The sequence below is a fragment of the Cryobacterium sp. W22_MBD10_FK3 genome (genome assembly GCF_052113745.1).
Lineage (GTDB): Bacteria > Actinomycetota > Actinomycetes > Actinomycetales > Microbacteriaceae > Cryobacterium.
In genome coordinates, this window is record NZ_JBGQOH010000001.1 from 170,351 (window position 1) to 285,693 (window position 115,343).

A 115,343-nucleotide genomic window follows, 5' to 3' on the forward strand; every position below is an offset into this window, starting at 1 on the left:
CGAACCATCAATACGCCGAGCATCATCGCCGACCTGATCACCCTGGCCGGTGCGAACGTGCCGATCGGCTTCATCACCGGCAGGTCGGCGCAGTTCATCAGCGAGCAGGTGGTGACCCCGCTGGTTACCGCGGGACTGCCGAGCCGGATGCGCATGTACGGGGTGTGCGAGAAGGGTGCCGTATGGTTCCCCATCACCGACGCCGGCATGGGCGACGTCGTCGTGGACGACAGTGTGGCCCTGCCGGCTGCGGTGGCGGGCCGCATCCGCGCCCTGGTCGCCACCGACTACGCCGACACCATGTTCTTCGACGAGACCAAGCTAGCCATGGTCTCGGTCGAACAGCGAACGGATGTGGACAGGGCCGTGTACCACGCCGCGCAGGCCTCATTCGAGGCGGCGGCCTACGCGATCATGATCGAACACGGACTGGGTGTGCGCTTCGGCGACACGGTCTCCCCCGATGCGAACCGTGCGGTGCCGTTCCGCATCGACACCACGATCATCTCCACCGACATCGAATCGGTGGACCTGGACAAGGACCACGCCGCCGAACGCGCGCTGGCCTTCTTCGCCCAGGGCGGTCCGCTCCCCCGTCTGTGGCGCTCGGTGGGCGATTCGCGCAGCGACTACCTGATGGCCGATCACCTGCACGCGGCCGGCTATGACGTGGCGCACGTGGATGTGCGTCCGGCCGACGGCATCCTGGACCGCCCGTATCGCGTGATCGTGGAGGGCGACCTCATTCACGACGAAGCCGGCGCCGCATTCCTGGGCTATTGGGTGAAAAAGCTCGGCCTCGCCGAGGCCGTCTCCGTCTGAGGCCGGTCGGTGCGGCCCAGGCCGAGCCGCGCGGCCGCCTAGTCTTCGACGAAGCGGATGCCGTTCTGCAGGGTGCTGCGCAGCTCGAACACCTTCTCGAAGCTGCCCCGCTCCATGCCGGCGATGCCGTCGCGCAGCACCTGCACCAGCCGGGACCGCGGGATCACCACGACCATGGGGCGCCGGCCGCGGCCGGGCAACGACAACGGTTCAGCAACCGCCTCGTCGGGAGCCACCACGATCAGCGCCGTGAACCGCACCCGCAACGACTTCGCCAGGATCCGGGCGGCCGAGGCGAACTCGTCCACCGGCTCCTCGCCGGGCTCGAGGGCGTCGCCGATCAGTTCGCCGCGCTTGAGCAGCACCGGGGACCCCCAGTCCTCGGAGAGGATCGCGAACAGCCCGGCCGGACCGAGCACGACGTGGTCGATCTTCTCGACGTCGTCGCGGGTCGCGATGTCGTGCCAGGCCGTGTAGCCGATGCCGAGGCCGGAGATCAGCTGGGCGGTGGATTCCTCCGCGAGGGCCTTGGCCAGGCGGTGCCGGATCTCCCGCGGCGCCGAGCGGATCAGGTCGGGGGCGTACGGGTCCTCGATGACGGTGCCGCGTCCGGCCCATTCCCGCAGCAGAGCCAGGTAGCGCTGGCGGGAGTGGCCGCCGGGGTGGCCGTGCATCCGTGCTTTCATCCCCGAGGAGGACGTGCGTGGCTCGTGGCCGCGACCGGTGCCGCCCGTGCCGCTCGTCCCGGTGGCGCCGGCGGAGTACGCGGTCTCCGGGTACCGGGCGCCGTCGTACGCTGCGCGGGATTCCGGGCTGCCGACGCGCTCCCAGGCCACCTGGACGGCGTGGAAGGACGCGGCGCTGCCGCCGACATCGGGGTGTGACTGGCGGAGCTTACGGCGATAGGCGCGGCGGAGTTCCTCGTCGGTCACCGACGGGCTCACGCCGAGCACCTCGTAGGGGCTGGCTGCGGCCGGACTCTCTGACATTCGTGCGATCTCTTTCGGCCTGGAACGGGGATGTTACTTCGGCCCCAAGCTTAACCAGCGTTGCTGGCATCTCGCCGACACCGGTTTCCCGGTCAACTCCGCGCCGCACCGAATCCGTCGGGGCGCCGGATTCGTGCGACGATCAGCGAGTGAACACATCAGCTCTCGTTCCCCGGGCGCACCGCTCCAGCACCCGGCTCCTCGTCATGGCGGCCGTCGGTCTGCTCGCGGGACTGGCCACCGGCCTGCTCGACAACTGGCTGTTGGCGCCGGCGACCGGCTGGGCGGCCGCCGCGGTGCTCTACATCGGCTGGGTGTGGTTCAGCATCGCCCCGATGGATGCGGCCACCACGGCCGCCCACGCCACCAGGGAGGACCCGTCCAGGGGCATCACCGACCTGCTGTTGATTCTGGCGAGCCTGGCCAGCCTCGGCAGCATCCTCATCGTCCTGCTGCAGGCGCGCGCCGCGATGGGGGCGGGGCAGGTCCTGCTCGCGGGACTGGCGGTCGGCGTCGTCGCGTTGTCCTGGGTGCTGGTACACACCCTGTTCACCCTGCGGTACGCCTCGCTGTACTACGCGGACGAGGACGGCGGCGTCGATTTCAATCAGTCGGAACCACCGCGGTACGCGGATTTCGCCTACCTGTCGTTCACCCTGGGCATGACGTTCCAGGTGTCTGACACCTCGCTGACCTCCACCACCGTGCGGGCCACGGCGCTCAGGCACGCGCTGATGTCGTTCCTGTTCGGCTCGATCATCCTCGCAACGCTGATCAACCTCGTCGCCGGCCTCTGAGCGGGCCGAACGGATGCGTCACCCGGCGTAGGGCTTCGCCGCACGTCCCGCAACGCCCGGGCTCGCCGTGAACACCGAACCGGCCAACGGGTCCTCCCCCGGGGCGACGTCTTCGCGGGACGTCGTGATGAACAGTTGGCGCAGGTCATCACCGCCGAAGGTGCACGCGGTGACCTTGCGCGCGGCAACGTCGATGACCTCGTCGAGGGTTCCCTGCGGTGAGTAGCGGCGCACCGCACCACCCGCGTACAGGGCAACCCAGACTCCACCCTCGCTGTCCACGGTGAGGCCGTCCGGAAACCCCTCGTCGGAGGGGATCTCCACGAAGGGGCGCAGGCCCGTCAGCCCGGTCTCCGGCGCCCAGTCGAAGACGCCGATCCGGCCGGTCGGAGTGTCGTTGTAGTAGGCCAGCGTGCCGTCAGGGCTCCACTCGAGGCCGTTGGAAATGGTCACGTCGTCCAGGACCAGATCCACCGACCCATCCGCCGCGAGCCGGTACAGCGACCCGGCACCGGTGCGTTGGTCGTAGGCCATCGAGCCGCAATAGAACGAGCCGTCCGGTGCGCTGCCGCCGTCATTCATCCGAACGCCGGGGTCGGACCAGACCTCCGGCAGCCGGGTCAGGGTGCCGTCGGGGTCCTCCAGCGCGAAGCCGCGTTCCAGGGCGATCACCGCACCGCCGCCGACCCTGGGTCGCAGAGCCGCGGCGATGGTGTCCACATGCCGTCGGGTCAGGGTGCCGTCTGCGGCCAGGGACAACACGTCTCCGGCGAAGAGGTCCACGAGGCGCAGTCCGCCCCAGGCCGGTGAGTAGACGGGACCCTCACCGTGGAAGGTGATCGGGTCGGTGAGCTGTTCGGCGCGCATGGATCCTCGGTGATCTCTGTTCGAGCCGCTCGGCGACCCTCGTCTGGGGAAGGTCAGTTGCGCAGGGCGCGCATGGGAATGGCGACGGCGGCGCTGACCGCCAGGATGCCGGCGAAGAAGATCGCGCCCTGCCAGGCGGTCACTGTGAAGGCCAGACCGAACAGCCAGAGGCCGAGGACGAAGACGGCCATCGCGATGACGAAGGTAAGAATGGGCATGGAAAGGTCCTCTCGACGGTGCCACGAAAGCTTATCCGGGCTCAATTCGAGCGTACTGGTTCGCCGCCTGCAGCGGGGCGGTGCACGCCGGTCAGGCGCTGTAACCGACCTCGCGCTCCGGACCGACCGGGTCGATGAGTTCGGGAGCGTCGCCGGAGACCGGTGCCACCTGGTAGAACGCCAAGCCGGCGGCCGCCTCGGTGGACGCCTCCACCACGGCGTCGACGAGAGCCTGATCGCCGTCGGCGTGCGGGTCCAGCCACCGGTCCCAGCACTCCTCGGGCAGCACCACGGGCATCCGGTCGTGGATGTCGGCGAGGGAGCCCTGGGCAGGTGCGGTGAGGATCGTGGCGGTCAGCACCCAGCGGGCCGGGTCGTCCGGGCCGAGGGTGGGATTGCGCCACCACGAGTACAGTCCCGCCAGCGCCAGGGGCAGGCCGTCGTCGGAGTGCACGAAGTAGGGGGTCTTGACGGTTCCCACGGTTTGCCACTCGTAGTAGCCGGCGACGGGCACGATGGCCCGGGTCTTGGCCAGGGCGGTGCGGAAGGTCGGTTTTTCACCGACGGTCTCCGCCCGGGCGTTGAAGGTGGCGAAGGCGGCGGTCAGCTCGGGGGAAAAGGTCGGAACCAGCGACCATCGAGCCGGTTCCAGACGGCGAACGACCGGGTCGGACTTCATCGATTCGAGCACGATCGGGATCTGCTCGGTCGGTTTGACGTTCCAGGACGGCTCCGGCAACTCTCCGGCCTCGTGCTCGATGTCGAACATGGCGGCGAGGTCAGGCGCCGAATCGGTAATGATGAATCGCCCACACATAGGCTCAGGTTATCGTGCGGCCGAGGCCGAACCTGGTTATCCACACCGGTTGACTAAATCGAATCTGTGTTCGAAAATTAGGGGGTGTCCATTCCTCTGACCTCCGTACCGCGCGTCGCGGGCCCCGCCGGGGCCGCCGCCGAGCGGGTCAGTGAGCTGCAGGCCCGCATCCACGGCATGCAGCGCGACCGCTTCGCCTCCGGCGGCCGGCAGCTGCCCGGCAGCCTGGGCCGGCTCCTGCCGGAGGGGGCCCTGCGCACCGGCGTGGTCTACACGATCGAGAATTCCACGTCTCTCGTCATGGCCGTGCTGGGCGCTGCGGCCGCCGATGGTGGCTGGAGCGCGGTGGTGGGTGTGCCCGACTTCGGCGCCGAGGCCGCGACGGGCTTCGGCATCGACCTCGAACGCCTGGTGCTCGTGCCTGACCCGGGCGACCAGTGGCTGGCGGTCACGGCGGCGCTCGTCGATGTGCTGCCCCTGGTTGTCGTGCACCCCCAGCGCCCTGTGGGCGATACCGAGGCTGCCAGGCTCGGTGCGCGCCTGCGGCAGACCGGCTGCACCCTGATCGTGGCGGGCAGCTGGTCGCAGAGCGAGGCCGACCTCCGGGTCACCGGCACCCGCTGGGACGGCCTGGGCTCCGGGCACGGATACCTGTCCGGTCGCGAGCTCACGGTAAGCGTCACCGGGCGGAACGGCAGCGGCCGGCGTCGGTCGGAGCGCGTGCGCCTGCCCGACCTCCCCGCCGCTGAGCCTGCACCCGGCCCGCTGATGCCCGCCGCGCCGTTGCGAGCAGATCTGCCCCGGCATCCGGCAACCGGGTGAGACCATGAACCGCGAACGCACTCTCGTGCTCTGGTGCCCGGACTGGCCGGTCCGCGCCGCGCGCTCGGCCTCCGATCTTCCCGCAGACGCTCCGCTGGCCCTGATCGACCGCGGGCTGGTATTCGCCTGCTCACCCGAGGCGCGACGCCTGGGCGTTCGGCGTGGCCTGACCGTGCGGGAAGCCCAGTTCCGCTGCACCGACCTCGTCGTGCAGCCCTACGACCCCGCACTGGACCGGCGGGCCTTCGACCCGATCCTCGACGGACTCGAGCAGATCACACCGGGACTGGCCGTGCTGCGTCCGGGCACCTGCGCCATCCGGGCGAGGGGCCCGGTGCGCTATTACGGCGGTGAGTCCGCGGCGGCCCTGGCGATGCTCGACTACCTGAACGGGGCCGGTCTCCCCGAGTCGAGGGTGGGAATCGCCGACGGGCCGTTCGCCGCCGAGCAGGCGGCGCGACGCGGCGTGGCCCGCCCACCTGCCGGCGCCCAGGGTGAACGTGCTGTCCTGGACGACCGTGAGGATCGGGTGCAGATTGTTCCGCCCGGTGAGTCCGCCGCCTTCCTGGCGCCGCTGCCCGTGGCGACGGTCGCCGAAGCGGCGCTGGGCACCCTGCTGGCCAGGCTGGGCGTGCACACCCTGGGCCAGTTCGCGGCCCTGCCCGCGCTCGACGTGCACCGCAGGTTCGGAGCCGCGGCCGCGCAGGCGCATGCCAGGGCGGCCGGGCGGGAGCGGGAGGAGGTCGTTCCGCGCACCCCCACGCCGGTGTTCGACCGCGGCCAGGAGTTCGAACCGGCCCTGGATCGCATCGACCAGTTGGCCTTCGCGTTGCGCACCACTGCGGACTCCTTCGTGCAGGCACTGCGCGAGCAGACGCTGGTCTGCACGGGTGTGTCGATCCTGGTGAGCACCGAAGACGGACTGCTCACCGAGCGAACCTGGCGGCACCCCCGCTGGTTCACGGCGTCTGACCTCATCGACAGGGTGCGCTGGCAGCTGCAGGGCGAGGGCAGGGCAGACTCCGGCCTGGCCGCTGCCGTCGTGCGGGTGGTCTTCTCGCCCGATCAGGTCGACGCCGTCGCGAACCACGAGGACGGCCTGTGGGGCACAGGGCCGGACGAACGCATCCATCACGCTCTCACCCGGGTGCAGGGCTTGGTGGGCCATGCCGGCGTGGTGACGGCGGCGATCGGGGCGGGGCGGATGCTGGCCGACCGGCAACGGTGGGTGCCCTGGGGCGACGACGTCGCGGGCAGCCCCGGGACGGGCCGGGGCCGGAGTTCCGGCCGTACCCCCGGCGGCAGGGCGCAGCCCTGGTCAGGCAGCCTCCGTGACGTGTTCCCCGCCACGGTGTTCCGCGGCCGCCGTCCGGTGACCCTGGTCGCGGCGGATGGCCGTGCCGTGGCCGTGGATGACCGCGGCGGTCTCGACGGTGAGCCGCAGCGGTTCTCGCCTGAGCGGCTCAGTGACGGGGCCACCCGGAACGACCTGCGCCGAGTGCAGGCCTGGGCCGGCCCGTGGCCGGTGTTCGAACGCTGGTGGGATACCGATGCGGTGCGGACGGTGCAGCGGATGCAAATCGTTGATGAGAACGATCAGGCCTGGTTGCTGGTCCTGGACGACGACGGTTGGCGAGCCGAGGCCCGCTATGACTAGACCCCGAGAGGACGAGTAACCCGCATGGGTTTCAACAACCCGCCGATTCCGTGGTCGGAGCTCGAGCGAAAGCTCTCCGACCGCCGGCCAGGCGGCCCGCCGCCGGAGGCCGACGGGGGCGACAGCCCGGCGTGGAGCAGACACCGTCAGCCCTACGCCGCCGAGGCTCCCCCACGGCCTCCCGCCGGGAGCGTCGCTGCCTACGCGGAGTTGCACGCCCACTCCAACTTCAGCTTTCTCGACGGCGGAAGCTCGCCGGAACGACTCCTCGAGGAGGCCGGTGCGCTCGGCCTGCACGGCCTCGCCCTCACCGACCACGACGGGTTGTACGGCGCGGTCCGCCTCGCCGAAACCGCGGAGAGCTTTCCGGACCTCCGCACGGTCTTCGGCGCCGAGCTGTCCCTCGGGCTGACCCGGCGGCAGAACGGGGTGGCAGAAGTCGAAGGCACCCACCTCGTCGTGCTCGCCCGCGGCCAGGAGGGCTACCACCGCCTCGCCGCCGCGCTCACCCACGGCCAACTCGCCGGCGGGGAGAAGGGCCGGCCCGTGTATGAGCTCGAGGAACTCGCGGAGGCGGCCGACGGCCACTGGAGCATCCTGACCGGCTCCGACTCGGGCGCGGTCCGCCAGGCGCTCCACGAAGACGGCGAGCCGGCGGCGGCCCGGGAGCTGGACCGGCTCATCGCCCTGTTCGGCCGGGATGGCGTCAATGTCGAACTCGTCGACCACGGCCGCCCGCAGGACTCCGTCACCAACGACAGGCTGGCGGCACTGGCCGCCCGGGCCGGCCTGCCGGTGCTCGCCACCAACAACGTGCACTACGCCCGCCCGGCGGACTTCAGGCTGTTCTCCGCCCTGGCCGCGGTGCGCGCCCAGCGCAGCCTCGACGACATGGACGGCTGGCTGCCCGGCGCGCCCACCCAGCACCTGCGGAGCGGGGCGGAGATGGCCGGCAGGTTCGGCCGGTATCCCGGCGCGGTGTCCCGCACGGTGCCGCTCGCTGACGAGCTCGGCTTCTCGCTGCGCCGGGCCAGGCCCCGGCTCCCCCGCCAGCACGTTCCCGACGGCCACACCCCGATGAGCTGGCTGCGCCACCTGGTGTGGGCGGGCGCCGAGCGGGCCTATCCGGGCTACAACGCCAATGTGCGCGACCGGCTCGAGAAGGAACTGGCCGTGATCGAGGCGAAGGACTTCCCCGGCTACTTCCTGATCGTGCACGACATCGTGCAGTTCGCCCGGCGCCAGGGCATCCTCTGCCAGGGCCGGGGTTCCGCGGCGAACTCGGCGGTCTGCTTCGTGATCGGCATCACGGCGGTGGACTCGATCTTCTATCGCCTGCCCTTCGAGAGGTTCCTGTCCAGCCTGCGCGAGGAAGAACCGGACATCGACGTGGACTTCGATTCCGACCGCCGCGAAGAGGTGATCCAGTACGTCTATGAACGCTACGGGCGCCTCAACGCCGCCCAGGTGGCCAATGTCATCACCTACCGGCCCAAGTTCGCGGTACGGGACATGGCCAAGGCGCTCGGCTACAGCACCGGCCAGCAGGATGCCTGGTCCAAGCAGGTGGAGCGCTGGGGCGCCACGGTGTCGAGCCCCGACCACGACATTCCCGACCAGGTCGCCGACCTCGCCGGACAGGTACTCGGTTTTCCCCGCCACCTCGGCATCCACTCCGGTGGCATGGTGCTCACGGACCGCCCCGTTGGGGAGGTCTGTCCCATCGAACACGCCAGGAAGGAGAACCGCACGGTTTTGCAGTGGGACAAGGACGACTGCGCCTGGATGGGCTTGGTCAAGTTCGACCTGCTCGGTCTGGGAATGCTCGCCGCCCTGCAATACACCTTCGACCTGGTCCGGGGGGCGCTGGGCGAGGACTGGACCCTGGGCAGTATCCCGCGGGAGGAGGCAGGAGTCTATGACATGCTCTGCCGCGCAGACTCGATCGGCGTGTTCCAGGTGGAGAGCCGGGCCCAGATGGGCACCCTGCCGCGTCTGCAGCCGCGCCGTTTCTACGATCTCGTCGTGGAAATCGCCCTCATCCGGCCCGGACCCATCCAGGGCGGGGCGGTGCATCCGTACATCCGGCGCAAGTTGGGTCAGGAACCGGTGACCTACCTGCATCCGAAACTCGAGCCGGTCCTGGAACGCACCCTGGGGATTCCGTTGTTCCAGGAGCAGCTCATGCAGATGGCCATGGCTGTGGGCGGCTGCAGTGCAGAGGACGCCGACCTGCTTCGCCGGGCGATGGGCTCCAAACGCGGGGTGGAGAAGATCTCCTCGTTGCGCGCCACGCTGTACCAGGGCATGGCCGGCAACGGCATCACCGGTGAGCTGGCCGACGAGATCTACGAGAAGATCGAGGCGTTTGCGAACTTCGGTTTCGCCGAGAGTCACTCGATCAGCTTCGCGCTGCTCGTCTACGCGAGCGCCTGGCTGAAGCTGCACTATCCGGGTGCCTTCCTCGCCGCGCTGCTCCGCGCCCAGCCGATGGGGTTCTACTCGCCGCAGTCGCTGGTGGCCGACGCCCGCAGGCACGGAGTGCAGGTGTTGCGTCCGGATGTGCAGCTCTCCGGAGTCGATGCGGTGCTCGAGGCGCTGCCAGGCGGCGCCGGCGACCCGGCCGGACGGCCGGGCTGCCTGGACCACGAGCAGCCCCAGGTGGCGGACTTCGACCGGACTCTTCCCGTGGAGGATCGTGCCCACCGCAGGGACGGCGGCCTGGCCGTGCGTCTCGGGCTGGCGGATGTGCGCTCGATCGGCGCGACGGTGGCCGAGCGGATCGTGACCGAACGGGCCGGGTTCGGTCCGTTCCGCTCCATGAACGACCTGGCCAGACGCGCGCGGCTGAGCAGCGAACAGCTCGAATCCCTGGCCACGGCCGGAGCCTTCGAGGGCATGGGGCTCGAACGCCGACAGGCACTGTGGTCGGCCGGGGAGGCCGCTGCCGACACCGACGCCCACCTGCGGGGCACCTTCGAAACCGTGCAACCCCCCTTGCTGGCCCTGATGACACCGGTGGAACAGGTTGCCTACGATCTCTGGGCCACCGGCGTCTCCACCGACGACCATCCGATCCGGCACGCCCGCGCCGCGTTGCGGGCCAGGGGCGCCCTCGCCGCGAATGAGCTGGCGAGCACCGAGAACGGCCGCCGCATTGAGGTTGGTGGTGTCGTCACCCACCGCCAGCGGCCGGCCACGGCGAACGGAGTCACCTTCGTCAACCTGGAGGACGAGACCGGAAACGTCAACGTCGTGGTGAGCGTCGGGGTGTGGAACCACTTCCGTAGGATCGCCAGGGAATCCCCCGCACTCATGATTCGCGGCATCCTGGAACGCTCGCCTGAGGGCGTCGTGAACCTCATCGCCGACAGATTCGAGCCCCTCACCGTGGCGGCCCACACGTCCTCGAGAGACTTCCGCTAGCGTCGATTCAGTGAATGAAGACCGCTACTCCAATGACGTGCTCGCCTCCGGATGGCGTGAGGTGGGCCGACGGGTCGTCCCTCACCAGGAGGCCGTGCGGGACCTTGTGGTCGAGGAGGTCGCCACCGGCTTCTGCGGTGCCGTCATCAGGGTCGAGAAGAAGGTCGTGACCCTCGAGGACCGGCACGGCAAGCTGCGGTTGTTCCCCCTCGGCGGCGGCTTCCTGCTTGACGGCGAGCCGATCGTGCTCGTGCAGCCGCGGGCGGTCGCCCCGGCCGGCCGGGGGCGCACAGCCTCGGGTTCGATGGTCGTGGCGGATGCGCCGGCCCGGGTGGCCAGGGCCAGCCGGATCTTCGTCGAGGGCCGCCACGACGCCGAACTGGTGGAGAAGGTGTGGGGTGCCGATCTGCGGATCGAGGGCGTGGTCGTCGAATACATCGAGGGGGTGGACAACCTCGCCGAACTGCTGGCCGAATTCAAGCCGGGGCCGACACGCCGGGTGGGGGTGCTCGTCGACCACCTGGTTCCGGGGTCCAAAGAGAGCCGTATCGCCGAGGCCGTCGCCCGCGGACCGCACGGCCGGCACGTCCTGGTGGTCGGGCACCCCTATGTGGACGTGTGGCAGTCGGTCAAACCCGCTCGATTGAATTTGCCGGTCTGGCCGCAAATCCCGCGCAACATCGAGTGGAAGCACGGCATCTGCGCCGCCCTCGGCTGGCCGCACGACGACCAGGCCGACATCGCCAGGGCGTGGCAACGCATCCTCGGTCAGGTGCGCACCTACGCCGACCTCGAACCGGCACTGCTGGGCCGGGTTGAGCAGCTGATTGATTTCGTCACCGTCGATTGACGCTGCCACCGGCCCAGTTTGGGCATTTCTGTCAGAATTCGTAACACTTTGATCGCTTTTTCGCACAGAACTCCACGGAGACCGAGCGATGTGGGCTAGTGTTGTCGAAGTAGTTGTAGTGCTTGCACGTCTAAAAAACGTATTGACTTCGGTCGGTACGGGCTTATTCCTTTCGGAAGCGGACGACGAATACCGCGACGAACGGTCCCGAAAGTCGGGGCCTTTCTAACACTCCTGGAGGAGTTTCATAATGGCAACAGGTACCGTGAAATGGTTCAACGCTGAAAAGGGCTTCGGATTCATCGCTCCCGACGACGGAAGCGCCGATGTCTTCGCGCACTACTCTGCGATCGCTTCGAACGGCTACAAGTCGCTCGACGAGAACCAGAAGGTCGAGTTCGAGGTAACCCAGGGCCCCAAGGGTCCCCAGGCCGAGAACATCCGCGCCCTCTAAATAGAGCTGCGGCAGCTCAACGAGCTGCTGGCAACGCCCTCGCTTCGGCGGGGGCGTTGCTTTTTTAACCCCGATCCCAGAGACAACTGTTTCCCGTGCGGACAACTGCACCCGGCGCACCGGGTGCACTCGTCCGCAGCGGGAACAGTCGTCCCGGCTCCGGGCGGCGACGCGCTACTTGACCAGGTCCTGCCAGCCGTCTCCGTCGACGTACTCGAAGATCAGGTTGGTCTCGGTGTGTGCCACCGCCGGATGCTCCGCGAGGTGCTCGAGCACGAAATCGCGCAGGTCTGACGCATCCGCCGCGGCCACGTGCAGCAGGTAGTCATCGGCGCCGGCGGTGTGGAACAGCCCGATCACCCCGGGCCAGTGCGGAGCGGCGCTGCGGAAGTCGTCGATCTGCTCCCGGGCGTGCTTGGCCAGCCGCACCGAGATCAGGGCCTGCAACGAGGCGCCCAGAGCGGCCAGGTCGATGTTGGCGCGATAGCCGCGGATGTGGCCCAGCTGCTGCAGCCGGCGCAGCCGGAGCGACACCGTGGACTCGGCGACGCCGATCTCGGCGGCCAGCGCAGCGCCGGACGCCCGCGCATTGACGGAGAGCGCGCGGAGCAGCGCCCGGTCGACGCGGTCCAGGTCGGCTTTCTTGGAATCCATACACGCTCTCTTTCGTTGAGAGCAAGTTTATCGAGCGTTCTGCGACAGCGACAGCCGCCCCTGCACCAACTGCATCACAAGGGGGTTTCGGGCGGATTACGCCGCTGGACCTGCGGGTCAGCTGCGGCCGAGCCGGCGGCGCAGCAGGTCGATGCGCTTCTGGATCTGCGTGACACTCGCCTGGGCGACCGCGGGCCCGCCGCAGAGCCGGCGGAGTTCGGCGTGCACCATGGCGTGCGGCTCCCCCGACAGCTTCGACCACATGCCCACCAGACTGCCCAGCAGTGTTCGCTGCTCCTTGAGCGTGCGATAGAGCGGGATGGGCTCCTCCGGTGCCCCCTCCACGGCGGCAGCCGCTGTGCGGCGCTCAGAGCCGCGCTTGGACTGTCGCTGTTGACGCTGGCGGAGCAGCTCGGAGACCTGCTCAGGTTCGAGCAGTCCAGGGATGCCGATGAAGTCGAATTCCTCGTCGGTGCCTGGCTCGGCCAGCTCGCCGTATTCGTCACCGTTGAACATGACCATGTCGAAGGTGGCCTGGGAGTCCAGGGCCTGCCAGGTGAATTCCTCACCGAGGTCGTCGGAGGCCTTCTCGGACTTGTTCGCGGCGGCCACCATGGCGTCTTCGGGGTTGTACATCCCGTCGTCACCGTCGTCACGGTTGCTCCGATCGAGCGCGTGGTCGCGCTCCAGCTCCATGGCGTTCGCCAGGCTCAGCAGCCCGGGAACGTTGGGCAGGAAGATCGATGCCGTCTCGCCGCGGCGGCGGGCACGCACGAACCGGCCGATGGCCTGCGCGAAGAACAACGGCGTCGACGCGCTCGTTGCATACACCCCGACGGCCAGACGCGGCACGTCCACGCCCTCGGACACCATCCGTACCGCGACCATCCAGCGTCGGGTGTTGTGCGAGAACTCGTCGATCCGGTCGCTGGACTCCTTTTCGTCGGAGAGCACCACCGTGGCCGGTTCGCCGGAGATCTCTTCGAGGATCGCCGCATAGGCCCGCGCCGTGGTCTGGTCCGTCGCGATGACCAGTCCCCCGGCGTCCGGGATCCCGTGCCGCACCTCGGTGAGCCGGGCATCCGCGGCCCGCAGAACCGCGGGAATCCACTGGCCGCTCGGCTCCAGCGCCGTGCGCCAGGCCTGGGAGGTGATGTCCTTGGTGTTGCCCTCGCCGAGCTTGGCTTCCATCTCGTCGCCGGCCCGCGTGCGCCACTTCATGTGTCCGGCGTAGACCATGAACATGACCGGGCGCACGACGCCGTCCTCGAGAGCACGGCCGTACCCGTAGTTGTAGTCGCTCTGCGACAAGCGGATGCCGTGCTTGTCGGGTAGGTAGGTCACGAACGGGATCGGCGAGGTGTCCGAGCGGAACGGGGTTCCGGTGAGGGAGAGCCGGCGGGTGGCCGGGTCGAAGGCTTCGCGGATCGCGTCGCCCCAGCTCAGAGCGTCTCCGCCGTGGTGCACCTCGTCCAGAATCACCAGGGTGCGGCTGGCCTGGGTCAGTTCGCGGTGCAGGGCCGCGCGGGTTGCCACCTGCGCGTAGGTGACGGCGATGCCGTGGAAGTGGCTGCCGTAGCGGCCGTGCGCGTTCTTGAACCCGGGGTCGAGCCGGATCCCGGCGCGGGCAGCCGCATCCGCCCACTGGCGCTTGAGGTGCTCGGTGGGCGCGACCACGGTGATGCGGTCGATGACCCGGCGGGCGCGGAGCTCCGCGGCCAGCCGCAGCGCGAAGGTGGTCTTGCCTGCGCCCGGTGTTGCGGCGGCGAGGAAGTCGCGCGGCTGGTGCTGGAAATAGGCCTCGAGGGCCTCGGCCTGCCAGGCACGCAGCTTGCTCGCGGTGCCCCAGGCGGCACGTTCGGGGAAGGCCGGGGACAGGTGTTCTGCCGCGCTCGTGCCCTGGGCAGGCCCCTGGGTGGGGCCGTACACGGGCGGGGTTTCCACGGCGTCGGGCAGGGACAGGAATCCGGGTTCAGTTCTCTCCCGGTTCGAGGGTTCCCGGAAAGCGGATCCGAAGTCAGGTGGAGTAGTCACTTCATAAGAGATTACCAACGTCTGAGCCGACATCTGCCCGACGGGGCAGAATGAGGTCATGTCGAAGCAGCAACATCCGTGGTCTCGCTACGTCGCCGTGGGCGACTCGTTCACGGAGGGAGTCGGTGACCCGGAACCGGCCAGCCCCGGCGGCAACCGCGGCTGGGCGGACCGGGTGGCCGAAATGCTCAGCCTGGGCTCGGACGATTTCGCCTACGGCAATCTTGCGGTGCGGGGCAAGCTGATGAACCAGATCCTGGCCGAACAGGTGGCGCCGGCGTTGGCGCTGCACCCCGACCTGATCACCATCTCGGCCGGCGGCAACGATGTGCTGCGTCCGGGCAGCGACCCGGATGCCATCGCCGCGAAGCTCGACGAAGCGGTCACCCTGCTGGGCGCGGAGGGCGCGACGGTTGTGGTCTTCACCGGCACGGATGTGCGCTTCTCCCCGGTGCTCAGGGGGCTGCGGGGCAAGGTCGCCATCTACAACGAGAACATCCGTACCATCGCGTCGGCACACGACGCGATCGTCGCTGACCTGTGGTCGCTCAGTGCTGCTCAGGACGCCCGGATGTGGGCCCCGGACCGGCTGCACCTCAACCCGCTCGGTCACCACACGGTGGCCCGGATGGTGCTGGACGTGCTCAATGTGGCCAACCCGCTGGAGCCGCTGCTGCCGGAGCCGATGCCCGGCGTCACCTGGCGGCAGGCCCGCACCGAGGACCTCGCCTGGGCGCGGGAATACCTCGTGCCCTGGGTGCTGCGCCGGGTGCGTCACCAGTCCTCGGGGGACCACATCCTGCCCAAACGTCCTGCCGCCGACCCGGTGACCAGGCTCGACGACCCGGCAGAACCGGAGCGGGGAATCGGTTAGACGTCGCCCGGGTGCGTCCAGCGCCAGAACGGCCCCGGATCGGTGATGGTCTGATCGAGCACCAGAGGCACTGTGACCGTCTCGGCGCCCACGGTCACGTCAACACTGCCGACGGGGTCGCCCTCGTCGCCCAGGGTGACTTCGGCGATGTCGACGGTGCTGGTGACCGGCGTGTCCGACCACACCACGGTGGATTCCGAGGTCTCGGCGACGGCCTGACCGGTCTGGCCCCAGGGCGTCGTGAAGGTGCCGAACGAGGTCCCGGCTTCCACCAGCGTCACCGTACGGAAACCGGGCTCCACACTCCCGATGAGACTGAGGATGCTCTCGTTCAGCTCGCTGTGGGTCTCCCCGCCGAGCACCACGCCCACGAGGGTGACCGAGGTGTCGCCGACGGGCACGTCCACCGCGAAGAGCAGGCAGGCGCCGGCCTCGTCGGTGGTGCCGGTCTTGATGCCGTCGACGCCGTCGACGCCCAGCAGCTTGTTGGTGTTGACGACGGTTCCCACCGTCGGGATGACGGCACTGGGCATGGCCACGATGCTCGCCAGGGCCGGGTTCGCCATCACGAGCTTGCCTATGGCCACCAGGTCGGCCGGGTTGCTCACGCTCTGGGCGGAGATGCCGCTGGTGTCCGCGACGGTGGTGCCGGTGAGGCCGTTCGCGGCGAGGTAGTCCGCGGCAGCGGTCAGGTAGGCGTCCACGGAGCCGAACGCCCACACGGCCAGCGAGACGCTGTAGTTGTTTGCCGACGGAATCAGCATCGTCTCGAAGGCCTCACGCTGACTGAGCACCATGCCGGACACGACGGGCGCGACAGATCCGTTCTCCGCGATCGCGTCGTAATAGATGTCGACGTCCTTGTCGGTGAAGGTGATCTCGGGCCCGACCTCGTCGCCGGCCAACGGTTTGGCGTCGAGGATCACCAGGGCGGTGACCATTTTGGTGATACTGGCGATCGGAACCGAGGCCTGATCGCCGCTGGAGCCCAGGACCCCGTCGAAGCCGACGGCGCCGATCGCGCCGGCTCCCTGCTCAGGCCAGGCGGGGGCGACGGCCGGCTGGGTGAGTGCGGGCGGTTCGGTGAGGGCCGCGGCCACGCTGGAGACCGGGGCGAGACCCGTGCTGGTGAGATAGGCGGCGGCAGCGAGGACCACGGCGAGCACGCCGAAGAAAGCGATTCGCCGACGGCGGTAGACCTGGCGTCGGGAGAGGGGCATTCGATGATTCTAACCACCGCTGTCCAGACCGGCCTGCAGGGTTGCCGCGCGCCAGGGAAAAGGCTAGGCGCGCAGGGCGTACAGGGCCACCGCACTGGCCGACGCCACGTTCAGCGAATCCACGCCGTGCAGCATCGGGATCGTGAGGACGGTGTCGGCAACGGCCAGGGCGGTGCGGCTCAAGCCGTCACCCTCGGTGCCGAGGATCAGCGCCACCCGTTCCGGCGGATCGATCGCGAAGGTATCCAGGGAGACCGCGTTCTCCGCCAGGGCCAGGGCCGCCAGATGGAAGCCGTTCTCCTTCAGGACCGGAGCTGCCTCTGACCATTCCGGGAGCCGGGTCCAGGGCACCTGCAGCACCGTTCCCATGCTCACTCGCACACTGCGACGGTACAACGGGTCGGCGCAGCGCGGCGTGATCAGCACGGCGTCGGCACCGAGCCCGGCCACAGACCTGAAGATCGCTCCGACATTGGTGTGGTCGACGATGTCCTCGAGAATCACGATGCGCCGGGCACCGCGGATGATGTCGGCCACAGACGCCAGGTCGGGCCGGTGCATGGCCGCCAGCGCGCCTCGGTGCAGGTTGTAGCCGGTGAGCTGCTCCAGGAGCGCCGCCGAGCCCACGTAGATCGGCACCTCAGGCCAATCCGCCAACAGGCGCTGCGCCTCGGCCAGCCACTGCTCCTGCACGAGAACCGAGCGCGGGCGGTGCCCGGCGGCCAGGGCCCGGCCGATGACCTTGGCCGACTCGGCGATGTACAGACCGTTGGCCGGTTCGGACACCCGCCGCAGGGCCACATCGGTCAGGCGCGAGTAATCGGCCAGGCCGGGCGCATCGAGGTCGGTAATCGGGACGATCTGCACGGAGGCCGCCGCCTTTCTGAGAGGTGTCTGTCACGCGAAGGCCGGGGCCGGAACCCCGAACCGCAACACAGCCGAAAACTGACCAGTTTAGACTCAGAGGACAACGTTGCCGCACCAGTTCCCTGAGGGGCTGAGCGGGCGGCGCGGGACGAGGATGGAGCACCATGACGGCCGAGACTGTCCTGACGACATCGGCGGCAGCCGGCAAAGACCTCGACGCTGTTGCCGGGATCCTGCGCGGCCGGCGGACAGCCGTGCTCACCGGTGCCGGGGTGAGCACCGACTCCGGAATCCCCGATTACCGGGGCGCGGGCGCCCCGGTGCGTGTGCCGATGACGTTCCAGACCTTCCTCGCCGACGAGCGGGCCCGCAAACGATACTGGGCCGGAAGCCACCTCGGCTGGCACCGCTTTCGCGCCGCCGAACCCAATCTGGGCCACCGGTCCCTGGTGGCGCTCGAAGCCGCCGGCCTGGTCAGCGGCATCGTCACCCAAAACGTTGACGGCCTGCACACCAGGGCCGGGTCCCGCCACGTCGTCGACCTGCACGGCTCGATGGACCTGGTCGTCTGTCTCTCCTGTGGCCAGGCTTTCGGCCGGGACAGCATCGCGGCGCGCCTGGAGGCGCACAATCCGGTGCTGGCGAACCCGGACCAGGTGGAGATCGCCCCGGACGGTGACGCGATCGTGGTCGACATCGACGACTTCGTCGTGCCGGACTGCTCGGTGTGCGGCGGACTGCTCAAGCCCAATGTCGTCTTCTTCGGCGAGTTGGTGCCGACGGGAAAGTTCACAGCGGCGGCGGCCCTCGTGCGGGCGGCGGATGCCCTGGTGGTGGCGGGCTCCTCGCTCGCCGTGAATTCGGGAATCCGGTTGCTCGAGTTGGCCCGGCGTCGCAAACTACCCATCGTGGTGATCAACCGCGGCGCCACCAAGGGCGACGCGCGTGCGGTGGTTAAGCTGGAGGCAGGCACGTCGGAGACGTTTGCCGGGTTGGTGACTCGCCTCACCGACTAGCCCACCTCGAGCAGAAGGCAGCGTTGTGACCACCAAGCTCGCCATCGTCCGGCACGGCCAGACGGACTGGAATCTTCAGAAACGCATCCAGGGCAGCACCGACATCCCGCTGAACTCCACCGGTCGGGCGCAGGCCGCCGAAACCGGCCTGCGGCTGAGCGGCTCCCGCTGGGATGCCATCGTCACCAGTCCCCTGCTCCGGGCGCACGAGAGCGCACGGATCATCGCCGGCGAACTGGATCACCCGGCGCCGCTGGTCGTTCCGGAGCTGACCGAGCGGCACCACGGCCAGATCGAGGGGCTCACCTTCGCGGAACGTCAGGCACGGTTTCCGGACGGCTCGACGGTTCCGGGTCTGGAAACCCGGCAGGCGGTGCTCGATCGAGTGCTTCCGGCGCTGGAGCGCATCGCGGTGGCCTACCCGGGACGGGAGGTGGTGGTGGTCTGCCACGGTGGGGTGATCGGCACGCTGCTGCGCTACACGACGGCCGGTGAACGACCGGCCGCCGGTGAGCTCATCCCCAACGGCTCTGTGCACGATTTTCTCTGGCAGGGCGGCCGGCTCGAACTGGAAAGCGCCGTTTCGACGCGCTGACCGCGCTCAGCCGCGGCGGGAAGCGGCCTGGGTGCTCTGCAACACCCGCAACAGCCGTGCGGCGGACTCGGCCCAGGTGAATCGTCCGGCCTGCTCGACGGAGAGCTCTGAGCGGCGGGTCCACTCCCCCGGCGCCTCGAGGTTCCGCACGGCGTCGGCCAGCGCCTCGGGGTCCAGCGCCGGAACGTAACCGGCCGCGGCGCCGCCGATCTCCCGGAAGATGGGGATGTCGCTGACGATCACCGGAATCCCCAGGCTCATGGCTTCGACCAGCGGGATGCCGAATCCTTCGTCGAGGGAGGCCGTGACAAGTGCGGTGGCGCCGGAGAGCAGGGCGACGTACTCCTCGTCGCTGACACCGTTGTGGAACACCAGCGTGGCCTGCGGAGCGAGAGCCGAGAGCCGGGCACGTTCGGCGTCACCGATGCGGCTGAGCAGGTGCAACTCGTAGCCGGGCAGGGCGGCAGCGGCCCGCACCAGGGTGTCCACGTTCTTGTACGGCATGAACGAGCCCATGTACACCAGGCGTTTCGTCGCCGGTCCCTGGCGGGCCGACGACACTCCGGCCCCGGCGACGGAGTCGGCGGCGTTGGGCACCACGGACACCGGGCGCCGGGTGAGCCGGTGGCGGGCGATGAGAGCGCCGGTGGTCTCCGAGACCGTCACGACACCGTCTGACCGGTTCAGGAGCATCCGCTGGGGCACCCAGGAGAGGTGATAGAGCCGCCAGAGCAGCCGGATTCCCGCGGAGAATTCGCGCGGTGGGGTGCGGTTCCGGTAGTAGATGAGGTCGTGCACGGTCAGCACCAGGCGGTACCGCCGGCCCCACGAGCCCATGGTCTGCATGGGGCTGAAGACGATATCGGGATCCAGCCGGTTCACGGTCAGGGCCACCAGGGGTTCGAGCGGGCTGGTGGGCGAGCGCACGAGTTGCCACGGCAGCGCCGGCAGCAGGGCCAGCTGGCGGTGATCGCTGATCAGCATCGTCACCGGGTGCAGTCGGGCCAGTTCGGTGACCAGGCCGGCCGTGTACCGGCTGATGCCGTCGTGCCGGTCCGTCCGGGTGTAGCGGCAGTCGAAGACAATGCGCAGGGGGCGTTCGGCCGGGGTCATGACGGCTCGTCCACGGGCGTGTGGGCCGGGGCGACGGGTTCGAGGAAGCGGCGTAGTTCCCTGGCCGCGTCTTCGGGTACCTCGTAGTGGATGAGGTGGCCGACCCCGGGCAGAACGTGCAGCCGGGCGTCGGGGAACAGGGCGCGCAGCCCCACCTGGGCTTGCACGGGGGTGATGTCGTCTTTCTCGGCGGCGATCAGCAGGGTGCGGGTGCCGATGGCGGCGGCGTACTCGCTGACGTCGTGGCTGACCGAGGCGGTGAACGCTTCGAGGACCACGGTGCGGTCCGCGAACGCGGAGAAGTACCTGTCGTGCTGATTGTGAATCCAGCGGCGGCGTTCGCGGCTCGTGGTCTTAGCCATCGTGATGCTCATCACCCGCACGATCACCCGGTTGCGCAGCAGCGCGAAACCAAGGCGTTCGGGCAGCCTGGACGCCAGCCAGTAGTAGAACACGGCGAGGCGGGTGAGGATGCCGCGGGGCCCGGAAAGAGCGGGAGCGGCGATCGGGTTCACCAGCACCAGGTCGTCGGCCGGGAGGCCGCCCGGCGCCGCGGCGGCTGCGGCGACGACGATCGACCCGAACGAGTGACCCAGGACCACGACCCGGCCGGGAAGGGCCAGTTGCCGAAGGAATTCCGTCAACCAGGTGGCGTACGCGTCAATCGAGTGCGGCCCGGTGCGGAAGGCCGCGGACTCGCCGAAACCGGGCAGATCCGGGGAGATGATCCGGAGACCGTGCAGCTGGGCGACGACGGCTTCGAGGCCGTGGTGGTCGCCGCGGAACCCGTGCACCATCACGACGGTTGTCGATGATGCCGGGTCGCCATACTCCCAATAGCGGGTGTCGCTGCCCAGCACCGGTTGGGTGTGGGCGCGCGGGTCCATGAGGGTGAGCAGGGCGGCGAAGGGCGAGGGAACGATCATCGGTTCCAGTTTAGGCTGGCGACGACGAGGGAGCTCGACCGAAGCCGGTCGGATCGACTTAGACTCGTGCACATCAGCACCACAGACACCTGCACCATCCACTTCTGCGTCGGGCCTCGGGCCGCGTCAGGGACGGAGGGAACGCCGTGAGCTTCACCGCACCGATTCAGCTCCCAGGGTTGACGCTCGATCCACGGTGGTACCGCCGTGCAGTGTTCTACGAGGTGATGGTCCGCTCCTTCGTCGACAGCAACGCTGACGGCGCCGGGGACATGTCCGGGCTGATCTCCAAGCTCGACTACCTGCAGTGGCTCGGCATCGACGCCCTGTGGATCCCGCCGTTCTTCACTTCGCCGCTGCGGGACGGCGGCTACGATGTGGCGGACTACAGGTCGATCCTGCCCGAGTTCGGCACCCTGGAAGAGTTCAAGGAACTCGTCACCAAGGCCCACGAGCGCGACATGCGTATTGTCATCGACCTGCCGCTCAACCACACCTCCGATCAGCATCCCTGGTTTCAGCAGTCCAGAGCGCAGCCGGACGGGCCGTTCGGGGACTTCTACGTCTGGAGCGACACCGACGAGAAGTATCCGGACATCCGGATCATCTTCACCGACACCGAGGACTCGAACTGGGCCTTCGACTCGGTGCGGCGCCAGTTCTATTTCCACAGGTTCTTCTCCCACCAGCCCGACCTGAACTACGACAATCCGGCCGTGCACGACGCGATCCTGGGTGTCGTGCGATTCTGGCTGGACCTGGGCGTGGACGGGTTCCGGCTGGACGCGATCCCCTACCTGTATGAATCCGACGACGGCAACGGTGAGGGCGAGCCGCTCACCCATGAGTTCATCAGACGGCTCAGGGCGGTGCTGGACCGCGAATACCCGGGCCGCGTCATGATCGCCGAAGCCAACCAGTGGCCACGCGAGGTGGCCGCGTTCTTCGGCACCGAGGAGGAGCCGGAGTGCCATATGGCATTCGACTTCCCTGTCATGCCGAGGGTGTTCTACTCCCTGCGTTCCCAGCGGGCGGGCGAACTCGTGCGGGTGCTCTCCGAGACCACGGACATCCCCGAGGCCGCCGGTTGGGCGGTGTTCCTGCGCAACCACGACGAACTCACCCTGGAGATGGTGAGTGAGGAATACCGGCAGGCCATGTACGGCTGGTACGCCTACGACCCGCGGATGCGTGCCAACATCGGAATCCGGCGTCGCCTGGCGCCGCTGCTGGACAATTCCCGGGCTGAACTCGAACTCGCCCACGCCCTGCTGTTCTCGCTGCCGGGCAGCCCGTTTCTCTACTACGGCGACGAGATCGGGATGGGCGACAACATCTGGCTGCCCGACCGGGACAGCTCGCGCACGCCCATGCAGTGGACGCCGGACCGCAACGGAGGGTTCTCCACCGCTGACCCGGGCAAACTGTACCTGCCCGTCGTGCAGTCGCTGGTGTACAACTTCGCGCAGACCAACGTCGAGTCCCACCTGGCGCAGTCCGGCTCGCTGCTGCACTGGATCCGGAATGTCATCCACGTGCGCAAGAGCCATCCGACCTTCGGCCTGGGATCGCTGACCGTGCTCGCCACCGACCACGAGTCGATCCTGGCCTTCACCCGCAGCTACGCCGGCTCCGGATCGAGCTTCGGCGATCAGCCGGAGACTGTGCTCTGCGTGTTCAGCTTCGCCCACAACGCCGTCGCGTTCCGGCTCAGCGAGCCCGACCTCGCCGGCACCCGGCTCTACGACATCTTCGGCGGGGCGGTCTTCCCGCCGTTCGACGAGGAGGGCGGGCTCACCCTCACCCTCGGGGCGCAGAGCTTCTACTGGTTGCACTGCGGCTAGCCACACCGAAACAGGGCGACCAGCCGAAGCCGGTCGCCCTGTGGGGCGGATCCACGAAGGGATCCGAATGGAACTGGTCGGGCTACTTGCCGAAGCCCTTGTAGCGCGAGTTGAACTTCTCCACGCGGCCGGCGGAGTCCATGATGCGCTGCTTGCCCGTGTAGAACGGGTGCGACTCGGACGAGATTTCCACGTCGATGACCGGGTAGGTGGTGCCGTCTTCCCACTCGATGGTCTTCGAGCTGGAGACCGTCGAACGGGTAAGGAACGTCGCACCCGACGCGAGGTCGCGGAAGACCACGGGAGCGTATGTGGGGTGAATGTCAGACTTCATGGAGACTTCCTTGTTGCGTTTCGATGGGTGGGTTCTGGCTCGCCGGTTGCGGCAGAAAAGTGTATCGGTCACGAGGACCAGCTAGTGAGTTTAGCAGAATCTTCGGGGCAGGGATGAACAGCACCGCCGATCCGTCAGATTGCGCGTGCCGAATAGCGTCCGTCGGTCTCGGTGAGTTCGATCGGGAGGCCGAATGCCTCGGTGAGAGTGTCGGCGGTGAGCGCCTCGGCCAACGGTCCGGCACTGACCACCTTGCCGCCGGCGAGCAGCAGCACGTGGGTGAAGCCGCGCGGAATTTCCTCCACGTGGTGGGTGACCATGATGATGGCCGGGGAGTTCGGCTCGCTCGCGTAGCCGCTGAGCAGGCGCAGGAGCTCTTCCCTGGCGCCGAGGTCGAGGCTGGCGGCAGGCTCGTCCAGAAGCAGGATCTCCGGGTCGGTCATGATCGACCTGGCGATCTGCACGCGCTTCTGCTCGCCGTCACTGAGGGTGCCGAACTTACGGTCGGCGAGGTGGTCGAGCTTCCACTCGCCGAGCACGCGCTGGGCGCGACGCTCGTCGATGTCCTCGTATTCCTCGTTCCACCGGCCGGTGACCGAGTACGCGGCCGTCATCACGACGTTCAGCACGGTTTCGCCGGCCGGTACCCGTCGGGCCATGGCTGTGGAGGCGAAGCCGATCCGCGGGCGCAGTTCGAACAGGTCGCTGCCGCCCAGTGGCTCTTCGAGAACTTCGGCGGTTCCCTTGGACGGGTGGATGAGCGCGGCCGCGATCTGCAGGGTGGTGGTCTTGCCCGCTCCGTTGGGGCCGAGGATGACCCAGCGCTGATCGCCGTCGACGCTCCAATCCACTGAGTCGAGGATGGTTGTGCCACCCCGGACGACGGAAACTCCGGTGAAGTGAAGAACGTTGACCATACAGCCATGTTATCGGGCGTCGTCGGCGCCCCAGGTCACGCTAGAGCAGCGAGGCGTAAATCTCCCGGGTGCTCGCGGCGATCTGACCCCAACTGAACATTTCCTCAGCGCGCACCCGACCCGCGCGGCCCATCTGCGCCGCCAGTGCCGGGTCGGAGAGCACCTCGGTCAGGGTTCTGGCCAGATCCGCCACGAAGACGTCGGGGTCGGTGGGCGTGCCGGTTCCGTCGCTCAGCTGCTCGATGGGCACCAAACGGCCCGTGACGCCATCCGCCACGACCTCGGGGATGCCGCCGGTCGCGGTGCCCACCACGGGCAGGCCGCAGGCCATCGCCTCGAGGTTGACGATGCCGAGCGGCTCGTACACCGACGGGCAGACGAAGACGGTTCCGGCCGTGAGAACAGCAGACAACTCGTGCTGAGGCAGCAACCTGTCGATCCACACCACGCCGGAACGTTCCCGCTGCAGCGCCTCGACCAGCTGGGTGACCTCGGCGAGGATGCCAGGGGTGTCCGGGGCGCCGGCGCACAGCACGAGCTGCACCTCCGGCGGCAACAGGGCGGCCGCACGGAGCAGGTAGGGCAGCCCCTTCTGGCGGGTGATCCGGCCGACGAACACCACGGAGGGCCGGTCGGGGTCGATCCCCAGGGCACGCACCGCGGCGTCGTCCTCGGTGGGCTTCCACCGGTCCAGGTCGATGCCGTTGTAGACCACGTGCACCCTGGACTCGTCCAGTGCCGGGTAGCTGCGCAGGATGTCGGCGCGCATGCCGCCACTGACCGCGATCACGGCATCCGCGGCTTCGAAGGCAGTTTTCTCGATCCAACTCGACACCCGGTAGCCGCCGCCCAGCTGTTCGGCCTTCCAGGGTCGCAACGGTTCCAGGCTGTGCGCCGTCACAACGTGCGGCACGCCGTGCAGCAGCTTGGCGATGTGACCGGCTCCGTTGGCGTACCAGGTGTGCGAGTGCACAACATCGGCGCCCTGCACGTCCTGGGCCATCTGCAGGTCGACGCCGAGGGTGGTCAGCGTGGCGTTGGCGTCGGCCAGCTCGGCGGGCACGCCGTAGGCGAAGGTGTCGGCCTCAACCCTCTGGGCACCGAAGCACCGCACGGTGACATCGATATCGGTACGAAGGGCCTTGACCAGCTCGGCGACGTGAACGCCGGCACCTCCGTAAATCTCGGGCGGGTATTCCTTGGTGAGCAGATCGACGCGCATGCAGTAAAACTAGCGCAGGCTGAACCCAGGACACACCCCCGCGCGCTGGCCCAACCCCCCGGTTGGCCCTACTCTGAAGATATGAAGGCCAAGAAGATCTTTGGAATCGTTCTCGCAGGCGGCGAGGGAAAACGGCTGATGCCGTTGACCGAAGACCGCGCCAAACCGGCGGTGCCGTTTGGAGGGCACTACCGTCTGATCGACTTCGCACTGTCGAACCTGATCAACTCCGGTGTCACCCAGATCGTCGTGCTGACCCAGTACAAGTCCCACAGTCTCGACCGCCACGTTTCCCAGACCTGGCACGTGTCCGGCGGACTCTTCAACTCATACATCGCCTCGGTGCCCGCCCAGCAGCGGCTCGGCAAGCGCTGGTTCAGCGGGTCGGCCGACGCCATCCTGCAGAGCCTGAACCTGATCCACGACGAGAAGCCCGACATTGTGGTGGTGGTCGGTGCCGACCACGTGTACCGGATGGACTTCAGCCAAATGATCCAGGCCCACATCGATTCGGGCGCCCAAGCCACCGTCGCGGCCATCCGCCAGCCGATCTCCCTGGCCGACCAGTTCGGTGTCATCGAAGTGGATGCCGCCACGCCAGACCGGATCAAGGACTTCCTGGAGAAGCCCAAGGATGCCGTGGGACTGGCCGACGCGCCGCACGAGGTGTTCGCGTCGATGGGTAACTACGTCTTCAACGCCGACGCCCTGATCGAGGCCGTGCGCCGGGACGGCGAACGCACCGATTCCAGCCACGACATGGGCGGGGACATCGTTCCGGACTTCGTCTCCCGCGGTGAGGCCGGCGTATACGACCTCCAACGCAACGACGTACCCGGCTCGACCGACCGCGACCGCTACTACTGGCGCGACGTGGGAACCATCGACTCGTTCTTCGAGGCACACCAGGACCTGATCTCGGCCCTGCCCGTGTTCAACCTGTACAACCAGAGCTGGCCCATCTTCAGCCAGCAGTTGAACTCCCCGCCGGCCAAGTTCGTGCGCGACAGCAAAGGCTCGCTCGGCACCGCCATCGACTCGATTGTGTCGCTCGGCTGCGTCATCTCCGGCGCGCACCTCGAGCGCAGCGTCGTCGGCCCGTGGGCCGTCATCGACTCCGGCGCCCACGTCGTCGATTCCATTGTGTTCGACCGGGTGCAGATCCGGCCGGGCGCCGTGGTGCACCGGGCGATCCTGGACAAGGACGTGATCGTGGCCGAAGGCGCAGCCATCGGCGTCGACCGGGACCGCGACCTGGCCCGTGGCTTCAGCGTCACCGAATCCGGCATCACCGTGGTCGGTAAGGGCGTGCACGTCCACCCGTGATCCCTGCAGCCCGATTCCTCGTCGTCCTGGATGCCGATTCCACCCTCATCGAGAACGAAGTTATCGAGCTTCTCGCTGACGCGGCCGGTTCCCTCGCCCTGGTGGCCGAGGTGACCGACCGCGCCATGCGCGGCGAACTCGACTTTGCCGACAGCCTCCGCGAGCGGGTGGCCACCCTGGCCGGGTTGTCCACCGACGTTTTCGCGGAGGTGGGTGAACTCATCCGCCCCACCCCAGGCGTGCACGCGCTGATCTCCGGGCTGCATGCAGGCGGAAGCCGTATCGGTGTCGTCTCGGGCGGTTTCCACGAGCTTCTGGACCCGTTGGCGGCGACCCTCGGGCTTGACCACTGGCGGGCGAACCGCCTCGAGGTACGGGACGGGCGCCTGACCGGCGGGCTGGTCGGGCCGATCATCGACGCCACCGCCAAGGCGCACGCGCTCACCGAGTGGGCCGCACTGGACGGCATCGACCTGTGCAGCACCGTGGCCGTCGGCGACGGCGCAAACGACCTCACCATGATGCGAGTCGCCGGTCTGGGCGTCGCGTTCAACGCGAAACCGATCGTGCGGCGCTCCGCCGACCTCGCCATCGGAAGCGTCGACCTCAGTCAGGTGCTTCCGCTCCTCGGCCTGCGGGGCTGACCCGCCCGCGAGAGGCATAACTCCTGCAAATCTTCCCCGAAGCGGTGCTCTGCAGCGTCATTCCGGCTTTCGACTGGTCGTCGAGGAAAATTGCGGGAGTCATGCACCCGCCAGGTGGTGGTCGCGACGGGCTAGTGGCCCATGCCCAGGCCACCGTCGACCGGGATGACCGCGCCGGAGATGTAGGAGGCGTCGTCGCCGGCGATCCAGGTGACGACCCGGGCGACCTCGGCCGGGGACGCGAAGCGCCCTGCCGGGATGTTGCGCTTGTACTCGGCCTGCTGGGCTTCGGGCAGCGCCGCGGTCATATCGGTCTCGATGAACCCGGGGGCGACCACGTTGGCGGTGATGCCGCGGGCGCCGAGTTCGCGCGTGACCGACCTGGCCAGGCCGACGAGGCCGCTCTTGGAGGACGAGTAGTTCACCTGGCCGGCCGAGCCGTACAGGCCCACCACACTGGAGATCAGCACGATTCGGCCGAACCTGGCCTTGAGCATGCCCTTGGACGCACGCTTGACCACCCGGAACGCGCCGCTGAGGTTGGTGTCGATCACCGACGTGAAGTCGTCCTCAGACATGCGCATGAGCAGGGTGTCCTTGGTGATTCCTGCGTTGGCCACGACGACCTCCACGGGACCGTATGCGGCCTCGATCTCGCTGAACGCGGCGTCGATGGACGCGTAGTCGGTGACGTCGGCACGCACCGTGAGGCTACCGGCGGGGCCCTCGCCGGAGCGCGCGGTGATGGCGACCCGGTGACCCTGGGCGATGAATTCCTCGGCGATCGCGAAGCCGATGCCGCGGTTGCCTCCGGTTACCAAAACTGTTCGAGCGGTCGCCATGGCGCGGTCCTTTCAGTGGAAACGCCCGCGAAACGGCGGGCACAGATTCATTCAGCTTAGAGCGTCCCGTGATGGGACCCGGAGAGCGGGCAGTGGACGTAGGCTTGATTCAGCGCGTGGACAGGCGTATCAACACCCCGGGCAGTTGAGATCTCACCGGCAGTCAAGCGATGGGCACGATGAAGCAGCAGCAGTCGATCACGACGCTCCCTCTGTCACCGGAGGAGGAGCGGCGCCGCCGCATGATCCGGTACGCCGTGACCATGGGCATCCGCATGGTGTGCATCGTCATGATGCTCTTCGTGCAGGGCTGGTGGCTTCTGGTCTGCGCGCTCGGGGCGATTCTTCTGCCGTACTTCGCCGTGATCGCCGCGAACGTGCACGGGGACCAGCGTTCTCAGAACGTGCTGCGTCCCGGCGCCGTCGCGCTGCTCCCCCGGCCCACCGATTCCCGCCCCGACGGCACCCGCCCGGACGAGACCCGCCCTGACGAGGCCCGCCCTGATGAAGCGCGCCCTGATGAAGCGCGCGGCCACGACCGCCCGGATACCGGCAGCACCCCAGACAGCGAGGACGCACGATGATCGGATTCGGTGCGGCCCCGGAAACGACCAGTTGCTCGAGGGCGGGCTGCCGCGAGTCCGCCGCCTGGCGGCTGGACTGGCGTAACCCGCGCATCCACGCCGAGGATCGGGTGAAGACCTGGCTGGCGTGCGACGAGCACGTCGGCTTCCTGCGTGATTTCCTGCTCACCCGTGATTTCCCGCTGCGGGTAAGCCCGCTGCTGGACGAGCCGATGTCGACCGACCGGACGGAGCAGGCGTGAACGGCTGGCGGTTCCTGCTGTCCAGGCAATGGGCGGGCTACCTCGCGCTGACCATCGTCTTCGCGGTGGTGTGCTCAGGACTGGGCATGTGGCAACTCGCCCGCCGCGCCGAGGCCCAGGCCGAGATCAGCCGGGTCGACGAGAACTTCGACGCGGAGGGGATTCCCGTCACCGATGCCCTGCCCAGGCTGGACTCCTTCGACGAGTCCCAGAAGTGGTTGCCCGTCGAGCTGACCGGAACGTACCTGCGGGATGAGGAGATGTTGGTGCGGAACCGCCCTTTGAACATCAACCCTGGCTTCGAGGTGCTCACTCCCCTGCTCCTGACCAACGGTGATGTCTTCATCGTGAACAGGGGCTGGGTGCCCACCGGGGAGGACCAGAACGCACCGGATGCCGTGCCCGCGGCCCCCGACGGCGAGGTCACGGTGATCGCCAGGCTCAAGCAGGGTGAGCCCGCACTGGCCGGGCGCAGCGCCAGCGGCAACCAGATCGCCACGATCAACCTCACCGAGATCGCCGAACGCCTCGGCACCGACACGTACACCGGGGCCTACGGCCTGATGAAATCGGAAGATCCGGCCACCACCGACAGGCCCACCGCCGTCACCCGTCCGGTGCGCGACGAGGGCCCGCACCTGTCCTACGCCTTCCAATGGTTCGTCTTCGCCCTGATGGCTTTCATCGGTCTCGGTTGGGCGGCACGCCAGGAGTACCGCACCATCAACGCCGAGGTGCCCGAGGAGCAGGAGCGGGCCGCGGAGCGGGCGCGCCGTCAGGCGGCCAAGCCGCGCAGCGACGCGGACATAGAAGATGAGCTGATCGACCAGCACTCCTGAGCAGGCACGAAAAAACCCGCCGGCCCTCACGGGCCGGCGGGTGGAGTTCGAGACCGGTCAGGCCAGCGTGATCAGGTCCAGGTAGTCCTTGTTCCAGTGGTCCTCGGTGCCGTCGGGCATGATGAGCACCCGCTCGGGGTTGAGCGCCTCGACGGCACCCTCATCGTGGCTGACCAGCACAACGGCGCCGGTGAAGTGCGCCAGGGCGTCCAGGATCTCTTCACGGCTGGCCGGGTCGAGGTTGTTGGTGGGTTCGTCGAGCAGAAGCACGTTGGCTCCGGACACCACGATCATGGCCAGGGCCAGGCGGGTCTTCTCGCCGCCGGAGAGGACCCCGGCAGGTTTGTGCGAGTCGTCGCCGGTGAACAGGAAGGAACCGAGCACCCGGCGCGCTTCCATCTCGGTGATGTTCGGCGAGGAGGAGATCATGTTCTGCAGCACGCTGCGCTTCACGTCGATCGTCTCGTGTTCCTGGGCGAAGTAGCCGATCCGCAGGCCGTGGCCGGCGACGATCTCACCGGTGTCCGGCTTGTCGACGCCGGCGAGCATCCGCAGCAGGGTCGTCTTACCGGCACCGTTGAGACCCAGGATGACGACCTTGGAGCCGCGGTCGATGGCGAGGTCGACGGCCGCGAAGATCTCCAGCGAACCGTAGCTCTTGGACAGGTCGCTGGCCATCAGGGGCGTGCGACCACACGGAGCCGGCTCGGGGAAGCGCAGCTTGGCGACGCGGTCGACGGCGCGCACGGCGTCGAGGCCGGAGAGGAGCTTCTCGGCGCGGGCGACCATCTGGTGCGCGGCCGCGGCCTTGCTGGCCTTGGCGCCGAACTTGGCGGCCTGCAGCTGCAGGGTCGAGGCCTTCTTCTCCGCGTTGGCGCGTTCCTTCTTGCGACGGTCGGCGTCGGCGACACGCTGGCGCTGGTAGTTCTTCCAGTTCATGTTGTAGATGTCGATGACCATGCGGTTGGCATCGAGGTAGAAAACCCGGTTGACGGTGTCGCCGACGAGTTCGATGTCGTGGCTGATGATGATGCAGCCGCCGCGGTAGTTCTTCACGAACTCGCGCAGCCACACCACTGAATCGGCGTCCAGGTGGTTGGTGGGCTCGTCGAGGATCATGGTCTCGGCGGCGGAGAAGAGGATGCGGGCCAGCTCGATGCGGCGGCGCTGGCCACCGGAGAGGGTGCGCAGCGGCTGGTCCAGGATCCGGTCGGGCAGGTTCAGGTTGCTGGCGATCGACGCGGCCTCGGCCTCAGCGGCGTACCCGCCGAGCGCGTTGAACTCGTCGGTGAGGGTGCCATAGCGCTTCATCGCCCGTTCACTGGTCTTACTGTCGGTCGAGCCCATCTCGATGCCGGCCTGGGTGAGGCCGAGCGAGATGGTGCCGAGGCCGCGGGCGTCCAGGATACGGGTGCGGGCCAGCATGTCCGGGTCACCGGAGCGGGGGTCCTGCGGCAGGTAGCCGATCTCGCCGGACTTCTCGATCTTGCCCTTGGTCGGCAGGGTCTCCCCCGCCAGGGTCTTCGTCAGCGTGGTCTTGCCGGCACCGTTCCGGCCGACCAGGCCGATCTTGTCGCCAGCGGACACCCGGAAGCTCACGTCCTCCATGAGCACGCGCGCCCCAACTCGGATTTCGAGATCTTGCACACTGAGCACAGCAATAGTCCATTCGAGGGAGTCGTGGGAGGTCGGCCGAACATGGCCAATTCACCAGTATATTTGCTCGCGCGCGGTTTCTGCGCCGAAGTGTCGGAACAGACCCGACCGAAGCGGGTTTACCTGGCCGTCAACCGCCCGGTCGGCAGCACTCCGGGCAGTGCGGATCGCAGCCAGGCCGTGTAGGTTTCCCTCGACCAGCCGAGCCCCACCACCAGGGTGTGAAAAACCTGGGGGTGGCCGAGAGCCCAGATCGACGTGGCCGCTTCGTGGTCGCTGAGCCCGGACCGCAGCCCCAGCTGCCCGCGGAGGGCGCCGACGGCCTCGGCGTACGCGTGCAGGCTGCGGGCGGCCATGCTGACCTCGAGCTCGCGGATCTCCGGGTCGGTTCCGGCGGCCTCATTCACGACGCGGTGCAGGGGTGCCGTGCGCTCGTTGTCGGCGGTGATCCAGGTCGCCAGCCCGCTGACGGCCGTGGCCGGTGTCGCCGACCCGCTGATGCCGGAGGCGAGCTCGGCCACGGAGAGCCCAGTGGCCCGCGATGCGGTGTTGGCGGCGGCGAGCACGGCGGCGAGCACGTCCACCTTCGAACCGATGGCGTTATAGATGGTCTGCACGGCCACGCCGCCGCGCTCGGCGATGGCGGCTATCGATGTGCCCGCATAGCCGTGCTCGCGCATAAGCTCGGCGGCGGCTTCGACGATGTCCCCCCGGGTGCCTGCAGTCTGCAGGTCTCGCCGGATCTGGCTGCGTGTGCGGGTGCTATCCATCTGATTAGAATACGCCTCCAGCGATTGACATGCTCTTCCAGAAGCCCGGGATTGCCCGGGTTGAGCCGGTTAACAGCGAACCGCGCCGGGAAACGGATGCAAAGGCATCCGTCCCGGCGCGGACAGGTGGTGCAGGTGCTGGCGACGGTCAGATCGCGAAGCCGAGGGCTCGCATCATGTCGCGGCCGTCGTCGGTGATCTTCTCCGGACCCCACGGCGGCATCCACACCCAGTTGATGCGGAACTGGTCGACCACGCCGTCCAGTGCCTCGGCGGTCTGTTCTTCGAGCACGTCGGTCAGCGGGCAGCCGGCCGAGGTGAGTGTCATGTGGATGATGAGAGCGTCGTTCTCGTCGTCCCAGCCGAGGTCGTAGATGAGTCCCAGGTCGACGACGTTGATGCCGAGCTCCGGGTCCATGACGTCCTTGAGCGCCTCTTCGATCTCATCGAAGCGCGCCGGTGTCAGTGTCGAAACCATGCCTCTAGCCTACGGGCGTCTCGGCCAGGAAGCGATCGTAACCTTCGTCTTCCAGGCGGTCAGCGAGCTCAGGGCCACCCTGTTCGGCAATGCGGCCGTCGACGAACACGTGCACGAAGTCGGGCTTGATGTAGCGCAGGATGCGGGTGTAGTGCGTGATCAGGAGCAGCCCGAGGCCGGTGTTCTCCTTGGCCCGGTTCACGCCTTCGGACACGATCTTCAGTGCGTCGACGTCGAGGCCGGAGTCGGTCTCGTCGAGCACGGCGAACTTGGGCTTGAGCAGTTCAAGCTGCAGGATCTCGTTGCGCTTCTTCTCACCGCCGGAGAAGCCCTCGTTGACGTTGCGCTCGGCGAAGCTCTTGTCCATGCGCAGCTTGACCATCGACTCGCGGACGTCCTTGATCCAGGTGCGGATGGCCGGGGCCTCGCCGTCGATCGCGGTCTTCGCGGTGCGGAGGAAGTTCGTGACGGTGACTCCGGGGATCTCGACCGGGTACTGCATGGCGAGGAACAGGCCGGCGCGGGCGCGCTCGTCCACCGTCATCGTCAGCACCTCGGCGCCGTCGAGCAGGATCGAACCGCTGTCGACGTGATACTTCGGGTGGCCGGCGATGGTGTACGCGAGCGTGGACTTGCCGGAACCGTTCGGTCCCATGATGGCGTGGATCTCACCCTCGTTGATGGTGAGGTCGACACCGCGCAGGATCTGCTTGGTGCCCTGGTCGGTCTCGACGCTGACGTGCAGGTCTTTGATCTCAAGAACAGACATTTTTCGGTATCTCTTTCGTTGTCCGCGTGGTGCGGGCTTTCAGTGTGTGGGTCCTGGCCGGGAAGGGCCTGGAGCGTCAAACGGCGATGGTGACCAAAGGATCGATGAACACATCGCCGTCGACCAGGTCGACCTGGTAGACGGGAACGGGCTCGTACGCGGGGAGCGTCAGCGGGCGCCCGGTCTTGAGCGAGAACTTGGAGCCGTGCGCCCAGCATTCCAGGGTGTCGCCCTCGACGAAACCCTCCGACAGCGAGATGTCGCCGTGGGTGCAGGTGTCGCCGATAGCGAAGACAGCGCCGTTCGAGTCACGCACGACGGCGATGTTCACGCCGCCGATCTCGACCTTGATGGCCTCGTTGGGTTCGAGGTCGTCGAGCGCACAAATCTTGGTGGACGCCATGTTCAGTTGCTTTCTGTTCCGCGGAGCTCGTCTTCGATGGCGCCCTGCAGGCGCTCCTCGAGCGGCTTCGATCCGATGTGTTGCACGATTTCGCTGAGGAAGCCGCGCACGACGAGGCGTCGTGCTTCGATCTCGCCGATGCCGCGGGACTGCAGGTAGAACAGCTGCTCATCGTCGAACCGGCCCGTGGCACTCGCGTGACCGGCACCCAGGATGTCACCGGTCTCGATCTCGAGGTTCGGGATGGAGTCCGCGCGGGTTCCCTCGGTCAGCACCAGGTTGCGGTTCTGCTCGTAGCTGTCGGTGCCAGGGGCGGTGCGGCCGATGAGCACGTCGCCGATCCACACCGTGCGCGCGCCCACGCCCTGCAGGGCACCCTTGTAGGTGACCCTGCTCCGGCTGTTCGGTGCGTCGTGGTTCACGTAGACCTGCTGCTCGAGGTGCTGGCCGGCGTCGGCGAAGTACAGCCCGAACAGCTCGGTGTCGCTGCCCTGACCGGCCAGGTGCACCGAGGGGTTCACCCGCACGATGCCACCGCCGAGGGAGACGACAACGTGCTTGAGGCGGGCGTCGCGGCCGATGCTGGCGAAGTGGTTGGCGAGCTGCACGGCGTCGGCGTTCCACTCCTGCACCGTCACGACGGTGAGGTTCGCGGACTCGCCGACGATGATCTCAACGTTCTCGGACAGGCGGGCGTCGCCGGTGTTCTGCAGGATCACGACGGCCTGGCTGAACGGCTTCGCTTCGATGATTGTGTGCGCGGCGCGAGCACCTGAGCCGAGGTTTGCCCTGGTGAGCGTGACCTCCTTGGCCTCCTCGCCGCTGACGGTGATGGCCAGGGCCTTTTCAAAGCTGCTCCACGCGTTGGCGGATGCACGCTCTTCGGGGGCGCCGGCGCTGCCGATGCGCACGTCGGTGCGGTCGACCCAGGACACGTCGACGTCAGGGTTCGGCGTGGAATCCTGGTCGTAGACGGAACCGTCCAGCACACCTCCCGTGAGGTCGGTGAACTTGGCGACGGGCGAGAGCTTCCACACCGCTTCCCGGCCGGTGACGGCGGGGAAGTCGCCGGGGTCGAAGCTCTTGAACCTGCCGGATCGGGTCTGCACGGGAACGAAGCCGAAGCGTCCGTCCGAGTGCTCCTTGATGCCGTGCTGTTCGGCCGTGGGCAAAGCCTGGGACGACGGTGCGGATACGGGTGTTGTTGAAGTCGAGGCGGCGGACATTTAGCCGACGGATCCTTCCATGCCCATTTCAATGAGCTTGTTGAGTTCGAGGGCGTACTCCATCGGGAGCTCCCTGGCGATGGGTTCGATGAACCCGCGCACGATCATGGCCATGGCTTCGTCCTCGGGCATGCCGCGGCTCATCAGGTAGAAGAGCTGCTCCTCGCTGACCCGCGAGACCGTGGCCTCGTGGCCGAGCTGCACGTCGTCGACCCGGATGTCGATGGCCGGGTAGGTGTCGGAGCGGGACTGGGTGTCGACCAGCAGCGCGTCACAGCGCACGGTGTTGGCGGAGTGGTGCGCCGTGGCATCCACCCGCACCTCGCCGCGGTAGCCGGCGCGGCCGCCGCCCCGGGCGATCGACTTGGAGACGATCGAGGACTGGGTGTACGGGGCCATGTGGATCATCTTGGCGCCGGCGTCCTGGTGCTGGCCGGGGCCGGCGAACGCGACGGAGAGGGTCTCGCCCTTGGCGTGCTCGCCCATCAGGTAGATGGACGGGTACTTCATGGTGACCTTGGAACCGATGTTGCCGTCGATCCACTCCATGGTGGCGCCCTCGGCGGCCGTGGCGCGCTTGGTGACGAGGTTGTAGACGTTGTTCGACCAGTTCTGAATGGTCGTGTAGCGAACGCGGGCGTTCTTCTTCACGATGATCTCGACCACGGCGGAATGCAGCGAGTCCGACTTGTAGATCGGCGCTGTGCAACCCTCGATGTAGTGCACGTAGCTGCCCTCATCGGCGATGATCAGGGTGCGCTCGAACTGGCCCATGTTCTCGGTGTTGATGCGGAAGTAGGCCTGCAGCGGGATCTCGACGTGCACGCCGGGGGGCACGTAGACGAACGAGCCGCCGGACCAGACCGAGGTGTTCAGCGCGGCGAACTTGTTGTCGCCGGACGGGATGACGCTGCCGAAGTATTCCTCGAAGAATTCCGGGTGTTCCTTCAGCGCGGTGTCGGTGTCCATGAAGATGACGCCCTGGGCTTCGAGTTCCTCGTTGATCTGGTGGTAGACCACTTCGGACTCGTACTGTGCGGCGACGCCGGACACGAGGCGCTGGCGCTCCGCTTCGGGGATGCCGAGCTTCTCGTAGGTGTTCTTGATGTCGTCGGGCAGGTCTTCCCAGGTCTGGGCCTGCTTCTCCGTGGAGCGGACGAAGTACTTGATGTTGTCGAAGTCGATCTCCGACAGGTCGGCACCCCAGGTGGGCATGGGCTTGCGCTCGAAGAGCTGCAAGGCCTTCAGCCGGCGCTCGAGCATCCAGGCCGGCTCCTGCTTGAGGTTCGAGATGTCGGTGACAACCTCGGGCGAGATACCGCGGCGAGCGGATGCGCCGGCGGCGTCGGAATCGGACCAACCGAATTCGTACACCCCCAGCCCCTCGAGCTCGGGTCGGTTCAGCAATACGTCAGACATCTTTACCTCTTCTCCTACCCACATCAACCCGGATATCAGTCCGGCCATTCCCGTGCCGAGTGCAGCGGCCAACCGTTTGGTCGGACGTGCAGGCCGCGCGGGCATGAATTGTGTGGATGGCTACGTTGCGTACCTAAGATGAACACGGGCCGGTCGTGCCGCGCTGAAAGAGCGACGCCGCGCACACGGAACCCGTGAAAGACCTAATTCTACAGGCTAGTGATGTTATTAGTAGTGCGACCCGGCGTATTCACATACGCGCGCACCAGCAGGGAGCAGAACCCGTGAACCGGATTATTCAGTGGTTGCCCACAAACGTGGACCGTCGCCTGAGGGTGCTCGGCTGGGTCTACCTCACTGCCCAGATCTTCCTCGTGGGCACCGGCGGGCTGGTCCGGCTCACCAGCTCCGGTCTGGGCTGCCCCACCTGGCCCAAGTGCACCGACGATTCCCTCGTGAACACCCCCGAAATGGGCATCCACGGCGTGATCGAATTCGGCAACCGGTTGCTCGGCGTTCTGCTGGGTCTCGTGGCCATCGCCGCCTTCGTCGCTGTGCTGCGGATGCGGAAGAGCCGCCCCGACCTCTTCCGCCTCACCCTGCTGGCCGGTTTGGGCATCCCCGCCCAGGCCGTGATCGGCGGCATCAGCGTGCTGACCCAGCTGAACCCGTTCGTCGTGGGCCTGCACTTCGTCATCTCCGTCGGCCTGGTCGGGCTCTGCACGGCCTTCGTTTACAGGCTGTACACGGTGCCGGGCCCGCGGGAGCGCGTGGTGCCGCTCTGGTTCCTCATCGTCACCCACCTCACCACTTTTGCCGTCGCCGTGACGATCGCCGTGGGCATCCTCACGACGGGATCAGGGCCGCACGCGGGCGACGCGGATGCGCCTCGCAACGGCCTGGACTCCGAATTGCTGCAGCACATCCACAGCTGGCCGGCCTACCTGACCGTCGCCCTGACCCTGGTGCTCGTGATCGGCGCCGTGGTTCTGCGCCTGCCGGTGCGCCGGTGGGTGCTGTTGCTGCTCGCCGTCGAGGTCGCGCAGACCGCGGTCGGCCTCATCCAGGCCAACCTGGGGCTGCCGGCCGTCCTCGTCGGCATCCACATGGTGCTCGCCTGCGTGCTCGCCTCGGTGATGACCGCCGTGGTGCTGAACCTGAAGCAGCCGGTTGTGGCGGACGCTCCGCAGGCCCCGCGCGCCCCCGCGGAGTCCCTCGCCCGCTGACCGGCCCCCCGCTCCCACGTTCCCCTGCGCGAGAGCACCCTCGCGACCCTCGCGAGAGCGGTGAAACGGTCACCTCAGCGTGCTCGAAGCAGCCACATCCCCGCTGTCGCGGCAGGTGCACCCGCTCGTTCGCGGCACGTCAATCCCGCGAAAGCGGTGAAACGGTCACCTCAGCGTGCTCGAAGCAGCCACATCCCCGCTGTCGCGCAGGCCAATCCCGCGAGAGCGGTGAAACGGTCACCTCAGCGTTCGCGAAGCAGCCACATCCCCGCTTTCGCGGCCATTACCGCGAGAGCGGTGAAACGGTCGCCTCAGCGCTCGCGAAGCAGCCACATCCCCGCTTTCGCAGTCGGCGTACTCGAGGCAGCGCGGCGCGGCGTGGGGCTGGCCCGGGCCGGGAGGGGCTAGAAGGGCAGCAGCGGGTCGACGCCGACCGCCACGAAGACCAGCGTGAGGTAGGCGATCGAACCGTGGAACACCCGCATCGGCGACACGTGCTCGTGACGGATCGCGAGGTTGTAGAGACGGTGGGTCTCGTAGATGAACCAGGCCCCCGAGCCCACAGCCACGACCGTGTAGACCAGGCCCATGCCGGCGATGGGCACCAGCAGCAGGGAGCACGCCACTGTGGCCCAGGCGTATAGGATGACCTGCAGGCCGACCTGGGCGCGACCGCGCACGACGGAGAGCATGGGCACCCCTGCGGCCTGGTAGTCGTCCCGGTACTTCATCGAGAGCGGCCAGTAGTGCGGCGGCGTCCACAGGAAGATGATCAGGAACAGGATGAACGGCGGCCAGGACAGGTCACCCGTCACAGCCGCCCAGCCGATCAGCACCGGCATGCAGCCGGCGACGCCGCCCCAGACGATGTTCTGGGCGGTGCGACGTTTGAGGATCATCGTGTAGAACACGACGTAGAGCAGAATGGCGCCCAGGGACAGCAGCGCGGCGACCCAGTTCGTGAAGACCCAGAGCCAGGCGATGGACACGGCGCCGAGCACCCAGGCGAAGACCAGAGCCTGACGGTCACTGAGCTCCCCCGTGACCAGCGGGCGGCCCTGGGTGCGGTTCATCAGCCTGTCGATGTCGCGGTCGAGGTAGCAGTTGAACGCCCCCGCGGATCCGGCGCTGAAGGCGCCACCGATCAGAGTCGCGAGCACCAGCCACAGGTCGGGGATGCCGCCGGTGGCCAGGATCATCGTCGGAGCGGTAACAACGAGCAACAATTCGACGACCCGCGGCTTCGTCAGCGACAGGTACGCCAGAAAGGTCCGGCGGAACCGTGCAGAACGGTCCTGGGCCCCCTGTTCGCGGGGCTCCTCGGCAGTGTCCATGGCTTCTCGTGCGCTTCGCATATTGCCTTGATTCTAGGCCATTTCTGCACCTCTCAGACCCGGCTCGCCTCTGCGACAGTGGCGCAATATCACCGAAACAACGACGCCAAGCCGCGTTCCGTATACTGGAATGGCTCGCCAATCTAGGTGCAAGCATCCGTGAGCGCCTGACCTGGGCCCTCCGCTGCGCACCTGATGCCGATAACGATGTCGGCGGGCAATCACTCTCCAGCGGCGCGGGAATAGCGTGCCGCCTTTTCGGATTCAGAAGGGTCAGTTCACGTGGCAGCATTGCAGTGGGATTCCATCGACAATCGGGCGGTTGACACCGCCCGCATCCTTGCGGCCGATGCCGTGGAGAAGGTGGGAAACGGTCACCCGGGAACAGCCATGAGCCTCGCTCCGGCCGCTTACCTCCTCTTCCAGAAGGTGATGCGTCGCGATCCTGCTGACAACGAATGGATCGGCCGCGACCGGTTCATCCTCTCGGTGGGCCACAGCTCACTCACCCAGTACGTCCAGCTCTACCTGGGCGGCTACGGCCTCGAACTCGACGACCTGAAGGCGCTGCGCACCTGGGGTTCCAAGACCCCCGGGCACCCCGAGTACGGCCACACCGACGGTGTCGAGATCACCACAGGCCCCCTCGGCCAGGGCCTCGCGTCCGCCGTGGGCTTCGCCTACGCCGCCCGCTTCGAGCGCGGCCTGTTCGACCCGGAGGCCGAAGCCGGCACCAGCCCGTTCGACCAGTTCGTCTACGTCATCGCCGGCGACGGCGACCTGCAGGAGGGCATCACCTCCGAGGCATCCTCGCTCGCCGGGCACCAGCAGCTCGGCAACCTGATCGCGATCTACGACTCGAACCAGATCTCGATCGAGGACGACACCAACATCGCCTTCACCGAGGATGTCGCGGCCCGCTACGACGCGTACCACTGGCACGTGCAGACGGTGGATTGGAAGAAGACCGGCGAGTACGTCGAAGACGTCGCCGCGCTCAACGACGCCATCGCGGCCGCCCAGGCCGTCACCGACAAGCCCTCGCTGATCATCCTCAAGACGATCATCGGCTGGCCGAGCCCGAAGAAGCAGAACACCGGCAAGATCCACGGGTCCGCCCTCGGCGCCGAGGAACTCGCCGGCGTCAAGGAGATTCTCGGTTTCGACCCCGAGAAGTCCTTCGACGTGGCCGACGACGTCATCGCGCACACCCGCAAGGCCCTGGACCGTGGCGCCGAGCAGCACGCGGAGTGGACCGTGCGTTTCGACGCCTGGGCCGCCGCCAACCCCGAGCGCAAGATCCTGCTCGACCGGATCCTCTCCGGCGACCTGCCCGACGGCGTCGAAGCGGCCCTGCCCGTCTTCCCGGCCGGCACCGAGGTCTCCACCCGGGCCTCGTCCGGCAAGGTGCTCAACGCCCTCGGCCCGGTCATCCCCGAACTGTGGGGCGGCTCAGCCGACCTGGCCGAGTCGAACAACACCACGATCAGCAACTCGGCGTCCTTCATCCCCAGCGAACACTCCACCGGCGAGTGGACGGGAAACACCTACGGCCGTGTGCTGCACTTCGGTATCCGCGAGCACGCGATGGCCGCGATCCTCAACGGCATCGTGCTGCACGGCAACACCCGCCCGTTCGGCGGCACGTTCCTGATCTTCAGCGACTACATGCGCCCCGCCGTGCGTCTGGCCGCGCTCATGAAGGCGCCGTCGATCTTCGTCTGGACGCACGACTCCGTCGCTCTCGGTGAAGACGGACCGACCCACCAGCCGATTGAACAGCTGGCCTCGCTCCGCGCCATCCCCGGACTCGACGTGGTGCGCCCCGGCGACGCCAACGAGGTCTCCTGGGCCTGGAAGACGATCCTCGAGCGCCGCAACGGCCCGGCCGGCATCGTCCTCACCCGCCAGAACATCCCCGTGTTCGAGCGCGGCGACGGTGACGCCAGCGGCGAGACCTTCGCGTCGGCGAAGAACGTCGCCAAGGGCGCTTACGTGCTCGCCGAAGCACCGGGCGGGACGCCCGACGTGATCCTCCTCGCCACCGGCTCCGAGGTTCAGCTTGCCGTCAACGCCCGCGAGGCCCTCAAGGCGGATGGCGTCAACGCCCGCGTCGTGTCCGTGCCCAGCCTCGAATGGTTCGAGGAGCAGTCCGCCGAATACCGTGAGGCAGTTCTGCCCAGAGCGATCACCGCTCGGGTATCGGTCGAGGCCGGAATTGCGTTGACCTGGAATAAGTACGTAGGCGACCGCGGCCGCAGCGTTTCGATCGAGCACTTCGGTGCCTCGGCTGACTACAAGACCCTGTTCCGCGAATTCGGCATCACCACGGAGGCCGTCGTCGCCGCCGCCAAAGAATCCCTCGCCGCGCTCTAAGCGCGACACCAACAAGCGCAGCATCAAGGAGATTTGATTTTCATGACTGAAACAACCCCCACCGCCGCCCTGTCCGCCGCAGGCGTCAGCATCTGGCTCGACGACCTGTCGCGCCAGCGCATCCAGTCCGGCGGACTGACGACCCTCATCGAAGAGAAGAACGTCGTCGGCGTCACCACCAACCCGACGATCTTCGCCGGCGCACTGAGCAAGGGCGAGGCGTACGCCTCCCAGGTGGCCACGCTGGCCGCCGCCGGAACCAACGTCACCGACGCCGTGTTCGAGATCACCACCGACGACGTCGCCGCAGCCTGCGACATCTTCCGCCCGGTCTACGACGCCACCAAGGGCTTCGACGGCCGTGTGTCGATCGAGGTCGAGCCTGGCTTCGCCCACGACGCCGACAAGACCCTCGCCCAGGCTCAGCAGCTGTGGAACAAGGTCAACCGCCCGAACGCGATGATCAAGATCCCCGCCACCATCGAGGGCCTCGACGCGATCACCGAGACGATCGCGCTGGGCATCAGCGTGAACGTCACCCTGATCTTCAGCCTCGAGCGGTACCGCGCTGTCATCAACGCGTACCTCAGCGGCCTCGAGAAGGCCAAGGCTGCAGGCATCGACCTGTCGACGATCCACTCCGTCGCCTCGTTCTTCGTGTCGCGCGTTGACACCGAGATCGACAAGCGCCTCGCGGCCGTCGGCACCGACGAAGCCCTCGCCCTGCAGAGCAAGGCCGGCGTCGCCAACGCGCAGCTGGCTTACCAGGTCTTCGAGCAGGCGTTCACGTCCGAGCGGGCCGCCGGCCTGCTCGGCGCCGGCGCCAACAAGCAGCGTCCGCTCTGGGCCTCCACCGGCGTCAAGTCGGCCGAGCTGCCCGACACCCTCTACGTGACCGAGCTGGTCGCGCCCGAGGTCGTCAACACCATGCCGGAGAAGACCCTCGAGGCCACCTTCGATCACGGTGTCATCGTCGAAGGCGCCGTCACCGGCTCCTACGACGAGGCCAACGCGGTGCTGGACGCCATCGCGGCGCAGGGTGTCTCCTACGACGACGTGACCCGCGTCCTCGAAGAGGAAGGCGTCTCGAAGTTCATCATCTCCTGGAACGAGCTGCTGGACACCGTCACCGCAGCACTCGAAGCTGCCAAGTGAGTTTTAAGATCTCGGTGAGCGGCGCGGCGGCCGACGCCGTCCGCGCCGCCCTGCCAGCCCTGGTCGACGATCTCGTCGCCTCGGGTATCACCTCGCTCGACCCCGCCCTGTGGGGACCCGAGGCCGAGGCTGAGGCGGGCAAACGCCTGGGCTGGACCGAATCGGTCGTCACCTCGCGTCCGCTCGTCGCCGAGATCCTGGCCCTTCGCGAGCACCTGCTGGCCGGGGGCGTCACCCACATCGCCCTGGCCGGCATGGGCGGCTCGTCGCTCGCACCGGAGGTCATCGCCCGCACCAGCGGTGTCGACTTGACCGTGCTGGATGCCACCGACCCCGGTCAGGTGTTGGCGGCGCTGCGCGACCGCCTGGAGTCGACCGCACTCGTGGTGTCGTCGAAGTCCGGCGGCACCGTCGAAACCGACAGTGCGCGCCGGGTCTTCGAACGCGCCTTCCGTGAGATCGGCGTCGACCCCGTCGACCGCATCATCGTGGTGACCGACCCGGGCTCCCCGCTCGAGGCATCCGCCACCGAGGCCGGCTACAGGGTCTTCACCGCCGACCCGACCGTGGGCGGGCGCTTCTCGGCGCTCACCGCGTTCGGACTGGTACCGACCGGCCTGGCCGGCATCGATATCGGCCAACTGCTGGACGAGGCCGAATCGGTCTCGCTGGCCTTGGCCGTTGACTCCGAGGACAACCCCGGGCTGATCCTCGGCGCAGCGATCGCCGCGGCAACTCCCCGCCGTGACAAGCTGGCGATCGTCGCAGACGGCACCCACATCGTCGGCCTCGCCGACTGGGCCGAACAGCTCATCGCCGAGTCCACGGGCAAGATCGGCACCGGCATCCTGCCCGTCGTCCTTGACCTGGATGCGCCGGAGCTCACGGCGGCGCTGCCCGACGTGCAGATCGTGCGGGTCGTAGACGATGCCGGCGACGAGGTCTTCTCCGACCATGACGACGCTGACCTGAACAGTGCCGGCGAGATCCGTGTCAGCGGCACCCTCGGCGCGCAGTTCCTGGTCTGGCAATACGCCACCGTCGTCGCCGGACGGTTGCTCGGAATCAACCCGTTCGACCAGCCTGACGTCGAGTCTGCCAAGTCCGCCACCCGCGGTCTGTTGGACTCCCGTCCGGAGCCCGAACCTGCCGCGTTCATCTCTGACGGCATCGAAGTGCGCGGCACGCCGCACGTGATCGGTGCCGCCAGCGATCTGGCCAGCGCCATCGACGCGCTGCTGGAAGAGCTCGGCCCGGACGGGTACGTGGCTGTGCAGGCCTATGTGGACGCTCTCGCGCTCCCCCAGCTGGCCGAGGTGCGCGGGTTGCTCGCCACACTTTCCAAGCGCCCGGTGACGTTCGGCTGGGGACCCCGGTTCCTGCATTCCACCGGACAGTTCCACAAGGGCGGCACGCCCACCGGCGTGTTCCTGCAGATCCTCAGCACCCCCGCAGAAGACCTCGACATCCCCGACCGCCCGTTCACCTTCGGTGAGCTCATCCAGGCCCAGGCCGTTGGTGACGCCAGCGTCCTCGCCGAGCACAATCGTCCGGTGCTCACCCTCACGTTGACCGACCCGGCTGCGAACATCAACACCCTGTTCGCCGCCGTCCGTTAGTCACGCCCGCCGCGTCGTTTCGCTTTCATTCTCTAAGGAGCCGCATGTCCCCGGTGGAAATCACCCCGGAGTTCAATCCGCTGCGTTCACCCTCCGACTATCGCCTGAACCGGATTGCGGGGCCCTCCAGCCTCGTCATCTTCGGCGTTACCGGAGACCTGTCGCGGAAGAAACTCATGCCCGCCGTCTATGACCTGGCCAACCGGGGGCTGCTGCCCCCCGGTTTCGCCCTCGTCGGGTTCGCCCGGCGGGATTGGGACAACCAGGACTTCATGCAGGTCGTGCACGACTCCGTCAAGGAGTACGCCCGCACAGAGTTCCACGAGGACGTGTGGGCGCAGCTCGCCGAGGGCATCCGGTTCGTGCCGGGCACCTTCGACGACGATGCCGCCTTCGAGCTGCTCAAGGAAACCATCGAAGAGCTCGACCGGGAGCGGGGAACGATGGGAAACCATGCGTTCTACCTGTCGATCCCGCCGAAGGCCTTCCCGCAGGTGACCGAGCAGTTGCGCCGGTCCGGCCTGGCAGAGCAGAAGAACGGCCAGTGGCGACGCGTCGTCATCGAGAAGCCGTTCGGCAGCGACCTCAAGACCGCCCGTGAGCTCAACGATGTCGTCGAATCGGTCTTCCCGGCCGACTCCGTGTTCCGCATCGACCACTACCTGGGCAAGGAGACTGTGCAGAACATCCTGGCGCTGCGCTTCGCGAACCAGCTGTACGAACCGATCTGGAACGCCAACTACGTCGACCACGTGCAGATCACCATGGCCGAGGACATCGGCGTCGGCGGACGAGCCGGGTACTACGACGGCATCGGCGCCGCCCGCGACGTCATCCAGAACCACCTGCTGCAGCTCCTGGCCCTCACCGCCATGGAAGAGCCGATCTCGTTCGACGCGGCGGACCTGCGCACCGAGAAGGAAAAGGTGCTCGCTTCAGTTCGTCTGCCGGAAGACCTGGCCACGGGCACCGCCCGCGGACAGTACGCCGGCGGCTGGCAGGGCGGCGAGAAGATTCTCGGCTTCCTCGAAGAAGACGGCATGAACCCGGAGTCGCTCACGGAGACCTATGCGGCCCTCCGCCTGGAGATCGACACGCGTCGCTGGTCCGGCGTGCCGTTCTACCTCCGGGCGGGTAAACGACTCGGTCGCCGGGTCACGGAGATCGCCGTGGTGTTCAAACGCGCCCCGCAGTACCTGTTCGAGAAGAGCCAGACCGCTGCGCTGGGCGAGAACGCCCTGGTGATCAGGGTCCAGCCCGACGAGGGAGTCACGATCCGGTTCGGGTCCAAAGTTCCCGGTGTCGGCATGCAGGTGCGCGACGTGACCATGGACTTCGGTTATGGCCACGCGTTCACCGAAGCCAGTCCCGAAGCCTACGAGCGCTTGATCCTGGACGTTCTGCTTGGCGACCCGCCGCTCTTTCCCCGCCACGAAGAAGTCGAGTTATCGTGGAAGATCCTCGACCCGATTGAGGAATTCTGGGCCACTCAGGGCCAGCCGGAACAATACCGACCTGGAACCTGGGGGCCCGCATCAGCCGACGAACTGCTGTCACGAGACGGCCGGAACTGGAGACGCCCATGATCGTCGATCTGCCGGACACCACCACCGCGAAGGTCTCAAAGGCGCTCGTGCGCATCCGGGAGGAGGGCGGCGCTGTCGCACTCGGCCGGGTGCTCACCCTCATCATCGCCGCTGAGCTCGGGCACGAGGAGGAAGCCATCGAGGCGGCCAACGACGCCTCCCGGGAGCACCCGATGCGGGTCATCGTGCTCTCCACCCAGCCCGAGGGCAGCGCAGCGTGCGACCCTCGCGTAGATGCCGAGATCCGGGTCGGCGGCGACGCCGGCGCGAGCGAGGTCATCGTGCTCCGCGCCTACGGTGATGCCGCCAGCGACCCTGAGAGCCTGGTGACCGGGCTGTTGCTGCCGGACGCCCCCGTCGTGGCCTGGTGGCCCGGTGAGGCCCCCGAAGTGCCCGCCGAGTCTCCCCTGGGGCGTATCGCGTACCGCCGCATCACCGACGCGTCGGCCCAGGCCGACCCGCAGGCGGCGCTGACCAACATCTGCGCGTCCTACCGTCCGGGTGACACCGACTTCGCCTGGACCCGGTTGACCCTGTGGCGCGCTCAGCTCGCCGCGGTCCTGGACCAGCCGCCCTACGAGTCGATCACCGCGGTGTCGGTCAGCGGCGCGCTGGACTCCCCCTCGACGACACTCCTCGCGGCATGGTTGCAGTTGCAGTTGCAGGTCCCGGTGGACTACGAGCTCACCTCGGGTCAGAACTCGAACGGTATCCACGGCGTGCACCTCACGCGGGCCTCCGGGGTGATCTCGCTCGAGCGCGAGGTACCCGGCATCGCCACCCTGACCCAGTCCGGACAGCCCGTGCAGGACCTGACCCTCAAGCGCCGCAGCCTGCGGGACTGCTTGAGCGACGAATTGCGCCGCCTGGACCCCGACGAGTTGTACGGCGAGGTCATCACCAAGGGTCTGCCCCAGCTGGCAGGACCCACCACATCGACCGGAGATCATTCATGACGTACGACAGACGTGTGCTTGTGCACGACGACAAAGCGGCCCTGATTGCCTCGGTCGCGACCCGCTTCCTCACCAAGATGGCCGACATCCTGCATGAGCAGGGTCACGCCCACGTGGTTCTGACCGGTGGAACCGTGGGCACCGGGGTGCTGGAAGCGATCAACGCCTCACCCGACCGCGACAGTGTCGACTGGGCGAAGATCGATTTCTGGTGGGGCGACGAGCGCTGGGTTCCCCGCGCGCACGCCGACCGCAACGAGGTGCAGGCACGCGCGGCACTTCTCGACCACATCGACATTCCCGCGGGGAATGTGCACGCGTTCCCCGCCTCTGACGAGGGACTCGACCTGGACGCCGCCGCGGACCGTTACGCGGCCGAGCTAAAGACCAAGGCAGCCCCTGACTCGCTCGTGCCGCAGTTCGACGTCACGTTCCTCGGCGTCGGCCCAGACGGTCACATCGCGTCGCTCTTCCCGCACATGCAGGGCATCAGGGAGAACGACCTCACGGTGATCGCGGTGCTGAACTCGCCGAAGCCACCGCCGGAGCGGCTCAGTCTCACCCGCTGGGTGCTCAACTCCTCGGAGCGGATCTGGCTCGTCGTTTCCGGTACCGACAAGGCGTCGGCACTGGGCCTCGCCCTGGCCGGTGCGAGCCGGGACGAGGTTCCCGTCGCGGGCATCCGCGGTCGCCACTACACGGACTTCTTCGTCGACGGAGAGGCTGCTGCGGAGGTTCCGGAGAACCTGATCGCTTCGCCGCAGTGATGTAGCCCGTCGGCAGACACAAAGAAGCGCATCGGTTCCTTGGAACCGATGCGCTTCTCTTGTTGGTACGGATGCGCCCTAGTTGGTGGCGCTGAGCTTGCCGCGCCGGACCCGGAGCTGCTGGAGCGCCTCTTCCAGAAGCGACTCCGCCTCTTCTTCGGTGCGGCGTTCCTTCACGTAGGCGAGGTGTGTCTTGTACGGTTCCAGCTTCACGACCGAGGGCGGGTTCTCCTTGTCGCGGCCGGCGGGCAGGCCGGACGACGGGCAGTCGATGGTATCGGGGATTTCCTCGTCGGGCAGGTTGGCGGCGAAGTACCGGACCGTCTCGTTGCCAAGCGCGTCCCAGTAGGAGACTCGGATTCGGTCAGCATGAAAACCACGGTCCTGCTCGCCCATGGGGCCGGCTCCGACTCGCGAGCCGCGAATTGCGCTTCCACCAGATGCCATTGTGTTCCTCCGCTGTTAAGACTGTTCGGCTTGTTCGTGTTGTGCGTGCGTACCGGTTGCGCCGTCGGTGACCGGATGCGATGTTCTGTGCGAGAGGGGTGCCGTGAGTCGGGCTGCTGCCGGTGGGCCGAACGGCCCGCCCAGGGCGCTCAGACGCCCTGCAGCGCCCGACCTAGGCGCCGGTATCGAATTTAGTTATCAGGCCCAGCACGACGATGCAGGAGATCCACAGCACGGCCAGAATGATGGTGATGCGGTTGAGGTTCCGCTCAGCGACGCCGGAGGCGCCGAGGTTCGAGGTGACGCCACCGCCGAACATGTCGGATAGACCCCCACCGCGCCCCTTGTGGAGCAGAATGAGCATGGTGAGCAGGAGGCTCGTAATACCGAGCAGGACCTGCAATACAACCTGGAGAATCTCCACGCGAAACCTTTCACAAAACGATGGGCGCTAGAGCTCCACCAAGACCACTGGCAATTATAGCCTGACGGCAGACGAAACCCGCCGCACCCCCGAAGGGGGTACGGCGGGTGAGGGCTACAGTCCGACGTGCTTCTGGAAGCGGACGATGCTGGAGAACTCGGTGATGTCCAGGCTTGCGCCTCCAACAAGTGCTCCGTCGACGTTCGGTTCCTTCATGAAACCGGCGATGTTGACGCCCTTGACCGAACCGCCGTAGAGGATGCGGGTCTTGTCGGCGACGTCCTGGCCGAGAACCTCGGCCAGGGTCAGCCGCAGCTGGGCTGCGACCTGCTCGGCCTGGTCGGGCGTCGCGGCCTGTCCGGAGCCGATGGCCCAGACCGGCTCGTACGCCACGACGATGTCCGCGGCGTTCTCGACTCCGGCCAGTGCGGCCTTCAGCTGAGCAACCGGGACGGCGCTGGGTCCGTGCAGTTCCAGGTCTGCGGCGGTTTCGCCGACGCAGATGATCGGAACGATGTTGTGCTTCAACGCTGCGGTCACCTTGGCGGCGACGACCTCGTCGGTCTCGTTGTGCAGGGTGCGTCGCTCGGAGTGACCGATGAGCACGTACTGGCACTCGAGCGCGGCCAGGAAAGCGGCCGAGATCTCGCCGGTGTATGCGCCGGACTCCTGGGTGGAGACATCCTGTCCGCCGTACGCCAGCGGCAGCTTGTCTGCTGCCACCAGGGTCTGCACACTGCGCAGGTCGGTGAACGGCGGGAACACGGCAACCTCGGTGGAGGTGAAGTCGTGACCGGCGTCCTTGAGGCTCCAGGCCAGCTTCTGCACGAAAGCGATCGCCTGGAGGTGGTCCAGGTTCATCTTCCAGTTGCCTGCGATCAGTGGAACACGCGTGTTTACTGCCATCCGAGGACCTCCAGTCCTGGCAGTCGCTTGCCCTCGAGGAACTCGAGGCTGGCGCCACCGCCGGTAGAAATATGACCGAACTGGTCATCTGAGAAACCAAGGATGCGAACTGCGGCGGCGGAGTCTCCTCCGCCGACAACGCTGAGTCCGTTGACCTCGGTGAGTGCGGCAGCAACCGTGCGGGTGCCGTCGGCGAACGGTGCCAGCTCGAACACGCCCATCGGGCCGTTCCAGAAGACAGTCTTCGACTCGCGGATGATCGCGGCGAATGCGGCCGCGGTGTCCGGTCCGATATCGAGGCCCAGGCCGGCAGCGCCGAACGGGGTGTTCTCGATTTCGTTGGCGGGCGTGGTGACGTACTCTGCGTCAGCTCCGAACTTGGAGGCGACGACGACGTCAGTCGGCAGCACGATCTTCACGCCCAACCGGTCGGCCTCGGCGAGATAACCGCGCACGGTCTCGATCTGGTCGACCTCGAGCAGGCTGGCGCCGACCTTGTGGCCCTGGGCCGCGAGGAAGGTGAACAGCATGCCGCCGCCGATCAGGAGCGAGTTCACCCGCGGAAGCAGGTGACCGATCACGCCGAGCTTGTCCGACACCTTGGAGCCGCCGAGGATGACCGTGTACGGCGCCTCGGGCTTCTCGGTGAGGCGGTCGAGCACGTCGAGCTCGGCTGCGATGAGCAGGCCGGCAGCGCTGGGCAGGATCTGGGCCAGGTCGAAGACGCTGGCCTGCTTGCGGTGGACGACACCGAAGCCGTCGGAGACGAGGGCGTCGCCGAGGGCGGAGAGCTCGGTGGCGAACGCCACCCGCTCTGCTTCGACCTTGCTGGTCTCCCCCGCGTTGAAGCGGAGGTTTTCCAGAACGACGATGTCGCCGTCAGTCAGGGCCGCAACCGCGGCCTGGGCGGATTCGCCGACGGTGTCGGCGGCGAAGGCGACAGGGGAACCGATCAGTTCGGCCAGGCGTGCCGCAACGGGAGCCAGGCTGTACTTGGGGTTGACCTGGCCGTCAGGGCGCCCGAGGTGAGAAACGATCACCAGACGGGCGCCCTGTTCGACCAGAGCCTTGAGGGTGGGCAGGGACGCCCGCACGCGGCCATCGTCGGTGATCTGACCGTCTTTCAACGGAACGTTCAGATCACACCGAACGATGACGCGCTTGCCGTGGAGCGATCCCAGCGATTCGATAGTGCGAAGCGTCACTGCGTGTCCCCTAGTTAGAGACGCTCGGCGACGAACTCGGTGAGGTCAACCATGCGGTTGGAGTAGCCCCACTCGTTGTCGTACCAGGAGGACAGCTTGACCTGGTCGCCCAGGACGCGCAGCAGGCCGGCGTCGAAGATCGAGGAGTGCGGGTCGGTCACGATGTCGCTGGAGACGATCTCGTCTTCGGTGTACATCAGGATGCCCTTGAGGGGGCCCTCTGCTGCAGCCTTGTACGCAGCCTTGATGGCCTCGACGGTAACCGGCTTCTCGGCGATGACGGTGAGGTCGGTGATGGAACCGGTGGGCACGGGTACGCGCAGGGCGAAGCCGTCAAGCTTGCCGGCGAGCTCGGGGAGGACGATGCCCAGGGCCTTGGCGGCACCGGTCGACGTCGGGATGATGTTCACGGCGGCGGCGCGGGCACGACGCAGGTCGCTGTGCGGGCCGTCCTGCAGGTTCTGGTCTGCGGTGTACGCGTGGATGGTGGTCATCAGACCGCTCTTGATGCCGAAGTTGTCGTTGAAGACCTTGGCCAGCGGGGCGAGGCAGTTCGTGGTGCAGGACGCGTTCGAGATGATGTCGAACTTCGCGGAGTCGTAGGTCTCCTCGTTGACGCCCATCACGATGGTCGCAACGTCGCCCGTGGCGGGAGCGGAAACGATGACCTTCTTGGCACCGGCGGTGATGTGCTTGCGCGCATCGTCGGCCTTGGTGAAGCGGCCGGTCGACTCGATGACGATGTCGACGCCCAGGGCACCCCAGGGGAGGTTGGCCGGGTCGCGCTCGGCGAGGACCTTGATGGGCTTGCCGTTGACGAGGATGGAATCGCCCTCGACGGAGACGGTGGCGTCCAGACGACCCGTGATGGAGTCGTATTTCAGCAGGTGCGCCAACGTCTTGGTGTCGGTGAGGTCGTTGACGGCAACGATCTCGATGTCGCTGCCCTGGGCCAGTGCGGCGCGCAGGTAGTTGCGGCCGATGCGGCCAAATCCGTTAATACCGATCTTTACAGACACGAATGACTCCTGTTATTGATGGCGCATGTAGCGCCGGTGGTGGGAATGAAAGAACTTCAAAGGTGGGGTGGTGAGGCGAACCTAGGAGAGCAACAGCAGGCCGTTGGTCTTCTCCCTGGCGGCGACGAAGCGCGCCTGGACGTTCGCCCAGTCGACGATGTTCCAGAACGCCTTGACGTAGTCGGCGCGCACGTTCTGGTAATCGAGGTAGTACGCGTGCTCCCAGACGTCGAGCATCAGGATGGGGACTGTGCCGGCGGCAAAGTTGGCCTGCTGATCGAAGAACTGCTGGATGATCAGGCGCTGCCCGATGGAATCCCAGGCGAGCACCGACCATCCCGAGCCCTGGACGCCCATCGCGGTGGCCGCGAAGTGCGCCTGGAACTTGTCGAAGGAACCGAAGAAATCGTCGATCGCGCTGGCGAGTTCACCGACCGGCTTGTCGCCGCCGTTCGGGGACATGTTGGTCCAGAAGATCGAGTGGTTGACGTGACCGCCGAGGTTGAACGCGAGGTCCTTCTCGAGCTTGTTCACGTACACGAGACTGCCCGAATCGCGGGCTTCAGCCAGCTGGGCGAGTGCGGTGTTCGCACCGGTGACGTACGCCTGGTGGTGCTTGCTGTGGTGGAGCTCCATGATGGTGCCGCTGATGCTCGGCGCAAGTGCCGAGTAGTCGTAAGCCAGTTCAGGCAGGGTGTATTCGGCCATAGCTCGTATCTCCTCATTTATGTGGCAGCGGCTAAGATTTCTCTCGCCATCTGCACTGTAAGTGACCTTTTTAGTCTACTCAGGTGAATAGGGGACGTTAGTCCCCTCTCCCCCGGTGCGGGGGCCATCCGCGGAGGACGGACGGCCCGGGCGGCGGGTCAGACGTCGTCGAGGTCGGCCGGCAGGTTTGCGTCGGTGCCGGGGATGCCGAGGTCAACGGCCTTCTTGTCGGCCATCGCCAGGAGACGGCGGATGCGACCGGCGACGGCGTCCTTGGTCATGGGCGGGTCGGCGTGGTGGCCGAGCTCGTCGAGGCTGGAGTCCCGGAAGGACAGTCGAAGCTCACCCGCGTAGCGCAGGTGCTCGGGAATGTCGTCGCCGAGGATCTCCATGGCGCGATCGACACGGGCGCAGGCGGCGACGGCGGCCTGGGCGGAACGGCGCAGGTTGGCGTCGTCGAAGTTGACCAGACGGTTGGCGGTCGCGCGCACCTCACGGCGTTGGCGCAGGGCTTCCCAGTTGAGCACGGTCTCCGCGGCGCCCATCTGCACGAGCATCGCGCCGATGGCGTCACCGTCGCGGATGACCACCCTGTGCACACCGCGGACCTCGCGGGCCTTGGCGGCGATCCCGAGGCGCCCCGCGGCGCCGACGATGGCCATGGCGGCCTCGTTGCCCGGGCAGACGACCTCGAGGGCGGCGGAGCGACCGGGGTCGGTGAGCGATCCGGTCGCGAGGAACGCGCCTCGCCAGACGGCGGCGATTTCCTCTTTCGAGCCCGTCGTCAGGCGGTTGGGCAGCCCGCGAATGGGTCGGCGGCGGGCGTCGAGCAGACCGGTCTGCCTGGCGAGAGTTTCGCCGCCGTCCAGAACCCGTACGAGGTAGTGGTTGGTGCGGCGCAGTCCGGACGCCGCGATCACGGACACGTCGCTGCGCACTCCGTAGAGTTCGGCCAGGTCTTTGCGTACCCGGCGGGCCAGCAGTGGGGTATCGAGCTCCGACTCAATGGCGATCCGTCCGGAGATCATGTGCAGGCCGCCGGAGAACCGCAGGATCGTCGCCAGTTCGGCCGCGCGAACCGTGGTCTTCGAAACCTCGACGCGTGCTAGTTCATCTTTGACGTCGATGGTGAGTGCCAATCGTCATTCCATTCTGTTGTTCGAGGCCGGCCGCCACGGTGGACGGCAGGCCGTGTTGTTATTCTCGTCCGAGGTCGCGGTGCTTGAGGCTCACCGCGACGCCGGGAAATTCTTGGAGCAGACCAGCCAATTCCCTGGCCATGGCGACGGAGCGGTGCTTGCCGCCCGTGCAGCCGATGGCGATGGTGGCGTGTCGCTTGTTCTCGCGCTGGTAGCCGGCGAGCACGGGCCGCACGGCGGCCGCGTAGCTGGTGATGAACTCGCGTGCGCCTTCCTGGCCCAGCACGTACTCGCTCACCTCGGGGTCGAGGCCGGTGTGCGGCCGCAGTTCCGGGATCCAGAACGGGTTGGGCAGGAACCGCGCGTCGGCGACCATGTCGACGTCGGTGGGCAGCCCGTATTTGAAGCCGAAGCTCATCACGGTGAGGTGCAGTCCGGCGGCGTTCTCGGCGGCGAACCGTTCGGTGATCGTGGTGGCGAGCTGGTGGATGTTGAGGTCGGAGGTGTCGATGACGATGTCACAGGACTCCCGCACGACCGCCAGCCTGGTGCGTTCGGCCGAGATGCCGTCCAGGATGGTGCCCTCACCCTGGAGCGGGTGCGGACGGCGGACGGCTTCGAAACGGCGCACGAGCACATCGTCGCGCGCCTCGAGGAAGATGACGCGGACCTGGGTGCCGCTGCGGAGCGCCTGCACGAGTTCCTGAAAATCGCCGAAGAAATCCCGGCCGCGGATGTCGACGACGGCCGCGATCTTGGGCAGGCTGGTGCCCGCCCGCCCGACGAGTTCGACCAGGGGCCGGAGCATTTGGGGCGGCAGGTTGTCGACGACGTACCAGCCCAGGTCCTCCAGGGCGTTCGCCACGGTGGATCGACCGGCGCCGGACATGCCGGTAACGATCAGCATCTCCTGCTTTTCGGTCTCCGTGCTCATGCTGGATTTGCGCCTTCGGTCGAAGTTGGTGAATGTCCAGCCTACCCACCGGGGGGCAGGTTCAGGCGCGCAGGTGCCGGTGGATGCCGTCGGCGAGGGCCGGTCCGATGCCCCGGATCTCGGCGATCGAGTCGACCGATGCCTCTCTGAGCTTGGCGACAGAGCCGAAGTGGCCCAGGAGCACCTTGATCCTGGCTGGGCCCAATCCGGGGATTTCTCCGAGAATGGTGTTGATGTCGCGCTTACGGCGTGCGCGTTGGTGGGTGATGGCGAACCTGTGCGCTTCGTCGCGGATGCGTTGGATGAGGAACAGGGCGTCGCTGTTGCGGGGCAGGATCACCGGGTAGTCGGAATCCGGCAGCCAGATCTCCTCCAGGCGTTTGGCGATTCCGCAGAGGGTGATGCCGGTCACTCCTGATTCGCGCAGGGCGCGGGCGGCAGCGGCGACCTGAGGCTGGCCGCCGTCCACGATGAGCAGGTTCGGTTGGTAGCGGAACTTCGCCCGCTTGGCGGATTGCTCGACACCGTCGGCCGCGGGCTCGTCCGTGCCGGCACCGGATGTCGCGGTGAGAGAGAGTCCGTCGAGGGGGTCGGTGGGCACCTTGATCACACCACCGGTCGGCAGCGCATCCGGAGTGGCATCGTCGGGAATCAGGTAAGCCAGCCGCCGGGTGAGTACCCGGTATAGCGAGTCGGTGTCGTCGGTGGACTCGGGGACGCCGAACCGGCGGTACTCGTCTTTACGGGGCAGACCGTCTTCGAAGACCACCATCGACGCGACGATATTGGTGCCGCCGAGGTGGGAGACGTCGTAGCACTCCATTCGCAGCGGCGCGGTCTCCATGCCCAGGGCCTCCTGGAGGTCTTCCAGGGCCTTGGACCTGGCGACGAAGTCCGAACTACGCCGCGTCTTGTAGAGCATCAGCGCCTGCTTCGCGTTCTGCTGGGCCGTCGCCAGCAGCGCAGCCTTCTCCCCGCGCTGCGCGGCCACGAGGCGCACCTTGCGGTGCGCGATCTCGCCCAGCCAGCCCTCGAGGGCCTCAGCGTCGTCCGGCAGCTCGGGCAGCACGATCTCCCGGGGCGGAACCGCGTCGCCGGTGTATGCAGTCTGCATCACCGAGTCGATGAGTTCGCTCATCGTCAGGTCGAGTTCCTTGTCGACCACCCAACCGCGCACACCGCGGATGCGGCCCCCACGCACGATGAACAGCTGCACGGCCGCGGCGAGCTCGTCCTGCTCGATCGCGAACAGGTCGATGTCCACGTTGTCGCGCAGCACCACTGCGCTCTTTTCCAGCACGGCGTTGAGCGCCTTCACCTGGTCGCGGCGCCTGGCGGCGGTTTCGTAGTCCTGGGCGAGGGCGGCCTCTTTCATCTGCGCCGTCAGGCTGTTGATGAGCTTGCGGTCCTGACTGCCCATGAAGCTCACGAACTCGTTGACGGTCTTGCGATGCTCCTCGATGCCGACCTTGCCCGAGCAGGGTCCGAAGCAGCGCCCGATCTGGCCGGCGAAGCAGGGCTTGCCCGACTGCATGGCGCGTTTGTAGTTGGCGTTGTTGCAGGTGCGGATCGGGAAGGCCTTGAGCATCAGGTCGATGGTCTCGTGCACGGCCCAAACCTTGGGGTACGGCCCGAAGTACCTGGCGCCCTTGATGCCGGTGGTGCGGGTCACCAGGGCCCGCGGGGCCTCGTCGGCCAACGTCACCGCGAGATACGGATACGACTTGTCGTCCTTGAACTGCACGTTGAACGGCGGGTCGAACTCGTTGATCCAGGTCCACTCGAGTTGCAGGGCCTCGATCTCGGTGCCCACGGTGGTCCACTCGACGCTGGTGGCCGTGGTGACCATCCGCCTGGTGCGCTCGTGCAGGCTGCTCAGCGGGGCGAAGTAGTTGCTCAGCCGGGCGCGCAGGTTTTTCGCCTTGCCCACGTAGAGCACCCGGCGGGAGGGGTCGCGAAACCTGTACACACCGGGTTCGGTGGGGATCTCCCCTGGCTTGGGGCGATAGCTCAAAGCGTCAGACATGTTCTTCCTCGGCCTACCGCGCGGCGAGGACCTCCTTCAGGAACATTCCGGTGTGGCTCTTCTTCACGCCGGCGACGTGCTCGGGGGTGCCGGTGGCGAGGATCTTGCCGCCGCCAGAGCCACCCTCTGGACCCAGGTCGATGACCCAGTCCGCCGACTTGATCACGTCGAGGTTGTGCTCGATCACGATTACCGTGTTGCCCTTGTCGACGAGGCTGTTGAGCACCAGCAGCAGCTTCCGCACGTCTTCGAAGTGCAGGCCGGTGGTCGGTTCGTCGAGCACGTACACGCTGCGTCCGTTGGAGCGGCGCTGCAGCTCGGTGGCGAGCTTGACCCGCTGGGCCTCGCCACCGGAGAGGGTGGTGGCACTCTGGCCCAGCCGCACGTAGCCCAGGCCCACCTCGACGAGGGTCTTGAGGAACCGGTGGATCGACGAGATCGGTTCGAAGAAGTCGGCCGCCTCGCTGATGGGCATGTCGAGGACCTCGGCGATGTTCTTGCCCTTGTAGTGCACGGTGAGGGTGTCGCGGTTGTAGCGCGCTCCCCCGCAGACCTCACAGGCCACGTACACGTCGGGCAGGAAGTTCATCTCGATCTTGATGGTGCCGTCACCGGAGCACGCCTCGCAGCGGCCGCCCTTGACGTTGAAACTGAACCGGCCGGGCAGGTAACCGCGCGCCTTGGCCTCCATGGTCTCGGCGAAGAGGGTGCGGATCTTGTCGAACACCCCGGTGTAGGTGGCCGGGTTCGAGCGCGGCGTGCGGCCGATCGGTGCCTGGTCGACGTGGATGACCTTGTCGAGCTGGTCGAGTCCGGTGACCTTGGTGTGCCGGCCCGGCAGCTTGCGGGCACCGTTGAGGCGGTTGGCCAGCACCCTGTAGAGCACGTCGTTGACCAGGGACGACTTACCGGAACCGCTCACCCCGGTGACAGCGGTGAACACGCCCAGCGGGAACTTGACGGTCACCTTCCTGAGATTGTTGGCCTCGGCGCCCACGACGGTGATTTCCCGCTCCGGGTCGAGCGGCCGCCGGGTCTGCGGCGTGGCAATCGACTTGCGGCCGGAGAGATAGTCGCTGGTGAGGGACTCGGTGTTCGTGAGCAGGTCGGCGTACGAGCCCGAGTGCACGACGTGGCCGCCGTTGACGCCGGCGCCGGGTCCGATGTCCACCACCCAGTCCGCCGTCTTGATGGTGTCCTCGTCGTGTTCGACGACGATGAGGGTGTTCCCGAGGTCGCGGAGGGCCACGAGGGTCTCGATCAGCCGTCGGTTGTCCCGCTGGTGCAGACCGATGCTGGGTTCGTCGAGCACATAGAGCACGCCGGTGAGCCCTGAGCCGATCTGGGTGGCCAGGCGGATGCGCTGGGCCTCGCCGCCGGAGAGCGAGCCGGCGGCCCTGGCCAGGCTGAGGTAGTTCAGGCCCACCTGCAGCAGGAAGTCCAGGCGTACCTTGATCTCGCGCAGCACCTGGGCCGCGATGGTCTTCTCCCGGTCGGTCAGTTCCAGGCGGTCCATGAACTGGCGGGCGTCCGACAGGCTGAGCTGGCAGATGTCGGCGATGCTCTTCTCGTGCACGAGGACGGCGAGGACCTCGGGCTTGAGCCGGGTGCCCTCACAGACCGGGCAGGCCACCTCGCGCAGGTATTCTCCCCAGCGCTGCCGCTGGCTGTCGGTCTCGGCCTGCAGGAATTGGCGTTCGATATACGGCACGACGCCTTCGAACCCTGAGGTGTAGCTCATCTCCCGGCCGTAGCGGTTCTTCCACTTGACCTTGACCTCGAAGTTGTCACCCCGCATGACGGCGGTGCGCACCTCGTCGCTCAGCTTCTTCCACGGTGTCGTGAGCTTGAACTTCAGGTCGCGGGCCAGGCCGTCCAAGAGCTTCTCGTAGTACTGGAAGAGGCCCTTGCCCTGGGTGGTCCAGGGCAGCACGACGCCCTCGGCGATGCTGAGGTCGGGGTCGCCGAGGAGCAGGTCCTCGTCGACGGACATCCGGGTGCCGAGCCCGGAGCACTCCGGGCAGGCGCCGAACGGTGCGTTGAACGAAAAGGTGCGCGGCTCGATTTCGGTGAGCTGCACGGGGTGGTTGTTCGGGCAGGACAGCTTCTCGGAGTAGCTTTCCCAGGCGTCGTCGCCGGTGAGGTCGACATAGTTGACCTGCACCAGGCCGTCGGTCAGTTTGAGCGCGGTCTCCAGCGAGTCGGTCAGCCGGCTGAGCAGGTCCGGTCCGGCCACGAGGCGGTCGACGACGACGGAGATGTCGTGTTTGAGCTGCTTCTTGAGCGTGGGCGGTTCGCTCAGCTGGATCTGAGTGCCGTCGACCATGGCGCGGGAGTATCCAGCGGCCGCGAGCTCTTTGAACAGGTCGACGAACTCGCCCTTCTTCTGCGAGACGACGGGGCTGAGGATCTGGTACCGCACGCCGGTCTCGATCTCCATGAGCTGATCGGCGATCTGCTGGACCGTCTGGGACTGGATGATCTCACCGCAGATCGCGCAGTGCGGCACGCCGATGCGCGCCCAGAGCAGGCGCATGTAGTCGTAGATCTCGGTGATGGTGCCCACGGTGGACCGCGGGTTGCGGTTCGTGGACTTCTGGTCGATGGACACCGCGGGGCTGAGGCCCTCGATGAAGTCGACGTCGGGCCGGTCGACCTGCCCGAGGAATTGGCGCGCGTACGCCGACAACGATTCGACGTAGCGTCGCTGGCCTTCCGCGAAGATCGTATCGAAGGCGAGCGATGACTTGCCCGACCCGGAAAGACCTGTGAACACCACGAGCGAATCGCGGGGGATGTCCAGGTTGACGTTGTGCAGATTGTGCACGCGGGCACCACGGACGCTGAGTTGAGAGCCCTGCTCTACCTTGGAAATTGACACCATTCGAGTCTATGCAGTGCCACCGACACTGCAGTGCCACCGAGACGACAGCGCCCCTAGCCCAGGTGGCCGGCCTTCTCCATTTGCCTCAGCTCTCGCTTGAGCTCCGACACCTCGTCACGCAACCGGCCGGCCAGCTCGAACTTGAGTTCGCCGGCGGCCTCGAGCATCTGGGCGTTGAGGTCGGCGATGATCGACTCCAGGTCGTTGGCCCCGTTGGCGGCCAGGCCCTTTCGCATCGCGGGGGTGGGGCTGCGGCGGCGGGCGTCGCGACCGGCGAGGAGTTCGGCGGTGTCCGCCTCCTCGCGGGCGAGGACGTCGGTGATGTCTGCGATGCGTTTGCGCAGCGGGGTGGGGTCGATGCCGTGCAGAGTGTTGTACTCCACCTGCTTCTCCCGGCGCCGGTCGGTCTCGTCGATGGCCCTGGCCATCGAGTCGGTCATCCTGTCGGCGTACATGTGCACTTCGCCGGACACGTTGCGGGCGGCACGCCCGATCGTCTGGATCAGAGACGTCGACGACCGCAGGAAACCCTCCTTGTCGGCGTCGAGGATGGCCACCAGGGAGACCTCGGGCAGGTCCAGGCCCTCCCGGAGCAGGTTGATGCCCACGAGCACGTCATACAGCCCCTGGCGGAGTTCGGTGAGCAGCTCCACCCGCCGGAGGGTGTCGACATCGGAGTGCAGGTAGCGCACCCGCACGCCCGCCTCGGTGAGGAAGTCGGTGAGTTCCTCGGCCATCTTCTTGGTCAGGGTGGTGACCAGCACCCGCTCGTTCCGCTCGACCCGCAACCGGATCTGTTCGAGCAGGTCGTCGATCTGCCCCGCGGACGGCTTGACCACGATCTGCGGGTCGATGAGCCCGGTCGGCCGGATGATCTGCTCGACGATGCCGTCGGCGATGCCCATCTCGTACTTGCCCGGGGTCGCCGACAGGTAGACCGTCTGGCCGACCCGGTCCTTGAACTCGTTCCACTTCAACGGCCGGTTGTCGAGGGCGCTCGGCAGTCGGAAGCCGTGCTCGACGAGGGTGCGCTTGCGCGACGAGTCGCCCTCGTACATCGCCCCGATCTGCGGCACGGTCACGTGCGACTCGTCGATGACGACGAGGAAATCGTCGGGGAAGTAGTCGAGCAGGCAGTGCCCTGGCTCCCCCGCCGAGCGTCCGTCGATGTGCCGGGAGTAGTTCTCGATGCCCGAGCAGAAGCCGATCTGTTCCATCATCTCGAGGTCGAAGCTGGTGCGCATGCGCAGGCGTTGCGCCTCGAGCAGCTTGCCTTCGCGTTCCAGCTGGCCCAGCCGCTCGGCCAGTTCCTCCTGGATCGTCACCATCGCGCGCTGCATGACGTCGGTGCTGGCCACATAGTGGGAGCCGGGGAACACCGACACGGCGTCGAGTTTCTTCACGATGTCGCCGGTGAGCGGGTGCAGGCTGTAGAGCGCCTCGATCTCGTCGCCGAACATCTCGATACGGATGGCCAGCTCTTCGTACATCGGGATGATCTCGATGGTGTCACCGCGCACCCTGAAGTGACCGCGCGAGAAGTCGACATCGTTGCGCTGGTACTGCATGGCGACGAACCGGCGGATCAGCCAGTCCCTGTCGACCTTCTGGCCCACCTGCAGGGCCACCATGGCTTCCAGGTAGCCTTCCGGTGTGCCCAGGCCGTAGATGCACGACACCGTGGAGACCACGATGACGTCCCGGCGGCTGAGCAGCGAGTTGGTGGTGGAGTGCCGGAGCCGCTCGACCTCCTCGTTGATGGAGGAGTCCTTCTCGATGAAGGTGTCGGTCTGCGGCACGTACGCCTCTGGCTGGTAGTAGTCGTAGTACGAGACGAAGTACTCGACGGCGTTGTTGGGCATCAGCTCGCGGAACTCGTTGACGAGCTGGGCGGCGAGGGTCTTGTTGTGGGCCAACACCAGGGTGGGCCGCTGCACCTGTTCGATCAGCCAGGCTGTCGTCGCGGACTTGCCGGTGCCGGTGGCGCCGAGCAGCACGATGTCGGTCTCGCCGGCGTTGATACGACCGGCGAGCTCAGCGATCGCGGCGGGCTGGTCGCCGCTGGGGGTGTATTCGCTCACGACCTCGAACGGGTGAACGGCACGGGTGGGTTCCATGCTTCCAGTCTAGGGAGCACCACCGACACTGGAGTCTGAGGGCGTCGGCACCACCGCGGCCACCGCGTCATGGTGCGAGCGCAATTTGCGGTTCCAGAGCCTGTCCACCTGGGTGAGGGTGGCCGGGAGGGAACCCGTGGAGTCGATGACGGCGTCGGCCACGGCGAGGCGTTCATCGTCGCCGGCCTGGGCGGCGATCCGGCTGCGGGCGTCGGACTCGGCCATGCCGCGCAGGTCGACCATGCGGCGCACCCGGGTCTCGGCATCCGCGTGCACCACCACGATGAGGTCGAACGGATGCCCGACCGACGCCTCGACCAGCAGGGGCACGTCATACACGACGACCACGTGCGGGTTGGCCTTCTCTGCGGCGTCGATGGCCCGGGCGGAGAGGGCCCGCACGGCGGGGTGCACGATCTGGTTGAGGAGTTTGAGTGCGGCCGGATTGCCGAAGACGATGGATCCCAGAGCCGCTCGGTTCAGGCTGCCGTCGTCATTGACGACCTCGTCGCCGAACACCTCGATGACGTGGGCGAGCGCGTCAGTGCCTGGTGCGACTGCGTCCCTGGCCAGCTGATCGGCGTCGATGACCACCGCCCCGTGTTCGGCGAATCGCTTCGCCACAGTGCTCTTGCCCGATGCGATCCCGCCGGTCAACCCAATCAAGTACACCGCCCCATGGTAGCGGTTGGGGGTGGGTGGCCGGTGTGGCCGGTGCCCGCGGCTATCCGCCCGGCCGTTAACCGGAACAGGCCGGCCCCCGAAGGGTCCGGCCTGTTCTCGCCCCGGCGTGAGCCGGGAGGATGCTGCTAGTTGTTGCTGCTGAGCTTCTCGCGCAGGGCGGCAAGCGCCTCGTCGTCGGCGAGGGTGCCGGCTCCGGCAGCCTCACTGGTGAACGAGTTGCCAGCTGCGGACGCGACATCGCCGGGGGCGATGATCTCGTCGTTCGCGGATGCGACCTGCTTCTTGTGAGCTTCCCAACGAGCCTGGGCTGCAGCGTAGTCCTGCTCCCACTTCTCGCGCTGGGTCTCGAAGCCTTCGCGCCACTCGTTGGTCTCCGGGTCGAAGCCCTCCGGGTACTTGTAGTTGCCCTGGTCGTCGTACTCGGTGAGCATTCCGTAGAGTGCCGGGTCGAACTCGGTGCCCTCGGGGTCGACACCATCGTTGGCCTGCTTGAGGCTCAGCGAGATGCGGCGACGCTCGAGGTCGATGTCGATGACCTTGACGAACACCTCGTCGCCGACAGAGACAACCTGCTCGGCGAGTTCGACGTGCTTGCCGGACAGTTCGGAGATGTGCACCAGGCCCTCGATGCCCTCTGCGACGCGAACGAACGCGCCGAAGGGAACGAGCTTGGTGACCTTACCCGGTGCAACCTGGCCGATGGCGTGGGTGCGGGCGAAGACCTGCCACGGGTCTTCCTGCGTGGCCTTGAGGGACAGGGACACGCGCTCGCGGTCCAGGTCGACCTCGAGGATCTCGACGGTGACTTCCTGACCGACCTCGACGACCTCGCTGGCGTGCTCGATGTGCTTCCAGCTGAGCTCGGAGACGTGAACCAGACCGTCAACGCCACCCAGGTCGACGAACGCACCGAAGTTGACGATCGACGAGACGACGCCCTTGCGGACCTGTCCCTTCTGGAGGTTGTTGAGGAAGGTGGTGCGGCTCTCGGACTGGGTCTGCTCGAGCAGTGCGCGACGCGACAGGACCACATTGTTGCGGTTCTTGTCGAGCTCGAGGATCTTCGCCTCGATCTCCTGGCCCAGGTACGGGGTCAGGTCGCGAACACGGCGAAGCTCGATGAGCGATGCCGGCAGGAAGCCGCGCAGGCCGATGTCGACGATGAGCCCGCCCTTGACGACCTCGATGACCGAACCGGTGACAACGCCGTCGGATTCCTTGATCTTCTCAACGTCGCCCCATGCACGCTCGTACTGAGCGCGCTTCTTCGACAGGATGAGACGGCCTTCTTTGTCTTCCTTCTGAAGAACGAGGGCCTCGACCAGGTCGCCGACCTTGACAACCTCGGAAGGGTCAACGTCGTGCTTGATGGAGAGTTCGCGGGAGGGGATGACACCCTCGGTCTTGTAGCCGACGTCGAGGAGGACCTCGTCGCGGTCGATCTTCACAACGGTGCCCTCGATGAGGTCTCCGTCGTTGAAGAATTTCAGAGTCTTTTCGACCGCGGCAAGGAAGTCTTCAGCAGATCCGATGTCGTTGATGGCGACCTGCTTGGGTGCCCGTTCGGTCGTTGCGATTGTCATGTAGTAGTTGCTCCAGGATGGACATATTCGGGCCAGAAGGGAGGGACGTGCGATGTGAATTCATTTCCGCGACTGGCAGCGGCTAATTCGTCACAAGCGTGACAGTAAAGCTTAGCTGTTTCCAGGCGCCGGCGGCAACCCGCCGGGCGGCAGGTTCACCTGGCGGCTCGACGGCCGCCGCGAGCCCGCACGATCGAGCGCAGGGCAGGCAACAGGGCCGGGTATTCGAACTTGTAGCCCGCCGCCAGTAGCCGTTCCGGCTCCACCCAACGGCTCTTGAGCACCAGCTCGGCTTCGGTGCGGAGCAGCCAGGTGCCCAGTTCGACGAGGGCGCGCGGGGTCGGCAACCCGACCGGGCGACCCTGCAGGTGGCGCAGGTGGCGCATCAGCGAGGCGTTGTCCGATACCTCCGGCGCCGACACGTTCACGGGTCCGGTCAGGCCCGGTGTGGCGTCGATGAACCGGATGGCCCCCAGCACGTCGGCCAGGTGGATCCAGCTGAAGCGTTGGCTGCCGCCACGGGCGGCCGCGACATGTCCGGTGCCGGCCGCACGCCGCGCACGCCCGATCGGCCACGGTCCGTCCAGCTGTGGTCCGCCGAGCCCCGCCCAGGCCAGCCGCAGCAACGGGATCAGGGCGCTGCCGTCGCCGAGCACGATCGCCATCCGGAGCGCCACCCTGCGGGTGCCTGGCAGTTCCCCGCGGAAGAACTCCTCCTCCCAGGCTGTGGCGATCGACACCGAGAACCCGGTGCCGATTTCGCCGGCGCTCTCGGTCATCGGCCGGTCCTCCGCATGCCGGTAGATGGTCGCGGTGGAGGAGTTCAACCAGAGCCGGGGCGGCACGGTCGAGGCCCGCACGGCCGTCGCCAGTTCCCGGGTGGTTTCCACCCTGGAACGCATGATCTCCGCGCGGTTGGCGGCGGTGTACCGGCAGTCCACACTCTTGCCGGCGAGGTTCACGAGCAGGTCGGCGCCGTCCAGAAGTTTGGTGATCGCTTCGGTGTCACCCCAGGCGGCATCCGGCCCGGTGCGGCCGATGATGCTGACCTGGTCGCCGTCGGCCCGGAACGCCGCGGCCAGGTAGCGCCCGATGAAGCCGGACCCGCCGGCGAGGACTATACGTCTGGTCATACCGATGGTTCTCCAGATTCGATCGAATACCGAAAGGATCCGGCGTATTCGTAGAGCGTACCGACGAGCGGCAGGGTCACGGTGACCCGCACGTGCTGCCGCTGGTCGCCGTCGTCGAAGCGTTCGGTGAGGTGCACCAGCGGTGCGCACCAGCGCGGAACAGACACCCGGCGACCACGGTGGTGCAGGAAAAGGCGGCTGGAGGTCAGGTGCAGGGCGCCGTCGACGACGCGGCCGTCGAGTCGGGCCTCCAGCCGCCCGCTGCGGCCGAGGCGGTCGGTGAGGCCGTCGGCGTCCGCGCCGATGGCGTCGACCATGTCCCTGGCTCCGCCCCCGAACTCGAAGCGGCGCACGGCGTCGACCCGGGCAGGTCCGGGCCGGTTCACCACGAGGAAGGGCACGTCCTGTTGCCAGACCGGGAACAGGACGCCGTCGCGGGCCAGCACCGCCAGCACCGGCCACAGCCAGCGGCGCGGGGTGCCGACGGTGTCGAAGCTCCCCCGCCCGACGCCGTGCCGGCCTGGCGGGATCGCCGCGAAGTAGGCGCGCAGCTTCGGGTGCAGCGCCGTGAGGTCGCCGCCGAGGGCGACCTCGTACGGCGAGAGCGGTGGCACCGGTTAGTTCTGCAGTGCCGACCGGAGGGTGTCGAGGCCGACCCCGCCGAGGTCGAGGGCGCGACGGTGGAATTCCTTGATGTTGAAGGCCGCCCCCTCACGGGCCCGGGCCTCGTCGCGCAGCTGTTCCCAGATGCGCTGACCCACCTTGTATGACGGGGCCTGGCCCGGCCAGCCGAGGTACCGGTTGACCTCGAACCTGACGAACCCCTCGTTCATGTTCACGTTCCTGGCCAGGAAGTCGAAGGCGTACTCGGCCGTCCAGGTCTGGGACCCGTCCGGCACCTTCTTGCCCAGGTGCACGCCGATGTCCAGCACGACGCGGGCGGCACGCATCCGCTGCCCGTCGAGCATGCCGAGCCTGTCGGCCGGGTCGTCGAGGTAGCCGAGCTGCTCCATGAGCCGTTCCGCGTAGAGCGCCCAGCCCTCGGCGTGACCCGAGGTGCCGGCGAGCTGGCGGCGCCACGTGTTCAGCTTGGCCCGGTTGTACACGGCCTGGCCGATCTGCAGGTGGTGCCCGGGGATGCCCTCGTGGTAAACGGTGGTGAGCTCACGCCAGGTGTCGAATTCGGTGACGCCGACGGGCACCGACCACCACATCCGTCCCGGCCTGGAGAAATCGTCGGTGGGACCGGTGTAGTAGATCCCGCCCTCCTGGGTGGGCGCGATCATGCACTCGAGACGGCGGATCTCCTCGGGAATGTCGAACTGGGACTCGCCGAGTTCCGCGACCGCCCTGTCACTGGTCTCCTGCATCCAGCGCTGCAACGCGTCGGTGCCGTGCAGCTTGCGGGACGCGTCGGTGTCGAGGAACTCGATGGCCTCGAGCACGGTGGCGCCGGGCTTAATCTGCTGGGCCACCTTCTCCTGCTCCGCCACCATCCGGGCGAGTTCCTGGATGCCCCACTCGTAGGTCTCGTCGAGGTCGATGGTGGCGCCGAGGAACTGGCGGGAGCTCAGCGCGTACAGCTCCCGGCCGATGGCGTCCTGTTCGGTGGCCCGCGGGGCGAGGTCGTCGGCCAGGAATTCGGCCAGCCGCTCGTAGGCGGTGGCGGCCTTGCGGGCGCCGGCCCCGAGGTCGTTGGCCAGGGACGCCGGCAGCGTGCCCGTTTCGAGGCCGGCCTCGGCGACGAAGTGGTTGAAGAAACCGTCGTTCGCCCCGGTGCGCCTGACCTGACCGAGCACCTCCAGAACCTGGCGACGAGCGGGCGTGGCGCCGCGTTCGATGCCGAGGCGCAGGGTCTGAATGTAGCCGTCCACGGCGGCAGGCACGGCATCGAGCCTGGCCGAGATGTTCTGCCAGTCGTCGACGGTGCCGGTGGGCATGAGGTCGAACACCTCGCGGATGCTCTGCGCGGGTGAGGCGATCACGTTCAGGTCGCGCAGCTGCAGGCCGGCGGCGGAGCTCTCGAGGTCGAGGGCGAGGGTGCTGCGCAGGTCGGTGCGGGTGACCTCGTCGATGGCGTCCACCGCCGGTGTGCTCTCCAGCGCCGAGATGGTCTCGGTCGCCGCCTGGATGTAGCGGGCGTGGCCGTCCGGCGAGTAGTCAGCGAAGCCGGATCCGTCGACGGACCGGCCGATGTAGGTGCCGACTGTGGGATCGAGGGCCACGAGGCTGTCGACCCACTGTTCGGCGATCTGGTCGACGGGAGTGGGGGTCCGCTGTTCGTTCAGAGTCATGCCCCGAGCCTAGGACATGCCCCCGATCAGTGCGCGGCGGCGTCCCAGTTCGCGCCGCGGCCCACCTGCACATCCAGCGGAACCAGGAGGTCGGCCGCGGTCGCCATCCGGTGGGTGACGACGGCGCGCAGCGCATCCCACTCCCCCGGCGCCACCTCGAAGATCAGTTCGTCGTGTACCTGGAGCATCATCCGGCTGGCCAGGTCCTGCTCGGCCAGGTCCGCGGCGATGTTGTTCATCGCGATCTTCATCAGGTCGGCGGCGGAACCCTGGATCGGGGCGTTCAACGCCGCCCGTTCGGCGTTGTCGCGCAGCACCCGGTTCGGGCTGTTCAGCTCGGGGAACGGCCGGCGCCGACCGAAGATGGTGGTGGTGTACCCGTCGAGTTTGGCCTGTTCGACCACCCGGCGCAGGTAGTCCCGCACGGCGCCGAACCTCGCGAAGTAGTCGGTGATGAGCTGCTTGGCCTCGCGGGATTCGATGCGCAGCTGCCTGGACAGCCCGAACGCGCTCAGACCGTAGGCCAGGCCGTACGACATGGCCTTGACCTTGTTGCGCATCTCGCTCGTCACGTCTTCGGGCGCGACCCCGAAGACCCGCGCGCCGACGAACCTGTGCAGGTCCTCTCCGGCGTTGAACGCCTCGATCAGGCCGGCGTCCTCGGACAGGTGCGCCATGATGCGCATCTCGATCTGCGAGTAGTCGGCCGTCAGCAGGCTCTCGCTGCCCGCCCCGGCGTGGAAGGCCGCGCGGATGCGGCGCCCCTCCTCGGTGCGCACCGGGATGTTCTGCAGGTTCGGATCGGTGGACGAGATCCGCCCGGTGGCCGTTCCGATCTGCACGTAGGTGGTGTGGATGCGGCCGGTTCCGTCGATCGCCCTGTCGAGAGTCTCCACGATCTGGCGCAGCTTGGTGGCGTCACGGTGCTTCAGGAGCAGGTCGAGGAAGGGGTGCGGGTTGCTGGCCTGCAGGTCGGCGAGGGCGCCGGCATCCGTGGTGAATCCAGTCTTGTTCGCCCGGGTGCGCGGCATCCCCAACTGGTCGAACAAGACCTCCTGCAGCTGCTTGGGTGAGCCGAGATTGACCTCCCGGCCGATCTGGGCGTATGCGCCCGCGGCCAGTTCGGCCGCGGTGTCGCCGAGCTCGAGCGACAGGGCAGCGAGCTCGTCGTGCGAGACGGCCACGCCGGCCAGTTCCATGTCGGCCAGGGTCATCAGGGTGGGCATTTCGAGGTCGGTCAGCACGGTGCGCGATCCCTCGTCGAGGAGTGCCACCAGGGTGGCGGCGAGGCGCACCGTGTACCAGGAATCGACGGCGACTCCGCCGGCCAGGCTCTCGTCCGGCACCAGCTGATTGGGGTCGGCCACGGGCAGGGTCTCGTCCAGGTACCGCTTGACCAGGTCGGCCAGGGTTTTGTCCGGCCCGCCCGGCCGCAACAGCCAGCCGGCAACCAGGGTGTCGATCGCGAGCCCGGCCAGCTTCAGGCCGGCCCTGGTGAGAGCCTTCACCTGCGGCTTGGCGTCGTGCATGACCTTGGGGGCGGGGCCGGCGAGCCAGTCCTCGAGCGGCCGGTAGTCGGCACGGTTCGGCTGCCAGGCCACGGTGGCGGTCTCGGTGGCTGTGGCCAGTCCGAAGCCGATCGGCATCCCGTCCAGCACCTCGACCGTCACGGAGAGCGCGGTTCCAGCCTCGGTCACCCGGTTCAGCCAGGTGGCGAGTTCTTCGTCGAGCAGCTCCCGCTGCACGGGTGCCTTCGCGGTCTCCGGCACCTCGGCGACCACCGTCGTGACGGCGGCGCTGCCGCTGCCGTCGCCGGTGACGGCTGTCCCGGTGCCGGTGCCGTTGGCGGCCTCGATCTTGATGACCCGCTCGAGCAGGGTGCGGAATTCCAGGCGCCCGAAGACGTCCCGCACGGCGTCCTCGTTGATGGGGGCGCGCACCAGGTCGCCCAGCTGCACGGGCAGGTCAAGATCGGTGACGAGGCGGTTGAGCCGGCGGTTGCGGATCGCGTTGTCCTTCTGCTCGCGCAGGTTGGCGCCGACGACACCGGTGATCTCGTCGGCGTGTTCGAGGATCGCGTCCAGGCTGCCGAACCGGTCCAGCCACTTCACGGCGGTCTTCTCGCCCACCTTGCTGATGCCGATCAGGTTGTCGCTGGTCTCGCCGACCAGCGCCGCGATGTCGGGGTACTGCTCGGGGGCGATGCCGTACTTCTCGCGCACCTTGGCCGGGTCGTAGCGGGTGAGCGCGGAGACGCCCTGACTGGCCGGGTAGAGCAGGGTGACGGTCTCGTTGACCAGTTGGATGGTGTCCCGGTCGCCGGACACGACGAACACGTCGTAGCCCTCGGCGGTGCCGCGCACCGACAGGGTGGCCAGGATGTCGTCTGCCTCGTAGTCGTCCTTGGTGAGCGTGGTGATGTTCATCGCGGCCAGGGCCTCCTGCAGCAGGGGCACCTGCCCCTTGAACTCGGACGGCGTGATCGCCCTGGTGCCCTTGTACTCCGGGTAGTCCCTGGTGCGGAAGGAGAACCTGGAGATGTCGAAGGCCACAGCGATGTGGCTCGGGTTCTCATTGCGCAGCAGGCTCAGCAGCATTGACAGGAAGCCGTGGATGGCGTTGGTGTGTTGCCCGTCCCTGGTCTGGAAACTGTCTATGGGCAGGGCATGAAATGCCCGGTAGGCCAGCGAGTGGCCATCGATGATCATCAGGGTAGGCTTTTTGGATTCCGACACAGTCCCAGCCTACAAGCCGCTTCCGGACGGGGCTGAGCCGAGAGCATTAGGGTGACCATGAGCGAGCACAGCCGGCCAGAACAGATCAGGCCAGAACAGATCAGGCCAGAGCACGACACCGACCACCTCGCCTGGACGAAGGCGCGCGGCGCCGGCGATCTCGCCGACAAGATGGGCATCGAATTCACCGAGTTCTCGCTCGACCGGGCGGTGGCGCGGATGCCCGTTGAGGGCAACACCCAGCCGGCGATGCTGCTGCACGGCGGCGCGTACGTGGTGATGGGCGAGTCGCTCGGTTCCATGTCGGCCAACCTGCACGCCGGTCCGGGAAAGATCGCCGTGGGCATCGAGATCAACGCCAGCCACACCGGCTCGGCCACGTCCGGTTATGTGACGGCGGTCTGCACGCCGATCCACCTGGGTCGAACCCTGACCACCCACGAGATCGTGGTCACCGACGATCGCGGCCGGCGCTGCTCCACCATCCGCATCACCAACCTGATCATGGACCAGCCGGCCGGCTGAGGGCGGCCGCGCACGCGAGGCGCAGGCACGAAAAAGCGGGCCCCTTCACGAGGGACCCGCTCTTTTCGTGACTGGGGGCAGGTTACTTCTTGGCGCTGAGCTGTTCGATGATCGCCTGGGCGACATCGTGCATGGTCAGGCGGCGGTCCATGGACGCCTTCTGGATCCAGCGGAACGCCTCCGGTTCGGTCAGGCCCATCTTCTCGTTGAGCAGGCCCTTGGCCCGGTCCACGAGCTTGCGGGTCTCGAACCGCTCGACCAGGTCGGCGACCTCGGCCTCGAGCGTGATGATCTGGCTGTAGCGGGAGAGAGCGATCTCGATCGCGGGCAGCAGGTCGTTCGGCGTGAACGGCTTCACCACGTAGGCAAGTGCGCCGGCCTCGCTCGCGCGCTCGACCAGTTCTTTCTGGCTGAACGCGGTGAGCAGCACGACGGGAGCGATGTGCGCCTTGGTGATGCGCTCGGCAGCGGAGATTCCGTCCAGGTGCGGCATCTTCACATCCATGATCACCAGGTCCGGCCGCAGCTCGGTGGCGAGGGCAACAGCGGTCTCGCCGTCGCCGGCCTCGCCGACCACCTCGAATCCGTTGTCGCGCAGAATCTCGACGATGTCGAGCCTGATGAGGGATTCATCCTCCGCTACGACGACGCGGCGGGGGGGTACTGGAGTTGTCTCTTGGTCGGTCACAGCCAAAAGCCTACGGTATTCTGGTGCAGGTGTTGTGAGCCGGTGTGGCGGAATGGCAGACGCGGAGCACTCAAAATGCTTTGTTCGCAAGGACGTGTGGGTTCGAGTCCCACCACCGGTACCACTTCACCGAATGCCCGTTGCCCGGTTTGACCGGAGGCGGGCATTCGGTGTTTCTGCCCGTCTGACGACCAGCACAGCAGCCTCAGCGCCCGCACGCGCTCGTCTCAGCGTGTGCGACCCTCGAACGCACTCCCCGGCAGCATCGGCCTGCACAGGCGCCCATCGACCGTGCACGGCCGCTCAGGGGCTACCGGCACGAGCAACGACAACAGCCCCGCGGATTTCTCCGCGGGGCTGTCATTGTGGTGCTGCTTACTGCTGGGCGTACGCCGGAGCGACACCGTTGTGGGCGTCACCGATGCGGTGAACCCGGATGTCGTTCGTGGAGCCGGCGATTCCGGGAGGGGAACCGGAGATCACAACGACCTTGTCGCCGATTTCTGCCAGGCCCTGGCCGAGCAGGATGTCGTCGACCTGACCGAACATCGAGTCGGTGTGGGTCACCCGGTCGACCAGGTACGTCTGCACGCCCCAGGTCAGCGCGAGACGACGACGGATGCTCGCCTCGGGGGTGAAGGCCAGCATCGGGATCGAGGACCGCAGCCGCGACATGCGACGCGCTGAGTCTCCGGACTCGGTGAAGATGCAGAGGTACTTGGCCTCGACGAACTCGGCGACCTCGATGGCGGCCAGCGTGATGGCGCCGCCCTGGGTGCGCGGCTTGTTGGTGAGCGGAGCGATCCGCTCCAGGCCGTGCTCCTCGGTGGAGGACACGATCCGGGCCATCGTCTGCACGGTGACCACCGGGTACTCACCGACGCTGGTTTCGCCGCTGAGCATGACCGCGTCAGCACCGTCGAGAACCGCGTTGGCGACGTCAGACGTCTCCGCGCGGGTCGGAACCGGGCTGTGGATCATCGACTCGAGCATCTGCGTCGCGACGATGACCGGCTTCGCCATGCGGCGGGCCAGCTCAACCGCGTGCTTCTGCACGATCGGAACGGCTTCGAGGGGAAGCTCGACGCCGAGGTCGCCACGGGCGACCATGATCGCGTCGAACGCGTCCACGATGCCCTCGAGGGCCTCAACGGCCTGCGGCTTCTCGATCTTGGCGATGACGGGAACCCTGCGGCCCTCTTCGGCCATGATCTCGTGCACCCGGTCGATGTCGGCCGCGTTGCGCACGAAGGACAGCGCGATGAGGTCGGTGCCGAGGCGCAGGCCCCAACGCAGGTCGGCCTCGTCCTTTTCGCTCAGCGCAGGAACGTTGACGGCAACGCCGGGCAGGTTGATGCCCTTGTTGTTCGACACCGGTCCGGCGACGATGACCTTCGTGGTCACGACGGTGCCGTCGGTTTCGACGACCTCGACCTTGACCTTGCCATCGTCGATCAGGAGGAAGTCCCCCTGCTTGACGTCGTTCGGCAGACCCTTGTAGGTCGTGCCGGACAGTTCCTTGGTGCCGAGGATGTCTTCGGTGGTGATCTTGAAGATGTCACCGACGGCGAGGTCGTACGGGCCGGCCACGAACTTTCCGAGGCGGATCTTCGGGCCCTGCAGGTCGACCATGACGGCAACGGCACGGCCGGAGTCGTTGGCGGCCTTGCGGATGTTGGCGTATACGCCCTCGTGCACGGTGTAGTCACCGTGGCTCAGGTTCATGCGGCAGACGTCTACGCCGGCGTCGATGATAGCCCGGATCTGTTCGTAGCTGGATGCTGCCGGCCCGAGGGTGGCGACGATTTTCGCGCGTCTCATACTGGTGGATCTCCGGTTTCCGCGCCGGTGTGGCGCATTGGTGCGTTCGGTTGGTTGGAGAGAATGGGCAGCGGAATTCAGTTCGTTCGCTCAGATGGCAAACGAATGATCCGTCGGCTTCACCGGGGCGGGCAGTTGAGTCTCGCCTTCGAGATACCGATCGACGGCTGCCGCGGCAGCGCGTCCTTCGGCGATCGCCCATACGATGAGCGACTGACCTCGGCCTGCATCTCCGGCAACGAAAACACCCTCGTGGCTGGTCTGGTAATCACTATCACGGACGACATTACTCCGGTCGTCGAGTGGAACGTGCAGCTCATGGGTCAGCTCGGCGCTGTCAGGGCCGGTGAATCCGAGTGCAAGTAACACCAGATCAGCGGGAATCTCGCGTTCGGTTCCCGCCTTGGGCACCCGTCGGCCGTCGAGATATTCGGTCTCGGCGACACGGATCGCCCGAACTTCGCCGGCCTCGTTGGCCAGGAATTCGATGGTGGAGGCAAGGTACTCGCGGGTGCCGCCCTCTTCGTGGGCGCTGGAGACTTCGAACAGGGTCGGCGACATCGGCCAGGGCTGGTGCTCCGGACGGCTGTCGCCCGGCTGCTTGCCGATGGCGAGGTTCGTCACCGACGAGGCCAACTGACGGTGCGCGGTCCCGATGCAGTCGGCACCGGTGTCGCCGCCGCCGAGGACGACGACGTGCTTGCCCTCAGCCAGGATCTGGTTGTCGACGGTGTCGCCGGCACCCACCTTGTTCTGCTGCACGAGGTATTCCATCGCGAAATGCACCCCGGGCAGGTCGCGGCCGGGGATCGGGAGGTCGCGGGGCACCATGGCGCCTGTCGCGATGATGACGGCGTCGTACCTGGCGCGCAGGTCGGCCCAGGTGATGTCCAGGCCGATGTTGACGCCGGCGCGGAACCGCGTGCCCTCAGCAGTCATCTGGGCGAGCCGCGCATCGAGGTGCTTCTTCTCCATCTTGAAGTCCGGGATGCCGTAGCGCAGCAGGCCGCCGATGCGGTCGTCACGTTCGAACACGGCCACGGTGTGGCCGGCCCTGGTGAGCTGCTGGGCGGCGGCGAGCCCGGCCGGGCCGGAGCCGACGACGGCGATGGTCTTGCCGGTCAGGCGGCCCGGGGGCTGCGGGGTGACCCAGCCCTCGGCGAACGCCTGGTCGATGATCGACACCTCGACCTGCTTGATGGTGACAGCGGGCTGGTTGATGCCGAGCACGCAGGCGGACTCGCAGGGCGCCGGGCAGAGCCGGCCGGTGAATTCGGGAAAGTTGTTCGTCGCGTGCAGGCGTTCGATGGCCGCACGGCCCTCGTCGCGCCAGGTGAGGTCGTTCCACTCCGGAATCAGGTTGCCCAACGGGCAGCCCTGGTGGCAGAACGGCACACCGCAGTCCATGCAGCGGCCGGCCTGGCGCTTGAGCACGGCGGAATCGCCGGCTTCATAGACCTCTTTCCAGTCCATGAGGCGGATGGAGACCGGACGACGAGCGGGAAGCTCCCGATCCGTGGTCTTCAGGAATCCCTTCGGGTCAGCCATTGGTTACCTCCAAAATGCGGTTCCAGACCACATCGCCGTCGGGGTCGAGCCCCTCGGCGACGGCGCTCTGCCTGGTCGCCAGGACGGCCGCGTAGTCACGCGGCAGCACCTTGACGAAGTTCTTCATTGTCGTGTCGCGGTCGGCAAGCAGCCGTGCGGCCAGAGCAGAATCGGTCTGCTCCAGGTGTTGTTCGAGCAGGTCGCCGACGATCTCGATGTCGGCGCTGCCCAGGGGCAGCAGCGTGAGTTCGCCGGACTCCAACGAGTCGCGGTTCACGAGCTCGGAGCGCAGCTTGTAGATGTAGGCGGTGCCGCCGGACATGCCGGCGCCGAGGTTACGGCCCGTCTCGCCGAGGATCACGGCGAGGCCACCTGTCATGTACTCGAGGGCGTGGTCGCCCACCCCCTCCACCACGGCGGTCGCGCCGGAGTTGCGCACCAGGAAGCGTTCGCCGACGATGCCGCGGATGAACATGCTGCCCAGGGTCGCACCGTAGCCGATGACGTTTCCGGCGATCACGTTCTCCTCGGCGGCGAACACGCTGGCACGGTCTGGGCGAACGATGATCTGGCCGCCGGAGAGTCCCTTGCCCACGTAGTCGTTGGAGTCGCCCTCGAGCCGCAGCGTGATGCCGCTGGGCAGGAACGCACCGAAGGACTGTCCAGCCGACCCGGTGAGGGTCACGTCGATCGACCCGGCCGGCAGGCCGTTCTCCCCGTGCCGCAGCGTCACCTCGTGGCCGAGCATGGTGCCGACGGCACGTTCGGTGTTGCGGATGGGCAACGCGATCGTGACCTGGCCGCCGTGCTCGAGCACGTTGGCACTCTGCCGGATGAGCTCGACGTCGAAGTGCTTGTCGAGTTCGTGTTCCTGCTCCCTGGCGGACCGGCGGGGTTCTCCGGCCGAGAAGTCCGGGCCGACCAGGATCGGCGAGAGGTTCAGCCCCGACGCCTTCCAGTGGTTGAGGGCGCCGTTGACGTTCAACAGTTCCTTGCGTCCTGTGGCCTCTTCCAGGCTCCGGAATCCGAGCTCGGCGAGGTACTCGCGTACCTCCTGGGCGATGAACTCGAAGAAGTTCACCACGTAGTCGGCCTTGCCGGAGAAGCGCTTCCGCAGCTCGGGGTTCTGGGTCGCGACGCCGACCGGGCAGGTGTCCAGGTGGCAGACGCGCATCATGATGCAGCCCTCGACGATGAGCGGGGCGGTCGCGAAACCGAACTCCTCGGCACCGAGCAGGGCGCCGATGACGACGTCCCGGCCGGTCTTGAGCTGGCCATCGACCTGCAGCACCACGCGGTCCCGCATGCCGTTGAGCATCAGGGTCTGCTGGGTCTCGGCGAGGCCGAGTTCCCAGGGTGTGCCGGCGTGCTTGAGCGAGTTGAGCGGGCTCGCGCCGGTGCCGCCGTCGTGCCCGGAGACCAGGATCACGTCGGAAAGCGCCTTGGCGACGCCGGCAGCGACGGCACCGATACCGGACTGGCTGACCAGCTTGGTGTGGATGCGCGCGGTCGGGTTGGCCCGTTTGAGGTCGAAGATCAGCTGTTTGAGGTCTTCGATCGAATAGATGTCGTGGTGCGGGGGCGGCGAGATCAGGCCGACACCGGCGGTGGCGTGCCGGGTGCGGGCCACCCACGGGTACACCTTGGTGGGCGGCAGCTGGCCGCCCTCCCCCGGCTTGGCGCCCTGGGCGAGCTTGATCTGGATGTCGTCGGCGTGGGTGAGGTACATGCTCGTGACGCCGAACCGGCCGGACGCGACCTGCTTCACGGCGCTGCGCCGTTCGGGGTCGAGCAGGCGGTCGAGGTCCTCGCCGCCCTCACCGGTGTTGGACTTGCCGCCCAGCCGGTTCATGGCGATGGCGAGGGTCTCGTGCGCCTCCTGCGAGATGGAGCCGTAGCTCATCGCGCCGGTGGAGAACTTCTTCACGATCGAGGCCACCGATTCGACCTCGTCGATCGGCACGGCCTTGCGTGCGCCGACGTTGAACGCGAACATGCCGCGGAGCGTCATCAGGCTCTCCGACTGGTCGTCGACGAGCTTGGTGTATTCCTTGAAGATGTCGTAGCGCCGGGTCCGGGTGGAGTGCTGCAGCCTGAAGATGGTCTCCGGGTTGAACAGGTGCGGGGAGCCGTCGCGGCGCCACTGGTATTCGCCACCCGTGGCGAGGCGTTCGTGCACGGTCACGGCGGCATCCTGCGGGTAGGCGCCGGCATACCGTTCGAGGTTCTCGGCCGCGATCACGTCGATGCCGACGCCGCCGAGCTTGCTGGTGGTGCCGGTGAAGTACTGATCGATGAATTGCTGGCTGAGTCCCACGGCTTCGAACGTCTGAGCGCCGGCGTAGGAGGACACCGTGGAGATGCCCATCTTGGACATGATCTTGAGCACGCCTTTGCCGAGCGCCTTGATCACGTTCTTCACGGCCTTTTCCGGCGTGACGGTGGTGATGAAGCCGCTGCGCACGAGGTCCTCACAGGTCTCCATGGCCAGGTACGGGTTCACCGCGCTCGCGCCGTACCCGATCAGCAGGGCCACGTGGTGCACCTCGCGCACGTCGCCGGCCTCGACCACGATGCCCACCTTGAGGCGGTTCTCGGTGCGGATGAGGTGGTGGTGCACGGCGGCGATCATCAAGAGCGACGGGATGGGCGCGAGGTCTTTGGAGCTGTCCCGGTCCGAGAGCACGATGAACAGGGCCCCGGCTTCGATGGCGGCGTCGACCTCGTGGCACATCTCCTCGATGCGGTTGGAGAGGGCGCTGGGGCCCTCGTCGAAGCGGTAGAGGCCACGGATGGTCGTGGTGGTGCGGCTGCCGGGCGACGTGTCGATGTGCTGGATCTTGGCGAGCTCATCGTTGTCGATCACCGGGAAGTCCAGCACGACCTGGCGGGCGTGTTCGGGACCGGTGGAAAGCAGGTTGAGTTCGGGACCGAGGCCGAGCTGGAGGCTGGTGACGACCTCTTCCCGGATCGAGTCCAGCGGCGGGTTGGTCACCTGGGCGAACTGCTGGGTGAAGTAGTCGAAGAGCAACCGCGGACGCTCGCTGAGCACCGCGATGGGCGTGTCGCTACCCATCGCTCCGAGCGGTTCCGCACCGTTGCGGGCCATCGGGGCGAGCAGGATGCGCACCTCTTCCTCGGTGTAACCGAAGGTGCGCTGGCGGCGCACCACGGATGCCGGCGGGTGCACGATGTGCTCGCGGTCCGGCAGGTCCTTGAGGTTGATACGGCCCGCGTCGAGCCAAGAACCCCAGGGCTCACTGGCGGCGAGCTCGCCCTTGACCTCTTCGTCCTCGATGATGCGGCCGGCCTCGGTGTCGACGAGGAACATCTTGCCCGGCTGCAGGCGGCCCTTGCGCACGACCCTGGCGGGGTCGACGTCGAGCACACCGATCTCGCTGGCGAGCACGACGAGCCCGTCGTCGGTGATCACGTAACGGCCAGGGCGCAGGCCGTTGCGGTCGAGAGTGGCTCCGACCAGCGTGCCGTCGGTGAAGACGATGGCGGCGGGGCCGTCCCACGGCTCCATCAGCATGGAGTGGTACTCGTAGAAGGCGCGGCGGTCCCGGTCGAGGTCGGGCTGGTTTTCCCAGGCCTCCGGCACCATCATCATGACGGCGTGCGGCAACGACCGGCCGGACAGGCTCAGCAGTTCGACGACCTCATCGAACGACGCGGAGTCGCTGGCACCGGGGGTGACGATCGGGAACAGCGGGTTCAGGTCGCCGAGCAGCTCGGATTCGAGCTGGGACTGGCGGGCGCGCATCCAGTTGCGGTTGCCCTGCACGGTGTTGATCTCGCCGTTGTGGGCGATCATCCTGAACGGCTGGGCGAGCGGCCAGGACGGGAAGGTGTTGGTGGAGTAGCGCGAGTGCACCAGCGCCAGCTTCGAGGTGAAACGTTCGTCGGAGAGGTCCGGGTAGAACGGCTCGAGCTGGAGGGTGGTGACCATGCCCTTGTAGACGATGGTGCGGCAGGACAGCGACGCGAAGTAGGTCTCCACCTCGCGTTCGGCGCGCTTGCGCAACCGCACAGCCTGGCGGTCCAGCTCGATGCCCGCCAGGGGCAGGCCGTCCTCGCCGGTGCGGCTGCTGGTGACGTACAGCTGCTGGATCGCCGGCATGGCGGCGCGGGCCAGGTTGCCGACCTCTTCGGGCCGCACCGGAACCTCGCGCCAGCCGAGCACACTGAGGCTCTCTTCCCTGGCGATGGTCTCGATGGCAGCCTTGACCGCACTGCGAGCGGTGGGCTCGGTGGGCAGGAAGACGTTGCCGACGGCATACCGGCCGGCATCGGGCAGCGCGAACGTCGCCACGGCGCGGAAGAAATCATCCGGGATCTGGGTGACAATCCCGGCGCCGTCGCCGGTGCCGGCGTCCGAGCCGACCGCGCCGCGGTGCTCGAGGTTGCGGAGTGCGTCGAGCGCCCGCGTGATGATGTCGTGCCCGGCTGTTCCCCTCAGGGTGGCGACCATGGCGAGGCCACAGGCGTCGCGCTCGTCGTGCGGGTTGTAGAGACCCTGACTTTCGGGAACACTACTGAACCGCGAGAAGAGTGGTTGCTGCGTCATTAGACCGTCCTCACAAAATGACTGGCAGGTGGGGACGACGTTGGCCCGCTGGAAGAGGAGATGCCGGCCGCCCGATATGTGGGGCGGAAACCGTGGACCGGGTGGGATGACCTCGGTTAGGGGCGGGAGTCGGTTGTGCTTGTGGCGTCGACGTCGCGTGATTCAACGGGTTGAGCAGCTTCATCGCCGTCATCGCCTCGCTCGGAATCGGTTTCACCAGATTCTACCTCAGGGTCGACCGGCTTCCACTCGCGCCCCGGCAGGTATGGGCTCAGTTCGCGTCCGGTGTGCCGCCGGCTCTGCACGAGGATGATGACCAGGCCCAGCACGATGGCCAGCAGCGCGGCCCACACATTGGTGCGCAGTCCGAAGAAGATCTCGCTCGGGTCGACGCGGATCGATTCGAACACGCTGCGGCCCACGCCGTACCAGATCAGGTAGACGCCGAACGCGGAGCCCCAGCGGAGTCTGAATTTGCGTTCCAGGATCAGGATCACGGCGACGCCGACCAGGTTCCAGACGATCTCGTACAGGAAGGTGGGGTGGAAGAGGGTGCCGGCGGGGAGGCCGACCGGGTAGGCGAGGTTGTCGGTCGAAATCTCCAGACCCCACGGCAGCGTGGTCGGCAGACCGAACAGTTCGTGGTTGAACCAGTTGCCCAGCCGTCCCATGGCCTGCGCGAGCAGCAGCCCCGGCGCCAGGGCGTCGGCGAAGGACCAGAACCGGATGCCGGCCAACCTGGTGCCGATGAACGCACCCACTGCCCCGCCGAGCAGGGCGCCGAAGATGGCGATGCCGCCCTTCCAGACCGCGAAGACGTCCCAGAGGTTCGCCCCGTCGTAGAAGTAGTCGTTGGGGTGCGTGAGCACGTGGAAGATCCGCGCTCCGACGATGCCGAGCGGCACGGCCCAGAGAATGATGTCCAGCACCACGCCCGGCTCGCCGCCGCGCTTGGTCAGACGCCGCGAGGTCATCGCGGTGGCCAGGAAGATACCGATCAGGATGCAGATCGCGTACGCGTGGATGCGGAACGGCCCCAGGTCGAAGTAGCTCCACTCAGGGCTCGGAATGCTCAGGGGAAACGACACCACAACAACCTTTCATCGTGACGCGTGCGTCACTTCGAGCCGGTCGGTCGACCGCCTCGGACAATTTACCCTATTGGGCGGAGCGAGTTTTTCGTGCGGATGGGTCAGCGACGGAACGGCTGACGCTAGACGGCGGCGCGGATGTCGCGGGCGCCGGCGGCCAGTTCCGCCGCGAGGGTCGCCACCGCGGCGACTCCCCCGTCGGCGAGTGCCTTCACCAGCGCTGACCCGACGATGGCGCCGTCGGCGTACTGCAGCACCTCACGCACCTGGGCGGGCGTGGAGATTCCCAGGCCCACGCAGGCGCTGCTGGAACCGGCCTCGCGCAGGCGGGTGACCAGCACCCGGGCTGCCGAGTCGACGTCGGAGCGGGCGCCGGTGATGCCCATGGTGGACACGGCGTAGACGAAGCCCCGGCTCTGGGTGACCGCCTGCACCAACCTTTCGTCGGAGGACGACGGGGCGGCCAGGAAGACCCGGTCCAGGCCCGCTCGTTCGCTGGCTTCCAGCCAGCTCTGCGCGTCGTCGGGGATGAGGTCCGGTGTGATCAGGCCGGCGCCGCCCGCGGCGGCCAGGTCGTCGGCGAATCGGTCAACGCCGTACTGCAGCACGGGGTTCCAATAGGTCATCATGAGCACCGGCGTGTCGACCTGCGCGGTGATCGCGGCGACGGCTTCGAAACCGTGCCGCAGCCGGAAGCCGTTGGCCAGGGCCTGCTGGGTGGCGGCCTGGATGACGGGGCCGTCCATGACGGGGTCGGAATAGGGCAGGCCGAGCTCGATGATGTCGACACCGCTCCTGGCGATCGCCACGGCGGCGTCGATGCTCTCGGTGAGGGTGGGGAAGCCGACCGGCAGGTAGCCGATCAGGGCGCCTCCGCCGGCGGCGCGGCGGGCGGCGATCGTCGCTTCGACGCTGCTGAGGATGTCACCGGTGCCGGTGCGGGTGGGGCTCGTGGTCATCACAGCTGCTGCGCTCCAGCGTCGAGAAGGTCGAAGTAGCGGCCGGCGGTTTCCATGTCCTTGTCGCCGCGGCCGCTGAGGTTGACGAGGATGATCGAGTCGGGTCCAAGTTTCTTGCCGAGCTCCAGCGTGCCGGCGAGGGCGTGGGCCGATTCGATGGCGGGGATGATCCCCTCGGTGCGGCTGAGCAGCCTGAGTGCGTCCATGGCCTCGGCGTCGGTGACGGGCAGGTAGGTGGCCCGGCCGATGCTGGACAACCAGGCGTGTTCAGGGCCGACACCGGGGTAGTCGAGGCCCGCGGAGATCGAGTGCGATTCGATGGTCTGGCCGTCTTCGTCCTGCAGCATCATGCTGCGGGCACCGTGCAGAACGCCGGGGCGTCCCTTGGTGAGGGTCGCGGCATGCCGCAGTCCCTCGGTCCCTTCCCCGCCGGCTTCGTAGCCGTACAGCGCCACCTCAGGGTCGTCGAGGAAGGCGTGGAAGATGCCCATGGCGTTGGAACCGCCTCCGACGCACGCGGTGACGGCATCGGGCAGTCGGCCGGTGAGGTCGAGCACCTGCTGCCTGGCCTCTTCGCCGATGATCTTCTGGAAGTCGCGCACCATGGCGGGGAACGGGTGCGGCCCTGCCACGGTGCCGAACACGTAGTTGGTGGTCTCCACGTTGGTGACCCAGTCGCGCATGGCGTCGTTGATGGCGTCCTTGAGGGTGCGGGAGCCCGTCTTCACCGAGACGACCTCTGCGCCGAGCAGGCGCATGCGGGCAACATTGAGCGCCTGCCGCTCGGTGTCCACCTCGCCCATGTAGACCACGCAGTCCAACCCGAAGAGTGCTGCGGCGGTGGCGGTGGCCACGCCGTGCTGACCGGCGCCGGTCTCGGCGATGACGCGCTTCTTGCCGATGCGCTTGGTGAGCAGCACCTGGCCGAGCACGTTGTTGAGTTTGTGCGAGCCGGTGTGGTTCAGGTCCTCACGCTTGAGGATGATGCGGGCGCCGCCGGCGTGCGCGGCGAACCGGGGCACCTCGGTGATGAGCGACGGCCGGCCGGTGTAGGTGCGGTGCAGCTCGGACAGTTCGGCCGCGAAGGCCGGGTCGGCCTTGGCCAGGGCATACTCGGCCGAGAGCTCGTCGAGAGCGGCCACCAGGGACTCGGGAACAAATCTGCCGCCGAAGTCGCCGAAGTAGGGCCCGGACTGGGCGCGGAGGGATTCGGTTGCGCTGGACATTTATACCGCCAGGAATTCGTTGAGGGTGAGAATGGGATCGCTGGTGACGAGGGCTTCACCGACCAGCACGACGTCGGCGCCCGCGGCGCGGTAGTGCGCCACGTCCGCGGAGGTCTTGACCGCCGACTCCGCCACGCGTACGACGCCGGCGGGGATGCGGTCGGCCAGGCTCGCGAAGAGGTTCTGGTCGAGTTCGAAGGTGCTCAGGTCCCTGGCGTTCACGCCGACCAAGTTGGCTCCGACGTCCAGGGCGCGGTCGACCTCATCGGCGCTGTGAGTCTCGACCAGCGGGGTCATGCCCAGCTCGAGCACCAGGGTGTGCAGGGCGCCCAGGGTGGCCTGGTCGAGGGCCGCGACGATGAGCAGCACGAGGTCGGCCCCGGCGGCACGGGCTTCGAGCACCTGGTACGCGGTGCCGATGAAGTCCTTGCGCAGCACGGGGATCGACACGGAGGCTCTGACCTGCTCGAGGTCGCTCAGGGACCCGAGGAACCGGCGGCCCTCGGTCAGCACGCTGATGGCGCTGGCGCCACCGAATTCGTAGGACACGGCCAGTGCGGCCGGGTCGGTGATCTCGGCGAGGGGGCCCCGGGACGGGCTGGCCCGCTTGACCTCGGCGATGATCTTCACCCGGTCGGCCGGCGCGAGGGCGTGCAAGGCGTCCAGGGCCGGCGCCTGAGCGAGCGCCTCGGCCTCGAGGGCGGCGAAGGGCCGGTCCAGCCGGCGGGTGTCGGCATCGGCTAGCGAGCCGGCGAGAAGTTCTGCCAGAAGGTCGGAGGGCACTTCAGTCAGTGGCTTCCGTCGACCGACGCCGCGCCGTAGCCCGCCTTGGCCATGATCCAGCCGGCGACGAGGCCGGCCAGGAGCAGGGCGGCGGACGCCCACACGAGCCAGACGACCTCGAAGAAGAACGCGACGGTGCCGATGCTGAATGCGATCAGCATGATGGTGACTGCGGTCCAGGCCGCGGTCGAGTGGCCGTGGCCGGGGTCTGCCGACTCGAAGCTCATGGTTCTCCTAAGGTCAAGGGGCGTGCTGGACAATTCTAGCTTGCCGGGGCTGACCCCCGGCTCCGGCGGCATCGCCGGCGTGCGGGGTCAGACCGTGGGGTCGTCGCCCCTGGTCAGGCCGTCCCAGTCGTCGACGGCGTCGCGCGGGCGGGTCTGCCCGGTGGCGGCATCCGTCACGGGCTCGAACCGGGTGGTTTCGTAGCGTTTGGTCGGCCCAGGCCAGCGCCGAGCGGTGACGCAGATCACCACGCCGACGGCGACCATCAGGATGCCGGCGGCGAGGGCCAGGTATGGCCAGACGGTCAGTGCGGCGCTGCTCACGGCCGAGCGGGTGGAGTCGGTGCCGGCGATGCCGGTTGCGGTGGTCACCGCTGCCGCACTGGCGCCGATCGGGTCGGTCAGGGCCAACGCGGCCGAGAGGATGACACTCACCCCGAGCAGGATTTCCAACAGGCCGAGCACGATGCGGATCAGCACACCGGCGATGGTGAGCGCCCCGGCCAGGGCGAGCCCGGCCAGGGCCAGTGCGGTCAGGCCAGGGGCGGCGATGGTGCCGGTGACCTCGAGGACCTGCTGCGGGTCGCCGTCGGCGGCCAGCCGCACGCTGGCCCAGACCTGGGTCCAGGCCAGGAGCGCCAGACCGCTCGCGGCGATCACCGCCAGGATCAGGATCGGCTTGATGCGGCGAGACGCGGTCATTCAGTACACCCGGGTCATCGAGTTGGCCACGGCTACGGCACGAAGCGGCGCGGCGGCCTTGTTCTGGGACTCCTGGTACTCCGACGCCGGGTCTGAGTCCGCGACCAGGCCACCGCCGGCCTGCACGTGCGCGACGCCGTTCATGATCGTGGCGGTGCGGATGGCAATGGCGAGGTCGGCGTCGCCGGCGAAGCCGAAGTAGCCCACCACTCCCCCGTACACGCCGCGTTGGGTGGGTTCGAGCGAGTCGATGATTTCCAGCGCCCGTGGTTTCGGCGCCCCCGAGAGGGTGCCCGCGGGGAAGGTGGCCCTGAAGACGTCGATCGCGGTCATCTCGGGCAGCAGGTCGCCCTCGACCGAGGAGACCAGGTGCATGATGTGGCTGAACCGTTCGATGCGCATGAACTCGGTCACTTCCACCGAGCCGGCGCGGCAGACCTTGAGCAGGTCGTTGCGGGCGAGGTCGACGAGCATGAGGTGTTCGGCGCGTTCCTTGGGGTCCTTGGCCAGTTCGGTTTCGAAGTCGGCGTCGGCGTCGGGGGTGGCCCCGCGCGGCTTCGACCCGGCGATCGGGTGCGTGAACACGCGGGTGTTCGCCACCTTCACCAGGGCCTCGGGCGAGGAGCCGACGATCCAGTACGGTTCCGCCGCGGTCGACTCGAGGCTGAGCAGGTACATGTACGGGCTCGGGTTGAGGCTGCGCAGCACCCTGTAGACGTCGATCGGGTCTGCCGTGCACTCCTGGTCGAACCGCTGCGAGATGACCACCTGGAACACGTCGCCATCGACGATGTGCTGCTTGGACGTGCCGACGGCGGCGAGGAAGTCGTCCCGTTCGGTGCGGTGCTGCGGCGAGGCCGGGGTGGACATGTCCACCGTGGACACGAAGGCCTCGGCCGGCTGGGTGAGCCGGGTCTGCAGCGCGTCGAGGCGCGCCTGCGCGGCGGGCCACAGGGCATCCGTGGGGTCGATGCCGTCGTTGAGCACGTTGGCGATCAGCTGCACGGTGCCGAACTTGTGGTCGATCACCACGAGATCGGCCACGAAGCTGAAGGCCTGGCCGGGCACGTCGTAGTCCGCCGGCGGCCGGTTGGGCAGCCGCTCGATCTGGCGGATGGCTTCCCAGCCGATGAAGCCGACCAGTCCCCCGGTCAGCGGCGGGTGCTCGTCCAGGCGCGGCGTCTGCCAGCGCTCATAGAGGTAGGCGAGCGCCTCGAGCGGCGCCAGGTCGTTGGCTCCGCCGAACGCACGCTCGGCCGAGATGCCGTAGTCGAGCCAGGCGGTGTCGTCGCCGGTCTGGGTGAGCACGCCGAACGAGGACACCCCGACGAAGGAGAATCTCGACCAGATGCCGCCCTGTTCGGCGGATTCGAGCAGGAAGCTGCCCGGGGTGCCGCCCGCGAGCTTGCGGTAGATGCCGACGGGGGTTTCACCGTCGGCGAAGAGTTCCCGGATCACCGGGATCACCCGGTGCTCGCCGAGGAGGCCCGTGAACGCCGCCAGGGTGGTCGAGCCGGCGCTCATCGGTGGTCCTCGGCGTCGGCGTCCGGAGCGATGAGTCCGGTCACGTCGATGCCGCGCCCGTCGAAACAGGTGTGCGTTCCGGTGTGGCAGGCCGCACCGATCTGCTCGACCTGCACGACGAGGGTGTCGGCGTCGCAGTCCAGGGCCGCGGAGCGCACGAACTGGGCGTGGCCGGAGGTGTCGCCCTTCCGCCAGTATTCCTGTCGACTGCGGGACCAGAAGGTGACCCGGCCCTCGGTGAGGGTGCGCTTGAGGGCCTCGCGGTCCATCCAGCCGAGCATCAGCACCTCCCGGGTGTCCCACTGCTGGATCACGGCGGGAAGCAACCCGGTGGCGTCGAAGCGGGCGGAGTCCAATGCGGCGTCGACGTTCATCGGCGCACCACCATTCCGGCGTCGGCAAGCTCACGCTTGACATCGCCAATCGTCAGGTCTCCGCTGTGGAAGACGGAGGCGGCCAGGACAGCGTCGGCTCCCGCCGCGATGGCCGGCGGGAAGTCCTGCACCCGGCCGGCGCCGCCGGAGGCGATCACCGGCACGCTGCTGAGCTCGCGCATGATGGTGATCAGCTCGAGGTCGAAGCCGGCCTTGGTGCCGTCGGCGTCGATGCTGTTCACCAGCAGTTCTCCCGCACCCAGGTCGATGGCCTGGCGGGCCCAGGCGAGGGCGTCGAGGTCGGTCTCGGTGCGGCCGCCGTGGGTGGTGACCACGAAGCCGGAGGCGGTGCGCTGGCTGCGTTTGACGTCGAGGGAGAGCACCAGGACCTGCGCGCCGTACCTGTCGGCGATCTCGGAGATCAGGGCCGGCCTGGCGATGGCGGCGCTGTTCACGCCGACCTTGTCCGCCCCGCTGGCCTGCAGCCGCGACACGTCGTCGACGCTGCGGATGCCGCCGCCGACGGTGAGCGGGATGAAGACCTGCTCGGCGGTGGCGCGAACGACGTCGTAGGTGGTGGAGCGGTCATCCACGGTGGCGGTGACGTCGAGGAAGGTCAGCTCGTCTGCGCCCTGCTCGTAGTAGCGCTTGGCAAGCTCGACGGGGTCGCCGGCGTCGCGCAGGTTCTGGAAGTTGACGCCCTTGACGACACGGCCGTTGGCCACGTCGAGGCACGGGATCACTCTGACGGCGAGGCTCATGGGTGCGTGTCCACTTTCCTGTTCCTGGGATCGTGCCTGGTGAGGATACCGCTACAGCCGGGCGTTGTGGATGGAGGTGACCAGGATGGCGCGTGCGCCGAGTTCGTAGAGCCGGTCCATCACGCTGTTGGTGTCCAGGCGCGGGATCATCACGCGCACGGCCACCCAGTTCGGGTCGCGGAGCGACGAGATCGTGGGCGATTCGATCCCGGACGCGGCCTGGCAGGCGGCGTCCAGGTTGTCGACGTGCACGTCGTAGTCCACGAGCACGTACTGGCGGGCCACGAGCACACCCTGCAGACGGCGCAGCAGGGTGTTGATGCCGGGGTTCACGTTCTCGGAGGTGATCAGCACAGCGGTGGATTCGAGGATGACCGGGCCGAAGATCTGCAGGCCGGCCTTGCGCAGGGTGGAACCCGTGGAGACGACGTCGGCGACGGCATCCGCCACACCGAGCTGCACGGCGGATTCGACGGCGCCGTCCAGGGTGACCAGGTCGACGGTGACGCCATGGCCGGCGAGGAAGCTGCCGACCAGGCCGGGGTAGCTCGTGGCGACGCGGAGGCCCTCGAGGTCGGTGAGTTCGGCGAAGCGGCCGGCGGGCCCGGCGAACCTGAAGGTGGAGTCCCCGAAGTCGAGGCTGGCGATCTCGCCAGCGGTGGAACGGGAATCCAGCAGCAGGTCGCGGCCGGTGATCCCGACGTCGAGGGCGCCGCTGCCGACGTAGGTGGCGATGTCGCGGGGACGCAGGTAGAAGAACTCCACGTCGTTGTGCGGGTCGGCCACGACCAGGTCGCGCGGGTCGCGGCGGCCGTTGTAGCCGGCCTCGCTCAGCATCTGGGCGGCGGTTTCGGCGAGCGAGCCCTTATTGGGCACGGCGATTCTCAACATGTCAGTCTTTCCAAAGTGTGGGGCTGTCCGAAGGTTCTGGGTGGGATGCGCGAGGAGACAACATCACAGATGTCGGTAGACGTCCTCGGGGGAAAGCCCCTTCGCCACCATCATGACCTGCAGGTGGTAGATCAGCTGCGAGATCTCTTCGGCAGTTTCGGTGTCGCTCTGGTACTCGGCGGCCATCCAGACCTCGGCGGCCTCTTCCACGATCTTCTTGCCGATCGCGTGGATGCCGGCGTCGAGTTCGCGGACGGTTCCGGAGCCTTCCGGCCGGTCTACGGCCTTCTGGCTCAGCTCAGCGAACAGGTCGTCGAATGTTTTCACTCGTACAGGTTACCGGTCCGCACGGCTCCGCGAGAGCGGACCCCTCGGCACGGCTGGTTCGAGAGGGTGCACGGGCCCGGTTGCGAGCTCCCCACCACGAGGTGCACCCAAACATGACTGGCCCACATTTGCTAGTGCACCGGGCCGACCCACTAGCAAAACCGGGCCAGTCACCGAGTTCCACGCCGCAACCCCCAGGCACCCGAACATGACTGGCCCACTCTTGCTAATGCGCCAGGCCCACTCACTAGCAAAACCGGGCCAGTCATGGCGGATGCGGCTTGGCGTCTGTCGCCTGCGGCCCTCGCCTGTCGTCTGGCGCCACGGGCGAACCACGGGCCTGTGCGACGGCGAGCTGCGGTTAGTGGGTGTGCGTGTGCAGGGCGGCGGCCGCACGCAGCCTGGCGATTTGCCCGGCCGGGTCGCCGTTGAAGACGCTGGAGCCGGCGACGAAGGTGTTGGCGCCGGCCTGCGCGGCCTGGGCGATGGTGTCTTCGGTGATGCCCCCGTCGACCTGCAGCCACACGTCGAGGCCGCGCTCGCGCACGGCATCGGCGAGCAGGCTGAGCTTGGGCATTGTCGAGGCCATGAAGCTCTGGCCGCCGAACCCTGGTTCGACTGTCATCACCAGGACCTGGTCGAATTCGTCGAGCAGGTCGAGGTAGGGCTCAACGGCCGTGCCGGGCTTCAGGGCGATGCCGGCCCGGGCGCCGATGTCGCGCAGGCGCCTGGCGAGTCCGACGGCATCCGCGGCGGCCTCGGCATGGAAGGTGACGGAGTACGCACCCGCCTCGGCGTAGGCGGGGGCCCAGCGGTCAGGGTCGTCGATCATCAGGTGCAGGTCCAGTGGGATCGGCGAGACCTGCAACAGGCGTTCGACGATCGGCAGCCCGAGCGTCAGGTTCGGTACGAAATGGTTGTCCATGACGTCGACATGCGCCAGGTCCGCCGTGCTGATGCGGCCTAATTCCCGCTCCAGGTTGGCGAAGTCTGCGGCCAGAATGCTCGGGTTGATCCGGGTAACCATTTTTCTACCCTAGCGAATGGTCCACTCCGCACGGGCTCAGTCGGCCTGACGCTGCAGCAGGGTGATGAACATCGCGTCGGTGCCGTGCCGGTGCGGCCACAGCTGCACGCTGCCGGGGTCGCCGGCCAGGTCGAGCGGATGCACCGTGAGGCCCTGCAACACCGCTGCGGTGTCCAGTGCCACTACCTTGTCGCCCCAGGCCTTGCGAGCCGTCGCCACGATCCCCCGCGTCTCCGCGATGTGCGGTGAACAGGTGACGTAGGCCAGGATCCCGCCGGGCTTGAGGGCGCCGAGAGCCGCGTGGATCAGAGCGGACTGCAGGTCGGAGAGCTCGGCGACGTCCTTGGGGAGCTTCCGCCAGCGCGCCTCGGGGCGGCGGCGCAGGGCGCCGAGGCCGGTGCACGGGGCATCGAGCAGGATTCGGTCGAAGGCCTCCGGCTGGTCTTCGCCCACCCAGGTGCCGTCCATCTCCCAGACCGGCACGTCGGCGGGCACGGCCGCGAGGGCGGCGCGCACCAGCTGCGCCCTGGCCGGCACGACCTCGTTGGCGACGAGCGTTGCGCCGCCGTTCAGGGCCTCGGCGGCGAGCAGGGCGGCCTTGCCGCCGGGGCCGGCGCAGAGGTCGAGCCAGCGCTCCCCCTCCACGATCGGCCGGGCCCGGCTGAGCGCGAGGGCGGCGAGCTGGGACCCTTCGTCCTGCACCCGCAGGCGGCCATCGCTGTCTTTCATCAGGTGGTGCGGGTCTCCCCCGGCGAGTACGAACCCTGTGGGCGAGAAGTCGTTCGGCTCGCCGAGTTCCGCGGTGATTTCCGCCAGTCCGGGCAGGGCGACCATGTTCACCCGCGGGGCGGCGTTGTCTGCGGCCAGGAGCGCTTCAAGTTCGGCTTCGCGGCCTTCCTGGCGCAGGGACTGCCGGAACGCGCGGACCACCCAGACCGGGTGGGAGTACAGGGCGGCGAGGGCGTCGTCCGGGGTGGTGGTGTCGGCGAGGATGCGTTCGCGCCACTCGTCGGCGCTGACCCGAGCGATCGCGCGCAGCACGCCGTTGGTGAAGCCCGTGGCGGAGCGGGAGCCCACCTGCCTGGCGAGTTCGACGGATTCGTTGACGGCCGCGTGGGTGGCGACCCTGGTGGCCAGCAGCTGATGTGCGCCGAGCCTGAGCACGTCGAGGATAGCGGGGTCGATGGCCGTGACGGGCCGGCCGGCGGCTTCGGCGATGACCCTGTCGTAGAAGCCCTGCATGCGCAGGGTGCCGTAGGTGAGCTCGGTGGCCAGGGCGGCATCCGCGGTGTTCAGCGCCGCGCGCTGGATGCGGGTGGGCAGCAGCAGGTTCGCGTACGCGTCGGATTCCCGAACGGCCTCGATCACCTCGTAGGCCACGCGGCGGGCGGGTTGCACGATGTAGGTCGGTCGGCCGCTGTCCGGGCGGGGCGCCCGGTCCTGGCGGGCGGCACGATCCGGGCGCGGCGCGCGGTCCCGGCCGGAACCGCCCTGGCCTGAACCGCTCACGAGGCGATCACCTCGGTTGCTGCCACTCCGCGCCACCAGTCGATTGCTTTCATTGGGGTTTTTCCTGCCGGTTGTACATTGATGAGTTCCAGGGGCGCCGTGCCGGTGCCGATCAGAACCTTCTTGTCGATTTCGGTGATGTGCCCGGCGGTCTGACCGGAGTGCCCGTGTGTCGCCGCGACGTCGTGGAGTTTGAGCCTGGAGCCGGCGATCTCGGTGAACGCACCGGGCTCTGGGGTGACGCCGCGGATGATCGCGTGCACGGTGTCGGCGGGCAGGCTCCAGTCGATGCGGGCGTCGTCGAGGGTCAGCTTGGGGGCCAGGGTCACCTCACCGGTCTGCGGCACGGCCAGGGCGGTGCCGGCCTCGAGGGCGTCGACGACCTGGAGCAACAGGGCGGCGCCGCTCTGGCTCAGGCTCTCCAGCAGCGTGCCTGCGGTCGCGTGCCGGCCGATGGGGGTTTCCAACTGGGCGAAGACGGCGCCGGCATCGAGCTCGGCGACGAGCTGGAAGACGGCGGCGCCGGTGCTGGTGTCTCCGGCCATGATGGCGCGCTGCACGGGGGCCGCCCCGCGCCAGCGCGGCAGCAGGGAGAAGTGCAGGTTGATCCAGCCCAGCCGCGGTGCCGAGAGCAGGGGCTCCCGCACCAGGCCGCCGTAGGCCACGATAACGCCGAGGTCGGCGTCGAGGGCCGTGATCGCCGCGGTCGCCGCGGCGTCGAGACGGTTGGCCTTGATCACGGGCAGGCCGAGTTCACCCGCGGCGGCCGCAACGGGCGATGGGGTGAGCACGCGCTTGCGGCCGAGGGCGGCATCGGTGCGGGTGACCACGGCGGCGATCTCGTGCCCCGAGGCCGCCAGGAGCGACAGGCTGGGCACGGCGACCGGCGGGGTCCCGGCGAAGACGAGTTTCATTTACAGCAGCTCCGGGTCGTCGAATCGTACTCTGAGTGTAGGTGCAGGACGGAAAGCGGCGCCCTTGGGCTTCCGCCGGCTGGCGGCGTTCCGCACGATCGCGGCCTTGAGGGTGCGCGCCACCTCGTCGCCGTCCGGGTAGCCGAACCGCACGATGGCGCGCACCAGCGGGGGCCCGGCGGTCTTCTGGCCCGGTCCGGCGGCCTCGTGGCTGACCGGCCCGAGCACGTCCAGGCCGGGCAGCTCGGCCAGGGATTCGAGGGCGGCGGCCACCTCCGCGTTGCTGCCGGTGACCGAGGCCACGCGAACGGCGGGCGGGAACCGCAGCTGCCGGCGGTCGGAGAGCTCGGCCGCCGCATAGGGGCCTGGCTGCCAGGTGTTGAGGGCGTGGGCGAGAGCCCCGCCGACCCCGACGAGCATCACGGGGGCGCCGGGTGCGGCCAGCGCCGCCGTGTTCGCCCACCAGCGCAGGCAGTCCTCGCCGACACGCAGGGACTCGCGGGCGAGCATGCGTTCGCCGTCGAGCAGCAGGATGGCGCTGTAGCCGTTTCGGGGAATCGGCTCGGCGCCTCGGGTGGCGATCACGAGCGCCGGCTCGGGGCCGAGGGTCTGCACAGTGTGCTCGCCGTCGGCGACGATCACCCTGGAGCCGGGGAAGGCCCGGCCGAGTTCCTCCGCGGTGCGGCCGGTGCCCACGGTGACCACGCGGAACACCGTGCCCTCACAGTGCGAGCAGCGCCAGCCGGCGGCGAGGTGGCCGCACCAGCGGCAGGCGGGGGTGGCGGTGGCGTGGGCGAGCGCGAGCGGCCCCTGGCATTTGGTGCACCTGGCGGACTGCCCGCAGGACCGGCAGGCGAGCATCGGCGCGTAGCCAGGGCTGGCCACCTGCACCAGGACCGGACCGGTGCGCACGGCTTCCTTGGCGGCGAGCCAGGCGGCCGAGGGGATGCGGGCCGCCCTGGCCTGGGCATCCGGTTCGGCCTGGAAGGTGGTGGGAATGACCCTGGGGTGGCTGTCGCGGCTGGGGTGCACGGCGCGCAGCCAACCGATTTCGATGAGGCGCTCGGTCTCGACGCTTCGGGAGTGCCCGATCAGCACGAGGGCGCAGTCGGCCGCCTCGCGGCGGATCAGGGCGGCGTCGCGCGCGTGCACGTACGGGCTGAGCTGTTCGCCGTAGAGCGGATCTCCGTCGTCCCACAGCACGATGAGCCCGAGGTCGTGGGCCGGGGCGTACACGGCAGAGCGGTTGCCGACGACGATGCGCGGGTGGCCCTCCAGCAGCGTCAGGAAGCCGCGGTAGCGATCGGGGTTGCTCTGCCTGGCATCGACCCGCACGACGGCGTCTGCGGGCGCGACGACAGCCAGGGCGGCCTGCAGCTGGTCCTGGTCCCGAAAATCGGGCACCACGAGGATGCTGCTCTTGCCCTGTCGCAGCGCCGACACCGCCAGTTCGGCCATGGTGACAGCCCAGGTGCCCACGGTGCTGCCGTCAGCACTCGCGCCGGGGGCGGCGTCCGCCGCGCCAGGGGTGGCCGGCAGGCGCACCAGGGTCGGCACTGCGGCGACACACACCCGAAGGCGCTCCGCCACGATGGTGCCCAGGGTCTCGGGCGGGTACTCGGCGAAGCCGGGGGCGGCCAACGTCGCCGCGGCAGCCGGGGGTTGTGCGGGCGGGCTCGGTGCCGCCGGGGCAGCTGATTCGGCGGCCTCGGCGGCCCGGCCGGCGAGCCAGGCCTTCTCCACCCGAACGGCGCGCGGAGGCACCGCGAGCCGGATGATGTCGCTCGCGTTGCCCGCCGCGCGGTCGGCCAGCCGTCTGGCCAGGCGCCAGACGGGCGGGGTGAGCACGGGCACCGCGGACACTATGGAGTCGACCGGGCTGAGTGTGCCGCTGAACCCGGTGTCCGGCACGATGTCCGGCCCGCTGCCGTCGAGGGTCGCCTGGCCGGCCGAGTTCACCGGTGCGGCGGGCTGGTCGTTCGGATCGATGACCTCGATGAGATAGCCGTCGGCCACCCGGTTGGCCGAGCGCAACGGAACTCGCACCCGTACTCCGGGCTGGGCGAGGGGGGCGAGCTCGTCGGGGATGGCGTAGTCGAAGAGGTGGTCGAGCTGTGGCAGGGGCGAGTCGATCAGCACCCTCGCGATGAGGCCGGTGCGAGTCATCTGCGGCCCCTCTCGTTGCGAATCTGGTGGTCTCAGATCTAGTGGGGTCAGAGTCCGGCGGCGCTTCGGAGGTCGTCGACCCTGTCGAGGCGTTCCCAGGTGAAGTCGGGCAGTTCCCGGCCGAAGTGTCCGTAGGCCGCCGTCTGGGCGTAGATCGGGCGCAGCAGGTCGAGGTCCTTGATGATGGCTGCCGGGCGCAGGTCGAAGACCTCGCGGATCGCCGCGGTGATGTCCTTCTCCGGCAGGGCGCCGGTGCCGAAGGTTTCCACGTACAGGCCCACCGGTGAGGCGGTGCCGATGGCGTAGGCCACCTGGATCTCGAGCCGTTCGGCCAGTCCGGCGGCGACGGCGTTCTTGGCGACCCAGCGCATGGCGTAGGCGGCGGAGCGGTCGACCTTGGACGGGTCCTTGCCGCTGAACGCCCCGCCGCCGTGCCGGCTGGATCCGCCGTAGGTGTCGATGATGATCTTGCGGCCGGTGAGCCCGGCGTCGCCCTGCGGGCCGCCGATCTCGAAGCGGCCGGTGGGGTTGACCAGGGTGCGCAGGGCGCTGGCGTCCAGATCCACGCGTTCCAGCACGGGGCGGATGACGAGCTCGGCGATGTCGGCGCGCAGCTTCTCGGTCGTGACGGAGGGTGCGTGCTGGGTGGAGAGCACCACGGTCTCCACGGTGCGCGGCACGATGCCGTCGTACCCGATGGTGACTTGGGTCTTGCCGTCCGGGCGCAGATAGTCCAGCTCGCCGGACTTGCGTACCTCGGCGAGGCGTTCGGCCATGCGGTGGGCGATCCAGATCGGGATCGGCATCAGTTCGGGGGTCTCGCGGGTGGCGTAGCCGAACATGATGCCCTGGTCGCCGGCGCCCTGGCGGTCGTAGTCGTCCAGGCTGTCCTGTTCGCGGCTCTCGTAGGCGTCGTCGACGCCCTGGGCGATGTCAGGGGACTGGCCGCCGATGGAGATCTCGACACCGCAGGACCGGCCGTCGAACCAGACGTCGGACGAGTCGTATCCGATGTCGGTGATGCACTTGCGCACGATGGAGGGAATCTCGACGTAGCCGGCGGTGGTGACCTCACCGGCGACGTGCACGAGGCCGGTGGTGACGAGGGTCTCCACGGCCACCCGGCTCTGCGGGTCCTCGGTGAGGAGAGCGTCGAGGATGCTGTCGGAGATCTGGTCGCAGATCTTGTCAGGGTGGCCTTCGGTGACCGACTCCGAGGTGAAGAGGCGAAGTTCGCTCATCGGGGTGCGTCTCAATTCTGTGGGTAAATGTGCTTCGGTGTGGTGGTGGTGCGAGGGCGCGCAGGCCCGATCGAAGAGCGACCTGACAACGCCGGCTCAGGAAGCGGGAGCGACCTCATGGAGGCCAGTGGCCATCGTGCCGACGATGCTGTCGAGGATACGGTGGGCCACCGACAACTTCGTTCCGGAGGCCTCCATCACTATATCTCCGGCGCTGTTCAGCACGGCGATCTCGTTACCCTCTGTGGCGAAACCCTGGGTCCAGCCGACGCGGTTGAGCACGAGCAGGTCGCAGCCCTTGCGCTGGATCTTGGTGCGGCCGAGTTCCCGGCGCAGCAGGTCGTCCGGCTCGGTTTCGGCGGCGAAGCCCACGATCAGCTGGCCGGGTTGCCTGGCCAGCGCGAGGCCGGCGAGTACGTCGGGGTTGCGCACGAGTTCGAGCGAGAGCCTGTCCCCCGCCACGTCCTTCTTGATCTTGTCGGCCTGCACAGCGGCCGGCCGGTAGTCGGCGACGGCGGCGGCCATGATGACGATGTCGGCGGATGCCGCGGCCTCCCGCATGGCCTGCTGCAGGTCGAGGGTGCTGCTGACGGCGTGCACCCCGATGCCGGTGGGCACGGGCACCTCGAGGTGCGCGGCGACCAGGGTCACGGCGGCGCCGCGGGCCAGGGCCGCTTCGGCGAGGGCCACGCCCTGGCGCCCGCTGGAGCGGTTGCCGAGGAAGCGCACGGGATCGAGGGGTTCGCGGGTGCCGCCGGCGCTGATCAGCACGCGGCGCCCGGCCAGGTCCTGCGGCACTGCGCTGCCCGCACGACGCGAGTCCAGGGCGGCCAGGGCTGCCTGGACGATGGTGTCGGGCTCCTCCATCCGGCCGGGGCCGGAGTCCGAGCCGGTGAGCCGCCCGTTGCCAGGCCCAACGATCGTCACCCCGCGCTCACGCAGGGTGGCGATGTTGGCCACGGTGGCGGGGTTGTTCCACATCTCGGTGTGCATCGCCGGCGCTATCACGAGCGGTGCGGTGCTGGCGAGGATGGTGTTGCCGAGCAGGTCGTCGGCCAGGCCCAGGGCGATCTTCGCGATGCTGTTGGCTGTGGCGGGGGCGATCACGATCAGGTCGGCGGACTGGCCGATGGCCACGTGGCGCACCTGGGCGACGCCCTCGTAGAGATCGGTGTTCACGGGGTTGCGGGAGATCGCCTCCAGCGTCGGCTTGCCGACGAAGCGCAGGGCGGCTTCAGTGGCGACGACGTGCACGTCATCCCCGAGCAACACGAAAGCGCGCACGACATTGACGGCCTTGTATGCAGCGATGCCGCCGGTTATCCCGACGACTATCGTGCGACCAGTCGACATCCTGCGCGCTTACGTGAGTGCGAGTGTGTTACTCGACGATGGGCTTCGAGGTGAGCTTGTCCTCGTTGATTTCGCGCAGCGCCACGGAGAGCGGCTTGTCGTCAACGGTGGAGTCGACCAGCGGTCCCACGTTGTCGAACAGGCTGCCTTCGTGCAGGTCTGCGTAGTAGTCGTTGATCTGGCGGGCGCGCTTAGAGGCGAAGATCACCAGGGCGTACTTGGAATCGACCTTGGTGAGCAGGTCGTCGATGGGCGGGTCAATGATGCCAGTGGGCTTGTTGGGCACGCTGTCACACTCCTTCATGCTGTTCAAGCAAAATGTACGGGCTACGCGGTGTCACCGGGGGTTTCCGTGTCCGGAAACCGTGGCGTTAACCGCGATGATGCGCCTATTCGACGCGAGGAATTCAAGTACGGCGGGCGCTACGACGGCGTCGCTGTCTTGCGAATCTGCATCAAGTCTACGACTTCTTCGGCCGCTTCGGCCACGTCGGTGTTCACGACACGGTAATCGAACTCGCCCTGAGCGGCCAATTCGAGCTTCGCGGTCTCCAGCCGGCGGCTCTGTTCGGCCGAATCCTCGGTACCGCGACCGATCAGGCGGCGCACAAGTTCTTCCCAGGTGGGCGGCAGCAGGAAGACCAGGCGCGCCTCGGGCATGGCCCGGCGCACGGCACGGGCGCCCTGGATGTCGATTTCGAGCAGCACGCTGTGGCCGTCTGCGATGGCGGCCTCGACCGGGCCGCGCGGGGTGCCGTAACGGTAGGCGTTGTGCACGGTGGCGTATTCGAGAAGATCGCCGGCCTCGATCATCCGGTCGAACTCGGCGTCGTCGACGAAGAAGTAGCTCACGCCCTCGACCTCGCCGGCGCGCGGCGCCCTGGTGGTCGCGGACACCGACAGGTGCACCTCAGGGTGGTGCTCGCGGATGTACGCGGCAACGGTGCCCTTGCCGACCGCTGTCGGTCCGGCGAGGACGACGAGCTTAGAGTCGGCCGCTCCCCTGCGGGAGGTGGGACGGGCGGCGAGAAAGTCGCGCAGCCGGTCACGCTGATGCTTGCCGAGGCCGCCCAGACGCTTGGATGGAGAGATCTCCAGCCGGGTCATGATGCGCTGCATCTTGGTGACCCCGATGGCCGGGATGCTCACCAGGAGCTCGGTCACGCGCAGGCGTCCTTCGACACCGTTGGGGTCTTTGACGGCGGCGGCGAGCACGTCGAGCGAGGTGCGCTCACCGGCGGCCACCTGCGCCTTCACTGCGGCGCGGGCACGTCGGGCCGCCACGGCGGCGCGGGACGCCGCGACGCGGTCGACGTCGGGTGGGGTAGGGCGATTGTCAGCCACGGGTCGCTCCAGCTTCGGTTACTCGGCGTGTTATCTCATCGGCCACACGGGCGGGACCGGCGGATAAAACGCTGCGCGATTCACTCACGATAACGCCTTGCGCGTATCCGCCAAACAAACTCGCCAGATCGGCGGGATTCGCACCCTGGTGACCGAACCCCGGCGCGAGCACCGGAGTGAGCACGGCGGCCGCGGGAGCGGTGATGTCGATGCCGAAATCGGGCAGGGAAACCGTGGCACCGAGCACCACTCCGACGGAGCCGAGGGACCCACCGGACGCCCGGTCGGCGTTGATCGCGCCGACCTCGTCGAGCACAGACGCGGCCACCGAACGGCCGGCGTGCGCGCCGTGGCCCAGGATGGCCTGCTGCAGGTCGGCGGCCTCCCGGTTGGAGGTGGCGGCCAGGAAGAACAGTCCCTTCCTCGCGTCGGCGGCGAGCTCCACGGTGCTCGCGAGCGAACCGACACCCATGTACGGGTTCACGGTGATGGCGTCGACCTCGAGCGGTGACCCCTGGCTGAGCCAGGCCTGGCCGTAGGCCTCCACGCTGGTGCCCAGGTCACCGCGTTTGACGTCGGCGATGACCAGCAGACCGGCCGCCCGCGCGTCGGCGAGCACCCGTTCGAGCGCCAGGTAGCCGGCGGAGCCGAAGCGCTCGAAGAAGGCCACCTGGGGCTTGATGATGCCGGCGCGGCCCGCTGCGGCCGCAACCACCTGCCGGCCGAAGCTTTCGGCGCCGTCCGCGTTGTCTGGGAGGTTCCAGTCGGTCAGCAACCAGGAGTGCGGGTCGATGCCGACGCAGAGCCGGCCGAACCGTCCGAAGGCACCGTGCAGGCGTTCGCCGAAGGTGTCGGGTGTGTCGTCCGGTCCGGCTGGGCTCACAGCGCCGCCGCCCGCGTCGTCGCGTATTCCTGCAGGCTGGTGACCTCGAAGCCGGTGCGGATCGAGTCGATCGACCCGACGGCGGCGGAGAGCTCGGCGATGGTGGTGAACAGAGGCAGGTCACCGGCCACGGCCGCGGCGCGAATCTCGTAGCCATCCGCCCTGGCGGTGCGACCGTTGGGTGTGTTGATCACGATCTGCACCTCCTCGCGTCGGATCAGGTCGACGACGGTGTCTACGGACTCATCGGCCTTTTCGCTGAACTTTGCCACCACTGTGGCCCCGATTCCGTTTCGCTGCAAAACTTCGGCGGTTCCTTCGGTGGCCATGATCGTGTAACCGAGCTGCTGCATGCGCAGCATCGGCAGGATCACGGCGCGCTTGTCCCGGTCCGAGACCGACACGAAGACGGTACCGGTCAGCGGGATTCCGCCGTACGCGGCGAGCTGACTCTTGGCGAACGCCCGCGGGAAGTCGCGGTCGATGCCCATGACCTCACCGGTGGAACGCATCTCCGGGCCGAGCACCGAGTCGACAATGAGCCCTTCCTTGGTGCGGAACCGATTGAACGGCAGCACGGCCTCCTTCACGGCGACCGGGGAGTCCATCGGCACCCTGGAGCCGTCGACCAGCGGCAGCTTGCCATCGGCCTTGAGCTCGGCGATGGTGCTGCCCACCATGATCAGCGAGGCGGCCTTGGCGAGGGTGATGCCCAGGGCCTTCGCCACGAACGGCACGGTGCGGGAAGCACGGGGGTTGGCTTCGAGCACGTAGAGCACGCCGGCGCCGATGGCGAACTGCACGTTGAGCAGGCCGCGCACCCCGATGCCCTTGGCGATGGCGAGGGTCGCGTCGCGCACCCGGTCGATCTCGGCGCGGCCCAGGGTGACCGGCGGCAGGGTGCAGCTGGAGTCGCCTGAGTGCACACCGGCCTCTTCGATGTGTTCCATCACGCCGCCGATGTAGAGCTCGTGGCCGTCGTAGATGGCGTCGACGTCGATTTCGATGGCGTCGTCGAGGAACCGGTCCACCAGCAGCGGGTGCGACGGGCCGATGATGCCCTGGCCCTGCATGCGGGTGAAGTAGTCGGCCAGAGAGGCGCTGTCGTAGATGATCTCCATGCCGCGGCCGCCGAGCACGTAGCTGGGGCGAACGAGCACCGGGTAGCCGATCTCCTCGGCCACGACGACGGCGCCCGAGTAGTCGGTGGCCACGCCGTTGCGCGGCGCGAGCAGGCCGGCGTCGGCGAGGATGCCGCTGAACAGTCCGCGTTCCTCGGCCAGGTCGATGGCGGTGGGCGAGGTGCCCAGGATCGGGATGCCCTCGGCCTCGAGGCCCTTGGCCAGGCCGAGCGCGGTCTGGCCGCCGAGCTGCACGACCACGCCGACGAGTTCGCCGCTCTGGCTTTCGGCGTGGATGATCTCGAGCACGTCTTCCAGGGTGAGCGGCTCGAAGTAGAGCCGGTCGCTGGTGTCGTAGTCGGTCGAGACCGTCTCGGGGTTGCAGTTGATCATGATGGTTTCGTAGCCGGCCTCGGAGAGGGCGAACGAGGCGTGCACGCAGGAGTAGTCGAACTCCACGCCCTGGCCGATCCGGTTCGGGCCGGAGCCGAGGATGACGACCTTCCGGCGGTCGCTGGGGACGACCTCGGTCTCCTGGTCGTAGCTCGAGTAGTGGTACGGGGTGAGGGCGGGGAACTCGCCGGCGCAGGTGTCGACGGTCTTGAAGACCGGGCGCACGCCGAGGATGTGCCGGACCTTGCGCACATCCGCTTCGCCGAAGCCGCGCAGTTCGCCGATCTGAGCGTCGGAGAAGCCGTGGTCTTTGGCGGTGCGGAGGATCTCGGTGTCGAGGGTGGCCGAGGCGGCGACGGCGTCGGCGATCTCGTTGATGAGCACGATCTGGTCGAGGAACCACGGGTCGATCTTGGTGGCTTCGAAGAGCTGCTCGATGGTGGCGCCCTTGCGGAGCGCCTGCTGCACCGTGACGATGCGGCCGTCGGTGGGCACCTCGGCGACGGCGAGGAGTTCCTCGACCGAGCGGGTCTCGGTTCCCCAGTGGAACGAGGAGCCGCGCTTTTCGAGCGAGCGGAGGGCCTTCTGCAGGGCGGAGGCGTAGTTCCGGCCGATGGCCATGGCCTCGCCGACCGACTTCATGGTGGTGGTGAGGCGCTGGTCGGCCTTGGGGAACTTCTCGAACGCGAACCGGGGCACCTTCACGACGACGTAGTCGAGCGTGGGCTCGAAGCTGGCCGGCGTGACGCCGGTGATGTCGTTGGGGATCTCGTCGAGGCGGTAGCCGAGGGCGAGCTTGGCGGCGATCTTGGCGATCGGGAAGCCGGTGGCCTTGCTGGCCAGCGCGGAGGAGCGCGACACCCGGGGGTTCATCTCGATCACGATGATGCGGCCGTTGGCGGGGTCGATGGCGAACTGGATGTTGCAGCCACCGGTGTCGACGCCGACGGCGCGGATGATGTCGATGCCGATGTCGCGGAGCTTCTGGTACTCGCGGTCGGTGAGGGTGAGCGCAGGGGCGACGGTGATGGAGTCGCCGGTGTGCACGCCGACGGGGTCGACGTTCTCGATCGAGCAGACGACCACGGTGTTGTCGGCGGTGTCGCGCATCATCTCGAGCTCGTATTCCTTCCAGCCGAGGATGGACTCCTCCAGGAGCACCTCGGTGGTCGGGCTCTGGTGCAGGCCGTCGCCGACGATGCGGCGGAGCTCTGCTTCGGTGTAGGCGAAGCCGGAGCCGAGCCCGCCCATGGTGAAGGAGGGGCGCACGACCAGCGGGTAGCCGAGGTCCTCGGCGAAGCCGACGGCCTCTTCCACGGTGTGGGCGATGTAGGACTTGGCCACATCGGCGCCGGCGTCGAGCACCAGCTGCTTGAAGATCTGGCGGTCTTCACCCTTGTTGATGGCCTCGAAGCTGGCGCCGATCAGCTCGACGTTGTACTTCTCCAGGATGCCGCGCTCGTGCAGGGCGATCGCCGCGTTGAGGGCGGTCTGGCCGCCCAGCGTCGGCAGGATCGCGTCCGGGCGTTCCTTGGCGATGATGGTTTCGAGGATCTCCGGGGTGATCGGCTCGATGTACGTCGCGTCGGCGAAGTCGGGGTCGGTCATGATGGTGGCGGGGTTGGAGTTGACCAGGATGACCCGGACGCCCTCCTCGCGGAGGACGCGGCAGGCCTGGGTGCCGGAGTAGTCGAATTCGCAGGCCTGACCGATGACGATCGGGCCGCTTCCGATGACGAGGACGCTGTTGATATCGTCGCGCTTGGGCATTACTTGGCGTCTCCTGCTCCGGCGGCCGCGTGCGCGACCACCACATCCCTGAACCTGTCGAAAAGATAATTGGCGTCGTGCGGGCCGGCCGCGGACTCCGGGTGGTACTGCACCGAGAAGGCCGGGATGTCCAGGCACCGGATGCCCTCGACGACCTGGTCGTTGAGGCTGTAGTGGCTGACTTCGACCCGACCGAATCCGGTCTTGGACTCGCTGATGCCCTCGATGGGCATGTCGACCGCGAAACCGTGGTTCTGCGAGGTGATCTCCACCCGGCCGGTGGCCTTGTCGAGCACGGGCTGGTTGATGCCGCGGTGGCCGAACGGCAGCTTGTAGGTGCCGAAGCCGAGGGCACGGCCCAGCAGCTGGTTGCCGAAGCAGATGCCGAAGTAGGGCACGCCGGCGCGCATGACTTCCTGCAGCAGGGTGACGTGGGCGTCCGAAGCGGCGGGGTCGCCGGGGCCGTTCGAGAAGAACAGGGCCGAGGGGTTCAGCGAGAGCACGTGCTCCGCGGTGACCGACTGCGGCAGCACGAAGACCTCGAAGCCCCGCTCGGCGAGGTAGTTGAGGGTGGAGGTCTTGACGCCGAGGTCGAGCACGGCGACCGAGCCGATGCGTTCGCCCTTGGCGGGCAGCGAGTACGGCTCGACCGTGGAGACCTCGTCGGAGAGGTTGCGGCCGCGCATGCTGGCGCCGCCCCGCACCAGTTCGAGCTGTTCGCCCTCGGAGAGGTTGAAGCTCTCCCCCGAGAAGATGCCGCTGCGCATGGCGCCGAGCGACCGGATGTGGCGGGTGATCGCCCGGGTGTCGATGCCGCTGATGCCCACGATGTCACCCGACTCCAGGTCGGCGTCGAGGGTGCGCTGCGAACGGAAGTTGGAGGGAACCCGGGCGGGTTCGCGCACCACGAAGCCGGCGACCCAGATGCGGGAGGATTCCATGTCTTCGTCGTTGGCGCCGGTGTTGCCGATGTGCGGTGCGGTCATCAGCACAATCTGGCCGGCGTAGGACGGGTCGGTGAGCGTCTCCTGGTAGCCGGTCATGCCGGTGGCGAAGACGATCTCGCCGAGGGTCTGGCCGTGGCTGCCGTAGGCACGTCCCAGGTAGCGACTGCCGTCTTCGAGGACGAGCACGGCCGGGGCCGGTGTGGTTGTTGGGTAGCTCACGGGCTACACCTCACTTTCTTCGGTGCCGAATTCTGTTGTGCCAGGTGCGGTCTTGCCACGGTCTGTTGTGATGGATCTGATCGCCTCGTTGAGTGCGCGGCGATCGACGGGGTCGCTGAAGCGGAAATAGCTGTCGACCTCGATGGGCGTCTCCGCGTCCGACGTGCCGGACGTTGCCGATGTGCCCGACGTGCCCGACGTGTTCAGTCGCCAGCCGAGCAGCATCAGGCCGCCGGGTTCGACGACCCTGTCGATGGCCACGGTGGCGTCGGCGACGATCTGCACCGCATCCGCCGGAATGAACAGTGCGGGCGAGCCGGCGAGTTCAAGCAGCACGCCCTGCTCGGTGACTGACACGCCGCCACGGGCGCGGAAGCCCAGGCCGGGGATATTCAGTCGTTCCAGGGGCGTGTCCCGGGGTGTGGTGGCCACGTACAGGGCTGCGGCGGAGGCCAGCTCCCGTCCGGGTTCGGCGGGCTGCGGGTAGCCGGCGGGCAGCCCGGCATCCCGTTTGGTGCGCCGGCGCCAGGAGCGCAGCATCAGCAGCAGCACCGCGATCAGGACCAGCGCGGTGATGACCGCGGCGACCGTGCGGCTACTCATGGGTGCTCCGCAGCAGGGCTGCCCGGGCGGCGTCGACCTGCGCGGGGCTCCGCAGCACGCCGTCGAGCACGGTGGCGTAGCCGCGGTGGAAGGTGGCCATCACCTGGCCGGGCAACGTCATCTCGAGGTAGGGCGAGTTGACGCCCTTGCCGATCAGGTTCTGCCGGCCGAACACCCGGCGGGCGCTGGGGTCGTAGAGGGTGAGTTCCGCGGGAGCGCCGACGGTGAGCTGTTGGCCCTGGCCCTGGATGCGGCCGATGCGAGCCGGAGTCGTCGACAGCACCCGCACCAGGTCGTTCCAATCCAGGAAGCCGGTTTCCACGACGGCGGCGTGCGCCACGGACAGGGCTGATTCGAGGCCGACCATGCCGTTGGCGGCGGCGTCCCACTCGCAGTCCTTGGCTTCGATGGGATGCGGGGCGTGGTCGGTGGCAATGATGTCGATGGTGCCGTCGGCCAGGCCCTGGCGGAGGGCCTCGACGTCTTCGCGGCGGCGGAGCGGCGGGTTCACCTTGTAGCGGGCGTCGTAGCCGACGACGAGGTCCTCGGTGAGCATGAGGTGGTGCGGGGTGACCTCGGCGGTGACGTTGATGCCGCGAGCCTTGGCCCAGCGCACCACGTCGACGGCGCCGGCAGTGGAGAGGTGGCAGACGTGCAGGCGGGAGCCCACGTGTTCGGCCAGCAGCACGTCGCGAGCGATGATCGATTCCTCGGCCACGGCCGGCCACCCGGTGAGGCCCAGTTCGCTGGACAGGGCGCCCTCGTTCATCTGCGCGCCCACGGTGAGGCGCGGTTCCTGGGAATGCTGGGCGACGACCCCGTCGAAGGCCTTGACGTATTCGAGGGCCCGGCGCATCAGCAGCGGGTCAGAGACGCAGAAGCCGTCGTCAGAGAAGACCCGCACGTTGGCGCGGCTGGCGGCCATGGCGCCGAGTTCGGCGAGGCGTTCACCGGCGAGGCCCACCGTGACGGCGCCGATCGGCTGCACGGTGACATAGCCGGCGCTCTCCCCCAGGGCCAGAACCTGCTCGACCACACCGGCGGTGTCCTGCACCGGCGAGGTGTTGGCCATGGCGAACACCGTGGTGAACCCGCCGATGGCGGCGGCCTGGCTGCCGGTGAGCACGGTTTCGCTCTGCTCGTAGCCGGGTTCGCGCAGGTGCGTGTGCAGGTCGACCAGGCCGGGCAGGGCGATCAGGCCGTGGGCGTCGATCACGGTGGCATCGGCATCCGAGAGGCCTGCACCCATCTCAGTGATGCGGCCGTCCCTGAGGAGCAGGTCGGTGGTGGTGCCGTTGCTGAGCTGGGCTCCGCGCACGAGGTAGCGTTCGATCGACATTCAGTGGTCCTCTCGGTCGCCGGAAAGCAACAGGTACAACGCCGCCATTCGTACGGAGACCCCGTTCGCGACCTGTTCGCGCACGGTGGACCGTTCAGAGTCGGCCGCGGCGGAGGAGATCTCCAGGCCGCGATTCATCGGTCCGGGGTGCATGACAATGCTATGCGACGACAGGCGGGCGAAACGCTCGTCGTCCAGGCCCCACCGGCGGGAGTATTCGCGGCTGTTCGGGAAGAACGCCGCGTTCATCCGCTCGGCCTGGATGCGCAGCATCATCACGACGTCGGGGCCGGCGTCGATGGCCGCGTCCAGGTCGTAGCCGATGGTGGCCGGCCAGCCGGAGGTGTCTGCGGGCACCAGGGTGGGCGGGGCGATGAAGGTGACGTGGGCGCCGAGGGTGTCGAGCAGCCACAGATTGGAGCGCGCGACCCTGGAGTGCAGGATGTCGCCGACGATCGTGACCGTGACACCGTCGAGGCCACGACCGCGGGAGGCACGGCCGTGCAGGCGGCGCCGGATGGTGAACGCGTCGAGCAGCGCCTGGGTGGGGTGCTCGTGGGTGCCGTCGCCGGCGTTGATGATGCCCGCGTCGATCCAGCCGCTGCCGGCCAGCACCTGGGGGGCGCCGGAGGCGGGGTGTCGGATGACGACGCCGTCCGCGCCCATCGCGGCCAGGGTCTGAGCGGTGTCTTTCAGGCTTTCGCCCTTGGAGACGCTGGAGCCCTTGGCGCTGAAGTTGATCACATCGGCGCTGAGCCGCTTGGCGGCGGCCTCGAAGGAGATCCGGGTGCGGGTGGAGTCCTCGAAGAAGAGGTTCACCACGGTCTTGCCGCGCAGGGTCGGGAGCTTCTTGACCTCGCGGTTGGCCACATCCGCCATGTCTTCGGCGATGTCGAGCAGGGTGATGGCCTCGTCGCGGCTGAGCGACTTGGTGGAGAGCAGGTGCCTCATGCGACGGTCTCCGTGTTCTCGTGCGGCTCGGTTCCGCCGTCGATGCTGACGAACTCGTCGCCGTCGACCTCGGTCACATGCACGTTGATGCGTTCGTGGCTGGCGCTGGGCAGGTTCTTGCCCACGAAGTCGGCGCGGATCGGCAGTTCCCGGTGCCCGCGGTCCACCAGCACGGCCAGGCGCACGACGCTGGGTCGACCGTGGTCGCCCAGGGCATCGAGGGCGGCGCGGATGGTGCGGCCGGAGTAGAGAACGTCGTCGACGAGCACCACCGTCGCGCCGTCGATGCTGCCGGGCACCTGGGTGGGTGAGGGCGTGCGCGTGCGGGTGTGGGCGAGGTCGTCGCGATACATCGTCACGTCGAGGGACCCGACGCGCACGGCTGCGGATGCGGGTTCGATGCGCTGGATGATCTCGGCGATGCGTTTGGCCAGGGCCACTCCCCTGGTGGGGATGCCCAGAATGACCAGGTTCTCCGCTCCTCGATTGGACTCCAGGATCTCGTGCGAGATCCGAGTCAACGCTCGGGTGATGTCAGCCTGGGTGAGCACAGTGCGCTCCGTCAAACCGACCTCCTTTCCCGTCTCACAGGACGGCTCTTAAAGTAGGTCTTAGGTACCTTTAGACCCTAGCATCCCGCGTCGCTCCCCTGACCGCCGGGCCACCCGCCCGAGCCGACGGTCCCGGGGAGGCGGCAGTGTCGGTGGTAGGTGAGACGATCTCAGCATGAGTAGCCCTGATGTGGCACCACCGCCGGCTTCGGACGATGACGACTACTCTCCGAAGCCCAACCTGGACGAACAAGTCCGGGTCGAACTCGCCCAGATCACCGAGGAAGCCGCCGCCGAGTACCGCTCGATCGCGGCCGCCGAGGCCCGCTACGCCGCGAAGCTGGTGGAGTTGCAGGAATGGAGCGAGCAACCTCAGGTCGCCTCGAGGCTGCACGGCGACCTGGAGGGCATCCGGGCCGCCGACCAGAACGCGGCCACGATGACCGCCGATCAGGCCCGGGCGGCCGCGTTCACCCGCTGGGGCAACCCCGAGGTCGCCCGGCGCACCGTGGTGAGCGAGCTGGCCTGCCTGATCCACGTGGCCGAACGCACCGTGGAACGCCGGATGGACCAGGGCCGCGCGCTCAGCTACACCGCCCCGGCAACATTCGACGCTCTCGCGGCCGGGCAGATCAGTTACCGGCACGCCCTGGCCCTGCTCGAACAGCTCGACACCCTCCCGATGGAGCACCAGGCCGCGTTCGAAGAAGCCGTGCTCCCGCACGCCAAACGCCTGCCGGTGGGCCGCTTCATCACCAAGGCCCACCGGTTGCGGGAGAAACTGCACCCGGAGTCCATCGTGACCCGCAGCACACAGGCCCTCGCGCAGCGGCACAGCCGCTGGGAAGCGGCCGCCGACGGGATGGGCTGGCTGCACTGGTACGGCACCGCACACGACACCAGAGCCGCCTACGACCGGATCAACGCCATGGCGGTGTCACTGAAGAAGATCGGCGACCCCACAGCCGAAATCGGTCAGGACCCGGCCGAGGAGCTGCCGACCCGCACCCTGGACCAGCTCCGCGCCGATGTCACCCGGGCGCTGCTGCTGGACGGGATCACGCCGGACGGGATGGGCGCCGGGATCCGCGGCACGGTGATGATCACCGTGCCCGTGCTGACCCTGCTCGGCCTGGACGACGAACCCGCCACCCTGGAAGGGTACGGGCCGATCTCACCCGAGACCGCCCGGGAGATCGCCGGCCACGCACCCAGCTTCACCCGGCTGCTCACCCACCCCGAGACCGGGGTGGTGCTCTCGCTGGGAAAAACCCAGCACAAGAACACCAAAGCCATGAAGAAGTGGCTCCGGGTGCGCGACGAAACCTGCCGGTTCCCCGGCTGCGCCCGCCCCGCGGTGACCAGCGACGTCGACCACACCGACCCGTGGGCCGACGGCGGCCGAACCGACAGCGACAACCTCGCCCACCTCTGCGAACCGCATCACCGGCTCAAACACCTCTCGCAGTGGCGGGTGACCCAGGAACCCGGTGGCGTGTTGCTGTGGACTTCCCCGGGGCAGCGCAGTTACCGTACCGATCCGGCCAACCCGATGGGACCACCCCGGCCGCGGCCACCGACGGTGGGGCCGACCACCCGGAAGCGGCCCGCCGATGACAGCTACCTGCTGCCCAGGCATCGGCCGAAGCGGCACCCGACGCCACCGGTGCCCGACAATCCGCCGTTCTGAGCCGGGCCGATCTCGGAGCCGCCGTTCTGAGCCGGGCCGATCTCGGAGCCGCCGTTCTGAGCCGGGCCGATCTCGGATCCGCCCCAATCGGGAGGAGGGTGAACCGCAGGGTGGCACGTTCTCAGCCAGTGGCACGCTGTCAGCCCGTGGCACGCTGTCAGCCCGTGGCACGCTGATAGGTTGTGCGCCATGGCCGTTTCGTTCGAATGCAGCACCGTGTCGGTGCTGGCTCCTGAGCATCTCTTCGATCTGGCCAGGGACATCACGGCCCACACTGAATCCATGTCCCGATCCCGGGAGCAGGCGGTCGGTGGTGTGACGGGCGGACTGATCGGCCTGGATCAGGACGTCACCTGGCGGGCCCGGCACTGGGGTCTCCCCCTGCAGATGACCAACCGAATCACCGCGATGACCCCGCCGCGCAGCTTTACCGACGAACAGACTCGCGGGCCGTTTCGCTATTTCACCCACGAGCACCTCTTTCACCCGCACGGAACCGGAACTCTCATGATCGATCGGGTGTCGTTCGCGGCGCCATGGGGAATCCTCGGCCGGATCGTGGAGCGTTTGGTGCTGGCCGCCTACCTGCGGCGGCTCATCGAACAGCGCAATGCGTTTCTCACCGCGGACGGCGCTCAACACCCACACTGACCGCCGGAACCGCGCTGGACGTGGAGGACGTTCATGGGCACCTCGCGGAAGGCCGCCAGGTTGATTACCCTGCCTTGTGACACCACACAGCGCGCCGCTATGACCATCGCGCCCTGGCGCAAGGAGGCGATCTGATGAGTCCCGCCGACCCGGAGGGCCCTGCCAATCAGGATGGCGACCCGCCCGGCAAGCCGCCGGACGCTGACGTGGCCCGAACTCCGGAACCGCACCCAGGGGCTGCCGACAGCACCGTGCCGAAGCCAGAGGCCGTCAGTACGCATCGCCAGAACCGGCGTGAAGCCACCGAAGACGCATCGACCGCTCATTCGGAGGTGCGCCAGCCATCCAACGTCGAGTCGGAGGTCGGCGCCCCGGCCGGACCGATCAGCTTCGTGCGCAGACGCGAGATCGAAGCGGCGCACCGAGAGGTCGAGACCAACACCGGAGACCGGGCTCGCACACTCGTGGGAGTGCGGAATTATCGGGAGGCCCTGTTCGCGAACTACTTTCGCCCCCGCTCGCCCTTCGTCGTCGCCTGGCCGGACGATCTATACATCCCCGCCGACGCCGACTATCGCACCTACTGGAGCTCTCCAGCCCCCGACGATCACCGGTTTCGGTACCGGTGGGCCAATGGCCGGGATGGCGGTCCGGACGGCAGCGAGGCCTCGGAACGAACCGGGCGGTTGTTCAGCTGGGTGAACGCATCCTCCATGGACTCTGGCTACATCGGTTTCGCCGGCACCGGCGTCACGCTCGTGCCCCGCGCCAGCCTCTCATCGGTCACGGTCACCGCTTCCGTGGATTTGGTGGCGGAGAGCCGCTGGTGGTTCCTGCCCGCCGGGCCGATCGGGTTCGCGGCGTTCTCATACCGGGGCACGGCGTATGTGGCGGGTTGGGAGATCGACCCGATCACCGGGGCGTGGGAGCTGCTCAGCCCGTTCGGCTCCCGAACCCTCTTCGCCTTCGACGAGAGCGGCAAGGGCGGTTCGGCGATCAGTTCACAACGCCACGCCTTCACCGACCTTTCGGCGACCCTGCAGTTGCGGGGGTCGCGCACCTACGCACTGGGCGTGGCCCTGGAGGCGCAGATCTCGTTCGAGCGCCGGGACCGGTCTGGCAACCAGTACGTTGCCCAACCCGGAGACGACGTGAAGCTGTGGGCGTCGATCGCCGGCATCGTGCCGAGTATCACGCTGACAATCTGATTCGCAGGCTAGAGGGTGGCGCCCAGGATGAAGTCTGCGACGGCCTGTGGGTCGTCGATCGGCCCCGTGTACCGGCTGCCGTCGACGAGGAGAGTCGGCGTGCCCTGGATGCCGCCGGAGACCGCGAGATCTGTGTTCTGCTGCGACCAGGCCTGGTACCGCTCGCTGCTGACGCATTCCGAGATCGATTCGCTGCCGCTGGACAGTGCCACGAGTTCATCGTCGCTGAGCCCGGTGGTGCCCTCGGTGGGCTGGTTGACGAACAACGCCGACAGGTAGTCGAGCGTGGACTCCGGGTTGAGCGCTGCTTCGCAGGTCAGCGCCGCAGAGGCCCTGGTGGAGTATTCGGTGCCCTGGGAGGTCGGGTCGAGGAAGGTGAGCGAGTAGAGACGCAGGGTGATGCTGCCGTCCTCGACGAGACCGGCCAGGGTGTCGCCATTGGCGAGGTCGAATTGCCCGCAGAACGGGCACATCGGGTCGATGTAGAGGTCCACCACGGTCGTTCCGGTGCCCACCTGCAGGTAGCCCTCATCGAAGTAGGCCGCTCCGGTCTGCCCGGACGTCTCCCCGGACGGGGCCGGAACCGGCGTCGCCGTGTACGTCGAGGAGGAGGTCGCGCCGTTGACGCTGGCGACGAACGCGCTCACTGCCGCGGCGAAGACCAGAGCCAGGATGAGCAGCAGGGTCGTGATGGCGATGCTCGCGTAACCGAGCACGAGCCCGGCAATGGCCAGGCCCCTTCCCGCCTCGCCGGTGCGCTTGATCTGACCGAGCGCGATGTGACCGGTGACCACGGCCGCGATGGAGCAGCAGAATCCTGTCACGAGCGACACGATCGCCAATGTGTTCGTGCGGGGCGCCACGGCACCGACGGTGTACGGAGCCGCCGCGCCGTGCGGGGCGGGCGCACCGTACGGCACCGGCGGCGAGGGGGGTCCGACCGGCGGCGACACCTGCTGGTCTCCCGACTCTCCGGTCGGGTACTCCCCAGTGCTTCCGTCAGTGCGGTCCGTCATGTGCTCCCCCTCGTCGATCCGCACCGGGCGGATGCGCCCGGTGCGGCACTACGTAATGCTCAAGCCGATACTGCTGGCGTTTACGCCGAGGGCGCCGTCTGGGCGATGCGCCCGAGGAGCCCGTTGACGAACCCGGCGGAGTCATCCGTCGAGAGCACCTTGGCGGCCTCGACGGCTTCGTCGATCGCGACGGCGTGCGGCACGGCGTCGTTGTAGAGAATCTCCCAGATGCCGATGCGCAGAATCGCGCGGTCGATCGTGGGCATCCGCGACAGCGTCCAGCCCTGCGAGTACGTCTCGATCAGTTCATCGATCTCGTCGCGGTGGTCCACGACACCGTCCACGATGTCGCGGGCGTAGAGCCAGGACACCATGCGGGCCGGCTCGTTGGCGGCACGCTCGGCCTCCATGGCCAGCGACTGTTCAATCGTGGTCTGGCGGATGTCGGCGACGTACAGGATGTCGATGGCGCGCTTACGCGCCTTGGTGCGGGCGCTCACTAGTTGACGCGGCCGAGGTAGTCACCGTTGCGGGTGTCGACCTTGACCTTGGTGCCCTGCTCGAGGAACAGCGGCACCTGGATCTGGTAGCCGGTTTCAACGGTGGCGGGCTTGGTGCCGCCGGTGGAGCGGTCGCCCTGCAGGCCCGGCTCGGTGTAGGTGATCTCGAGGACGACGGATGCCGGCAGCTCGACGTAAAGCGGGTTGCCGTCGTGCAGGGCCACGGTCACAGCCTGGTTCTCCAGCATGAAGTTGGCGGCATCGCCGACGACAGCGGCGGACACCGTGAGCTGGTCGTAGTCGGAGACGTCCATGAACACGTAGGACTCGCCATCCGCGTACAGGTACTGGAAGTCACGACGGTCGACGTTCTCGGTCTCGATCTTGGCGCCGGCGTTGAAGGTGCGGTCCACGGTCTTGCCCGTGACGACGTTCTTCAGCTTGGTGCGCACGAACGCGCCGCCCTTGCCGGGCTTCACGTGCTGGAATTCGATGACGGCCCACAGCTGCTTGTCGATGTTGAGGACGACGCCATTTCTAATGTCGGCGGTAGATGCCATGAAGAGGTGTTCCGTTCGATTCAATTGGGAAGGTGCGCGGCCGAGGCCTCAGACGAGTGTAGCCGACACGCCCCGCGGGATCGATTCCGGGCGCCGTTCGGAGCCCTCGAATCAGCCCACGCGCACGATGTGGTCCAGGGCCAGCCGGTAGGAGTCGAAGCCGAATCCGGCGATGACGCCGGTGGCCACGGCGCTGACCACGCTGGTGTGCCTGAAAGTCTCCCGGGCGTGCGGGTTGGAGATGTGCACCTCGACCAACTGGAGACCCGCTTTGGTCACCAGCGCGGCGGCGTCGCGCAACGCGTAGCTGTAATGCGTGAAGGCGGCGGGGTTCAGGACCACCGGCGTGCTGGTGTCAACGGCCTCGTAGAGCCAGTGGATGAGCTCGGCCTCGTCGTCGGTCTGGCGAACGTCGACCGCGACGTCCTCCGGAGCTGCTTCGGCGAGCAGCACCCGCAGGTCGTCGAGGTCGGCGGAGCCGTAGACGTCAGGCTCCCGGCTGCCGAGGCGTCCGAGGTTCGGGCCGTTCAGAACGAGGACTGTGCGCATGCACCCAGCCTAGGCCCGGCCGGGTCGCGGCCCGCCCGGCGCGACCACCCGGCTGCTCCTGCGCCACAGCCGATCACTCAGCGTGCACAACGGGTGTGTTCGCCCCGGCGCCCTGGCGTTCGATGACCGCGATGAAGAGGCGGTACAGCACCAGGCCGAGGGCCGCGACTCCAGTGAGGATCAACAACACCGAACCGTATGAGGATGCCTGGGCACCGTCGGTGATGCCGCCCAACAGGTTGGGCTGCAGGTTCATCAGCGTTGCGGTGTAGGCGATGCCGACCGGAACTGCAATGTTGATGGTGAGGTTGTAGAAGCCAATGGCGATACCGGAATTTGCGACCGGCACCCGCTCGATGGCGGTCGACACGAGCGGTCCGTACATCAGCGCAAAGGCCATCGGGAACAGGCTCATCGAGATCACGAAGATCCAGACTCCTTTGTCCACCAGCACGGCCGGGATCAGCAATGAGATGACGATCACGATCAACGCGATGGTGATGGCTTGCTTGGATGACAGGTACTGAGCGATCTTGCCGGTAAGCGTGCCCACAATCACGGCGGCGACGTAGCCGGGGATCAGCAGTAGCGCGACCTCGCCGAGGTTGTAGCCGTACACGTCGGAGATCAGGAACGAGAACAGGAAGGTGTAGCCCAGCTGGACGGAGTAGGTGATGAACACCACGATGATCATGAGTGAGTACTGAGCGTTGGCGAAGAACGCGCTGGTGATCACGGCGTTGTCGTGGGTGCGGATGTGCCAGATGAAGAGTGCCAGCCCGGCAGCAACCGGTAACAGGTACCAAAGGTTGAAGTTCTGCATGAACATGATCAGGCCGGTGGCGAAGACCGCGATCAGGAACAGGCCGAATACGTCCACATGGCCGCCGCCCGTCGCCTCCTTGGGCACCGTGCGCATCACGACCGGGATGGCCAGCAGCGAAAGCAGTGCGACCAGGAAGAAGGCAGCCCAGCCGATGTAGGTGGCGATGAAGCCACTTCCGACTGTGCCGATCAGCAGGGACAGCTGGAAGGCCGCGGTGCTGAAGCCCAGATACTTCTTCTGCTCGTCGCCCCTGAAGTGCTTGGTCACGTAGATGACGTAGAGCGTCTCGGCGGCCGCCAGGCCGGCGCTCTGAATCAGCCGGCCGACCAGGATCATCGAGAAGTTGCCCTGGAAAACGAAGCCGACGATCGACCCAACCGTCATCACGATGATCGCGAAGATGATGAGTTTGCGGATGCTGATCGAGTCGGCAAGCGCCGCGTAGACCACGGCGCCGATGCCGATCAGGATCCCGGCCAGAGTGGCCTGCAGGCTGACGGTGGTGACCGGAAGGTTGAGACTATCCGCCAGCGCCGGCGACAGGAACTTGAAGCCGTTATCGAGCACCAGAGAGAACACGAAGAGGATCAGAAGGATGGGGATGGCCCGGCTCGGTTTGAATGCCTGGGTGAGAACCGAGGGGTGGGTTGCGGTGCTCATCAGGCGAGTTCCAGCGCGATCTCGATCATGGCGGTGAAGGCGGTCTGCCGTTCCTCCGGGGTGGTCTTGACGTCGGAGCCGATTTTGTCGCTGACGGTGAAGATGCCCAGGGCATCGACCCCAGCGGCCGCGGCGTTGGCGAACAGACCTGCCGCCTCCATCTCGACGGCGAGGATGCCCATCCTGGTCCACCGGCCCAGGGCGTCGGGATCCGCGCCGTAGAACACGTCGGAGGAGAGCACGTTGCCCACGTGGGTGCGTTGGCCGCGCTCGTCAGCGACCCGCTTGGCCTGCTCCAGCAGCCGGTACGACGACAGCGGCGCCCACTGACCGGGCAAGTTGAACTGGTGCAGGTAGTTGGAGTCGGTGGATGCGCCCTGCGCGATGACCACGTCGAAGAGCTCCATGTCGTCCTGCATGGCGCCGCAGCTACCCACGCGGATGAGGTTTTTGACCCCGAAGTGGTGGATCAGCTCGTAGCTGTAGAGCGAGATGGAGGGAATGCCCATGCCCGTGCCCATGACGGACACGGGACGCCCCCGGTAGGTGCCCGTGAAGCCCAGCATGTTGCGAACCTCGTTGAAGCAGCGGATGTCGTCGAGGTAGGTCTCGGCGATGAACTTGGCGCGCAGCGGATCGCCGGGAAGCAGGATGGTCTCGGCGATGTCCACCCCCTTCGGATCGATGTGGGGTGTGCTGACGGTGATTGAACTCATGTGTGGACTCCATTGTCTGGACTGCGGTGTGTAGATTGCGTCGCCTGGATTGCGTTGCCTGGATTGCAACGCTGGTATGCAGTATGAGGTTATACCTCTGCAAACACATGTCAAACGTGATAGCGTCGGGCACACAAGGAGGTCTCGTGACGACCAGTCTGGAATCCCACTCGTTCTTGCAACAGCACCTCCAGCTCGCCGCAGGCCAGCCGATTCGAGTCGCCGTTTACACGCGACTCGCTGAGGGGATCCGCTCTGGGGTCTTCCGGCTCGGCGAGATGCTGCCGCGGGAAACCGAACTCTCCGCAACGCTCGGCGTCAGCCGCACTCCCGTGCGCGAGGCGTTGATGCTCCTCGAAGAAGACGGGTTGCTGGTGACCCGTCGAGGGGTCGGGCGGTTCGTCACCGACTCCATCCCGCACGGCGGACTCGAGCAGCTGCGGCCGTTCGAGATCGCCCTCGCCGACCCGAACAGCACCATCACCGTGCAGCCGGTGCGCTTCGAGTTGGAAGGGGTCACCGACTTCGTGTCCCAGCGGCTCGCACTCGATCCGGCTGCGAACGCCTGGTTCCGCGAGAGCATCCTGTTGCAAGACGGCCGTCCCATTGCCACAGTCCAGGAGCACCTCCCGGCTGGGCGCTACCTCAGTGATGTGAACGAGCGCATCGCGTCCGAACTCTCGGCGATCGCCGCCGAGCCACGCACGCTCCTCGCCTCCATGCAGGCCAATGGTCACGTCTTCACACACGGGGTGTGCCAGATTGTCGCAACCGAGGCCGGCCCCACGCGAGCGCAACTACTGAACATCGATCCGTCAGCGGCGGTCCTCAT

The 115,343-nt window shown here is 67.7% G+C and carries 104 protein-coding genes and 1 tRNA gene (2 of these 105 running past the window's edge); 30 read left to right on the plus strand and 75 right to left on the minus strand.

Going from position 1 to position 115,343, the window contains the following annotated elements:
• Positions 1-822: the 3' portion of a hypothetical protein gene (locus tag ACEN2M_RS00790; RefSeq protein WP_441646235.1), read on the plus strand. The gene continues 69 nt to the left of window position 1, outside the view; the window shows 822 of its 891 coding nt (coding positions 70-891); its start codon lies off the left edge, out of view; its stop codon occupies positions 820-822.
• 38 nt (positions 823-860) lie between these two features.
• Here ACEN2M_RS00790 and ACEN2M_RS00795 read toward each other — a convergent pair whose 3' ends face one another.
• Positions 861-1,811 (minus strand): J domain-containing protein, encoded by a 951-nt coding sequence (locus ACEN2M_RS00795; RefSeq protein WP_441646236.1) that lies wholly within the window; start codon positions 1,809-1,811, stop codon positions 861-863.
• 149 nt (positions 1,812-1,960) lie between these two features.
• Between ACEN2M_RS00795 and ACEN2M_RS00800 the strand changes: the two genes are divergently transcribed.
• Entirely contained in the window at positions 1,961-2,608 is a 648-nt protein-coding gene (locus tag ACEN2M_RS00800; protein ID WP_441646237.1) for a DUF1345 domain-containing protein, read from the plus strand.
• Positions 2,609-2,626: 18 nt separating this feature from the next.
• On the opposite strand, the gene ACEN2M_RS00805 is transcribed toward ACEN2M_RS00800, so the two are convergent.
• The 3 genes from ACEN2M_RS00805 to ACEN2M_RS00815 form a co-directional block, all read right to left on the minus strand.
• A complete protein-coding gene (locus ACEN2M_RS00805; protein WP_441646238.1) occupies positions 2,627-3,475 on the minus strand; it encodes an SMP-30/gluconolactonase/LRE family protein in 849 nt (282 codons plus the stop codon).
• 53 nt (positions 3,476-3,528) lie between these two features.
• Positions 3,529-3,693 (minus strand): hypothetical protein, encoded by a 165-nt coding sequence (locus ACEN2M_RS00810; RefSeq protein WP_441646239.1) that lies wholly within the window; start codon positions 3,691-3,693, stop codon positions 3,529-3,531.
• Positions 3,694-3,784: 91 nt separating this feature from the next.
• Complete coding sequence (locus ACEN2M_RS00815; RefSeq protein WP_441646240.1) at positions 3,785-4,510, minus strand: SOS response-associated peptidase; 726 nt, start codon at positions 4,508-4,510, stop codon at positions 3,785-3,787.
• A gap of 84 nt (positions 4,511-4,594) precedes the next feature.
• Here ACEN2M_RS00815 and ACEN2M_RS00820 point away from each other — a divergent pair, with 84 nt between their 5' ends.
• The 5 genes from ACEN2M_RS00820 (at position 4,595) to cspE (ending at position 11,719) form a co-directional block, all read left to right on the plus strand.
• Entirely contained in the window at positions 4,595-5,332 is a 738-nt protein-coding gene (locus ACEN2M_RS00820) for a hypothetical protein (protein ID WP_441646241.1), read from the plus strand.
• 4 nt (positions 5,333-5,336) lie between these two features.
• Positions 5,337-6,989, plus strand: a complete 1,653-nt coding sequence (locus ACEN2M_RS00825; RefSeq protein WP_441646242.1) for a DNA polymerase Y family protein — start codon at positions 5,337-5,339, stop codon at positions 6,987-6,989.
• A gap of 24 nt (positions 6,990-7,013) precedes the next feature.
• A complete protein-coding gene (locus ACEN2M_RS00830) occupies positions 7,014-10,415 on the plus strand; it encodes an error-prone DNA polymerase (RefSeq protein WP_441646243.1) in 3,402 nt (1,133 codons plus the stop codon).
• Positions 10,416-10,425: 10 nt separating this feature from the next.
• Positions 10,426-11,265 (plus strand): DUF3097 domain-containing protein, encoded by an 840-nt coding sequence (locus tag ACEN2M_RS00835; RefSeq protein ID WP_441646244.1) that lies wholly within the window; start codon positions 10,426-10,428, stop codon positions 11,263-11,265.
• A gap of 250 nt (positions 11,266-11,515) precedes the next feature.
• Positions 11,516-11,719, plus strand: coding sequence for a transcription antiterminator/RNA stability regulator CspE (gene cspE / locus ACEN2M_RS00840; protein ID WP_035840308.1), 204 nt, complete (start codon positions 11,516-11,518; stop codon positions 11,717-11,719).
• Positions 11,720-11,893: 174 nt separating this feature from the next.
• Here the strand turns inward: cspE and ACEN2M_RS00845 are convergent, their stop codons facing one another.
• Positions 11,894-12,373 carry an Lrp/AsnC family transcriptional regulator gene (locus tag ACEN2M_RS00845; RefSeq protein ID WP_066595420.1) on the minus strand — a complete coding sequence of 160 codons (480 nt, stop codon included), beginning with the start codon at positions 12,371-12,373 and terminating at the stop codon, positions 11,894-11,896.
• 117 nt (positions 12,374-12,490) lie between these two features.
• Positions 12,491-14,302 carry a DEAD/DEAH box helicase gene (locus ACEN2M_RS00850; RefSeq protein ID WP_441646610.1) on the minus strand — a complete coding sequence of 604 codons (1,812 nt, stop codon included), beginning with the start codon at positions 14,300-14,302 and terminating at the stop codon, positions 12,491-12,493.
• Positions 14,303-14,465: 163 nt separating this feature from the next.
• Here ACEN2M_RS00850 and ACEN2M_RS00855 point away from each other — a divergent pair, with 163 nt between their 5' ends.
• Positions 14,466-15,281 (plus strand): SGNH/GDSL hydrolase family protein, encoded by an 816-nt coding sequence (locus tag ACEN2M_RS00855; protein WP_441646245.1) that lies wholly within the window; start codon positions 14,466-14,468, stop codon positions 15,279-15,281.
• Here the strand turns inward: ACEN2M_RS00855 and ACEN2M_RS00860 are convergent.
• Together ACEN2M_RS00860 and ACEN2M_RS00865 are read right to left on the minus strand one after the other, a co-directional pair.
• Complete coding sequence (locus ACEN2M_RS00860; RefSeq protein ID WP_441646246.1) at positions 15,278-16,501, minus strand: D-alanyl-D-alanine carboxypeptidase family protein; 1,224 nt, start codon at positions 16,499-16,501, stop codon at positions 15,278-15,280. The two genes, ACEN2M_RS00855 and ACEN2M_RS00860, sit on opposite strands and share 4 nt — an antisense overlap.
• Before the next feature lie 63 nt (positions 16,502-16,564).
• A complete protein-coding gene (locus tag ACEN2M_RS00865) occupies positions 16,565-17,368 on the minus strand; it encodes a TrmH family RNA methyltransferase (RefSeq protein ID WP_441646247.1) in 804 nt (267 codons plus the stop codon).
• Between the two features lie 164 nt (positions 17,369-17,532).
• Here ACEN2M_RS00865 and ACEN2M_RS00870 point away from each other — a divergent pair, with 164 nt between their 5' ends.
• On the plus strand, positions 17,533-18,384 hold the full coding sequence (locus ACEN2M_RS00870; protein ID WP_441646248.1) for a Sir2 family NAD-dependent protein deacetylase: 852 nt from the start codon (positions 17,533-17,535) through the stop codon (positions 18,382-18,384).
• Between the two features lie 25 nt (positions 18,385-18,409).
• Complete coding sequence (locus ACEN2M_RS00875) at positions 18,410-18,979, plus strand: histidine phosphatase family protein (RefSeq protein ID WP_441646249.1); 570 nt, start codon at positions 18,410-18,412, stop codon at positions 18,977-18,979.
• Between the two features lie 6 nt (positions 18,980-18,985).
• On the opposite strand, the gene ACEN2M_RS00880 is transcribed toward ACEN2M_RS00875, so the two are convergent.
• Entirely contained in the window at positions 18,986-20,071 is a 1,086-nt protein-coding gene (locus tag ACEN2M_RS00880; RefSeq protein WP_441646611.1) for a glycosyltransferase family 4 protein, read from the minus strand.
• A 17-nt stretch (positions 20,072-20,088) separates the two neighbouring features.
• On the minus strand, positions 20,089-21,018 hold the full coding sequence (locus ACEN2M_RS00885) for an alpha/beta fold hydrolase (protein ID WP_441646250.1): 930 nt from the start codon (positions 21,016-21,018) through the stop codon (positions 20,089-20,091).
• 146 nt (positions 21,019-21,164) lie between these two features.
• Here ACEN2M_RS00885 and treS point away from each other — a divergent pair, with 146 nt between their 5' ends.
• Positions 21,165-22,862 carry a maltose alpha-D-glucosyltransferase gene (treS, locus tag ACEN2M_RS00890; protein WP_441646251.1) on the plus strand — a complete coding sequence of 566 codons (1,698 nt, stop codon included), beginning with the start codon at positions 21,165-21,167 and terminating at the stop codon, positions 22,860-22,862.
• Between the two features lie 82 nt (positions 22,863-22,944).
• Here the strand turns inward: treS and ACEN2M_RS00895 are convergent, their stop codons facing one another.
• The 3 genes from ACEN2M_RS00895 to glgA form a co-directional block, all read right to left on the minus strand.
• Positions 22,945-23,196, minus strand: a complete 252-nt coding sequence (locus ACEN2M_RS00895) for a type B 50S ribosomal protein L31 (RefSeq protein WP_066595443.1) — start codon at positions 23,194-23,196, stop codon at positions 22,945-22,947.
• Positions 23,197-23,330: 134 nt separating this feature from the next.
• Positions 23,331-24,113, minus strand: a complete 783-nt coding sequence (locus ACEN2M_RS00900) for an ABC transporter ATP-binding protein (RefSeq protein WP_441646252.1) — start codon at positions 24,111-24,113, stop codon at positions 23,331-23,333.
• A 40-nt stretch (positions 24,114-24,153) separates the two neighbouring features.
• Positions 24,154-25,335: a glycogen synthase gene (gene glgA, locus ACEN2M_RS00905; protein ID WP_441646253.1), complete on the minus strand. Its 1,182-nt coding sequence runs from the start codon at positions 25,333-25,335 to the stop codon at positions 24,154-24,156.
• Positions 25,336-25,416: 81 nt separating this feature from the next.
• Here glgA and glgC point away from each other — a divergent pair, with 81 nt between their 5' ends.
• Together glgC and serB are read left to right on the plus strand one after the other, a co-directional pair.
• Positions 25,417-26,661, plus strand: a complete 1,245-nt coding sequence (gene glgC, locus ACEN2M_RS00910) for a glucose-1-phosphate adenylyltransferase (protein ID WP_441646254.1) — start codon at positions 25,417-25,419, stop codon at positions 26,659-26,661.
• Positions 26,658-27,305, plus strand: coding sequence for a phosphoserine phosphatase SerB (gene serB / locus ACEN2M_RS00915; protein WP_441646255.1), 648 nt, complete (start codon positions 26,658-26,660; stop codon positions 27,303-27,305). Before glgC ends, serB begins: the two co-directional genes overlap by 4 nt.
• Before the next feature lie 131 nt (positions 27,306-27,436).
• Here the strand turns inward: serB and fabG are convergent, their stop codons facing one another.
• Complete coding sequence (gene fabG, locus ACEN2M_RS00920; protein WP_441646256.1) at positions 27,437-28,147, minus strand: 3-oxoacyl-ACP reductase FabG; 711 nt, start codon at positions 28,145-28,147, stop codon at positions 27,437-27,439.
• 179 nt (positions 28,148-28,326) lie between these two features.
• Here fabG and ACEN2M_RS00925 point away from each other — a divergent pair, with 179 nt between their 5' ends.
• From ACEN2M_RS00925 to ACEN2M_RS00935, 3 genes are read left to right on the plus strand one after another with little or no spacing between them, the layout of a single operon-like run.
• On the plus strand, positions 28,327-28,731 hold the full coding sequence (locus ACEN2M_RS00925) for a DUF3099 domain-containing protein (protein WP_441646257.1): 405 nt from the start codon (positions 28,327-28,329) through the stop codon (positions 28,729-28,731).
• Positions 28,728-28,973, plus strand: coding sequence for a hypothetical protein (locus tag ACEN2M_RS00930; protein WP_441646258.1), 246 nt, complete (start codon positions 28,728-28,730; stop codon positions 28,971-28,973). Before ACEN2M_RS00925 ends, ACEN2M_RS00930 begins: the two co-directional genes overlap by 4 nt.
• Positions 28,970-29,812, plus strand: coding sequence for an SURF1 family cytochrome oxidase biogenesis protein (locus ACEN2M_RS00935; protein ID WP_441646259.1), 843 nt, complete (start codon positions 28,970-28,972; stop codon positions 29,810-29,812). The genes ACEN2M_RS00930 and ACEN2M_RS00935 overlap by 4 nt, the downstream gene beginning before the upstream one ends.
• Positions 29,813-29,869: 57 nt before the next feature.
• Here the strand turns inward: ACEN2M_RS00935 and ACEN2M_RS00940 are convergent, their stop codons facing one another.
• From ACEN2M_RS00940 to sufB, 7 genes are all read right to left on the minus strand, one after another.
• Positions 29,870-31,468: an ABC-F family ATP-binding cassette domain-containing protein gene (locus ACEN2M_RS00940; RefSeq protein ID WP_441646260.1), complete on the minus strand. Its 1,599-nt coding sequence runs from the start codon at positions 31,466-31,468 to the stop codon at positions 29,870-29,872.
• A gap of 119 nt (positions 31,469-31,587) precedes the next feature.
• A complete protein-coding gene (locus tag ACEN2M_RS00945; RefSeq protein WP_441646261.1) occupies positions 31,588-32,238 on the minus strand; it encodes a TetR/AcrR family transcriptional regulator in 651 nt (216 codons plus the stop codon).
• Between the two features lie 148 nt (positions 32,239-32,386).
• The gene (locus ACEN2M_RS00950) at positions 32,387-32,716 is read right to left on the minus strand and encodes a metal-sulfur cluster assembly factor (RefSeq protein ID WP_104166251.1); all 330 of its coding nucleotides are present in this window, start codon (positions 32,714-32,716) and stop codon (positions 32,387-32,389) included.
• Positions 32,717-32,720: 4 nt separating this feature from the next.
• Entirely contained in the window at positions 32,721-33,485 is a 765-nt protein-coding gene (sufC, locus tag ACEN2M_RS00955; RefSeq protein WP_120336936.1) for a Fe-S cluster assembly ATPase SufC, read from the minus strand.
• A 76-nt stretch (positions 33,486-33,561) separates the two neighbouring features.
• A complete protein-coding gene (locus tag ACEN2M_RS00960; protein ID WP_441646262.1) occupies positions 33,562-33,888 on the minus strand; it encodes a non-heme iron oxygenase ferredoxin subunit in 327 nt (108 codons plus the stop codon).
• Positions 33,889-33,890: 2 nt separating this feature from the next.
• Entirely contained in the window at positions 33,891-35,114 is a 1,224-nt protein-coding gene (gene sufD, locus ACEN2M_RS00965; RefSeq protein ID WP_441646263.1) for a Fe-S cluster assembly protein SufD, read from the minus strand.
• Positions 35,115-36,533, minus strand: a complete 1,419-nt coding sequence (sufB, locus tag ACEN2M_RS00970) for a Fe-S cluster assembly protein SufB (RefSeq protein ID WP_441646264.1) — start codon at positions 36,531-36,533, stop codon at positions 35,115-35,117.
• 284 nt (positions 36,534-36,817) lie between these two features.
• Between sufB and ACEN2M_RS00975 the strand changes: the two genes are divergently transcribed.
• Positions 36,818-37,759, plus strand: a complete 942-nt coding sequence (locus ACEN2M_RS00975) for a COX15/CtaA family protein (protein WP_441646265.1) — start codon at positions 36,818-36,820, stop codon at positions 37,757-37,759.
• Between the two features lie 404 nt (positions 37,760-38,163).
• On the opposite strand, the gene ACEN2M_RS00980 is transcribed toward ACEN2M_RS00975, so the two are convergent.
• Positions 38,164-39,093 (minus strand): heme o synthase, encoded by a 930-nt coding sequence (locus ACEN2M_RS00980; protein WP_441646612.1) that lies wholly within the window; start codon positions 39,091-39,093, stop codon positions 38,164-38,166.
• A 282-nt stretch (positions 39,094-39,375) separates the two neighbouring features.
• Between ACEN2M_RS00980 and tkt the strand changes: the two genes are divergently transcribed.
• The 6 genes from tkt to pgl are packed head-to-tail and all read left to right on the plus strand — an operon-like array spanning position 39,376 to position 47,552.
• A complete protein-coding gene (tkt, locus tag ACEN2M_RS00985) occupies positions 39,376-41,469 on the plus strand; it encodes a transketolase (RefSeq protein WP_441646266.1) in 2,094 nt (697 codons plus the stop codon).
• A gap of 42 nt (positions 41,470-41,511) precedes the next feature.
• Positions 41,512-42,624, plus strand: coding sequence for a transaldolase (gene tal / locus ACEN2M_RS00990; RefSeq protein ID WP_441646267.1), 1,113 nt, complete (start codon positions 41,512-41,514; stop codon positions 42,622-42,624).
• Complete coding sequence (locus ACEN2M_RS00995; RefSeq protein ID WP_441646268.1) at positions 42,621-44,243, plus strand: glucose-6-phosphate isomerase; 1,623 nt, start codon at positions 42,621-42,623, stop codon at positions 44,241-44,243. Before tal ends, ACEN2M_RS00995 begins: the two co-directional genes overlap by 4 nt.
• 44 nt (positions 44,244-44,287) lie before the next feature.
• Positions 44,288-45,829, plus strand: a complete 1,542-nt coding sequence (zwf, locus tag ACEN2M_RS01000) for a glucose-6-phosphate dehydrogenase (RefSeq protein ID WP_066595491.1) — start codon at positions 44,288-44,290, stop codon at positions 45,827-45,829.
• On the plus strand, positions 45,826-46,785 hold the full coding sequence (locus tag ACEN2M_RS01005; protein WP_441646269.1) for a glucose-6-phosphate dehydrogenase assembly protein OpcA: 960 nt from the start codon (positions 45,826-45,828) through the stop codon (positions 46,783-46,785). The genes zwf and ACEN2M_RS01005 overlap by 4 nt, the downstream gene beginning before the upstream one ends.
• Entirely contained in the window at positions 46,782-47,552 is a 771-nt protein-coding gene (gene pgl / locus ACEN2M_RS01010) for a 6-phosphogluconolactonase (protein ID WP_441646270.1), read from the plus strand. The genes ACEN2M_RS01005 and pgl overlap by 4 nt, the downstream gene beginning before the upstream one ends.
• A 78-nt stretch (positions 47,553-47,630) precedes the next feature.
• Here pgl and ACEN2M_RS01015 read toward each other — a convergent pair whose 3' ends face one another.
• The 17 genes from ACEN2M_RS01015 to polA form a co-directional block, all read right to left on the minus strand.
• Entirely contained in the window at positions 47,631-47,999 is a 369-nt protein-coding gene (locus ACEN2M_RS01015) for an RNA polymerase-binding protein RbpA (RefSeq protein ID WP_066595496.1), read from the minus strand.
• 172 nt (positions 48,000-48,171) lie between these two features.
• The gene (gene secG, locus ACEN2M_RS01020; protein WP_066595498.1) at positions 48,172-48,423 is read right to left on the minus strand and encodes a preprotein translocase subunit SecG; all 252 of its coding nucleotides are present in this window, start codon (positions 48,421-48,423) and stop codon (positions 48,172-48,174) included.
• Between the two features lie 114 nt (positions 48,424-48,537).
• Positions 48,538-49,329, minus strand: a complete 792-nt coding sequence (gene tpiA / locus ACEN2M_RS01025; protein WP_441646271.1) for a triose-phosphate isomerase — start codon at positions 49,327-49,329, stop codon at positions 48,538-48,540.
• On the minus strand, positions 49,320-50,534 hold the full coding sequence (locus ACEN2M_RS01030; RefSeq protein ID WP_441646272.1) for a phosphoglycerate kinase: 1,215 nt from the start codon (positions 50,532-50,534) through the stop codon (positions 49,320-49,322). The genes tpiA and ACEN2M_RS01030 overlap by 10 nt, the downstream gene beginning before the upstream one ends.
• A 14-nt stretch (positions 50,535-50,548) precedes the next feature.
• Complete coding sequence (gene gap / locus ACEN2M_RS01035; RefSeq protein ID WP_104166280.1) at positions 50,549-51,553, minus strand: type I glyceraldehyde-3-phosphate dehydrogenase; 1,005 nt, start codon at positions 51,551-51,553, stop codon at positions 50,549-50,551.
• A gap of 81 nt (positions 51,554-51,634) precedes the next feature.
• A complete protein-coding gene (locus ACEN2M_RS01040) occupies positions 51,635-52,261 on the minus strand; it encodes a superoxide dismutase (protein ID WP_441646273.1) in 627 nt (208 codons plus the stop codon).
• 158 nt (positions 52,262-52,419) lie between these two features.
• Positions 52,420-53,400 carry a DNA-binding protein WhiA gene (whiA, locus tag ACEN2M_RS01045; RefSeq protein WP_441646274.1) on the minus strand — a complete coding sequence of 327 codons (981 nt, stop codon included), beginning with the start codon at positions 53,398-53,400 and terminating at the stop codon, positions 52,420-52,422.
• A 58-nt stretch (positions 53,401-53,458) separates the two neighbouring features.
• Positions 53,459-54,334 carry an RNase adapter RapZ gene (gene rapZ, locus ACEN2M_RS01050; protein ID WP_441646275.1) on the minus strand — a complete coding sequence of 292 codons (876 nt, stop codon included), beginning with the start codon at positions 54,332-54,334 and terminating at the stop codon, positions 53,459-53,461.
• 61 nt (positions 54,335-54,395) lie between these two features.
• Entirely contained in the window at positions 54,396-56,360 is a 1,965-nt protein-coding gene (uvrC, locus tag ACEN2M_RS01055; protein WP_441646276.1) for an excinuclease ABC subunit UvrC, read from the minus strand.
• 13 nt (positions 56,361-56,373) lie between these two features.
• Complete coding sequence (uvrA, locus tag ACEN2M_RS01060; protein WP_441646277.1) at positions 56,374-59,241, minus strand: excinuclease ABC subunit UvrA; 2,868 nt, start codon at positions 59,239-59,241, stop codon at positions 56,374-56,376.
• 56 nt (positions 59,242-59,297) lie between these two features.
• Complete coding sequence (gene uvrB, locus ACEN2M_RS01065; protein WP_441646278.1) at positions 59,298-61,361, minus strand: excinuclease ABC subunit UvrB; 2,064 nt, start codon at positions 61,359-61,361, stop codon at positions 59,298-59,300.
• Positions 61,362-61,370: 9 nt separating this feature from the next.
• Positions 61,371-62,033, minus strand: a complete 663-nt coding sequence (gene coaE, locus ACEN2M_RS01070; RefSeq protein ID WP_441646279.1) for a dephospho-CoA kinase — start codon at positions 62,031-62,033, stop codon at positions 61,371-61,373.
• A 137-nt stretch (positions 62,034-62,170) separates the two neighbouring features.
• Positions 62,171-63,628, minus strand: coding sequence for a 30S ribosomal protein S1 (gene rpsA / locus ACEN2M_RS01075; RefSeq protein WP_134454573.1), 1,458 nt, complete (start codon positions 63,626-63,628; stop codon positions 62,171-62,173).
• 155 nt (positions 63,629-63,783) lie between these two features.
• Positions 63,784-64,761, minus strand: coding sequence for an epimerase (locus tag ACEN2M_RS01080; protein ID WP_441646280.1), 978 nt, complete (start codon positions 64,759-64,761; stop codon positions 63,784-63,786).
• A complete protein-coding gene (locus ACEN2M_RS01085) occupies positions 64,758-65,375 on the minus strand; it encodes a DUF4166 domain-containing protein (RefSeq protein WP_441646281.1) in 618 nt (205 codons plus the stop codon). The genes ACEN2M_RS01080 and ACEN2M_RS01085 overlap by 4 nt, the downstream gene beginning before the upstream one ends.
• Before the next feature lie 3 nt (positions 65,376-65,378).
• A complete protein-coding gene (locus ACEN2M_RS01090; RefSeq protein WP_441646282.1) occupies positions 65,379-67,055 on the minus strand; it encodes a DUF885 domain-containing protein in 1,677 nt (558 codons plus the stop codon).
• Positions 67,056-67,081: 26 nt separating this feature from the next.
• Positions 67,082-69,763 (minus strand): DNA polymerase I, encoded by a 2,682-nt coding sequence (gene polA / locus ACEN2M_RS01095; RefSeq protein WP_441646613.1) that lies wholly within the window; start codon positions 69,761-69,763, stop codon positions 67,082-67,084.
• A 198-nt stretch (positions 69,764-69,961) separates the two neighbouring features.
• Between polA and ACEN2M_RS01100 the strand changes: the two genes are divergently transcribed.
• Entirely contained in the window at positions 69,962-70,315 is a 354-nt protein-coding gene (locus ACEN2M_RS01100; protein WP_441646614.1) for a hotdog fold thioesterase, read from the plus strand.
• 82 nt (positions 70,316-70,397) lie between these two features.
• Here the strand turns inward: ACEN2M_RS01100 and ACEN2M_RS01105 are convergent, their stop codons facing one another.
• The gene (locus ACEN2M_RS01105; RefSeq protein WP_066595563.1) at positions 70,398-71,003 is read right to left on the minus strand and encodes an ANTAR domain-containing response regulator; all 606 of its coding nucleotides are present in this window, start codon (positions 71,001-71,003) and stop codon (positions 70,398-70,400) included.
• Positions 71,004-71,041: 38 nt separating this feature from the next.
• On the opposite strand from ACEN2M_RS01105, the gene ACEN2M_RS01110 reads away from it, so the two are divergent.
• Positions 71,042-71,127 (plus strand) — tRNA-Leu (locus ACEN2M_RS01110).
• Positions 71,128-71,378: 251 nt separating this feature from the next.
• Here ACEN2M_RS01110 and pyk read toward each other — a convergent pair.
• The 29 genes from pyk to pyrR all read right to left on the minus strand — a co-directional run bounded on the left by pyk (position 71,379) and on the right by pyrR (position 106,150).
• Positions 71,379-72,824: a pyruvate kinase gene (gene pyk / locus ACEN2M_RS01115; RefSeq protein WP_441646283.1), complete on the minus strand. Its 1,446-nt coding sequence runs from the start codon at positions 72,822-72,824 to the stop codon at positions 71,379-71,381.
• A 90-nt stretch (positions 72,825-72,914) separates the two neighbouring features.
• Positions 72,915-74,372, minus strand: a complete 1,458-nt coding sequence (locus tag ACEN2M_RS01120) for a glutamate synthase subunit beta (RefSeq protein ID WP_441646284.1) — start codon at positions 74,370-74,372, stop codon at positions 72,915-72,917.
• A complete protein-coding gene (gene gltB / locus ACEN2M_RS01125) occupies positions 74,365-78,942 on the minus strand; it encodes a glutamate synthase large subunit (protein ID WP_441646285.1) in 4,578 nt (1,525 codons plus the stop codon). The genes ACEN2M_RS01120 and gltB overlap by 8 nt, the downstream gene beginning before the upstream one ends.
• Before the next feature lie 116 nt (positions 78,943-79,058).
• Positions 79,059-80,033 carry a prolipoprotein diacylglyceryl transferase gene (gene lgt, locus ACEN2M_RS01130; RefSeq protein ID WP_441646286.1) on the minus strand — a complete coding sequence of 325 codons (975 nt, stop codon included), beginning with the start codon at positions 80,031-80,033 and terminating at the stop codon, positions 79,059-79,061.
• Positions 80,034-80,155: 122 nt separating this feature from the next.
• Positions 80,156-80,992, minus strand: a complete 837-nt coding sequence (gene trpA, locus ACEN2M_RS01135) for a tryptophan synthase subunit alpha (protein ID WP_441646287.1) — start codon at positions 80,990-80,992, stop codon at positions 80,156-80,158.
• On the minus strand, positions 80,992-82,218 hold the full coding sequence (trpB, locus tag ACEN2M_RS01140; protein WP_441646288.1) for a tryptophan synthase subunit beta: 1,227 nt from the start codon (positions 82,216-82,218) through the stop codon (positions 80,992-80,994). The genes trpA and trpB overlap by 1 nt, the downstream gene beginning before the upstream one ends.
• Entirely contained in the window at positions 82,219-83,001 is a 783-nt protein-coding gene (gene trpC / locus ACEN2M_RS01145; RefSeq protein ID WP_441646289.1) for an indole-3-glycerol phosphate synthase TrpC, read from the minus strand.
• Between the two features lie 5 nt (positions 83,002-83,006).
• Positions 83,007-83,228 carry a DUF6704 family protein gene (locus ACEN2M_RS01150; protein WP_441646290.1) on the minus strand — a complete coding sequence of 74 codons (222 nt, stop codon included), beginning with the start codon at positions 83,226-83,228 and terminating at the stop codon, positions 83,007-83,009.
• An 87-nt stretch (positions 83,229-83,315) separates the two neighbouring features.
• Complete coding sequence (locus ACEN2M_RS01155) at positions 83,316-83,927, minus strand: Trp biosynthesis-associated membrane protein (protein WP_441646291.1); 612 nt, start codon at positions 83,925-83,927, stop codon at positions 83,316-83,318.
• Complete coding sequence (locus tag ACEN2M_RS01160; protein WP_441646292.1) at positions 83,928-85,451, minus strand: anthranilate synthase component I; 1,524 nt, start codon at positions 85,449-85,451, stop codon at positions 83,928-83,930.
• Positions 85,448-85,825, minus strand: a complete 378-nt coding sequence (gene hisI, locus ACEN2M_RS01165) for a phosphoribosyl-AMP cyclohydrolase (RefSeq protein WP_441646293.1) — start codon at positions 85,823-85,825, stop codon at positions 85,448-85,450. The genes ACEN2M_RS01160 and hisI overlap by 4 nt, the downstream gene beginning before the upstream one ends.
• A complete protein-coding gene (gene hisF / locus ACEN2M_RS01170) occupies positions 85,822-86,586 on the minus strand; it encodes an imidazole glycerol phosphate synthase subunit HisF (protein ID WP_441646294.1) in 765 nt (254 codons plus the stop codon). The genes hisI and hisF overlap by 4 nt, the downstream gene beginning before the upstream one ends.
• 51 nt (positions 86,587-86,637) lie before the next feature.
• Positions 86,638-87,477: an ATP phosphoribosyltransferase gene (gene hisG / locus ACEN2M_RS01175; RefSeq protein ID WP_441646295.1), complete on the minus strand. Its 840-nt coding sequence runs from the start codon at positions 87,475-87,477 to the stop codon at positions 86,638-86,640.
• A gap of 63 nt (positions 87,478-87,540) precedes the next feature.
• Complete coding sequence (locus ACEN2M_RS01180; protein ID WP_265400982.1) at positions 87,541-87,804, minus strand: phosphoribosyl-ATP diphosphatase; 264 nt, start codon at positions 87,802-87,804, stop codon at positions 87,541-87,543.
• A 361-nt stretch (positions 87,805-88,165) separates the two neighbouring features.
• Positions 88,166-88,831: a ribulose-phosphate 3-epimerase gene (gene rpe, locus ACEN2M_RS01185; protein ID WP_441646296.1), complete on the minus strand. Its 666-nt coding sequence runs from the start codon at positions 88,829-88,831 to the stop codon at positions 88,166-88,168.
• Between the two features lie 36 nt (positions 88,832-88,867).
• Positions 88,868-90,340, minus strand: a complete 1,473-nt coding sequence (locus tag ACEN2M_RS01190) for an RsmB/NOP family class I SAM-dependent RNA methyltransferase (RefSeq protein WP_441646297.1) — start codon at positions 90,338-90,340, stop codon at positions 88,868-88,870.
• Entirely contained in the window at positions 90,337-91,254 is a 918-nt protein-coding gene (gene fmt, locus ACEN2M_RS01195; RefSeq protein WP_441646298.1) for a methionyl-tRNA formyltransferase, read from the minus strand. The genes ACEN2M_RS01190 and fmt overlap by 4 nt, the downstream gene beginning before the upstream one ends.
• Positions 91,255-93,420, minus strand: coding sequence for a primosomal protein N' (locus tag ACEN2M_RS01200; protein WP_441646299.1), 2,166 nt, complete (start codon positions 93,418-93,420; stop codon positions 91,255-91,257).
• Between the two features lie 47 nt (positions 93,421-93,467).
• Positions 93,468-94,661, minus strand: a complete 1,194-nt coding sequence (gene metK, locus ACEN2M_RS01205) for a methionine adenosyltransferase (RefSeq protein WP_441646300.1) — start codon at positions 94,659-94,661, stop codon at positions 93,468-93,470.
• 96 nt (positions 94,662-94,757) lie between these two features.
• Entirely contained in the window at positions 94,758-96,014 is a 1,257-nt protein-coding gene (gene coaBC / locus ACEN2M_RS01210; RefSeq protein WP_441646301.1) for a bifunctional phosphopantothenoylcysteine decarboxylase/phosphopantothenate--cysteine ligase CoaBC, read from the minus strand.
• Positions 96,015-96,042: 28 nt separating this feature from the next.
• Positions 96,043-96,300, minus strand: a complete 258-nt coding sequence (gene rpoZ / locus ACEN2M_RS01215; protein WP_066595628.1) for a DNA-directed RNA polymerase subunit omega — start codon at positions 96,298-96,300, stop codon at positions 96,043-96,045.
• A 137-nt stretch (positions 96,301-96,437) separates the two neighbouring features.
• A complete protein-coding gene (gmk, locus tag ACEN2M_RS01220; RefSeq protein ID WP_441646302.1) occupies positions 96,438-97,358 on the minus strand; it encodes a guanylate kinase in 921 nt (306 codons plus the stop codon).
• The gene (pyrF, locus tag ACEN2M_RS01225; protein ID WP_441646303.1) at positions 97,351-98,241 is read right to left on the minus strand and encodes an orotidine-5'-phosphate decarboxylase; all 891 of its coding nucleotides are present in this window, start codon (positions 98,239-98,241) and stop codon (positions 97,351-97,353) included. Before pyrF ends, gmk begins: the two co-directional genes overlap by 8 nt.
• Positions 98,238-101,525, minus strand: coding sequence for a carbamoyl-phosphate synthase large subunit (gene carB / locus ACEN2M_RS01230; RefSeq protein WP_441646304.1), 3,288 nt, complete (start codon positions 101,523-101,525; stop codon positions 98,238-98,240). Before carB ends, pyrF begins: the two co-directional genes overlap by 4 nt.
• Entirely contained in the window at positions 101,525-102,691 is a 1,167-nt protein-coding gene (gene carA, locus ACEN2M_RS01235; RefSeq protein ID WP_441646305.1) for a glutamine-hydrolyzing carbamoyl-phosphate synthase small subunit, read from the minus strand. The genes carB and carA overlap by 1 nt, the downstream gene beginning before the upstream one ends.
• A gap of 3 nt (positions 102,692-102,694) precedes the next feature.
• The gene (locus ACEN2M_RS01240) at positions 102,695-103,294 is read right to left on the minus strand and encodes a PH-like domain-containing protein (RefSeq protein ID WP_441646306.1); all 600 of its coding nucleotides are present in this window, start codon (positions 103,292-103,294) and stop codon (positions 102,695-102,697) included.
• Positions 103,287-104,633, minus strand: coding sequence for a dihydroorotase (locus ACEN2M_RS01245; RefSeq protein WP_441646307.1), 1,347 nt, complete (start codon positions 104,631-104,633; stop codon positions 103,287-103,289). The genes ACEN2M_RS01240 and ACEN2M_RS01245 overlap by 8 nt, the downstream gene beginning before the upstream one ends.
• Complete coding sequence (locus tag ACEN2M_RS01250; RefSeq protein WP_441646308.1) at positions 104,634-105,584, minus strand: aspartate carbamoyltransferase catalytic subunit; 951 nt, start codon at positions 105,582-105,584, stop codon at positions 104,634-104,636. It lies immediately after the preceding gene.
• Entirely contained in the window at positions 105,581-106,150 is a 570-nt protein-coding gene (gene pyrR, locus ACEN2M_RS01255) for a bifunctional pyr operon transcriptional regulator/uracil phosphoribosyltransferase PyrR (protein ID WP_441646309.1), read from the minus strand. Before pyrR ends, ACEN2M_RS01250 begins: the two co-directional genes overlap by 4 nt.
• Positions 106,151-106,310: 160 nt before the next feature.
• Here pyrR and ACEN2M_RS01260 point away from each other — a divergent pair, with 160 nt between their 5' ends.
• The 4 genes from ACEN2M_RS01260 (at position 106,311) to ACEN2M_RS01275 (ending at position 109,684) form a co-directional block, all read left to right on the plus strand.
• Entirely contained in the window at positions 106,311-107,825 is a 1,515-nt protein-coding gene (locus tag ACEN2M_RS01260; protein ID WP_441646310.1) for a DUF222 domain-containing protein, read from the plus strand.
• 26 nt (positions 107,826-107,851) lie between these two features.
• Entirely contained in the window at positions 107,852-108,001 is a 150-nt protein-coding gene (locus ACEN2M_RS01265; RefSeq protein WP_441646615.1) for a hypothetical protein, read from the plus strand.
• Positions 108,002-108,014: 13 nt separating this feature from the next.
• The gene (locus tag ACEN2M_RS01270; RefSeq protein ID WP_441646311.1) at positions 108,015-108,476 is read left to right on the plus strand and encodes an SRPBCC family protein; all 462 of its coding nucleotides are present in this window, start codon (positions 108,015-108,017) and stop codon (positions 108,474-108,476) included.
• 134 nt (positions 108,477-108,610) lie between these two features.
• Positions 108,611-109,684 carry a hypothetical protein gene (locus ACEN2M_RS01275; protein ID WP_441646312.1) on the plus strand — a complete coding sequence of 358 codons (1,074 nt, stop codon included), beginning with the start codon at positions 108,611-108,613 and terminating at the stop codon, positions 109,682-109,684.
• Positions 109,685-109,692: 8 nt separating this feature from the next.
• Here ACEN2M_RS01275 and ACEN2M_RS01280 read toward each other — a convergent pair whose 3' ends face one another.
• The 6 genes from ACEN2M_RS01280 to deoD form a co-directional block, all read right to left on the minus strand.
• Positions 109,693-110,700: a DUF4190 domain-containing protein gene (locus ACEN2M_RS01280; RefSeq protein ID WP_441646313.1), complete on the minus strand. Its 1,008-nt coding sequence runs from the start codon at positions 110,698-110,700 to the stop codon at positions 109,693-109,695.
• An 80-nt stretch (positions 110,701-110,780) separates the two neighbouring features.
• Positions 110,781-111,200 carry a transcription antitermination factor NusB gene (nusB, locus tag ACEN2M_RS01285; RefSeq protein ID WP_441646314.1) on the minus strand — a complete coding sequence of 140 codons (420 nt, stop codon included), beginning with the start codon at positions 111,198-111,200 and terminating at the stop codon, positions 110,781-110,783.
• Positions 111,200-111,760, minus strand: a complete 561-nt coding sequence (gene efp / locus ACEN2M_RS01290) for an elongation factor P (RefSeq protein WP_088456291.1) — start codon at positions 111,758-111,760, stop codon at positions 111,200-111,202. The genes nusB and efp overlap by 1 nt, the downstream gene beginning before the upstream one ends.
• A 111-nt stretch (positions 111,761-111,871) precedes the next feature.
• Positions 111,872-112,309 (minus strand): type II 3-dehydroquinate dehydratase, encoded by a 438-nt coding sequence (locus tag ACEN2M_RS01295; protein ID WP_441646315.1) that lies wholly within the window; start codon positions 112,307-112,309, stop codon positions 111,872-111,874.
• Positions 112,310-112,382: 73 nt separating this feature from the next.
• Positions 112,383-113,795, minus strand: coding sequence for an MFS transporter (locus ACEN2M_RS01300; protein WP_441646316.1), 1,413 nt, complete (start codon positions 113,793-113,795; stop codon positions 112,383-112,385).
• On the minus strand, positions 113,795-114,511 hold the full coding sequence (gene deoD / locus ACEN2M_RS01305; protein WP_441646317.1) for a purine-nucleoside phosphorylase: 717 nt from the start codon (positions 114,509-114,511) through the stop codon (positions 113,795-113,797). Before deoD ends, ACEN2M_RS01300 begins: the two co-directional genes overlap by 1 nt.
• A 146-nt stretch (positions 114,512-114,657) precedes the next feature.
• On the opposite strand from deoD, the gene ACEN2M_RS01310 reads away from it, so the two are divergent.
• Positions 114,658-115,343: the 5' portion of a GntR family transcriptional regulator gene (locus ACEN2M_RS01310; protein WP_441646318.1), read on the plus strand. The gene runs 106 nt beyond the window's last position; only the first 686 of its 792 coding nucleotides appear in the window; its start codon is at positions 114,658-114,660; the stop codon falls past the right edge of the window.

Bases quoted from the DNA above. Each gene is read 5' to 3' on its own strand.
- ACEN2M_RS00795 (WP_441646236.1), bottom strand. From the start codon at position 1,811: ATGTCAGAGAGTCCGGCCGCAGCCAGCCCCTACGAGGTGCTCGGCGTG.
- ACEN2M_RS00805 (WP_441646238.1), bottom strand. From the start codon at position 3,475: ATGCGCGCCGAACAGCTCACCGACCCGATCACCTTCCACGGTGAGGGT.
- ACEN2M_RS00810 (WP_441646239.1), bottom strand. From the start codon at position 3,693: ATGCCCATTCTTACCTTCGTCATCGCGATGGCCGTCTTCGTCCTCGGC.
- ACEN2M_RS00815 (WP_441646240.1), bottom strand. From the start codon at position 4,510: ATGTGTGGGCGATTCATCATTACCGATTCGGCGCCTGACCTCGCCGCC.
- ACEN2M_RS00825 (WP_441646242.1), top strand. From the start codon at position 5,337: ATGAACCGCGAACGCACTCTCGTGCTCTGGTGCCCGGACTGGCCGGTC.
- ACEN2M_RS00830 (WP_441646243.1), top strand. From the start codon at position 7,014: ATGGGTTTCAACAACCCGCCGATTCCGTGGTCGGAGCTCGAGCGAAAG.
- cspE (WP_035840308.1), top strand. From the start codon at position 11,516: ATGGCAACAGGTACCGTGAAATGGTTCAACGCTGAAAAGGGCTTCGGA.
- ACEN2M_RS00845 (WP_066595420.1), bottom strand. From the start codon at position 12,373: ATGGATTCCAAGAAAGCCGACCTGGACCGCGTCGACCGGGCGCTGCTC.
- ACEN2M_RS00855 (WP_441646245.1), top strand. From the start codon at position 14,466: ATGTCGAAGCAGCAACATCCGTGGTCTCGCTACGTCGCCGTGGGCGAC.
- ACEN2M_RS00860 (WP_441646246.1), bottom strand. From the start codon at position 16,501: ATGCCCCTCTCCCGACGCCAGGTCTACCGCCGTCGGCGAATCGCTTTC.
- ACEN2M_RS00870 (WP_441646248.1), top strand. From the start codon at position 17,533: ATGACGGCCGAGACTGTCCTGACGACATCGGCGGCAGCCGGCAAAGAC.
- ACEN2M_RS00885 (WP_441646250.1), bottom strand. From the start codon at position 21,018: ATGATCGTTCCCTCGCCCTTCGCCGCCCTGCTCACCCTCATGGACCCG.
- ACEN2M_RS00895 (WP_066595443.1), bottom strand. From the start codon at position 23,196: ATGAAGTCTGACATTCACCCCACATACGCTCCCGTGGTCTTCCGCGAC.
- ACEN2M_RS00900 (WP_441646252.1), bottom strand. From the start codon at position 24,113: ATGGTCAACGTTCTTCACTTCACCGGAGTTTCCGTCGTCCGGGGTGGC.
- glgA (WP_441646253.1), bottom strand. From the start codon at position 25,335: ATGCGCGTCGATCTGCTCACCAAGGAATACCCGCCCGAGATTTACGGA.
- glgC (WP_441646254.1), top strand. From the start codon at position 25,417: ATGAAGGCCAAGAAGATCTTTGGAATCGTTCTCGCAGGCGGCGAGGGA.
- fabG (WP_441646256.1), bottom strand. From the start codon at position 28,147: ATGGCGACCGCTCGAACAGTTTTGGTAACCGGAGGCAACCGCGGCATC.
- ACEN2M_RS00925 (WP_441646257.1), top strand. From the start codon at position 28,327: ATGAAGCAGCAGCAGTCGATCACGACGCTCCCTCTGTCACCGGAGGAG.
- ACEN2M_RS00930 (WP_441646258.1), top strand. From the start codon at position 28,728: ATGATCGGATTCGGTGCGGCCCCGGAAACGACCAGTTGCTCGAGGGCG.
- ACEN2M_RS00945 (WP_441646261.1), bottom strand. From the start codon at position 32,238: ATGGATAGCACCCGCACACGCAGCCAGATCCGGCGAGACCTGCAGACT.
- ACEN2M_RS00950 (WP_104166251.1), bottom strand. From the start codon at position 32,716: ATGGTTTCGACACTGACACCGGCGCGCTTCGATGAGATCGAAGAGGCG.
- sufC (WP_120336936.1), bottom strand. From the start codon at position 33,485: ATGTCTGTTCTTGAGATCAAAGACCTGCACGTCAGCGTCGAGACCGAC.
- ACEN2M_RS00960 (WP_441646262.1), bottom strand. From the start codon at position 33,888: ATGGCGTCCACCAAGATTTGTGCGCTCGACGACCTCGAACCCAACGAG.
- sufD (WP_441646263.1), bottom strand. From the start codon at position 35,114: ATGTCCGCCGCCTCGACTTCAACAACACCCGTATCCGCACCGTCGTCC.
- sufB (WP_441646264.1), bottom strand. From the start codon at position 36,533: ATGTCTGACGTATTGCTGAACCGACCCGAGCTCGAGGGGCTGGGGGTG.
- ACEN2M_RS00980 (WP_441646612.1), bottom strand. From the start codon at position 39,093: ATGGACACTGCCGAGGAGCCCCGCGAACAGGGGGCCCAGGACCGTTCT.
- tal (WP_441646267.1), top strand. From the start codon at position 41,512: ATGACTGAAACAACCCCCACCGCCGCCCTGTCCGCCGCAGGCGTCAGC.
- zwf (WP_066595491.1), top strand. From the start codon at position 44,288: ATGTCCCCGGTGGAAATCACCCCGGAGTTCAATCCGCTGCGTTCACCC.
- ACEN2M_RS01005 (WP_441646269.1), top strand. From the start codon at position 45,826: ATGATCGTCGATCTGCCGGACACCACCACCGCGAAGGTCTCAAAGGCG.
- pgl (WP_441646270.1), top strand. From the start codon at position 46,782: ATGACGTACGACAGACGTGTGCTTGTGCACGACGACAAAGCGGCCCTG.
- ACEN2M_RS01015 (WP_066595496.1), bottom strand. From the start codon at position 47,999: ATGGCATCTGGTGGAAGCGCAATTCGCGGCTCGCGAGTCGGAGCCGGC.
- tpiA (WP_441646271.1), bottom strand. From the start codon at position 49,329: ATGGCAGTAAACACGCGTGTTCCACTGATCGCAGGCAACTGGAAGATG.
- ACEN2M_RS01040 (WP_441646273.1), bottom strand. From the start codon at position 52,261: ATGGCCGAATACACCCTGCCTGAACTGGCTTACGACTACTCGGCACTT.
- rapZ (WP_441646275.1), bottom strand. From the start codon at position 54,334: ATGAGCACGGAGACCGAAAAGCAGGAGATGCTGATCGTTACCGGCATG.
- uvrC (WP_441646276.1), bottom strand. From the start codon at position 56,360: ATGTCTGACGCTTTGAGCTATCGCCCCAAGCCAGGGGAGATCCCCACC.
- uvrB (WP_441646278.1), bottom strand. From the start codon at position 61,361: ATGGAACCCACCCGTGCCGTTCACCCGTTCGAGGTCGTGAGCGAATAC.
- rpsA (WP_134454573.1), bottom strand. From the start codon at position 63,628: ATGACAATCGCAACGACCGAACGGGCACCCAAGCAGGTCGCCATCAAC.
- ACEN2M_RS01080 (WP_441646280.1), bottom strand. From the start codon at position 64,761: ATGACCAGACGTATAGTCCTCGCCGGCGGGTCCGGCTTCATCGGGCGC.
- ACEN2M_RS01090 (WP_441646282.1), bottom strand. From the start codon at position 67,055: ATGACTCTGAACGAACAGCGGACCCCCACTCCCGTCGACCAGATCGCC.
- polA (WP_441646613.1), bottom strand. From the start codon at position 69,763: ATGATCATCGATGGCCACTCGCTGGCCTACCGGGCATTTCATGCCCTG.
- ACEN2M_RS01100 (WP_441646614.1), top strand. From the start codon at position 69,962: ATGGGCATCGAATTCACCGAGTTCTCGCTCGACCGGGCGGTGGCGCGG.
- pyk (WP_441646283.1), bottom strand. From the start codon at position 72,824: ATGAGACGCGCGAAAATCGTCGCCACCCTCGGGCCGGCAGCATCCAGC.
- ACEN2M_RS01120 (WP_441646284.1), bottom strand. From the start codon at position 74,372: ATGGCTGACCCGAAGGGATTCCTGAAGACCACGGATCGGGAGCTTCCC.
- gltB (WP_441646285.1), bottom strand. From the start codon at position 78,942: ATGACGCAGCAACCACTCTTCTCGCGGTTCAGTAGTGTTCCCGAAAGT.
- trpA (WP_441646287.1), bottom strand. From the start codon at position 80,992: ATGACCACGAGCCCCACCCGCACCGGCACCGGTGACATCCTCAGCAGC.
- trpB (WP_441646288.1), bottom strand. From the start codon at position 82,218: ATGTCCAGCGCAACCGAATCCCTCCGCGCCCAGTCCGGGCCCTACTTC.
- ACEN2M_RS01150 (WP_441646290.1), bottom strand. From the start codon at position 83,228: ATGAGCTTCGAGTCGGCAGACCCCGGCCACGGCCACTCGACCGCGGCC.
- ACEN2M_RS01155 (WP_441646291.1), bottom strand. From the start codon at position 83,927: ATGACCGCGTCTCGCCGCATCAAGCCGATCCTGATCCTGGCGGTGATC.
- ACEN2M_RS01160 (WP_441646292.1), bottom strand. From the start codon at position 85,451: ATGAGCGCCGGCTCGACCACCCTGGCGGCGTTCACGGGCCTCCTCGGC.
- hisI (WP_441646293.1), bottom strand. From the start codon at position 85,825: ATGAACGTCGACGCCGCATTGGACTCCGCCCGCTTCGACGCCACCGGG.
- hisF (WP_441646294.1), bottom strand. From the start codon at position 86,586: ATGAGCCTCGCCGTCAGAGTGATCCCGTGCCTCGACGTGGCCAACGGC.
- hisG (WP_441646295.1), bottom strand. From the start codon at position 87,477: ATGTTGAGAATCGCCGTGCCCAATAAGGGCTCGCTCGCCGAAACCGCC.
- rpe (WP_441646296.1), bottom strand. From the start codon at position 88,831: ATGGTTACCCGGATCAACCCGAGCATTCTGGCCGCAGACTTCGCCAAC.
- fmt (WP_441646298.1), bottom strand. From the start codon at position 91,254: ATGAAACTCGTCTTCGCCGGGACCCCGCCGGTCGCCGTGCCCAGCCTG.
- ACEN2M_RS01200 (WP_441646299.1), bottom strand. From the start codon at position 93,420: ATGACTCGCACCGGCCTCATCGCGAGGGTGCTGATCGACTCGCCCCTG.
- metK (WP_441646300.1), bottom strand. From the start codon at position 94,661: ATGAGCGAACTTCGCCTCTTCACCTCGGAGTCGGTCACCGAAGGCCAC.
- coaBC (WP_441646301.1), bottom strand. From the start codon at position 96,014: ATGTCGACTGGTCGCACGATAGTCGTCGGGATAACCGGCGGCATCGCT.
- carB (WP_441646304.1), bottom strand. From the start codon at position 101,525: ATGCCCAAGCGCGACGATATCAACAGCGTCCTCGTCATCGGAAGCGGC.
- ACEN2M_RS01240 (WP_441646306.1), bottom strand. From the start codon at position 103,294: ATGAGTAGCCGCACGGTCGCCGCGGTCATCACCGCGCTGGTCCTGATC.
- ACEN2M_RS01245 (WP_441646307.1), bottom strand. From the start codon at position 104,633: ATGTCGATCGAACGCTACCTCGTGCGCGGAGCCCAGCTCAGCAACGGC.
- ACEN2M_RS01250 (WP_441646308.1), bottom strand. From the start codon at position 105,584: ATGAGGCACCTGCTCTCCACCAAGTCGCTCAGCCGCGACGAGGCCATC.
- ACEN2M_RS01260 (WP_441646310.1), top strand. From the start codon at position 106,311: ATGAGTAGCCCTGATGTGGCACCACCGCCGGCTTCGGACGATGACGAC.
- ACEN2M_RS01270 (WP_441646311.1), top strand. From the start codon at position 108,015: ATGGCCGTTTCGTTCGAATGCAGCACCGTGTCGGTGCTGGCTCCTGAG.
- ACEN2M_RS01275 (WP_441646312.1), top strand. From the start codon at position 108,611: ATGAGTCCCGCCGACCCGGAGGGCCCTGCCAATCAGGATGGCGACCCG.
- ACEN2M_RS01280 (WP_441646313.1), bottom strand. From the start codon at position 110,700: ATGACGGACCGCACTGACGGAAGCACTGGGGAGTACCCGACCGGAGAG.
- efp (WP_088456291.1), bottom strand. From the start codon at position 111,760: ATGGCATCTACCGCCGACATTAGAAATGGCGTCGTCCTCAACATCGAC.
- ACEN2M_RS01295 (WP_441646315.1), bottom strand. From the start codon at position 112,309: ATGCGCACAGTCCTCGTTCTGAACGGCCCGAACCTCGGACGCCTCGGC.
- ACEN2M_RS01300 (WP_441646316.1), bottom strand. From the start codon at position 113,795: ATGAGCACCGCAACCCACCCCTCGGTTCTCACCCAGGCATTCAAACCG.
- deoD (WP_441646317.1), bottom strand. From the start codon at position 114,511: ATGAGTTCAATCACCGTCAGCACACCCCACATCGATCCGAAGGGGGTG.